Origin of the sequence: Rheinheimera pacifica (assembly GCF_024809855.1) — a bacterium.
Classification (GTDB): Bacteria; Pseudomonadota; Gammaproteobacteria; order Enterobacterales; family Alteromonadaceae; genus Alishewanella; species Alishewanella pacifica_A.
This window is the reverse complement of the sequence record NZ_JANUEM010000001.1, coordinates 115,343-230,685: the sequence shown is the minus strand read 5'-3', so window position 1 is coordinate 230,685 and position 115,343 is coordinate 115,343. Positions and strand designations below refer to the sequence as shown.

At 49.2% G+C, this 115,343-nt stretch carries 102 protein-coding genes, 1 tRNA gene and 1 CRISPR repeat array (2 of these 104 running past the window's edge); of the genes, 75 read left to right on the top strand and 28 right to left on the bottom strand.

All coding sequences use genetic code 11. The annotated features are described in order from the left end of the window. From M2404_RS01045 to M2404_RS01005, 9 genes are all read left to right on the top strand, one after another. On the top strand, positions 1-13 hold the final stretch of the coding sequence (locus M2404_RS01045) for an NADH:ubiquinone reductase (Na(+)-transporting) subunit D (protein ID WP_259237673.1). Its footprint begins 617 nt before the window's first position; 13 of the gene's 630 nt are visible here — the last part of the coding sequence; its start codon lies off the left edge, out of view; the stop codon is at positions 11-13. Between the two features lie 10 nt (positions 14-23). Continuing rightward, positions 24-632 carry an NADH:ubiquinone reductase (Na(+)-transporting) subunit E gene (gene nqrE / locus M2404_RS01040; RefSeq protein ID WP_259237672.1) on the top strand — a complete coding sequence of 203 codons (609 nt, stop codon included), beginning with the start codon at positions 24-26 and terminating at the stop codon, positions 630-632. An 18-nt stretch (positions 633-650) separates the two neighbouring features. Continuing rightward, entirely contained in the window at positions 651-1,883 is a 1,233-nt protein-coding gene (nqrF, locus tag M2404_RS01035; RefSeq protein ID WP_259237670.1) for an NADH:ubiquinone reductase (Na(+)-transporting) subunit F, read from the top strand. Positions 1,884-1,945: 62 nt separating this feature from the next. Continuing rightward, on the top strand, positions 1,946-2,971 hold the full coding sequence (locus M2404_RS01030; RefSeq protein ID WP_259237668.1) for an FAD:protein FMN transferase: 1,026 nt from the start codon (positions 1,946-1,948) through the stop codon (positions 2,969-2,971). Between the two features lie 10 nt (positions 2,972-2,981). After that, a complete protein-coding gene (gene nqrM / locus M2404_RS01025) occupies positions 2,982-3,194 on the top strand; it encodes a (Na+)-NQR maturation NqrM (RefSeq protein ID WP_259237667.1) in 213 nt (70 codons plus the stop codon). A gap of 70 nt (positions 3,195-3,264) precedes the next feature. Then, positions 3,265-4,554 carry an NCS2 family permease gene (locus M2404_RS01020; protein WP_259237666.1) on the top strand — a complete coding sequence of 430 codons (1,290 nt, stop codon included), beginning with the start codon at positions 3,265-3,267 and terminating at the stop codon, positions 4,552-4,554. A 6-nt stretch (positions 4,555-4,560) separates the two neighbouring features. Further along, positions 4,561-5,424, top strand: coding sequence for an MBL fold metallo-hydrolase (locus M2404_RS01015; protein WP_259237665.1), 864 nt, complete (start codon positions 4,561-4,563; stop codon positions 5,422-5,424). 88 nt (positions 5,425-5,512) lie between these two features. Then, positions 5,513-8,173: an ATP-binding protein gene (locus tag M2404_RS01010; RefSeq protein WP_259237663.1), complete on the top strand. Its 2,661-nt coding sequence runs from the start codon at positions 5,513-5,515 to the stop codon at positions 8,171-8,173. Between the two features lie 152 nt (positions 8,174-8,325). Beyond that, positions 8,326-9,168: an HDOD domain-containing protein gene (locus tag M2404_RS01005; RefSeq protein WP_259237662.1), complete on the top strand. Its 843-nt coding sequence runs from the start codon at positions 8,326-8,328 to the stop codon at positions 9,166-9,168. Between the two features lie 10 nt (positions 9,169-9,178). On the opposite strand, the gene M2404_RS01000 is transcribed toward M2404_RS01005, so the two are convergent. Beyond that, positions 9,179-10,078, bottom strand: coding sequence for a recombination-associated protein RdgC (locus M2404_RS01000; RefSeq protein ID WP_259237660.1), 900 nt, complete (start codon positions 10,076-10,078; stop codon positions 9,179-9,181). Between the two features lie 44 nt (positions 10,079-10,122). Further along, entirely contained in the window at positions 10,123-11,871 is a 1,749-nt protein-coding gene (locus M2404_RS00995; RefSeq protein ID WP_259237659.1) for a sensor histidine kinase, read from the bottom strand. A 211-nt stretch (positions 11,872-12,082) separates the two neighbouring features. Here M2404_RS00995 and M2404_RS00990 point away from each other — a divergent pair, with 211 nt between their 5' ends. From M2404_RS00990 to M2404_RS00940, 11 genes are all read left to right on the top strand, one after another. Continuing rightward, positions 12,083-12,448, top strand: coding sequence for a response regulator (locus tag M2404_RS00990; protein WP_259237657.1), 366 nt, complete (start codon positions 12,083-12,085; stop codon positions 12,446-12,448). Then, entirely contained in the window at positions 12,445-13,059 is a 615-nt protein-coding gene (locus M2404_RS00985; protein ID WP_259237656.1) for a chemotaxis protein, read from the top strand. Before M2404_RS00990 ends, M2404_RS00985 begins: the two co-directional genes overlap by 4 nt. Further along, positions 13,059-14,021, top strand: a complete 963-nt coding sequence (locus M2404_RS00980; protein ID WP_259238217.1) for a sensor domain-containing diguanylate cyclase — start codon at positions 13,059-13,061, stop codon at positions 14,019-14,021. The genes M2404_RS00985 and M2404_RS00980 overlap by 1 nt, the downstream gene beginning before the upstream one ends. Positions 14,022-14,284: 263 nt before the next feature. Further along, positions 14,285-16,744, top strand: coding sequence for a bifunctional aspartate kinase/homoserine dehydrogenase I (thrA, locus tag M2404_RS00975; RefSeq protein ID WP_259237654.1), 2,460 nt, complete (start codon positions 14,285-14,287; stop codon positions 16,742-16,744). Positions 16,745-16,749: 5 nt separating this feature from the next. Then, complete coding sequence (gene thrB / locus M2404_RS00970; RefSeq protein ID WP_259237651.1) at positions 16,750-17,700, top strand: homoserine kinase; 951 nt, start codon at positions 16,750-16,752, stop codon at positions 17,698-17,700. A gap of 12 nt (positions 17,701-17,712) precedes the next feature. Next, positions 17,713-18,993 carry a threonine synthase gene (gene thrC, locus M2404_RS00965; RefSeq protein WP_259237649.1) on the top strand — a complete coding sequence of 427 codons (1,281 nt, stop codon included), beginning with the start codon at positions 17,713-17,715 and terminating at the stop codon, positions 18,991-18,993. Continuing rightward, the gene (ung, locus tag M2404_RS00960; protein ID WP_259237647.1) at positions 18,993-19,649 is read left to right on the top strand and encodes a uracil-DNA glycosylase; all 657 of its coding nucleotides are present in this window, start codon (positions 18,993-18,995) and stop codon (positions 19,647-19,649) included. Before thrC ends, ung begins: the two co-directional genes overlap by 1 nt. 349 nt (positions 19,650-19,998) lie before the next feature. After that, positions 19,999-30,537 (top strand): BapA/Bap/LapF family large adhesin, encoded by a 10,539-nt coding sequence (locus tag M2404_RS00955; RefSeq protein WP_259237645.1) that lies wholly within the window; start codon positions 19,999-20,001, stop codon positions 30,535-30,537. 52 nt (positions 30,538-30,589) lie between these two features. Further along, positions 30,590-31,930: a TolC family outer membrane protein gene (locus M2404_RS00950; RefSeq protein WP_259237644.1), complete on the top strand. Its 1,341-nt coding sequence runs from the start codon at positions 30,590-30,592 to the stop codon at positions 31,928-31,930. Continuing rightward, positions 31,927-34,092 (top strand): type I secretion system permease/ATPase, encoded by a 2,166-nt coding sequence (locus M2404_RS00945; protein WP_259237643.1) that lies wholly within the window; start codon positions 31,927-31,929, stop codon positions 34,090-34,092. Before M2404_RS00950 ends, M2404_RS00945 begins: the two co-directional genes overlap by 4 nt. A gap of 15 nt (positions 34,093-34,107) precedes the next feature. Beyond that, entirely contained in the window at positions 34,108-35,319 is a 1,212-nt protein-coding gene (locus tag M2404_RS00940) for an HlyD family type I secretion periplasmic adaptor subunit (protein ID WP_259237641.1), read from the top strand. Between the two features lie 104 nt (positions 35,320-35,423). On the opposite strand, the gene M2404_RS00935 is transcribed toward M2404_RS00940, so the two are convergent. From M2404_RS00935 to tal, 3 genes are all read right to left on the bottom strand, one after another. Beyond that, positions 35,424-35,597, bottom strand: a complete 174-nt coding sequence (locus M2404_RS00935) for a DUF3545 family protein (RefSeq protein WP_082694730.1) — start codon at positions 35,595-35,597, stop codon at positions 35,424-35,426. A 121-nt stretch (positions 35,598-35,718) separates the two neighbouring features. After that, entirely contained in the window at positions 35,719-37,338 is a 1,620-nt protein-coding gene (gene pgi / locus M2404_RS00930) for a glucose-6-phosphate isomerase (protein ID WP_259237638.1), read from the bottom strand. A gap of 26 nt (positions 37,339-37,364) precedes the next feature. After that, positions 37,365-38,315, bottom strand: a complete 951-nt coding sequence (gene tal, locus M2404_RS00925) for a transaldolase (RefSeq protein WP_259237637.1) — start codon at positions 38,313-38,315, stop codon at positions 37,365-37,367. A gap of 207 nt (positions 38,316-38,522) precedes the next feature. Between tal and M2404_RS00920 the strand changes: the two genes are divergently transcribed. The 3 genes from M2404_RS00920 to M2404_RS00910 all read left to right on the top strand — a co-directional run bounded on the left by M2404_RS00920 (position 38,523) and on the right by M2404_RS00910 (position 42,333). Further along, positions 38,523-40,139 (top strand): tetratricopeptide repeat protein, encoded by a 1,617-nt coding sequence (locus M2404_RS00920; protein WP_259237636.1) that lies wholly within the window; start codon positions 38,523-38,525, stop codon positions 40,137-40,139. A gap of 42 nt (positions 40,140-40,181) precedes the next feature. Next, on the top strand, positions 40,182-40,958 hold the full coding sequence (gene yaaA, locus M2404_RS00915; RefSeq protein WP_259237635.1) for a peroxide stress protein YaaA: 777 nt from the start codon (positions 40,182-40,184) through the stop codon (positions 40,956-40,958). Positions 40,959-41,034: 76 nt separating this feature from the next. Next, the gene (locus tag M2404_RS00910; protein ID WP_259237633.1) at positions 41,035-42,333 is read left to right on the top strand and encodes an inosine/guanosine kinase; all 1,299 of its coding nucleotides are present in this window, start codon (positions 41,035-41,037) and stop codon (positions 42,331-42,333) included. A gap of 148 nt (positions 42,334-42,481) precedes the next feature. Here the strand turns inward: M2404_RS00910 and M2404_RS00905 are convergent, their stop codons facing one another. Beyond that, positions 42,482-43,534: a S66 peptidase family protein gene (locus M2404_RS00905; RefSeq protein ID WP_259237631.1), complete on the bottom strand. Its 1,053-nt coding sequence runs from the start codon at positions 43,532-43,534 to the stop codon at positions 42,482-42,484. A 146-nt stretch (positions 43,535-43,680) separates the two neighbouring features. Further along, complete coding sequence (gene srmB / locus M2404_RS00900) at positions 43,681-44,904, bottom strand: ATP-dependent RNA helicase SrmB (protein ID WP_259237630.1); 1,224 nt, start codon at positions 44,902-44,904, stop codon at positions 43,681-43,683. A 72-nt stretch (positions 44,905-44,976) separates the two neighbouring features. Here srmB and M2404_RS00895 point away from each other — a divergent pair, with 72 nt between their 5' ends. Next, positions 44,977-45,687: a tRNA1(Val) (adenine(37)-N6)-methyltransferase gene (locus M2404_RS00895; protein ID WP_259237628.1), complete on the top strand. Its 711-nt coding sequence runs from the start codon at positions 44,977-44,979 to the stop codon at positions 45,685-45,687. A 10-nt stretch (positions 45,688-45,697) separates the two neighbouring features. Here the strand turns inward: M2404_RS00895 and fldB are convergent, their stop codons facing one another. Then, positions 45,698-46,216: a flavodoxin FldB gene (gene fldB, locus M2404_RS00890; RefSeq protein WP_259237627.1), complete on the bottom strand. Its 519-nt coding sequence runs from the start codon at positions 46,214-46,216 to the stop codon at positions 45,698-45,700. A 132-nt stretch (positions 46,217-46,348) separates the two neighbouring features. Here fldB and xerD point away from each other — a divergent pair, with 132 nt between their 5' ends. The 11 genes from xerD (at position 46,349) to M2404_RS00840 (ending at position 56,433) form a co-directional block, all read left to right on the top strand. Beyond that, positions 46,349-47,266 (top strand): site-specific tyrosine recombinase XerD, encoded by a 918-nt coding sequence (gene xerD / locus M2404_RS00885; protein ID WP_259237625.1) that lies wholly within the window; start codon positions 46,349-46,351, stop codon positions 47,264-47,266. A 19-nt stretch (positions 47,267-47,285) separates the two neighbouring features. After that, the gene (dsbC, locus tag M2404_RS00880) at positions 47,286-47,999 is read left to right on the top strand and encodes a bifunctional protein-disulfide isomerase/oxidoreductase DsbC (protein ID WP_259237624.1); all 714 of its coding nucleotides are present in this window, start codon (positions 47,286-47,288) and stop codon (positions 47,997-47,999) included. A 10-nt stretch (positions 48,000-48,009) separates the two neighbouring features. Beyond that, on the top strand, positions 48,010-49,746 hold the full coding sequence (gene recJ / locus M2404_RS00875; RefSeq protein ID WP_259237623.1) for a single-stranded-DNA-specific exonuclease RecJ: 1,737 nt from the start codon (positions 48,010-48,012) through the stop codon (positions 49,744-49,746). A 121-nt stretch (positions 49,747-49,867) separates the two neighbouring features. Next, positions 49,868-50,966, top strand: a protein-coding gene (gene prfB / locus M2404_RS20315; protein ID WP_405047766.1) for a peptide chain release factor 2 whose coding sequence is annotated in 2 segments (ribosomal slippage) — positions 49,868-49,942 and positions 49,944-50,966 — 1,098 coding nt in all. Because the reading frame shifts where the segments join, the coding sequence is not laid out codon by codon here. A gap of 43 nt (positions 50,967-51,009) precedes the next feature. Then, a complete protein-coding gene (gene lysS, locus M2404_RS00870; RefSeq protein WP_259237621.1) occupies positions 51,010-52,530 on the top strand; it encodes a lysine--tRNA ligase in 1,521 nt (506 codons plus the stop codon). Between the two features lie 246 nt (positions 52,531-52,776). Further along, positions 52,777-53,097 carry a DUF883 domain-containing protein gene (locus M2404_RS00865; protein ID WP_259237620.1) on the top strand — a complete coding sequence of 107 codons (321 nt, stop codon included), beginning with the start codon at positions 52,777-52,779 and terminating at the stop codon, positions 53,095-53,097. A gap of 9 nt (positions 53,098-53,106) precedes the next feature. Further along, positions 53,107-53,610, top strand: a complete 504-nt coding sequence (locus M2404_RS00860; protein ID WP_259237618.1) for a hypothetical protein — start codon at positions 53,107-53,109, stop codon at positions 53,608-53,610. Further along, positions 53,600-53,851 (top strand): hypothetical protein, encoded by a 252-nt coding sequence (locus M2404_RS00855; RefSeq protein ID WP_259237617.1) that lies wholly within the window; start codon positions 53,600-53,602, stop codon positions 53,849-53,851. The genes M2404_RS00860 and M2404_RS00855 overlap by 11 nt, the downstream gene beginning before the upstream one ends. Before the next feature lie 25 nt (positions 53,852-53,876). Next, on the top strand, positions 53,877-54,953 hold the full coding sequence (locus M2404_RS00850; protein ID WP_259237616.1) for an AI-2E family transporter: 1,077 nt from the start codon (positions 53,877-53,879) through the stop codon (positions 54,951-54,953). A gap of 185 nt (positions 54,954-55,138) precedes the next feature. Continuing rightward, complete coding sequence (locus M2404_RS00845) at positions 55,139-55,486, top strand: PadR family transcriptional regulator (RefSeq protein ID WP_215396495.1); 348 nt, start codon at positions 55,139-55,141, stop codon at positions 55,484-55,486. Continuing rightward, positions 55,486-56,433: an HAAS signaling domain-containing protein gene (locus tag M2404_RS00840; protein ID WP_259237613.1), complete on the top strand. Its 948-nt coding sequence runs from the start codon at positions 55,486-55,488 to the stop codon at positions 56,431-56,433. Before M2404_RS00845 ends, M2404_RS00840 begins: the two co-directional genes overlap by 1 nt. Positions 56,434-56,481: 48 nt before the next feature. Here the strand turns inward: M2404_RS00840 and M2404_RS00835 are convergent, their stop codons facing one another. Both M2404_RS00835 and M2404_RS00830 read right to left on the bottom strand, forming a co-directional pair. Beyond that, positions 56,482-57,591 (bottom strand): RNA polymerase sigma factor, encoded by a 1,110-nt coding sequence (locus M2404_RS00835; RefSeq protein ID WP_259237611.1) that lies wholly within the window; start codon positions 57,589-57,591, stop codon positions 56,482-56,484. Between the two features lie 5 nt (positions 57,592-57,596). Next, positions 57,597-58,526 carry an alpha/beta fold hydrolase gene (locus M2404_RS00830; RefSeq protein WP_259237610.1) on the bottom strand — a complete coding sequence of 310 codons (930 nt, stop codon included), beginning with the start codon at positions 58,524-58,526 and terminating at the stop codon, positions 57,597-57,599. A gap of 209 nt (positions 58,527-58,735) precedes the next feature. Between M2404_RS00830 and M2404_RS00825 the strand changes: the two genes are divergently transcribed. After that, positions 58,736-58,948, top strand: a complete 213-nt coding sequence (locus tag M2404_RS00825; protein ID WP_259237608.1) for a hypothetical protein — start codon at positions 58,736-58,738, stop codon at positions 58,946-58,948. Continuing rightward, a complete protein-coding gene (locus tag M2404_RS00820; RefSeq protein WP_259237605.1) occupies positions 58,941-59,228 on the top strand; it encodes a type II toxin-antitoxin system RelE/ParE family toxin in 288 nt (95 codons plus the stop codon). The genes M2404_RS00825 and M2404_RS00820 overlap by 8 nt, the downstream gene beginning before the upstream one ends. Positions 59,229-59,231: 3 nt before the next feature. On the opposite strand, the gene M2404_RS00815 is transcribed toward M2404_RS00820, so the two are convergent. After that, positions 59,232-59,305 (bottom strand) — tRNA-Gly (locus tag M2404_RS00815). A gap of 134 nt (positions 59,306-59,439) precedes the next feature. Here M2404_RS00815 and M2404_RS00810 point away from each other — a divergent pair. From M2404_RS00810 to M2404_RS00760, 11 genes are all read left to right on the top strand, one after another. Beyond that, positions 59,440-60,267 (top strand): WYL domain-containing protein, encoded by an 828-nt coding sequence (locus tag M2404_RS00810; RefSeq protein ID WP_259237604.1) that lies wholly within the window; start codon positions 59,440-59,442, stop codon positions 60,265-60,267. Between the two features lie 103 nt (positions 60,268-60,370). Then, positions 60,371-62,839, top strand: coding sequence for a CRISPR-associated helicase Cas3' (gene cas3 / locus M2404_RS00805; protein WP_259237603.1), 2,469 nt, complete (start codon positions 60,371-60,373; stop codon positions 62,837-62,839). Between the two features lie 17 nt (positions 62,840-62,856). Next, a complete protein-coding gene (gene cas5c / locus M2404_RS00800; RefSeq protein ID WP_259237602.1) occupies positions 62,857-63,576 on the top strand; it encodes a type I-C CRISPR-associated protein Cas5c in 720 nt (239 codons plus the stop codon). Continuing rightward, on the top strand, positions 63,573-65,519 hold the full coding sequence (gene cas8c / locus M2404_RS00795; RefSeq protein ID WP_259237601.1) for a type I-C CRISPR-associated protein Cas8c/Csd1: 1,947 nt from the start codon (positions 63,573-63,575) through the stop codon (positions 65,517-65,519). The genes cas5c and cas8c overlap by 4 nt, the downstream gene beginning before the upstream one ends. Before the next feature lie 10 nt (positions 65,520-65,529). Further along, positions 65,530-66,360: a type I-C CRISPR-associated protein Cas7/Csd2 gene (cas7c, locus tag M2404_RS00790; protein ID WP_259237600.1), complete on the top strand. Its 831-nt coding sequence runs from the start codon at positions 65,530-65,532 to the stop codon at positions 66,358-66,360. Positions 66,361-66,445: 85 nt separating this feature from the next. Beyond that, a complete protein-coding gene (locus tag M2404_RS00785; RefSeq protein WP_065956131.1) occupies positions 66,446-66,646 on the top strand; it encodes an addiction module protein in 201 nt (66 codons plus the stop codon). After that, positions 66,643-66,936, top strand: a complete 294-nt coding sequence (locus M2404_RS00780; RefSeq protein WP_259237595.1) for a type II toxin-antitoxin system RelE/ParE family toxin — start codon at positions 66,643-66,645, stop codon at positions 66,934-66,936. Before M2404_RS00785 ends, M2404_RS00780 begins: the two co-directional genes overlap by 4 nt. A gap of 3 nt (positions 66,937-66,939) precedes the next feature. After that, positions 66,940-67,581, top strand: coding sequence for a CRISPR-associated protein Cas4 (gene cas4 / locus M2404_RS00775; protein WP_259237594.1), 642 nt, complete (start codon positions 66,940-66,942; stop codon positions 67,579-67,581). Beyond that, positions 67,562-68,578 carry a type I-C CRISPR-associated endonuclease Cas1c gene (cas1c, locus tag M2404_RS00770; protein WP_259237592.1) on the top strand — a complete coding sequence of 339 codons (1,017 nt, stop codon included), beginning with the start codon at positions 67,562-67,564 and terminating at the stop codon, positions 68,576-68,578. The genes cas4 and cas1c overlap by 20 nt, the downstream gene beginning before the upstream one ends. Before the next feature lie 13 nt (positions 68,579-68,591). Continuing rightward, positions 68,592-68,885 carry a CRISPR-associated endonuclease Cas2 gene (gene cas2, locus M2404_RS00765; protein ID WP_259237589.1) on the top strand — a complete coding sequence of 98 codons (294 nt, stop codon included), beginning with the start codon at positions 68,592-68,594 and terminating at the stop codon, positions 68,883-68,885. Positions 68,886-69,060: 175 nt separating this feature from the next. Further along, positions 69,061-71,804: a CRISPR direct-repeat array (repeat unit 32 nt; unit sequence GTCGCGCCTCACACAGGCGCGTGGATTGAAAC). Positions 71,805-72,021: 217 nt separating this feature from the next. Next, positions 72,022-72,279 carry a hypothetical protein gene (locus M2404_RS00760; protein WP_259237587.1) on the top strand — a complete coding sequence of 86 codons (258 nt, stop codon included), beginning with the start codon at positions 72,022-72,024 and terminating at the stop codon, positions 72,277-72,279. Here the strand turns inward: M2404_RS00760 and M2404_RS00755 are convergent. After that, the gene (locus M2404_RS00755; RefSeq protein ID WP_259237586.1) at positions 72,236-73,282 is read right to left on the bottom strand and encodes a DUF2914 domain-containing protein; all 1,047 of its coding nucleotides are present in this window, start codon (positions 73,280-73,282) and stop codon (positions 72,236-72,238) included. The genes M2404_RS00760 and M2404_RS00755 overlap by 44 nt on opposite strands. A 128-nt stretch (positions 73,283-73,410) precedes the next feature. After that, a complete protein-coding gene (locus M2404_RS00750; protein WP_259237584.1) occupies positions 73,411-75,321 on the bottom strand; it encodes a propionyl-CoA synthetase in 1,911 nt (636 codons plus the stop codon). Between the two features lie 175 nt (positions 75,322-75,496). Between M2404_RS00750 and arfB the strand changes: the two genes are divergently transcribed. Then, positions 75,497-75,916, top strand: coding sequence for an alternative ribosome rescue aminoacyl-tRNA hydrolase ArfB (arfB, locus tag M2404_RS00745; RefSeq protein ID WP_259237582.1), 420 nt, complete (start codon positions 75,497-75,499; stop codon positions 75,914-75,916). Positions 75,917-76,066: 150 nt separating this feature from the next. Here arfB and dbpA read toward each other — a convergent pair whose 3' ends face one another. From dbpA to ygfZ, 6 genes are all read right to left on the bottom strand, one after another. Beyond that, positions 76,067-77,449: an ATP-dependent RNA helicase DbpA gene (dbpA, locus tag M2404_RS00740; RefSeq protein ID WP_259237581.1), complete on the bottom strand. Its 1,383-nt coding sequence runs from the start codon at positions 77,447-77,449 to the stop codon at positions 76,067-76,069. A gap of 345 nt (positions 77,450-77,794) precedes the next feature. Beyond that, the gene (locus tag M2404_RS00735) at positions 77,795-79,114 is read right to left on the bottom strand and encodes an amidohydrolase (protein ID WP_259237578.1); all 1,320 of its coding nucleotides are present in this window, start codon (positions 79,112-79,114) and stop codon (positions 77,795-77,797) included. 95 nt (positions 79,115-79,209) lie between these two features. Beyond that, positions 79,210-79,539: a bactofilin family protein gene (locus tag M2404_RS00730; RefSeq protein WP_259237576.1), complete on the bottom strand. Its 330-nt coding sequence runs from the start codon at positions 79,537-79,539 to the stop codon at positions 79,210-79,212. Positions 79,540-79,547: 8 nt separating this feature from the next. After that, a complete protein-coding gene (locus tag M2404_RS00725) occupies positions 79,548-80,498 on the bottom strand; it encodes a M23 family metallopeptidase (RefSeq protein WP_259237573.1) in 951 nt (316 codons plus the stop codon). Positions 80,499-80,746: 248 nt separating this feature from the next. Next, complete coding sequence (locus M2404_RS00720) at positions 80,747-81,232, bottom strand: FKBP-type peptidyl-prolyl cis-trans isomerase (RefSeq protein ID WP_259237571.1); 486 nt, start codon at positions 81,230-81,232, stop codon at positions 80,747-80,749. A 10-nt stretch (positions 81,233-81,242) separates the two neighbouring features. Next, positions 81,243-82,211, bottom strand: coding sequence for a tRNA-modifying protein YgfZ (ygfZ, locus tag M2404_RS00715; protein WP_259237569.1), 969 nt, complete (start codon positions 82,209-82,211; stop codon positions 81,243-81,245). A 166-nt stretch (positions 82,212-82,377) separates the two neighbouring features. On the opposite strand from ygfZ, the gene M2404_RS00710 reads away from it, so the two are divergent. Together M2404_RS00710 and M2404_RS00705 are read left to right on the top strand one after the other, a co-directional pair. Next, a complete protein-coding gene (locus tag M2404_RS00710) occupies positions 82,378-82,629 on the top strand; it encodes an FAD assembly factor SdhE (protein WP_259237567.1) in 252 nt (83 codons plus the stop codon). A gap of 37 nt (positions 82,630-82,666) precedes the next feature. Beyond that, positions 82,667-83,050 (top strand): protein YgfX, encoded by a 384-nt coding sequence (locus M2404_RS00705; RefSeq protein ID WP_259237566.1) that lies wholly within the window; start codon positions 82,667-82,669, stop codon positions 83,048-83,050. 10 nt (positions 83,051-83,060) lie between these two features. On the opposite strand, the gene nadB is transcribed toward M2404_RS00705, so the two are convergent. After that, a complete protein-coding gene (nadB, locus tag M2404_RS00700; RefSeq protein ID WP_259237565.1) occupies positions 83,061-84,671 on the bottom strand; it encodes an L-aspartate oxidase in 1,611 nt (536 codons plus the stop codon). Positions 84,672-84,819: 148 nt separating this feature from the next. Between nadB and rpoE the strand changes: the two genes are divergently transcribed. From rpoE to acpS, 11 genes are all read left to right on the top strand, one after another. Then, the gene (gene rpoE / locus M2404_RS00695) at positions 84,820-85,395 is read left to right on the top strand and encodes an RNA polymerase sigma factor RpoE (RefSeq protein ID WP_259237564.1); all 576 of its coding nucleotides are present in this window, start codon (positions 84,820-84,822) and stop codon (positions 85,393-85,395) included. Positions 85,396-85,436: 41 nt separating this feature from the next. After that, the gene (locus M2404_RS00690; RefSeq protein WP_259237562.1) at positions 85,437-86,066 is read left to right on the top strand and encodes a sigma-E factor negative regulatory protein; all 630 of its coding nucleotides are present in this window, start codon (positions 85,437-85,439) and stop codon (positions 86,064-86,066) included. Beyond that, complete coding sequence (locus M2404_RS00685) at positions 86,063-86,992, top strand: MucB/RseB C-terminal domain-containing protein (RefSeq protein WP_259237561.1); 930 nt, start codon at positions 86,063-86,065, stop codon at positions 86,990-86,992. Before M2404_RS00690 ends, M2404_RS00685 begins: the two co-directional genes overlap by 4 nt. Beyond that, entirely contained in the window at positions 86,992-87,453 is a 462-nt protein-coding gene (locus M2404_RS00680; protein ID WP_259237560.1) for a SoxR reducing system RseC family protein, read from the top strand. Before M2404_RS00685 ends, M2404_RS00680 begins: the two co-directional genes overlap by 1 nt. Before the next feature lie 126 nt (positions 87,454-87,579). After that, complete coding sequence (lepA, locus tag M2404_RS00675; RefSeq protein ID WP_259237559.1) at positions 87,580-89,379, top strand: translation elongation factor 4; 1,800 nt, start codon at positions 87,580-87,582, stop codon at positions 89,377-89,379. Between the two features lie 13 nt (positions 89,380-89,392). After that, positions 89,393-90,316 (top strand): signal peptidase I, encoded by a 924-nt coding sequence (gene lepB, locus M2404_RS00670; protein ID WP_259237557.1) that lies wholly within the window; start codon positions 89,393-89,395, stop codon positions 90,314-90,316. A 28-nt stretch (positions 90,317-90,344) separates the two neighbouring features. Further along, positions 90,345-91,019: a ribonuclease III gene (gene rnc / locus M2404_RS00665; RefSeq protein WP_259237555.1), complete on the top strand. Its 675-nt coding sequence runs from the start codon at positions 90,345-90,347 to the stop codon at positions 91,017-91,019. Next, positions 91,009-91,917: a GTPase Era gene (gene era / locus M2404_RS00660; RefSeq protein ID WP_259237553.1), complete on the top strand. Its 909-nt coding sequence runs from the start codon at positions 91,009-91,011 to the stop codon at positions 91,915-91,917. Before rnc ends, era begins: the two co-directional genes overlap by 11 nt. A 6-nt stretch (positions 91,918-91,923) precedes the next feature. After that, a complete protein-coding gene (recO, locus tag M2404_RS00655) occupies positions 91,924-92,607 on the top strand; it encodes a DNA repair protein RecO (protein ID WP_259237551.1) in 684 nt (227 codons plus the stop codon). A 28-nt stretch (positions 92,608-92,635) separates the two neighbouring features. Next, the gene (gene pdxJ / locus M2404_RS00650; protein WP_259237550.1) at positions 92,636-93,370 is read left to right on the top strand and encodes a pyridoxine 5'-phosphate synthase; all 735 of its coding nucleotides are present in this window, start codon (positions 92,636-92,638) and stop codon (positions 93,368-93,370) included. Then, on the top strand, positions 93,371-93,766 hold the full coding sequence (acpS, locus tag M2404_RS00645) for a holo-ACP synthase (protein ID WP_259237549.1): 396 nt from the start codon (positions 93,371-93,373) through the stop codon (positions 93,764-93,766). A gap of 5 nt (positions 93,767-93,771) precedes the next feature. Here acpS and barA read toward each other — a convergent pair whose 3' ends face one another. Then, a complete protein-coding gene (barA, locus tag M2404_RS00640) occupies positions 93,772-96,483 on the bottom strand; it encodes a two-component sensor histidine kinase BarA (RefSeq protein WP_259237547.1) in 2,712 nt (903 codons plus the stop codon). An 81-nt stretch (positions 96,484-96,564) separates the two neighbouring features. On the opposite strand from barA, the gene rlmD reads away from it, so the two are divergent. Genes rlmD through mazG form a run of 3 tightly spaced genes read left to right on the top strand, consistent with a single transcriptional unit; the run spans position 96,565 to position 100,932 of the window. Beyond that, on the top strand, positions 96,565-97,887 hold the full coding sequence (gene rlmD, locus M2404_RS00635; RefSeq protein ID WP_259237546.1) for a 23S rRNA (uracil(1939)-C(5))-methyltransferase RlmD: 1,323 nt from the start codon (positions 96,565-96,567) through the stop codon (positions 97,885-97,887). Positions 97,888-97,907: 20 nt separating this feature from the next. Beyond that, positions 97,908-100,100, top strand: coding sequence for a GTP diphosphokinase (gene relA / locus M2404_RS00630; RefSeq protein WP_259237544.1), 2,193 nt, complete (start codon positions 97,908-97,910; stop codon positions 100,098-100,100). Positions 100,101-100,131: 31 nt separating this feature from the next. After that, a complete protein-coding gene (gene mazG, locus M2404_RS00625) occupies positions 100,132-100,932 on the top strand; it encodes a nucleoside triphosphate pyrophosphohydrolase (protein WP_259237541.1) in 801 nt (266 codons plus the stop codon). A 45-nt stretch (positions 100,933-100,977) separates the two neighbouring features. Here the strand turns inward: mazG and M2404_RS00620 are convergent, their stop codons facing one another. Next, positions 100,978-101,343: an HPF/RaiA family ribosome-associated protein gene (locus M2404_RS00620; RefSeq protein WP_259237539.1), complete on the bottom strand. Its 366-nt coding sequence runs from the start codon at positions 101,341-101,343 to the stop codon at positions 100,978-100,980. Positions 101,344-101,811: 468 nt separating this feature from the next. On the opposite strand from M2404_RS00620, the gene M2404_RS00615 reads away from it, so the two are divergent. Then, entirely contained in the window at positions 101,812-103,449 is a 1,638-nt protein-coding gene (locus tag M2404_RS00615) for a CTP synthase (protein WP_259237537.1), read from the top strand. Positions 103,450-103,509: 60 nt separating this feature from the next. Continuing rightward, positions 103,510-104,802, top strand: a complete 1,293-nt coding sequence (gene eno, locus M2404_RS00610) for a phosphopyruvate hydratase (protein ID WP_259237535.1) — start codon at positions 103,510-103,512, stop codon at positions 104,800-104,802. A gap of 113 nt (positions 104,803-104,915) precedes the next feature. Here the strand turns inward: eno and M2404_RS00605 are convergent, their stop codons facing one another. After that, the gene (locus M2404_RS00605; protein WP_259237533.1) at positions 104,916-105,143 is read right to left on the bottom strand and encodes a DUF2789 domain-containing protein; all 228 of its coding nucleotides are present in this window, start codon (positions 105,141-105,143) and stop codon (positions 104,916-104,918) included. A 179-nt stretch (positions 105,144-105,322) separates the two neighbouring features. On the opposite strand from M2404_RS00605, the gene M2404_RS00600 reads away from it, so the two are divergent. Then, positions 105,323-105,973, top strand: coding sequence for a GNAT family N-acetyltransferase (locus tag M2404_RS00600; RefSeq protein ID WP_259237532.1), 651 nt, complete (start codon positions 105,323-105,325; stop codon positions 105,971-105,973). An 18-nt stretch (positions 105,974-105,991) separates the two neighbouring features. Beyond that, a complete protein-coding gene (locus M2404_RS00595) occupies positions 105,992-106,315 on the top strand; it encodes an Mpo1-like protein (RefSeq protein ID WP_259237531.1) in 324 nt (107 codons plus the stop codon). Here the strand turns inward: M2404_RS00595 and M2404_RS00590 are convergent. After that, the gene (locus M2404_RS00590; protein WP_259237530.1) at positions 106,312-106,611 is read right to left on the bottom strand and encodes a DUF3301 domain-containing protein; all 300 of its coding nucleotides are present in this window, start codon (positions 106,609-106,611) and stop codon (positions 106,312-106,314) included. The two genes, M2404_RS00595 and M2404_RS00590, sit on opposite strands and share 4 nt — an antisense overlap. 109 nt (positions 106,612-106,720) lie before the next feature. Here M2404_RS00590 and M2404_RS00585 point away from each other — a divergent pair, with 109 nt between their 5' ends. Genes M2404_RS00585 through M2404_RS00575 form a run of 3 tightly spaced genes read left to right on the top strand, consistent with a single transcriptional unit; the run spans position 106,721 to position 108,281 of the window. Beyond that, complete coding sequence (locus tag M2404_RS00585; protein WP_259237529.1) at positions 106,721-107,041, top strand: YqcC family protein; 321 nt, start codon at positions 106,721-106,723, stop codon at positions 107,039-107,041. Beyond that, positions 107,038-107,844: a tRNA pseudouridine(65) synthase TruC gene (truC, locus tag M2404_RS00580; protein WP_259237528.1), complete on the top strand. Its 807-nt coding sequence runs from the start codon at positions 107,038-107,040 to the stop codon at positions 107,842-107,844. The genes M2404_RS00585 and truC overlap by 4 nt, the downstream gene beginning before the upstream one ends. Beyond that, positions 107,832-108,281, top strand: coding sequence for a flavodoxin (locus tag M2404_RS00575; protein ID WP_259237527.1), 450 nt, complete (start codon positions 107,832-107,834; stop codon positions 108,279-108,281). Before truC ends, M2404_RS00575 begins: the two co-directional genes overlap by 13 nt. Here the strand turns inward: M2404_RS00575 and cysZ are convergent. Continuing rightward, on the bottom strand, positions 108,278-109,039 hold the full coding sequence (gene cysZ, locus M2404_RS00570; protein WP_259237526.1) for a sulfate transporter CysZ: 762 nt from the start codon (positions 109,037-109,039) through the stop codon (positions 108,278-108,280). The two genes, M2404_RS00575 and cysZ, sit on opposite strands and share 4 nt — an antisense overlap. 235 nt (positions 109,040-109,274) lie before the next feature. On the opposite strand from cysZ, the gene M2404_RS00565 reads away from it, so the two are divergent. Beyond that, on the top strand, positions 109,275-109,469 hold the full coding sequence (locus M2404_RS00565) for a hypothetical protein (protein WP_259237525.1): 195 nt from the start codon (positions 109,275-109,277) through the stop codon (positions 109,467-109,469). A gap of 63 nt (positions 109,470-109,532) precedes the next feature. Here the strand turns inward: M2404_RS00565 and dapD are convergent, their stop codons facing one another. The 3 genes from dapD to map are packed head-to-tail and all read right to left on the bottom strand — an operon-like array spanning position 109,533 to position 113,807. Beyond that, entirely contained in the window at positions 109,533-110,357 is an 825-nt protein-coding gene (gene dapD, locus M2404_RS00560) for a 2,3,4,5-tetrahydropyridine-2,6-dicarboxylate N-succinyltransferase (RefSeq protein WP_259237524.1), read from the bottom strand. Between the two features lie 8 nt (positions 110,358-110,365). Beyond that, positions 110,366-112,990, bottom strand: a complete 2,625-nt coding sequence (gene glnD, locus M2404_RS00555; RefSeq protein WP_259237523.1) for a bifunctional uridylyltransferase/uridylyl-removing protein GlnD — start codon at positions 112,988-112,990, stop codon at positions 110,366-110,368. Between the two features lie 28 nt (positions 112,991-113,018). Next, positions 113,019-113,807, bottom strand: coding sequence for a type I methionyl aminopeptidase (gene map / locus M2404_RS00550; RefSeq protein WP_259237522.1), 789 nt, complete (start codon positions 113,805-113,807; stop codon positions 113,019-113,021). Between the two features lie 309 nt (positions 113,808-114,116). Between map and rpsB the strand changes: the two genes are divergently transcribed. Beyond that, positions 114,117-114,848 carry a 30S ribosomal protein S2 gene (gene rpsB / locus M2404_RS00545; RefSeq protein WP_068232391.1) on the top strand — a complete coding sequence of 244 codons (732 nt, stop codon included), beginning with the start codon at positions 114,117-114,119 and terminating at the stop codon, positions 114,846-114,848. 106 nt (positions 114,849-114,954) lie between these two features. Further along, a protein-coding gene (gene tsf / locus M2404_RS00540) for a translation elongation factor Ts (protein WP_259237521.1) crosses the window boundary here: on the top strand, positions 114,955-115,343 show its 5' portion. Its footprint extends 484 nt past the window's final position; only the first 389 of its 873 coding nucleotides appear in the window; its start codon is at positions 114,955-114,957; the stop codon falls past the right edge of the window.

Below are 115,343 nucleotides of genomic sequence, written 5' to 3'. Positions count from 1 at the left end.
CGAGAAGGCTTAAGGAGCTATAGATGGAACATTATATAAGCTTATTTGTCCGCGCAGTGTTTATTGAAAACCTGGCGCTGTCATTCTTCCTTGGCATGTGTACTTTTATTGCCATTTCGAAAAAAATCACCACTGCGTTCAGTCTGGGTATTGCGGTAACTGTGGTACTGGCTATCTCTGTACCGGTAAACAATCTGGTATTCCAGAACTTACTGGCGCCAGGTGCGTTGGCATGGGCAGGTTTTCCGGAAGCTGATTTAAGTTTCCTGGGCTTTTTAACCTACATCGGTGTTATCGCCGCGCTGGTACAAATCCTGGAAATGATCCTGGATAAGTTTTTCCCGGCACTGTACAACGCCTTAGGTATCTTCCTGCCGTTAATCACCGTTAACTGTGCTATTTTCGGTGCAGTAGCCTTTATGGTTGAGCGTGATTATAACTTTGGTGAAAGCGTAGTATTTGGCCTGGGTAGCGGTATTGGCTGGATGTTGGCGATTACACTGCTGGCAGGTATTCGTGAGAAGTTAAAGTACGCAGATATTCCACATGGTTTACGTGGTCTGGGTATTACTTTCTTAGTAGTGGGTTTGATGGGCTTTGGCTTTATGTCATTCTCTGGTGTATCACTGTAAGAGGTAAAGGAACACAAGATGGAAAATCTAGATATTATTCTTGGCGTTGCCATGTTTACCCTGGTGGTGCTGGCGTTGGTTGTCATTATTTTGGTAGCCAAATCCAAGCTGGTTTCGTCCGGTGATGTCACCATTAGCATTAACGGTGATCCAAGCAAAGCTATTAAAACTAAAGCCGGCGGTAAACTGCTTGGCGTACTGGCCGACAAAGGTATTTTCCTGTCATCAGCCTGTGGTGGTGGTGGTTCTTGCGGCCAGTGCCGTGTGCATGTGCACTCAGGTGGCGGAGAAATTCTACCTACTGAGCTTGGCCACATTACTAAAGGCGAAGCCCGTGAAGGTTGCCGTTTGTCTTGTCAGGTGAACGTAAAGTCTGACATGGAAATTGAAGTTGAAGAAGAAATCTTCGGCATCAAAAAATGGGACTGTACTGTTATTTCTAACGATAACAAGGCTACTTTTATTAAAGAGCTTAAGCTGCAGATCCCTGATGGCGAATCTGTGCCATTTCGTGCCGGTGGTTATATTCAGATTGAAGCGCCTGCCCACCACGTTAAATACAAGGATTTTGACATCCCTGAGCAATACCGTGGTGACTGGGAACGCTTCAAGTTCTTCAGCCTGGAGTCAAAAGTAGACGACGAAACTATTCGCGCTTACTCAATGGCGAACTATCCGGAAGAAGAAGGCATTATTATGCTGAACGTGCGTATTGCTACGCCGCCACCTAATAATTTGACATTACCGTGCGGTAAGATGTCGTCTTATATCTGGAGCCTAAAAGAAGGCGATAAAGTAACTATTTCTGGCCCATTTGGTGAGTTCTTTGCCAAAGAAACCGAAGCAGAAATGGTGTTTATCGGTGGTGGTGCCGGTATGGCGCCAATGCGCTCGCACATTTTTGACCAGCTACGCCGGTTACAATCGAAGCGTAAAATTACTTTCTGGTATGGTGCCCGTTCTAAGCGTGAAATGTTCTACGTAGAAGATTTCGATATGCTGGCGGCAGAAAATGACAACTTCGAGTGGCATGTAGCGTTATCAGATCCACAACCAGAAGATAACTGGACGGGTTACACAGGTTTTATTCATAATGTTATTTATGAAAACTACCTGAAAAACCATAAAGCACCGGAAGATTGTGAGTTCTATATGTGCGGCCCGCCGATGATGAATAAAGCAGTTATCAATATGCTTAAAGATCTTGGCGTAGAAGATGAAAATATTCTGTTAGACGACTTCGGTGGTTAACAGTTAAGTAAAACCGGCAGGGGCACCGTAACAGGTTGCCCCTTCTGCTATCAGGAACCTTTATGTCCCGTGTTTCTTTGCTGAAAAACTGGCTGGCTCTTATCGGGCTGGCCATTTTAGTTTCATGCAGCCCGTCAACCCCGCCGACTGAGCAATATCAGTTAAACGGTAACACGATGGGAACTTACTATGTGGTTAAGTTTTACTCAGATGTCGCAGTAAACAAAACGGCCTTGCAACAGCAGATTGATACTGAACTGGAACTGGTAAACGACTTAATGTCTACCTACCGGCCTGAATCGGAGCTGATGCGTTTTAACCGACATAGCGATGGTAGTATTTTTCCATTGTCGCCTCAAACCCACACGGTAGTGGCAGAAGCATTACGTATTGCGCAGCAGACGCAGGGTGTGCTGGATGTTACTGTTGGGCCCTTGGTAGAGCTGTGGGGGTTTGGTGCCAGAGGCCGTATAGAACATGCTCCGGATGATGCGGTAATAGCACAAACCAGAGCAGTAGTAGGTTTTGATAAATTAACGCTGACAGCTCAAGGTTTGCAAAAAACTGAAGCTGAACTTGCCGTTGATTTATCTCCGATAGCAAAAGGCTTTGGCGTAGATCAGGTGGCGGCGATACTGGAGCAAAACGGCATCAGCAATTATCTGGTAGAAATTGGTGGTGAAATGCGGCTAAAAGGTGTTAAGCCTGAGCAACAGCCGTGGAAAATTGCGATTGAAAAGCCCGTTAATAACGACCGTGCCGTGCAACGTATTCTGGCTCCCGGTGATATCGGCGTGGCAACCTCTGGCGACTACCGGAATTATTTTGAAGAGGATGGCGTACGCTATTCGCATTTACTTGACCCGCGTACCGGCAAGCCGATTAATAACCGTACTGTATCGGTAACGGTATTGCACCCGTCCTGTATGACAGCAGACGGCTATGCTACAGCGCTCAATGTCATGGATTCACAAGAGGCACTGGCTTTTGCCAACCAGCATGCTATTGCGGTTTTACTGGTGGTTAAAACAGACGATGGCTATACCGAGCTTAGCTCTGAAGCCTTCAAACCTTATTTAGCAAAATAGCGGAGTGATTATGACTATTTTTTTATTAACTTTCGGTTTGTTTCTGCTGGTTATGGTCGCGATGGCTATCGGTTATCTGGTTCAGCGCAAAACAATTGCAGGCAGCTGTGGTGGCTTGGGCGAACTGGGTATAGAGAAAGCCTGCGATTGTGATAAACCTTGTGAAAAGCGGCAAAAACGTCTGGATAAAGAAAAGTTTTGGCAGCAGAATAAAATTATCTGAGCAGATGAGTTAATCGGGTTAATACCAAAGCTGGCGTAATGCCAGCTTTTTACATTAGAGGAATAGCATCTTGCTGGACAGACTCTTTGCACTTAGTGGCCGCAGCACATCGGTTAAACGTGAGGCCGTAGCGGGCCTGACAACCTTTATGGCTATGTCATATGTGTTGTTTGTTAACCCGGCCATGCTGACACAAACCGGTATGGACCAGGGGGCAGTTTTTGTTGCTACCTGTCTTGCAGCAGCCTTAGGCTGCCTGTTAATGGGTTTGCTGGCTAACTTGCCGGTAGCATTGGCGCCGGGCATGGGGCTGAATGCTTTTTTCACTTACGTGATAGTGATAGAGCAGGGGCATAGCTGGCAAACCGCACTGGCGTGTGTATTTTTCTCCGGTTGTTTATTTTTGCTGCTAAGTATTTTCAAAATCCGCGAGTGGATTATCAACAGTATACCGTTACCGCTGAAGATGGGCATAGCTGCCGGTATTGGTATGTTTCTGGCGCTGATTGCGCTTAAAACCGCTAATATTATTGTGGCCAGCCCGGCTACACTGGTAACGCTGGGCAATTTACACAGCCCGCAAGTGTTATTAGCCGTCGCAGGTTTTTTTATTATTTTTGCTCTGGCACATCGTGGTTGGCACAGCGCAGTGTTAATCAGTATTTTGCTGGTAACTGCTGCAGCCTGGTGGCTTGGTGATACCCGGTTTACCGGTGTAGTCGCGCTACCGCCATCATTAGCCCCTACCTTTATGCAGCTCGATTTTGCTGCTGCACTTAGCTTAAGTATGTTACCGGTTATTTTAAGCCTGCTGTTTCTGGATTTATTTGATACCTCAGGCACTTTGGTGGCAGTAAGCCATAAAGCGGGTTTAATGCAAAAAAATGGCACAGTACCAGATCTTAGTAAAGCAATGATCGCTGATAGCAGCGCTACTATCGCAGGTGCACTGTTTGGCACTTCCACCACCACCAGCTATGTAGAGAGCACCAGCGGGGTAGCCGCAGGCGGCCGTACCGGGCTTATGGCAGTGGTGACTGGTTTGCTATTTCTGGCAGCGTTATGGTTTTCCCCCTTGGCCGCTATGGTGCCAGCTTATGCTACGGCCGGTGCCTTGCTATATGTAGCTACTTTAATGCTTGGCAGCCTGAAGCATGTAGAGTGGGACGATATGATCCAAGCCGTGCCGGTATGCGTTGTGTTGATTATGATGCCGCTGACGTTTTCTATTTCAGACGGCATTGGTATGGGGTTTATCAGTTATGCTGTGTTATGTTTAGTGACTGGTAAGCTACAACAAACCACACTCAGTGTCTGGGTACTGGCGCTGATATTTCTGGCCAAATTTATCTGGGGATAATAAGCAATGAAACTTAGCTTAGTTACTACTACTGCACTGGTATTGCTGCTCGCGGCTTTACCGTTGCAGGCAGACCGTTTTAAAGATGTGCAGATTGAGGAAACGAAACTGGCAGACAACCTGTATATGCTGTCTGGTGCCGGTGGCAATATGGCTACCTTAATCGCCGGTGAGAAGGTGTTGCTGGTTGATACGCAATATGCTGAACTAGCCGATAAAATTAAAACCAAGTTAATGCAGTTAAGCGCCAATAAATCCCTGACAACCCTTATAAACACCCATCTGCATGGTGATCATGTCGGCGGTAACAGTTTACTTGCTGCCAATATTGATATTATTGCCCATCGCAACGTCTTAAGCCGTTTAACACAGGATGCAAAATTTCCACGCAATGGCTTACCGAAAACTACCTTCAGTGATCAGCTTAGCCTGCATTTAAACGGCCAGACAGTCAGGCTGGACTATATGCCGCCAGGCCATACAGACGGTGATATCGTAGTTTGGTTTGAACAAGCCAATGCAGTACATTTTGGTGATTTGTTGTTTGAAGGCCGGTTTCCGTTTATTGATGTCAGCAACGGCGGTTCGGTTAAAGGTTATATTGATAATACCCGCGCCCTTATCGGCATGCTAAACGAGCAAACTAAAGTTATTCCCGGCCACGGCCAGTTAACTAACAAAGCCGGTGTGCAACGCTCTTTGGATATGATGGAAGCTACACTGGCAGTGGTGCAAGGGTATAAAGCCGCCGGTATGACCGAACAGCAGGCAGTAGACAAGGGGCTGGGCGAGCAATGGCAGGGCTGGCACTGGAACTTTATTACCGAAGAGCGATGGATTAAAACCCTGTATAACGCAGACGTAAACTAGCGCTTGTGGCGTTGTCGTATGCTGGTTATGCTGTAGCGATGAAAAATATGCAAAGCTGGTAAGGCTTTGCCTGTGAGCCAGGACAGGGATGAGGTTACGCGAAACGCTAGTTGCTTATATGTTGCCATTGCTGGTATTGCCGGTAATGGCTTTTGGCTATCTGGCGTACCAGTTCAGCAAGCAACATTTGCAGCAGGAAGCTTATTTTAAAGCAGAGCAGGCGTTATTCAGACAGCAAACTGAGCTAACGCAGTTTTTGTTGCTGCAACAAACCCGGCTTGCCATGCTGGCACAAAGCCCGCTGCTACAGCAGCATATCGTGCAACGTAGCAATACCACACTGACACCGTTAGAACAGCAGTTTACTCAATATGTAATGGCTGATCAGTATATTGTTGCTCTTAAACTGGTAAACCTGAACGGTGAGTATGAAACCCAGTTACCGGCCAGAGCTGAAGTGTCGGGCATCCCCAATCGGTTTCGTAATGAATACTTCTCGTCGTTGCAGGCTATGGTAGATGAGTCAGGCTATTTTTTAGCTCGTGACAATGACAGCAAAAACCTGCAGCTGTTTTTTGCGCACAAGCTGTATGCTGGCTCGGTTAGTGAATCCCGCCGGTTGTGGGGATATTTGGTAGTGGTGGTCAGGCCACAACTGTTGTCTGATATTGTCAATTATCAACATACGCCTAACAGCGTTACCTTATTTATCAGCAAAAGCGCTACTGTGACGTATGCCAGCGCACCAGCATTAATTGGCAGTGCTTTTGCGCCCACTAATTTTCGTGCGATCCAGCAAAGTATTGATGCTGACAAGTTCAAGCCGGTGATCTTGCTCGGCCAAACGCGGCTATTACTGGGTAAAAGTCTGCCGGGTTCTTTTCAGCTGTTATATGGGCTGGATGAGGGCGAGCTGTACCGTCAGCAAAAATTGATGTCGCTGGTACTGGTGCTGATGACATTACTGGTTTGCCTTATGTTGCCCTTGCTGGTGTACTGGCTACTGATCCGCAATGTATTTGAACCAATCAAACAACTGACAGCAGCGAAAACAGCAGTAGGGCGGGGTGACTTGTCTACTTTATTGGAAGTGACCAAACAGGATGAACTGGGCGACATGTTCGCTGCTTTTAATGTTATGGTGCGCCAGCTGCGGGTGTATCGTGAACGGGAACGTGCCTATAAACAACAGCTGGAAGACAAAGTACTGCGCCGTACCCAGGATTTAGCCCGCGCCAATGATGACTTAGCCGCAGCGAATCAGGAATTGATCCTGGCCCGTGAAACAGCCGAGCAGGCTAACCGGCTGAAAAGCGTGTTTCTGGCTAATATGAGCCATGAGATCCGTACTCCGCTGACTGCCATTATTGGCTTTTCAGAGCAGGCGCAAACCGAGCCTGACAACGACAAGCGGCAAAATTATTTGCAGCGGGTACTGAAAAGCGGTGATCACTTGCTTGGATTAATTAACGATATTCTGGACTTATCTAAAATAGAAGCAGAAAAACTGGAGCTGTTGAACGAACATTTTAATTGCTTAGCCTTGATAGATGATGTTTTCCAGTTAACCCGCAGCCAGGGGGAAGCGAAAGGACTGAGCTGCCTGCTAGACTTGCAATTTCCGTTACCGCTGACGCTGTATAACGACGTATTACGTTTTCGGCAGGTGTTGCTCAACCTGACCAGTAATGCTGTCAAGTTTACCCAAAAAGGCAAAATAGTTATCAGTGTGTCCTTCGACGCCATTGCGCAACAGTTGTCAATTAAAGTAAAAGATACGGGTATCGGTATGTCTGCAGAAGAGCAGGGCCGTATTTTCCAGCCTTTTGTACAGGCAGATGCCACGGTAACCCGCCATTTTGGTGGCACCGGGCTTGGTTTGTGTATTTCAAAGAAACTGATGCAGCAAATGCGGGGTGATATACAGGTTGAAAGTGTCAAAGGTATTGGTAGCTGTTTTGAGCTGCAATTTGATTGTTCAGGCCAGTTAACTGAGCTGGTACAGTCTTTTTCAAGAGAGGCTCAGGTAGCTGCACAAAATGCCCAGACTGTTGCGGTGCAACAACTGCATATACTGGTGGCAGAAGATAACCCTGATAATCAGCTATTGCTGCAGCTAATGCTGGAAAAAGCCAATACCAGCTGCGTACTGGTAGATAACGGCCATAAGGCAGTAGAACGTGCTTTGGCAGAAGATTTTGATCTGATTTTTATGGACATGCAAATGCCGTTAATGGGCGGCGAAGAAGCAACGCAGCTGATCCGTCATGCCGGTATTGATACACCGGTAATTGCTGTAACAGCAAATGTAATGACTGAAGATCTAGAGCGATACAAGCGGGCGGGTTGCCAGAGTTTGCTGGCAAAACCGGTTAACCATAAAGAACTTATGGCACTGCTGGCAAAGTATACTAACCAGACAGTACCCGCTTTAAATAGCCTGGAGCAACAATTGGCGCAGGACCCACAAATGCAAGCGTTAAAGCGTCAGTATGCTGCTCAGCTACCACAATTGTATCAGGAGTTGGCACAGTACTTTAGCTCTGAGCAGTGGCGGGAGCTGGCATTTGCCGCTCACAGCCTTAAAGGCAGCGCGGGCAGTATGGGGTATCCGCAACTTACCCGGCTGGCTGGTGAGCTTGAAGTGGCGGCCAACAGGCAACAACAAGACGAGTGTCTGCAGTTGCTGACACAGATACAAGTGAATATTCAGGCAGATAATGAAGATAGCACCATTTCTGATGCCTGATAATTTTACATATGCCCCACAATTGGCGCAGAATAACCACCTGCCAGCGTTTATAGAGTGCAAAGTGAAGCGCGGCGCCTATACTGAGCTGGTAGTACAACATATTGATCGGGCAGTTAATTCTGTCTTTTCACCCTAAGCCGGAGCCTTTTATGCCAGCACAGCAGCAGTTGCTTCAGATCCTTGAACGTAAAATACAGCAAGACCAGCTGATATTACCGACATTACCGGATGTTGCATTGACAGTGCGGCGCAGGGCTACTGAGCCAAATGTCAGCTTGCAGGAGATGGCAGATGTTATAGCGCAGGACCCGGCGCTGGCAGCCAGAATGATAAAAGTAGCGAACAGTGCTTTTATGGGCCGCTCGATCAAGGTTTCTACGCTGAATCAGGCTGTAACCCGAATCGGGCTTAGCCAGATCCGTAATATTGCCATTGCCATGGCATTGGAGCAGGTGTTTGTGTCTAAACATAAACAAGTGCAGCAACAACTGGATGCATTGTGGCAAAGTAGTGTGCAGGTGGCCAGCGTCGCAGTGGCGTGTTTGTCTTACTATAATAGCCGTGAGGCGCGTACCGGCTTAAATAAAGATGTACTGACATTAATGGCGTTGGTGCACAATATTGGCGCTTTGCCTATTGTTGCCGAAGCTGAGCGGCAGGAAGCCTTACTCGGTGATCCGCGTTTTTTACTGCATCTGGCAACCAGTTTGTCTGCTGATGTCAGCCTTCGGATCATGTATGCCTGGGCGTTCGCTGAACCGTTTCAACAGATGGCATCAAACTGGCAAAAATTGCAGCCAGACAAACCAGGCCCGGGGTATACCGATTTTATCCGTTTGGCAGTTATTGCCAGAGATGGCTACGCAGATAAAGAGCTGCAGCAACGTTTGTTGCGGTATTATATGACAATGCAGATGGTGCCCCAGCAAGACTTTATGCAACATCCTGATATACAAGCAGTATATCAGGATGTGCGTGCTGTTTTCAGTTAGGCTGAATCAGCTATTCAGCTGTGCTGAGCTGCTGGCTGATGCTTAGTAATGCTTTATTCAGCGCCGCAGCCATTAACATCAAATCGGCATCCAGCCTTGCTGTCAGATCTTCCCAGCCCAGTTCGTCGTTCTGGCTGGTTAGCAAGTCATGAAATTTAATCCGTTTTATTGCACCGTCATCGGTAATTTGCAGTGATAAGCCTTCGCTTTGTTCCAGGCTGATGCTGGTTACCAGTTTATCCTGTAGGTGGCTTTGCACTTCATCAGCAGTCAGCAGATGATTACTGAATTTAACTTTGGCGCCTTCTTCATCGGGTGCTTTTAGTTCAGCATCGCTGCCTTGCACAAACCCTTGCGGTAATGCCTGATTTTGCAGCCAAAGTTGTAAACTGGCATTCAGTTTATGGTTATCAAGCCATGGTAATGCAGGTAGCGAACCCAGTGCTTTACGTAACAATGCCAGTACATCCTCTGCTTTACCGGCACTGCTGGTATTGATTACCAGCCACTGGTTTTGTGGATCATAGTAGCCCTGGGTTAAAGAAGAGCGGCTAAAAGCTCTTGGCAATAAGCTCAGCTGCAGCTCTTCTTTCAGGCTTTGTTTTTCTTTGCGGCTTAACGGCCGGCCTTTTTCCTGCTCCATTGCCTCTAGTTTAGGCTGCATTTCTTCGTTTATTACCGCTGCCGGTAGTATTTTTTCCTGCCGTTTTACTGCAAAAAATACTAAGTGCTCACACTGATGGCAGTATTGTTTAATGCTATGGTGCAGCGGAAAACTAAACCCCGTTCTCACTGCTTCCTGCGCGGTAAGCGGAGTAAATTTAAATTCAGTAAGGGCTTGCTCCCACTCGGCAACATCAGTACTCAGCGGTGCACTGAGCTTATAAACACGAACATTCTTAAACCACATAATTCACTCTGAACAATAAATCCGGAGCGGCAGTATAACGTGGATCAGCCCGAGATTTTTAGGTTTTTTGGAAAGCAGATATGGTAGTGCAAACCTTTGCCCGGCTCACTGTTTACCTGAATACTGCCGCCTAATGTCTGCCGCACCAGGTTGTAAGTGATATGGGTGCCCAAACCACTGCCGCCCTGATCACGCTTGGTGGTAAAGAAAGGATGAAACAGCTTTTCCAGTTGCTCCGGGGTCAGGCCTTTACCATTGTCACTGTACTTAATGTCGACATTGTCATCTTCGTCCAGCACGGTAATGCGGATCAGGCCATTGTCCATATCTTCAAAACCATGGATCAAGGAGTTCATCAGTAAGTTGGTAAAAATTTGCGAAATTGCACCAGCCGGGCAATTCAGCATAATGTTGTCCGGGCAGTTTACTTCGATATGGTGATGGGTCTTTTTAAAGTTAGGTTGCAACGAGCGGATAACTTCGTGCAGGTATTCGGCCAGATTTATCGTTCGTATGGCTTCACTGGTTTGATCTACGGCAATTTGCTTAAAGCTGGCAATCAGCTCTGAGGCGCGGATCAGGTTAGATTGCAGTAACTCAGAGCCTTGCTTGGCTTCTTCAATAAAATGCTCTAGTGCTTTGGGCGACAAGGTTTTGTCATGATATGCCAGTTCCAGCGCATGAATTTTCTCAGCCAGAAAACTGGTTGCTGTAACACCTATGCCAACAGGGGTATTCACTTCATGGGTAATACCGGCAACCAGGCCGCCAAGCGCAGCCATTTTTTCTGACTGCACCAGCCTGTCTTGCGCCTGTTTTAAATTATCGACAATTTTTTCCAGCTCGGTTTGCTTACTGCGCAGTGCATCTTCAGTATGACGGCGACGTTCTATTTCTTCACGCAGGCTTTGTTGTTTTACTTCCAGTTCTTGTTTTTGTTGCTGCAAGTCCATCATAGCCTGGCTCAGGCCAGAGGTTTTACGTGCAACCTCCTGTTCTAACATCAGGTTTTGCTGGTCCAGCTTCTCATTTGACAGCATCAGCTGCTTTTGTGTGGTTTCCAGCTGATGCTTGTAGTCTTGCAGCCGGCCAATCAAACGGTTAAAAGCATCTGCCATAACACTTAATTCTGACGTATCGCCATGTTGTATCTCAACTTTGGCGCCATCGAGCTGGTCCAGCTCTAAATCTTCAATCTGTTGTGTCAGCTCGGTGAGCGGTACAGTAAGTTGTCTGCGAAAAGCCAGTAAAAACAATATAATAAGGAAAGTGGTTTTAAGTATGGCATTACCGATCAGAAAATAAATGCCCACTTTTATCCGGTCTATTACCACAGCGCGGCTGGAAAAAAGCGTAACATCACCGACCTGGGTTGCACGGCCGGAAAATTCAAAAATAAGCGGAAAGGTATAGCCAAAAATACCAGACTGTTGCTCGGTAAGGCGTATGCCCTCCCTGACTAACTGAGTGCTGAAGCGTTCTTTTATATCAATATAACGGCCCAGTTGAGTGATTATTGCACCGTTGTCATCCCGTACTATAATGCCTTCTATTGCTGGTATTGCCAGTAAACCATCGGCAATAATTAATGCCTGCTGGGTATTCAGCTCCCATATTGCACGCGTCAGGCTGCCAGAGAAGGTTTGTTGCAGGGTTTCAAGTTCGCCGTTGATATGATTCTTAGTATTAAAATACTCTGCAACAATTTGTCCCAGTGTTACTACAAATGTCAGGATAAAATAAACTGACAACACCTTAGTCAGGAGCTTACGGGATAAGCTTTTATGTTGCATGAATCAACCTTGAGTAACGAAACATTATTAGTATTATACCGCTACCATAACCAATAACCTGAACTTTGAAAATAGCATTACAGTGGGATACGGTTAGTTGTTGCAGCTTGTGTCAGCTATTTATAGCTCAGATATTGCATTATAGCGGCACCCTGTATATATTTTTTAACCTGTTTACGCCAATTCATTATAATAATACAGGCTGCTGTAAATGGCTTTAACCGCACTTATCTGTGACGATTCCCTGCTTGCCCGGAATCAACTGAAAAAATCCCTGCCATCAGGTTTTGATGCCAACATTCTTACCGCCGGTAACGGAGTAGAAGCTCTTACTATTCTAAGAACACGTGAAGTCGGGCTGGTTTTTCTTGATTTAACAATGCCGGAGCTTGATGGGGTTGGAGTACTGGAGGCCATTAAAGCTGAGGCGATGGACTGCCTGGTTATTGTGGTGTCTGCTGATATTCAGCCGGAAATGCAAAAACGCGTTATGGAGCTTGGCGCGCTGGCATTTGTACAAAAGCCAGCCTCCGCTGATAAGCTTGCAGATGTTATGCACAAGTACGGTTTGATATGACAGAACTGCATTTCACCGATGTGCAGCGTGATTGTCTGCAAGAGTTGGTTAATGTGGCTATGGGGCAGGCCAGTGATAAGCTGGCGCGTTACCTTGGCACTTTTGTGCATTTGCAGGTGCCGTCTATTGCTTTGGTAGAGGCCGCCCTGTTATCACAGCATTTTTCCAGCCGCTACCAGCAACAAAGCGCAACATTGGTGAGCCTGGGGTTTTTTGGTGATCAGGGGCTACGCGGTGAAACTATTATGCTGTATCAGCTGGCTAATGCCGGGGTTATTGCCCAGTTGCTGGGCTACAGCGATGATGCCGTTTCTGAAGCTGAAATGTTGACTGATATCAGCTCAGTGCTGACAACCACCTTTCTAAGCGGGCTGGCAGAGCAGCTGGAAAACAGTTTTTCTTATGCGGCGCCCCGGATTTTATCCAGCCGCGATCAGTATTTTGCTGACAAGCTGGCCTACACGGCTGAGCAATGGCAACTGGCATTGCAGGTCGATATCCGTTATCAGTTAACTGATTACAGTTTCAACTGCGACATGATTCTGCTGATCCCCGGTGAGGCGGTGTTGCGGCTGCGCCAGACGCTGGATAACATTCTGGCAGATTTTTGATGCAACTGGATTGGCTACTGCAACCTTTACTCACTCAGCTTAATACCGGTGTGCTGGTATTGGATGCGCAATACAGAGTAGTATTTTTTAACCAGTTTATTGCCCGGCGCGCAGAGCTGGATCTGGCTAGAGTACAGGGTAACTTACTGGAAGATGTGTTTGCAGATCTACCTATCGCCTGGCTCAAGCGTAAACTGGACAGCGTATTGCATTTGCAGGTACCGGCATTTAGCAGTTGGGAGCAGCGGCAGTACATTGTTAAACTTGCCCACTTGCGGCCCCTTAGCAGCGACAGCCAGTATATGGCGCAGAACTGCAGTATGTTACCCCTTACTGCTCCGGATGGCGTATCGCGCTACATTTGTTTGCTAATTGAAGATGCCACCGATGCTTATGTGTATCAGCAGCAATTGCAGCAAAGTGTCATGCAATTGGAACATGCTAACCGCACTGACGGTTTAACCGGGGTGTATAACCGCTGTTACTGGCAGCAGCAGTTGGGATATGAAATTCAGCGTGCCGGGCGTTATCAGCATCCGCTATCTTTGCTGTTGTTTGACCTGGATAAATTTAAAGATCTTAATGATCAGTATGGCCATCAGGGTGGTGATTTTGTACTGATCGAATTATCACGACTGATTGACTCTTTGCTCAGAGACACAGATTTATTCGGCCGTTATGGCGGCGAAGAATTTGGCATTATATTACCCGATACCGGCATGACAGGTGCGCTGCAAGTCGCTAACCGTATTTGCGACACCGTTGCCCGGCACAAAATGCTATATAACCAGCAGACACTCAAGGCCACCATCAGCATTGGTGTGGCGTCTTATTTTGACCACAGTGTTGATGAGCTGATCCAGCGTGCTGATACAGCGTTGTACTGTGCCAAACGCCAGGGGCGTAACAGGGCCGTTGCCTATCAACCAGAGCTGGAAGGTTACCTTAAAAAGGTAAAATAGCCGCAGGTAAAAATTAGCCGTTGACAGACGTCTACAAGTCTGTGCATAGTGACGATATGAAAATAAAAACCACGACATTCACCACCATTATTATTACCACCAACCCTTCGGGGTAGGAGGTCGGCGGTGTGTTGTCTGTAAAAAAGACCCGTGATCTCAAATGTCACGGGTCTTTTTTTTGGCTCTGTTATGCAGAGCCGCTACCGAATAACCAGGTATCGCGATAACTGACAATAACAGTAAATTAAGCGAAGGAGTTTAAAATGAGGGTGCTCAAGTTTGGCGGATCGTCACTGGCGTCAGTAAGCCGTTTTGCCGGGGTTGCACAGATAGCGCAACAGCAAACGGCAACAGACAGTATTTGTCTGGTGTTATCCGCGCCGCAGGGCGTAACCAATACGCTGGTTGAGCTAACCGATTTAGCTTATTTGGGGTCGGATTTCAGCCCGTTATTGCAGCAGTTGCAACAGCGCTATCAGGCGCTGGCCAGCGAAGCTCTTGTGCTATTTCCCACAGCCGAGTTAAGCGGTTTAAATGAGGTTATCAGCCAGCAACATAAGCAATTGCAGGCTCAGCTTACCGGTATTCAGCTACTCAGGCATTGCCCTGATCATATAAAAGCGCAAATTCTGGGGTTGGGTGAGCAATTCAGCGTTGCCCTGATGACTGCACTCTTAAGTGCTAAACAGCTGCAAGTGGTTGCACTGGATGGTGTGAAACTGGTGAAAAGCAGCGGTGATTATTTAAACGCTACGGCAGATATTGCTGCATCAGAGCTAACGTTACAGCATGCCATTGCCAGCCAGAGCGCGCAGGTATACGTAATTGCCGGTTTTGTTTCCAGTAATGCGCAAGGCGAAACCTGCTTGCTGGGGCGTAATGGCTCTGATTACTCAGGTGCTATTGTTGCCGCCAGTATCCGCGCATCTGCCTGCGAGATTTGGACCGACGTTGATGGTGTTTACAGCGCTGATCCACGCCAGGTCAAAAATGCCAAGTTAATTGATAGATTGTCTTACGACGAAGCGATGGAGTTATCATACTTTGGTGCCAAGGTATTACACCCGAAAACTATAGGCCCACTGGCGCGGTACAATATTACCTGTTTTATTAAAAACACCCTTAATCCATCAGCACCCGGTACCTGCATCGACAATAACGGCGAAGGTGATGCACTGGTCAAAGGTATTTCCAGCCTTGAGCATCTGGCGCTGGTTACGGTATCAGGCCCTGGCTTAAAAGGTGTGGTGGGAATGGCGAGCCGGGTATTTGCCTCAATGGCGCGGGCGCATATTTCTGTCAGTTTGATCACCCAGTCATCGTCAGAATTCAGCATTAGCTTTTGTGTACCGCAACTGCATTTAACGGCAGCCAAAAATGCCTTGCAGCAGGAATTTGAATTAGAACTGCAAACCGGTTTGCTGCGCCCGCTGAGTATTTTATCCGATATGGCTATTGTTAGCCTGGTTGGTGATGGTATGCGCCAGCACCGCGGCGTCGCAGCGAAGTTTTTTGCTTCGCTGGCGCAGGCGCGGGTTAATGTTGTTGCCATAGCACAGGACAGCAGTGAGCGTTCTATATCTGCGGTTATTGAGCAGGCTGCCTGCAAAAACGCCGTAAAAGTGTGTCATGAAAACTTTTTCAGCCATATCCCCAGTATTGACGTGTTTCTGGTTGGTTGTGGTGTGGTGGGCAGCGAGCTGCTGCAGCAAATTCAGCGTCAGCAGGCTTTTTTGCATAGCCGCCAGGTTAAGGTAACAGTGTATGGTATTGCCAATAGCAAGGCGGTGTTGTTGCACAGTGACGGCATTGATTTATCGCAGTGGCAGCCTCAGCTGGCAGAGGCTAAACAGGCGTTTTCTCTGGATACACTAAACCAGTTTGCCCGGCAACATCATCTGACAAATCCGGTATTGGTAGATTGCACCAGCTCAGAGCAGGTTGCGGCGCAATATGCAGATTTTATTGCTGCAGGCTTTCATGTGGTAACACCCAATAAAAAAGCCAATACGGCCTCTTATGCTTATTACCAGCAATTGCGACAGCTGGCACAGCAACATCGGCGCCGGTTTTTGTATGAAACCACCGTTGGTGCTGGTTTACCAGTTATTGATACTCTGCAGGGGTTGCTTAATGCCGGTGATGAATTACTGGTCTTTGAAGGCATCTTATCAGGCTCGTTATCTTATATTTTTGGCGAGCTTGAGGCCGGTGTCAGCCTCTCTGATGTTACTAAAAAAGCCCGGGCAATGGGCTTTACCGAGCCAGACCCGCGCGATGATTTATCCGGCATGGATGTTGCGCGCAAGCTGTTAATTCTGGCGCGTGAAGCCGGCATGGCGCTGGAGCTTAGCGATGTTGAGGTAGAATCGGTATTACCGGCAGATTTTGCTGCAGGTGCCAGCACAGATGATTTTATCGCTGCTTTACCGCAGCTTGATAGCGCCTTTGCCAAACGGATTGCAGCCGCCAAAGCTGAAGGTAAAGTACTGAGATACATCGGCGAAATTGCAGACGGCAAATGCCGGGTAGCGATTAAAGCGCTGGCGGCAGACCATCCGCTGGCCAAAGTGAAAGACGGTGAAAATGCGCTGGCTATTCATACCCGTTATTACCAGCCTATTCCGTTTGTATTGCGTGGTTATGGTGCCGGTGCGGCGGTAACATCAGCAGGGGTATTCAGCGATATTATGCGTACCCTTGGCTGGCAACAACAGGTGTAATAACGATGCAGCAGTTTTCTTATATAAAGCGTTATTACGCCCCGGCTTCTACCGGTAATTTCTCGGTGGGTTTTGACTTGTTAGGTGCCGCTTTTGAGCCGGTAAACGGTGAATTGTTTGGCGATGTACTGGATATTTGCGCTGAGCAGACAGAGCTGAGCTTAGACATTGTTGGCCGTTATGTACACCAGTTACCGGCAAGCAGTACAGATAATCTGGTACTCAGCTGCTTTTATGCCTTTGAGCAAAAGCTGGGACGTACCTTACCGCGTCTGGCGCTGCGGTTGCATAAAAACCTGCCGGTGGGCAGTGGCCTGGGTTCCAGTGCCTGTTCAATAGTTGTAGCGTGTTATGCTTTTAATGATTACTTTGGTAAACCGTTATCTGAAACCGAATTGTTGCAGCTTATGGCGCAGGCGGAGGGCGGTGTTAGTGGCAGTGTGCATTACGATAATGTCGCGCCATCTTACTTTGGTGGCCTGCAGCTGATGTTGCCGCAAAGCCCGCATATTTGCCGTACTTTACCCTGGTTTGAACACTGGCGGGTGGTGCTGAGTTACCCCGGCACAGTGCTATCAACCAAGGCTGCACGTGCAGTATTGCCGCAGCAGTTAAGTTTGCCCCAAAGTATTGCTTTTGCTGGTATGTTAAGCCGTTTTGTCAGTGCGCTTTATGCCGGGGATGAAATAGACGCCGGTGCAGCATTGCAGGATCTGGTAGCAGAACCTGCCCGCACACCGCTGATACCTGAACTGCCTTCGCTCAGAACAGCATTAATGGCTGAAGGGGTGTTGCATGTGGGTATATCAGGGGCTGGCCCTACCTTATTTGCATTATGCTGCAATGAAGCGCAGGCTCAGCTTGCCGCTGGCTATTTATCGCGGCATTATGAAAAGAATCAGGACGCGACCACACAAATTTGTCGCTTATCATTGGCTGGTGCACGGACGCTGTAGGAAAGAATAACGATGTTAACAAATATTAAAGTACCTGCCGAGCAGGTGAGTTTTTTACAGGCAGTACGCCAGGGCTTGGGGCAGCAGCAAGGTTTATTTTTCCCTACCAGTTGGCCTGAACTGAATATTGATAAACTGCTTGATATGCCATTAGTTGAGCGCAGTAGCGTTATTTTACAGGCGTTAATCGGTGACGAATTAAGCCGGGCAGAAGTCGCGCAGATGGTTAGCAATGCTTTTACCTTTCCTTCGCCACTGGTGCCGGTAACTGACGACGTAAGTTGCCTGGAACTGTTTCACGGCCCGACGCTGGCATTTAAAGATTTTGGCGGCCGTTTTATGGCGCAAGCGCTGGCAAAGGCACAGGGCGGAAAAAAAACCACTATTGTTACGGCAACATCGGGCGATACCGGCGCGGCTGTGGCGCATGCTTTTTACCGCCAGAGTGGTGTGCAGGTGGTGATTTTATTCCCCAAAGGCAAAATCAGCCCGCTACAGGAAAAGCTGTTTACCACGCTGGGTGAAAATATCACCACGCTGGCGGTAGAGGGCGATTTTGATCAATGTCAGGCACTGGTAAAACAGGTGTTTGATCACAAAGCGCTGGTAGAAAAACTCAGTATTAATTCAGCTAATTCAATTAATATCAGCCGTTTATTTGCCCAGGTTTGCTATTACTTTGAAGCAGTAGCACAAGTGCCTGCCGATAAGCGCAACCAGATAGTTATTGCAGTACCCAGTGGTAATTTTGGTAACCTAACCGCCGGTTTAATTGCCAAAACGCTGGGCTTACCTATTAAGCGTATGGTTGCAGCAACTAACGCTAATGACACCGTACCGCGTTATTGGCGCAGTGGTAACTGGCAGCCAAAAACAACTGTTGCCACACTGTCAAATGCCATGGATGTTGCGGCGCCAAATAACTGGCCAAGAGTAGAGGCTTTACTGGCGCAGGGCGTTATTAAACGCACTGATATTGAGGCGGTAATGGTAGATGAAGACGACACCGTATTTGGTGTGCGGCAATTATCGCAGCTTGGCTATTTAAGCGAGCCGCATGCAGCGGTGGCTTTTAAAGCATTAAAGCGCAGCCTGCAGCAAGGCGAATACGGTATTTTCCTCGGTACTGCTCATCCTGCTAAGTTTAAAGAGCAGGTTGAAAATATTCTGGGTACCCCAATAGCCTTGCCGGAAGTACTGGCGCGCTGCGCCTCAGAGCAGGGGCTTAGCAAAGACATTCCGGCAGATTTTACCGTGCTGCAGCAAGAGTTATTAAAGCTGGAGCAAGCCTGATGTCGTGGCAACAACTGTTAGGACAGGAGAAAACTCAACCTTATTTTATTGCTACACTGGAGCAGGTAAAACAGGCGCGCCAGGCCGGGCAGGTGATATACCCACCAGAAAGTGATGTATTTAATGCTTTTAAACTAACCGGGCTGGATAACCTTAAAGTGGTGATCCTGGGGCAGGATCCTTATCACGGCCCGAATCAGGCGCATGGCCTGGCGTTTTCTGTACGCCAGGGTGTGCGGGTGCCACCATCACTGCAAAATATGTATAAAGAGCTGGCGCTGGAATATGCCGACTTTCAGATCCCGCAACATGGCTGTCTGGAAAGTTGGGCCCGGCAAGGGGTATTGCTGCTTAATACCGTGCTTACCGTGGTGGCAACTCAGCCCAATTCACACCGCCACTTAGGTTGGGAGCAATTTACTGATAAGGTCATTGCCCAAATTAGCGCACAGTGCCAGGGCATTGTATTTCTGCTTTGGGGTTCACACGCGCAGAAAAAGGGCCGGCTGATCGATCGACAGCGCCACTTTGTACTGGAAGCTCCGCATCCTTCGCCATTATCGGCCCATCGTGGTTTTTTAGGTTGTGGCCATTTTAAGCGGGCCAACGAATTACTGGTTAATCAGGGCAAAGCCCCGGTTAACTGGCAGATTTAGCCACTGCAAATGTCAACGTATTAGGCCAGCACTTTGCTGGCTTAGTATTTTTATTACTCTTCCTTGTTTTTGCCCATCTCACTCTTGCTTGTTTCTGTTTAATACCCAGTTGACAGAATGAAAACCTGTCGTCTACCTTTATCCAACAAAATGTTTTGTTTTGTCTGGGGTGTTTTAATTGTTACTTTATGTGGTTGTTAGCCAGGTATTCTGGCTGCCTTTTAATAACATTAAGTAATAAAATATCGTTGTATAACGACCCTGCCTCAACACAATTCTTTATGTTGGTAAAACACCCGTTACTTAATGGTGTTTTTATAGCGTAACGCTTTTACAGCAGGTAAAAACTATGATTATCAGTACTGAAGAGTTGGCTATTATTGACAGGGCAAGCGGTGCCAGCCGTGAACTGCCGTTTGGTGATATTTCCCTAAGTGGTAATACTATTGTAAAAGTGCCTGCTTCACATACCAGTGTTCGTTCTGCACGGCAACTGGGCAATGATCTGGTATTGCAGTTTACGGACGGTAACACATTAAATATCCAAAACTTTTTTGCAGCAGATGATAACCAGGTGGTATTTGAAGATGGCAGTTCATTATGGTTAGGGCAATATGATGCCGGGCTAACTGCTCTGCAGTTTACCGAACTTACTTCTTTAGATGCGCTGTTATTAGTGCCTGCTGCTTCGGCAGGAGTGAGCTGGCTGGCCATTGGCCTGGGTGCTACCGGGGTAGCCGCTTTAGCTGCAGCGGCGGGCGGTAGTGGCGGAGATGATAACGTCGTTGGCACTCCTCCGGTTGTGTTACAGCCACTGTCAGATCTGGCAGTAAATGCGACAGGTACAACCCTTACTGGCCGCGGGCAGCCGGGGTTTACTATTAGGGTACGCAATGCCGCTGGTGAGGTTATTGCCACCGGTACAGTAGCTGCCGATGGTTCATTTTCTATTGCATTGTCTCCGGCACAAATTAGCGGTGCCTCATTAAACGTAACGCAAAGCAGCAGCACCGGGGCCGAATCTGCAAGCCTTACCGTGGGCACTCCGGACTTAACGGCACCGGAAGCTGTTGTGAATCTGCAGGTTGGCAGTAATGGTTCAGTATTAACCGGTGAGGGAGAACCAGGAGCCGTTGTAACGGTACGTAATGCTGCAGGAGATATTATTGGTACCGGTACGGTTGGGCAGAATGGCCAGTTTAGTATTACGTTAGCGCCGGCTCAAATTGATGGTACAGCCCTCAGTGTGACACTAACAGACGGCGCAGGAAATGTTTCACAGGCTGCAATGGTCGCCTCACCCGATCTGACGCCACCTGCAGCAGCATCCGATTTGCAGGTTAGCAGTAATGGCAGCGTTATCAGTGGCCGGGGTGATCCTGGTTCGGTAGTTACAGTTCGTAACCAGGCCGGTGATATTGTTGGCATTGGCATGGTTAACATTGACGGCAGTTTCAGTATTAACCTGTCCCCTGCGCAGGCAGATGGTGCAGCGTTGTCTGTAACCCTGACTGATGCGGCCGGTAATATGTCATCTGTTAGTGCCGTGAATACACCAGACTTAACGCCTCCGGCAGCCCCTTCCGCCCTTGTTGTAAGTAATGACGGCACTGTATTGACCGGGCGGGGTGAGGCCGGTGCTGCTGTAACGGTGCGTGATGCTGCCGGGGATATAGTGGGGTCGGGTACTGTGGCAGCTGATGGTAGTTTTAGTATAGTGTTGTCACCACCACAGGTAGAGGGATCGCAGCTAAATGTTGTGCTGACAGGCAGCAACGGCAATACCTCAGAAAGTGTTGTGGTACAAAGCCCTGATTTAGTAATGTTGCAAACACCAACCAATGTAACGGTGCAGGCCAACGGAACTATGGTGCAGGGGAGTGCCCAGCCTGCCGGTGCTGAAGTGATGGTATATAATGCAGATAATCAGATGGTTGGCTGGGGAATGGTTAACCCTGATGGTAGTTTTACCGTTATGCTTAACCCACCACAGAATGATGGCCGGGCTTTGCGTTTATCGCTAAGAATGGGGGATCAATATTCCGCACCGGTTTGGTCTGACACACCTGATACAACACCGCCTGCCGCCCCGGATAATTTACAACTTAGTGCTGATGGGACAACGCTCAGCGGTAGTGGTGCAGCGGGCAGCGCAGTGACAATTCGCAATAGTGCCGGTGTTATTGTGGGCACAGGCCAGGTTGCAGCAAATGGCCTCTTTACCGTTAACCTGACAACAGCTCAAACAGATGGTAGTTCGCTTCAGGTGACACTCACTGATACAGCCGGAAATCAATCAACCGCTACAGTGGTTGGCAGCCCGGATCTCACTGCACCGCCTATGCCAGTCAGCTTGCAGGTTATTAACAATGGCCAGAAACTGATTGGCAGTGGTGAGCCAGGCGCTGTCGTCAGAGTACTTAATGTAAATAATGAACTTCTGGGTATTGGCGTAGTGCTGCCTAATGGCAGCTTCAGCATTAATCTAACCCCGGCACAAACAGACGGAGCCACACTTCAGATAACCCTAACAGATGCTGCGGGTAATACCTCGGTAGCAGGCAGTATTAACAGCCCGGATTTAACGCCACCGGCAATGCCGCAACAGGTACAAATGAATGCTCAGGGCACGGCACTAAGTGGTACAGGCGAAGTGGGTGCGACAGTGAAGGTGTTAAATGCTGCGGGGTTGGTGGTCGGCAGTGGCACAGTACAGGCAGATGGCAGTTTTAGTATTACACTGAACCCACCACAGATAGATGGCGGGCAACTCAGTGTGGTATTGCGCGATGCCGCGGGTAATACCTCAACCGCAGCGACGGTGCAAAGTCCTGATTTGGTTGAGATAGCGACACCGGTGAATTTGAGTGTCAGCATGGATGGCACAGTGCTTACGGGCGAAGGTACATCCGGTATGCAGGTGCAGGTATGGAATGCCGCCGGTGAGCTGGTTGGCAGTGGCGTAGTACAGGGCGACGGTAGTTTTAGTATTACCCTGACGCCAGCACAACAGGATGGTGGTACCTTGCAGGCGGTGTTAAACGACGGTGCCGGTAAATACTCGGCGCCGGGTTTAGTGGGCACTTATGATAATACTGCACCGGACGCCCCGGTGAATTTACAGGTCAGTGCAGATGGCAGCAGCGTAAGTGGCAGTGGTGAAGCCGGAGCAACGGTCACGGTGCGCAACGCTGCAAACCAGATAGTGGGCAGCGGTATAGTGCAGGCCGATGGCAGTTTCAGTGTCACCCTGACGCCGGCACAAACAGATGGTTCAACATTAAGTGTAAGTTTAACCGATGCTGCCGGTAATACATCACAGCCAGCCAATGTTATTGCACAGGATCTTATCGCTCCGGATCTGCCGGTAAATCTGCAAATCTCGGCTAACGGCGCTGTCATCACGGGAGCGGGTGAGCCTGGGGCAATTGTAAAAATTTATAATAGCTTGAATCATCAGGTTGGCACCGGGGTGGTGCAGGCAGATGGTAATTTCAGTATTGCACTTAATCTGGTTCAGAATGATGGTAGCCCGCTTCGTATCACACTGACCGACAGCTCAGGTAACATATCCTCAGCGGCGGTTATTAACAGCCCGGATCTTATAGCACCAAATATTCCACTGAATCTGCAGGTAAATGCAGATGGCAGTATACTGACGGGGACCGGAGAACCAGGTGCTGAAGTCACGGTACGCAATGTTATAAATGAGATTATAGGCACTACAGTAGTGCAGCCTGATGGTTCTTTCAGTGTAGAAATGACACCTGTGCAGAACAGTGGTGGGCTGCTCAGTGTAATACTTACTGATAGTGCTGGGAACAGCTCTCTGGCTATTGCAGTTGCTGCACCAGATTTGGTAGCGCCGGATATGCCGGCTAATCTACAGATTAATGCAACGGGTAATATTATCAGTGGTGCAGGCGAAGCCGGTGCCGCAGTGGTGGTATATAACACTGCAAATCAAGTTGTGGGTACAGGAACGGTATTACCTAACGGCAGCTTCAGCATTAATCTAACCCCGGCACAAACAGACGGAGCCGCACTTCAGATAACCCTAACAGATGTTGCGGGTAATACCTCTGTAGCAGGCAGTATTAATAGCCCGGATTTAACGCCACCGGCAATGCCGCAACAGGTACAAATGAATGCTCAGGGCACGGCACTAAGTGGTACAGGCGAAGTGGGTGCGACGGTGAAGGTGTTAAATGCTGCGGGGTTGGTGGTCGGCAGTGGCACAGTACAGGCAGATGGCAGTTTTAGTATTACACTGAACCCACCACAGATAGATGGCGGGCAACTCAGTGTGGTATTGCGCGATGCCGCGGGTAATACCTCAACCGCAGCGACGGTGCAAAGTCCTGATTTGGTTGAGATAGCGACACCGGTGAATTTGAGTGTCAGCATGGATGGCACAGTGCTTACGGGCGAAGGTACATCCGGTATGCAGGTGCAGGTATGGAATGCCGCCGGTGAGCTGGTTGGCAGTGGCGTAGTACAGGGCGACGGTAGTTTTAGTATTACCCTGACGCCAGCACAACAGGATGGTGGTACCTTGCAGGCGGTGTTAAACGACGGTGCCGGTAAATACTCGGCGCCGGGTTTAGTGGGCACTTATGATAATACTGCACCGGACGCCCCGGTGAATTTACAGGTCAGTGCAGATGGCAGCAGCGTAAGTGGCAGTGGTGAAGCCGGAGCAACGGTCACGGTGCGCAACGCTGCAAACCAGATAGTGGGCAGCGGTATAGTGCAGGCCGATGGCAGTTTCAGTATCACCCTGACGCCGGCACAAACAGATGGTTCAACATTAAGTGTAAGTTTAACGGATGCCGCGGGTAATACATCGCTGGCAGCAAATGTTTACTCACCTGATTTACAGGCACCGGCAATGCCGGACAATCTGGGTGTCAGCGCGGATGGGCTGACCCTTAGCGGCACCGGTGAACCTGGCGCTGCTGTTACTGTACGTAATATGGCAAATCAGATCATTGGCACCGGCACAGTGCAGGCAGATGGCAGCTTCAGCATTGCACTTACCCCCGCACAAATAGATGGTTCATCTTTAAGTGTAACGTTAACTGATGCTGCCGGTAATACCTCTGTTGCCGGCCATGTCAACAGCCTTGATTTGGTTGCTCCGGCAATACCTCAGAATTTGCAGATCGCCGCCGATGGCACACAAATTACCGGAACCGGTGAGGCTGGCGCAACTGTTACTGTGCGTGATGATACCAATACCGTTATTGGTTCCGGTATTGTTGCGCAGGATGGCAGCTTCACCATTATCCTGACGCCCGCTCAGCAGGATGGTGGTTTATTAACTATCATACTGACTGACAGCGCCAATAATAGTTCTGACAACGGCTGGCTCAGTAGCCCTGATCTTATTGCACCTGAAATACCGCTAAATCTTAATATTAATGCTGCTGGCACATTAGTCAGTGGGCAAGGTGAGCTTGGTGCTTTAGTCAGGATATATAATGCAGCAGGTGATCTGGTTGGCTCAGGGTTGGTTGGCCCTGATGGCAGCTTTGCTGTGGTTTTGGTACCGGCTCAGGGAGACAGTGGTGTATTAAGTGTCACCTTAACTGATGCCGCCGAAAATGAATCGGCTGCCGGTTTACTTACAGCACCGGATCTTATTCCTCCATCAGCACCGGCAAATTTAGTCATAAATGCAGTTGGCAGCAGCCTGACTGGCAGCGGTGAAGTGAATGCCACAGTAACGGTGCGTAATGCAGCAAATCAGGTTGTCGGTACCGGCACAGTTCAGGGCGATGGATCGTTTAGCATTACGTTGGCTCCGCAGCAAAACGACGGCGGGCAATTGAGCATTACCTTAACAGACAGTGCCGGTAATGTATCAGCTGCCAGCCAACTGGCAAGCCCGGATCTGATAGCACCGGATATGCCACTTGCTTTGCAGGTAAGCAATGATGGCAGTAGTTTAACGGGGGTTGGTGAGGTTGGCTCGGTTGTTACTGTGCGTAATGCCGCTAACCAGATAGTGGGCACGAGTACAGTGCAGGCTGATGGCAGTTTTACTATTTCGCTCACTCCTGTGCAGGGGGACAGTGGTGTATTACATGTGACGCTAACCGATGCCGCCGGAAATACCTCAGTGGCTGGTAATGTGAGCGCACCGGATCTTATTGCTCCGGATATACCGGTGAATCTGCAGATCTCAGCTGATGGTGTTACGGTAACCGGAGAAGGTGAAGTTGGCGCAATTGTCAGGATTTACAACAGTAACAATTTACAAATAGGCAGCGGCCTGGTGCAGGCTGACGGCTCCTTCAGTATTACACTGAATCTGGTACAAAATGATGGCAGCTCACTGCGGGTTACGCAAACCGATGCGGCAGGTAATATTTCAGCAGCTGCTATTATTGCCAGCCCGGATCTTACCGCCCCCGATGCACCACTAAACCTGCAGTTAAATGCCGATGGCAGTATATTAACAGGTACCGGTGAGCCGGGTGCTAGTGTTACCGTACGTAACACGCTAAATGCAGTAGTGGGTACCGGTACTGTTTTGGCAGATGGCAGCTTTAGCATCAGCCTTGTTCCCGTGCAGAATAACGGCGGCAACCTCAACGTAGTTTTAACCGACAACGCAGGCAATACTTCAGGCAGCGGCACTGTTAATGCGCCTGATTTGGTGGCACCCGATATGCCAGCCAACCTGCAGATAAGTGTGAATGGCAGTATCCTCAGTGGTACCGGTGAAGCCGGTGCTGGTATAACTGTGCGAAATGCTGCGAACCAGATAGTGGGTTCAGGTACCGTGCAACCTGACGGCAGCTTTACGCTTTCATTATCACCGGCTCAGAGCGATGGTGGTGTGCTCAGCATAACGCTAACAGATGCTGCGGGTAATACTTCAGTGGCAGGCAACATCGCCAGCCCGGATTTGATTGCACCGGATCTCCCGCTTAATTTACAGGTAAATGCTGCTGGTACTTTGCTAAGCGGAACCGGAGAAGTCGGCGCTGGGGTAATTGTACGCAACGCAGCAAATCAGGTTGTGGGGACTGGCACCGTACTGGGAGACGGCAGTTTCAGCGTCACACTATCACCGGCGCAAACAGATGGCTTACCTTTAAATATTACCTTAACTGATATTGCCGGTAATACTTCAGTCGCCGCTACTATTAACAGCCCGGATCTACTGGCCCCTGACATACCATTTAATCTGCAGGTCAATGCAAGCGGCACCATGTTAAGTGGTCGTGGCGAAGCTGGTACAACTGTTACAGTGCGTAATGCTGTAAACGATATTATTGGCACCGGTACAGTGCTGGCTGATGGCAGCTTTAATATTGTGCTAACTGTTGTACAGGGCGATAGCGGTTTACTGAGTGTAACTCTTACTGATGCTGCCGGTAACACTTCATTAGCCGGTACAGTCAGTGCGCCGGATCTGATACCGCCAGCTATGCCTTTAGCATTGCAGGTTAATGCTGAAGGTACCGGTATCACAGGTACAGGTGAAATTGGTGCTGTAGTTACAGTGCGTAACGCTACTAATCATATCGTTGGCTCGGGGGTTGTTCAGGGAGATGGCAGCTTTAGTATTACACTTAACCCACCGCAGATTGATGGCGGAGAACTTAGCATAACGCTTACTGATGCTGCTGGTAATGTCTCTGCAGCAGGCTCTGCTACCGCGCCGGATCTTATTGAAATTGCTACGCCGGTTAATTTAGCTATGAATGGTGCCGGCACTGAACTTACCGGAGAAGGTGAAGCCGGCACCATTGTTACTGTCTGGAATGAAGACGGCCAGCAGGTAGGCAGTGGTGTGGTCCTACCCGATGGTACCTTCAGTGTTGCTTTGCTGCCTGCGCAGATTGATGGGCGTTCACTGGAAGTAGTACTGAGCGATGGTGCCGGTAAATATTCTGCTGCGGGGCTTATATACAGCCCGGATCTGACCGCGCCGGATGCAGCAACCGATTTACAGGTAAGTGCCGATGGCAGTGTGCTGACCGGTACCGGTGAGGTGGGGGCTGTGGTTGAGGTGCGCAATGTTGCGAATCAACTGGTAGGTACTGGCACCATACAACCTGATGGCAGTTTCAGTATTGCACTAACGCCATTACAACGGGATGGCTCGGTATTACAGATCACCCTGACAGACGCGGCGGGTAACACCTCTGTTGTGGCTAATGTCAGCACCCCTGATCTGATTGCGCCGCCGGCTCCGGCAAATTTACAGGTCAATGCTGACGGTTTAAGCCTGACCGGCACCGGTGAAGCAGGTGCCACTGTTACCGTGCGCAATGCAGCAAACCAGATAATCGGCACCGCCACTGTACAAGGCGATGGCAGCTTTACGGTAGTGTTAAGCCCGGCACAAAATGATGGCTCCTTGCTGCAGGTACGCCAGACAGATCCTGCTGGTAATATTTCCGCTGCCGGTTCTGTATTAAGCCCGGATCTTGTTGCCCCGTTGGTACCGGTTAATTTGCAGGTTGCTGCAGATGGTTTAAGCGTTAGCGGGAACGGCGAAGCGGGTGCCACTGTAACGGTGCGCAATGCGTTAAACCAGATAGTAGGCACCGGGCTGGTTCAGCCAGATGGCAGCTTTATTATCAGCTTGCTTGCCGTACAAGGCGACAGTGGTTTGCTAACGGTAACATTAACTGATGCCGCCGGTAATACTTCTGTGGCAGCCAATGTTAATGCCCCTGATTTAATTCCACCGGCGGTGGCGGACAATCTCAGTATTAATGCGCCGGGTACTCAGCTAACAGGAGAGGGAGAACCCGGAGCCACGGTGACAGTATATAATGCTGCCGCCGAAGTTGTAGGCAGCGGAATTGTTGCAGCAAATGGTACTTTTACCATAGTGCTTAACCCTGCACAGGATAATGGCGGTTTGCTATCGGTGGTGTTAGCAGACAGCAGCGGTAACCTGTCTGCTGCCGCTCAGATAGCTGCTCCTGTGGTGGTAGATATTGCTGCTTATGATAATGCCGCCACGGCTAAAGTGAATATTCTGCCTACCGAAACACATAGTGCTACTGGCAATGCGGCTTACACGCTATTGTTGGGGCTGCTGGGGGCAATTAATCTGCAGGTTCTGGCAACGCCTTCAATTGGTTTTACAGTAGCCGATGGCAGTGAGGGCCAGATCACCCTGACGCTAGGCACCGCTCTGGCAATTGAAGCGCTGGGAGATCATCGTATTGTCCTGCAAATGAAACAGGGTAATCAGTGGGTAGCAGTAAGTGGTGCCGGGCAGGCATCGTTCTTGTCAGTCAGTTTGCTGGCTGGCAATGCTAAAGGTGTTATTGTTGAAGGCCTGGCTACGGGTGAATACCGTGCTTTTGTTGCTATTAATGCCTTGGTTGGTTTAAGCGTGGCGACAACCCTGTCAGGTGCGCTGATGCAGGCGGATTACAGTAACCCGGTGGGTTATGATGATATTGCTGCATCCGGTAATGTACTGACTGATTTAAATGATGCATCGCAGCAAGATCTGATCACTGTCAATACTGTCGTCAGCCAGGTTAACCAAACCGTAGTTGCTGCTGCGGGTAATACCGTCATTCAGGGCCAATACGGCCAGCTTACAATTGATGCTGCGGGTAATTACAGCTACACCCCGGATGCCAATGTTACCGTTATCGGCAAAGCCGAGCAGTTCCAGTATCGTATTACCGACACCGCTACCGGCCGTCAGAGCACGGCAACCTTATATGTGCGCATAGATAGCGATCAGGTCGATCTGGTTTGGGGGGCGCCAGGTGACAATGCCGAACTGGTATTATCAGCGGGTAACAACAGTGCGGTTGCCGCAGTAGTATATAAAAATGTGATGGATGCACCTGTTACCAATCTGCTGGGTACTTTTAGCACTCCGGGAGCTATTTTGCTGAACCCTGGCAAGGGCAATGCTCAGTTGACTTTTCAGGTTGATGCTAATGATGTTTCCAATATCATTATTTATGCCGGTACGTCGCTGGCTCTGGCCGTATTGCCCTCTTACTCTGTAGTGCTGGAAAAATCCAATGGTGCCGGTGGCTGGGTGGCTGTACCCGGCGGCAGTGTCAGTGGTACAGCTTTACTGGGTTTGCCTCTGGTTGGTACCGGGGTGTCACTAAGTCTTAATGGCCTCACAGGTGGCACTTATCGTATTACCGTTAATACCACTAATACGATTGGCGGCTCTTTCCTGTCCAGCGTGCAATTGGTGCAAACACTCACCCACCTTGATAAGTACACTGTGGATACTAACCCAGGTGTCAGCGGTAATATTTTGGCAGACGATGTACTGGGCTCCAGTTTTACCAAATTATTTGTTAAAGGTAGCAGTGGCTTATATCAGGAGGTCAATTACGCCGGTATTAATATTACCGGTAGTTATGGCGTGCTGCATATTAATAAACACGGTAACTATGTATACACCCCAAATGGCAGCCAGCATCATACTGCCGGTGTTACTGAACTGTTCGAGTACCAATTACGCCACCCCAGTGGGCAAATCATTACTGCCCGGCTTGAGATCCGGCTGGATGTGGCCGGTGCAGGTGTATTGTCTGGTAGTGCTGTGTTGCAAAGTGATGGGGAAGAGGCTGTTGCTCTTCTGGCAGATGACCCGCAGCTGTATCAGCAGCCGGAGTTGTTTCACAAAGGCTGGTCACCGGATTTTGATCTGCTGAGGGGCAAAGTGCACCATACAGCAGAGGTTGTCACAGAGCTTGATTTACATCTGTCACAGCTGTTGGATACCGGCCAGGATATTCAGCTTCGCAGCACGGAAGTGTCGAAGGTGGCGCTAACGGCGGACAACTGGCAGGTGACAACCGATATGCACAATTTAAGGTTGTTGGCAGAGCAGGACTATTATCAGCAACACAACATATCGGTTGTATGAATTTGACAAAAATAAGGATATGGCTCTGATAAGCAAAAGGATCTCGCTGCCAATGTGGCGACAGCTATACGCAGCCACCGTAAAAAAAGCTGTGCCGGGTTGCTGTTGTCTGTTTAGCTTGTTTGGTTTACCGGCAACACAAGCTGCTGATATGCAGGTTGCATCTTTGGATATTGATATTGCCGTGCAGCGCACTGTGCAATGGCACCCGGCTATTGCCGAGGCTATAGGTTTGCTGATGCAGCAAAATGAGCAAATCACCGTAGCGCGTGCTGGCTACTACCCGCAGATCTCAGCAGGAGTGCGCAGTGGTTATGACAATGCTTATCCTGACAACCGCTACAGCCAGGCTCTGGTATTGTCGGTATCACAGATGCTGTATGACTTTGGCAAGGTATCGGGCGAAGTAAGGGTTGCCAGAGCCGGTGTAGCGCAGTACCAGGCCGGGTTATTGCTTACTATTGATCAGGTTATCCGTGAAGTTATGCAGGCCATAATTGAGATCCAGCGATATCAGCAACTGGTTAGTATTGCCGGGGAACAATTACAGGCCTTAGAGCAAGTGGCTGCCTTGGCCAGAGAGCGGCATAGTAAAGGAGCCAGTTCATTATCAGATGTTGTGCAAAGCGAATCCAGGATTGAAGGTGCCAGAGCAATGCATCTGCAATACCTGGCCCAACTTGAACGCTGGCGTGGTACCCTGGCCATGCTGATGGGCGACATGCAGCTACCGGCTATCTCTGGGCGTTTCCCGGATCAGCACGGAGCTTGCAATGTAGCCGCAGATATTCAAACTACCCCCGCTATGCTGGTGGCACAGGCCCAGCGTCAGCAGGCTCTGGCCCGGATAGACCAGGCTCAGGCTTTGTTACTGCCGACTATTTCACTTGATCCAACGGCAACTCACTATCTGGACAACAACCCGCTGGCGGGTAGTGGCCGTGATCGTACCCAGTATGCCGTGGCGCTTAATTTTAGTGTCCCAATTGATCAGGGCGGTGCGGTAAAAGCCAGGCAACGAGCAGCCAGCCAGGCATTGCGTAGTGCTGATGCCGGGTTACAACAGGCGGCGTTAACAGCAAAGCAGCAATTATTGGAGGGGCAAAACCAGCAAACCAGTTTACAGCAGAACCTGGATGTACTGGTTCGCCGCCAGCAATTAAGCATGCAAACCCGGGATCTGTACCGCCAACAGTACCTGGCACTTGGCACCAGGCCGCTACTTGATTTATTAAACGCTGAACAGGAAATTTATCAGGCACAGCTTGACCGGCAACATACGCTGTCAGATCTGCGGCAGCTTCAGGCTGGTTGCCTGTTCCATTCCGGCCAGCTTCGCCGGACTTTTGCTTTACAACACAGCCGGATCCAGGGGATAGAGCTACAACCATGACAACCGTACAGCAAATACACCAGAACCCGGAGCGTAGTGCAGGCAAACAAAAGCCTGGCATGGATGATTGGATAACCGCAGTATTCATGATCAGCCGGCACTATCAGTTGGAATGTTCAGAGCAACATATCCGCCAGGCAGCAAACTGGTTTACCGATGCTGAGCCGGACAATTTTATACGGCAGATAGCACGGCAAGCAGGGTTAGCAGTTCGGTTTGGTAAGTTAACAAAGCAGGATCTATCACCCTGGCGTTTGCCTCTGGTACTGCAGTTACAGGACGGGCAGTTGGTCGTTGCTCAGGCAATAAACGCTAATGGTGAGGTGAGTGTCAGCCCGGTAACCGAGCAGGGGCTTACACTTGCAGTAAACAGTAGCACTTTACTTGAAACAGCGCAGCAAAAGATAACGCTGCGTCCGCTCAGTGGTGGCCGCGATGTGCGGGTTGACGGCTATATAGCGCCGTGGCAAAAGGGCTGGCTGTGGCGGCTGATAATTCCTGAGCTAAAACCATACTGGCATGTCATGCTGGCTTCAATGATCGGCAATATCCTCGCGCTGGCAGGTATTTTATTTTCCATGCAGGTGTATGACAGAGTCATCCCGGCCCACTCGATGCCAACCTTGTATGTATTATTTGGGGGGGTGCTGCTGGCGCTGATATTCAGTTTTATGATGAACCTGCTGCGCAGCCATGTTACCGATCTGCTTGGTAAGCGGGCTGACATCCGGGTATCAGACCGGGTATTCGGTCATGCGCTGCGGTTGCGCAACAGCGTCAGGCCGAAATCAACCGGCACCTTTATCTCCCAGTTGCGTGAGCTGGAGCAAATCCGTGAGCTTATTACGTCCAGTACAATAGGCGCACTGGCAGATTTACCATTTTTTTTCCTGTTTATGCTGGTGTTTTATTCAATCGCCGGGCCGGTATCCTGGATACCGTTATTGGCAGTAGTGTTAATGCTGGGGCCCGCTTTGCTGATGCAAAAACAACTGGCTCGCTGTGCGCAGATGGCTATGCGGGAATCGTCATTACGCAATGGCTTACTGGTAGAGAGTATTCAGGGGCTGGAAGATATTAAAGCATTACAGGCTGAACCGCGTTTTCAGCAACAATGGAACCAGTTTAATGCAGCTACTGCAGAGGCAAGCGTAGCTATGCGTAAGCGGGTTCATCTGCTGACAGTCTGGAGCCAGACAGTGCAGCTTGGCGTGTTTGCTTTAGTCATTGTGATAGGAGCGCCGCTGGTAATGGCGGGTGATATGACAACAGGAGCACTGGTGGCTGCATCTATTTTGTCATCAAGAATGCTGGCGCCAATGGGGCAATTAACCGCTATTCTTACCCGCTGGCAGCAGGCCAAAGTTGCCATGCAAAGCCTTGACAGCATTATGCAATTGCCGGTGGATACTGCAAACGGCAGCCAGACAATACATCGGGCAGCGCTAAATGGGCATTATCAATTGCAGGAGGCCGCTTTTCGCTATCATCGTGATGATCCGGCACCGGTACTGCATATTAACCAGTTACACATTAAACCAGGAGAGCGCATTGCCATACTGGGGCGTAATGGTGCCGGTAAATCTACCTTACTGCAGGCTCTGGCAGGTAATGTAGAGCTAACATCCGGTTCACTTACTCTGGATGATATCAGCCTGCCACAGCTTGATCCTGCAGATGTACGTCGTGATATTTGTGTGTTAACTCAACAGGCCCGGCTTTTTCATGGTTCGGTGCGTGATAACCTAAGGTTAGCCGCCCCGCAAGCTTCAGATCAGGATATGCTGGCCGCTTTAGCTATGACCAGCGCAGCAGATTTTATCAGCCGGTTACCTTCGGGTTTAGATCAGCAATTAATGGAAGGGGGGCAGGGGTTGTCCGGCGGGCAACAGCAATCGCTGCTGCTGGCCAGATTAATATTACGCCAGCCTAACATTCTGTTACTGGATGAACCCAGTGCCGCACTGGATGACAATACTGAGCGTATTTTTATTGCCAGTCTCAAACGTTGGCTGGGGCAACGCACTTTGTTGATAGCTACCCATCGAATGGCAATGCTTGAGCTGGCAGACCGCGTGCTTGTGCTTGATGCTGGTCGCCTGATGCTTGATGCACCTAAAGCTCAGGCTATAGCTGCTTTGTCTGCAGGCCGGGCTGGATAAAACACAGGGGCAAAAATGGCAAACACCCGTCAGCAACAAACAGAGCAGCTTATTGCATCGGCTTTAGATGACAACAGCCAGTACAGTGAAGCTGTGCTTTGCCGTACCACACGTATTATCAGCCTTAGTGCACTGGTGCTACTGGTGTTGTTAGTTTGGGCTGTTTTTGCCCGGCTGGATGAGGTCTCTGCAGGCACCGGTAAGGTAGTGCCCAGCGCCCGTGAGCAAATTATTCAGTCGCTTGAAGGCGGCATTCTTACTGAGCTGACGGTGCGCGAGGGCGCTCAGGTGGAGGCAGGCCAGATACTGGCCCGGCTTGATGCTACCCGTACAGAATCTAACCTGGGTGAAAGTGCCGCCCGGTATCGTGCAGCGCTTGCCAGCGCTGCCCGCTTAGCGGCCGAAGTAAATGAAACCGAATTGATTTTTCCTGCCGAGCTACAGGATTTCCCTCTGCTGATTGCCGCAGAAACACGCTTATATCAAAGCCGGCGGCGCTGGCTTGAACAAACGCAGGCTGGTATTGAACAATCGCTTAAGCTGGTAGAGCAGGAACTGCTGCTTACCCGCTCGTTACAGGACAGTGGGGCTGCCAGTAATGTTGAAGTGCTGCGTCTGCAGCGTCAGCAAGCAGAATTACAACTGAAATTAACCGAACTGAATACGCAGTATCTGGTGCAGGCGCGTGAAGAGCTGGCAAAAGCCAGTGCAGAAGCTGATTTACAAACTTCAGTGTTGCGTGGTCGTTCAGATACCCTCAGCCGTTTAACACACCGTTCACCGGTAAGAGGTATAGTAAAAGATATTGCGGTTACGACTATCGGTGGGGTAATACCGCCCAATGGCCAACTGATGCAAATCGTGCCGGTAGATGACCATTTACTGATTGAAGCCCGTATTGCTCCGCGGGATATTGCTTTTATCCATCCGGGGCAGCAGGCAATGGTGAAAATTACTGCCTATGACTACGCTATTTACGGCGGTTTGGCGGGTGAGGTTGTGACTATCTCACCAGATACCCTGCAGGATGAAGTAAAGCCTGATGTTTTCTACTACCGGGTATATATCCGCACCGAAGCAGACTTTCTGCAAAACAAAGCGGGCCAGCACTTTGCCATAGTGCCGGGTATGATTGCTACCGTGGACATTAAAACCGGTAACAAAACCGTGATGGATTACCTGCTAAAACCCTTTAACAGGGCCAAAGAGGCACTGCGCGAGCGTTGATATGGCCGCGACAGGGCATCGCCCGGTTGTTAGTCTGGTTATTATTGTTCTGTGTTACTGAACACAAAAGCAAAAAACGCCCGCTGTTGCCAGCGGGCGTTTTTTTACAATTCGATATCAGCTAATTCAGGTTCAATAGTCCAGTCAATATCGCTCAGTTCCCTTTTCAGGCGCTGGCGCTCTTTGAGCTGTTCAATTTCACGCCATTTACGCTTTACTGCACGCGGTTTAGCTGCTGGGCGCTCCAACATATTCAGTAAGTCTTCGAAGCTTTCCATAGTTTGGCCTCTCTGATAGTTGTTCGATAGTTGTTGTTATTTTCAACAAATGATTTACCACATTTTGTATCAAAATAAAACAACTAAGTGACAACACTATGACAGGACCACTCTATTTAGCTTACTTAGATTGTAAAAATGCTTTAACTAATGCCTGGGTTGAACTGTCCAGTTTAGTGGCATCAGCTCCGCTTAATGCCTGATAAATCGGGCCAGACAGCTGTTTACCCAGTTCTACTCCCCACTGGTCAAACGAATTAAGGCGCCATAACACACCCTGGCAGAATACTTTATGCTCATACAACGCAATTAAAGCGCCAACATAGTAAGGCGATAATTCCGGCAACAGCAGAGTATTGCTGGGCTTATTACCTGGCGATACTTTATGCGGTGCTAACTCTGCAGCCTGTTGGGCGGTCATACCTGCCGCTAGGCATTCGTCTGTGGCTTCCTGCAGTGTTTTGCCCTGCATTAATGCCTGTGTCTGGGCAAAGCAATGCGCCGTTAAACGCTGGTGGTGATCGGTTAAGCTATGCGCCGGTTTCAGTGGCAAAATAAAATCGGCCGGCACAGCCAGCGCGCTTTGGTGCAATAGCTGATGATAAGCATGCTGGCCGTTAGTGCCGGCATCGCCCCAAATCACCGGTGCGGTAGCGTCAGTTAACGGCTGGCCATTAGTATCAACGCTCTTGCCATTAGATTCCATGTCCAGCTGTTGCACATAAGAGGGCAGTAAACGCAGATAATGGCTGTACGGCAGTAAAGCCTGCGCCTGGCAGCCAAAGCCATTAATGTACCAAATGCCCAGTAGTGCCAGCGTCAGTGGCATATTCTCAGCCTGCGGTGCATTGATAAAATGCTCGTCCATGGCTTCAGCGCCTTTAAGCAACTGCACAAAATGCTCGTTGCCAATCATCAGTGCTACCGGTAAGCCAATTGCTGACCACAACGAATAACGCCCGCCAACCCAATCCCACATCGGCAGAATATTTTGCTCAACAATACCAAACTCTGCGGCTGCAGCAATATTAGACGACGTAGCCCAGAAATGGCGGGCAATGGCTGCAGCGTCTGCACCGTTGTCTTCAAACCATTGGCGCACAGCCAGCGCGTTTTGTTTGGTTTCTTCAGTGCCGAATGATTTAGACGCAACAAACACCAGGGTGGTAGCCGGATCGAGGTGTTTCACCACATCGGATACCACAGCGCCGTCAATATTACCGGCAAAATGCAGTTTAACCGGGCTGCAGTGATAAGGCGTTAATGCCTCTACCGCCATTTGCGGGCCAAGTAACGAGCCGCCAATACCAACCCAGATCAAATCAGTTATGGCTTTGCCGCTGTAACCTTTATATTCGCCCCGGTGTAACTGGCTGACCAGCGCTGTCATTCTGGCGCGGCAATCGGCGATAGCGCTACCGATATCTTCGCCATCAAGCTCAAGCCCTGTCACATCCGTTTTACGCAGCATGGTGTGCCATACCGTGCGCTGTTCGGTGTTGTTAATTTTTTCACCCGCCAACATTGCCTGCAGTACTGGCTTAATATTACTTTGTGCGGCCAGTTGCTGCAGTGCCTGCCAGCTTTGGTCATCAATCAGGTTTTTCGAGTAATCAAGGGTAATACCGCAAGCTTCAGTGTTAAAACGGTTAGCCCGGCCAGGATCAGTTTTAAACGCCTGGCGTAACGAAATGTGTTTTGCTGCCAGCTGTTTAAGACCAGACAATGCGGAACCTGACATACTCTACTCCCGTGAAAAATGTGTGATTAAAGTGCCTGCTGGATCAACTGTTCCAGCTTACGTTGGTCAATAGCAAATTTGCGAATACCTTCAGCCAGCTTTTCTGTCGCCATAGCATCTTCATTTAATGCCCAGCGGAACTGGCTTTGGCTCAGTTGTTCCGGTGCCGGGCTGGTGGCACCGCTATCGGTTAAATGCACGGTCAGCTCGCCTTGCTGCTGGCTAAGTTCAGCCAGTAAGCCTGGGCTAATGGTTAAGCGGTCACAACCGGCCAGGGCTAATACTTCGCCTACGTTACGGAAGCTGGCGCCCATCACCACGGTTTTAAAACCATGTTGTTTGTAAAAGCGGTAAATTTCACGTACTGATATTACGCCCGGGTCGGTTTCAGCTGTGTAATCCTGCCCGGTGCTGGCTTTGTACCAATCCAGAATGCGGCCAACAAAAGGTGAAATTAAATACACACCGGCTTCAGCGCAGGCGCGGGCCTGAGCCATATGAAACAGCAGCGTCAGGTTACATTGAATGCCTTCCTGCTCTAACTGGCGTGCGGCCTGAATACCTTCCCAGGTAGAGGCAATTTTAATCAGAATGCGCTCAGTGCCTATGCCGTTTTCTTTGTAAAGCGCAACCAATTGGCGGGCTTTAGCTATAGTGGCATCAGTATCAAAAGACAAACGGGCATCAACTTCGGTAGATACCCGGCCTGGCACCAGCTTACTGATGGCTGTGCCGATATCGACGGCAAATTTGTCTGATGCCAGGCTAAGCCGGGCTTCAGCCGTGCTGGCTTTACTTTTAGCGTAGGCCACCGCACCGGCTAACACTGGCTTGGCAAATTCCAGCTGGCTGGCATTTAACAATAAGCTGGGATTAGTGGTAGCATCTACCGGACGGAACTGCTCAATGGCGGTCAAATCGCCGCTGTCTACTACAACAGTGGTCACTGCTTTTAGCTGGGTAAGTAAGTCGCTCATATTGTTTTATTACCGTATTTTTGATCACATTCTAGTGATGTAGCGTTTAATAAGCAATTAATGTAGGAATATTACAACAAAGTTCGGTGCGAACCGGATTTTAACTACATTAGCGTTGCGTGGCGTAAAGTAAGTTACTATATTGCCTGTTTTTGCCGGGCGTAAAAGGCCATATTTTGTTTCAGTGTAAATTAGCACAGGATCTCGATGATCTTCCAAACCAGCTTTTATAAAAGCAAAAAACTTCTGTTAATCGAAGACTGTGAGCCGGTGCGTGCCTCTATTAAGGGCATGTTACAGCAAATTGGTTTCGATGATATTACCGCTGTTGCTGACGCAATGCAGGCTATATCTCCGGCCAGACGGCACAGCTTCGACTTTATTCTGGCTGATTTTAATCTGGGTGACGGTAAAGACGCACTGCAGTTGTTTAACGAGTTGTCTGCACTTGGGGCGATTAAAACCGCTTGCTGTTTTGTTTTGATGAGTACCGAACCCCAACGTTTACCAATGTTTGGTGTATTGCAGGGTACCCCCGATCATTTTGTATTAAAGCCGTTCTCCTATGTCGAGCTGGAAAAACGGCTGGCTAAAGCCTGGCAAAACCGCACCGCACTACGTAAGGTTTATCAGGCCATTAAACAGGCCGATTTAGCCAACGCCTTGCTGGAGCTGGACGAAGCCCTGAAAGCCGGTTCAGCAAACCCGTTACAGGCCCTGCGCTTAAAAGGCGAACTGCTGCTGGCACAAGGCGAATATAACGCGGCAGCGCAGCTGTACAGCAAAATTCAGCAGCAACGCGATTTTAGCTGGGCCCGCCTGGGTGCCGCTGCCGCCATGGTAAAACTGCAGCAGTGGGATAGTGCTGAGCAGCTATTACTGCAACTGGCAGAGCAGGATGATATTCGCCCTGAAGCTATAGAGTTGCTGGCCCGGTGTTATTTGTTGCAGGCTGACTTAGCCAAAGCACAGGAACAACTAACTGAACTGCTAAAACTACAACCTACCAACATGGCGGCACATTACGCCCTGGCAGATGTATTACAGCTTAACGGCCAGCAGGAAGATAGCAGTAAATATTTACAAAAACTGGTTCAGCAGTTTCGTTTTTCCGCTTTTGACGCACCGGATTGTTATTTGCAATTAAGCCGCTTATTACTGGAGCAGGCACAATACGCCGAGTTAGCAGCTTTTACCGGCGCACTGAAAAAAAGCAGTGAAGCACTGGCGAATATGCCGCAAAAGCTGGCCACCGATATGATAGAGCCCGAAATAGCCGTACTGCGGGCACGCATCAGTTTATTGCAGGGCAATTTTGCCGATGCCAGACAGCAATTAAACCAGATTACCGTTGCCAGCAAACCTGAGCATGTTGCTGCTGAGCTGGACAAAGCCCGCCTGGCTTTTGCCCTGGGCGATACTAAACAGGCTGAAGCGCACCTTGCCGTGCTAAAAAGTGCTGATTTTGCTGCGGATGATCTGTCGGGTTGTTGCCAGCGTTTACTGGCAAAACAAGCCGTGCTGCGTGAAACAGAACTCAGAGCGCACCTGCGCGATTTAAACCAGGCCGGTATGGATGCTGTGCAAAAAGGTAATGTAAAAGCTGCACTGGTAAAACTACGCAAGGCATTTTTGCTGATGCCGTGTAATGCCGGGCTGGCGCTTAACCTGCTGCAGGTACTAGGCCAGTTACCGGCACACAAAGCCTTGTTGCCTTTGGCTAAGGCTGTACTGGGTGCGTTGGAAAACACCGCTTTAACCAATGCTAACCAGCAGCGTCTGGCTCAGCTGTTGCCGCAGTTGCCAGAGCTGTACCTTGATTAACACAGGTTTTATTTTAATACCTGAATAAAATCGGAATTATCTATGTTGTTGCTTGTATCTCCTGCAAAGGATCTTGATTTTCAGCCGCTGGCACAGCCACTGCAGGTTACCCAGCCGGATATGCTGGCACAAAGCCAGCAACTGGCCGAAATTTGTAAAAGCCTGACCCCGGCTGATTTATCTTCACTGATGCATATCAGCGATAAACTGGCGGGCTTAAATGCTGCCCGTTTTGCCCAGTGGCAATTGCCTTTTACAGAAGACAATGCCAAAGCAGCCTTATTTGCCTTTAACGGCGATGTATATCAAGGGCTGGATGCTGCCAGTTTAACGGCTGACGATATTGCTTTTGCCCAGCAGCATTTGCGTATTTTAAGTGGCTTATATGGTGTACTGCGGCCACTGGATTTAATGCAACCTTACCGGCTGGAAATGGGCACCAAACTAGCAAACCCGCATGGCAAAGATCTATACGCTTTCTGGCAAAACAGTATTACTGAGCAGTTAAACCAGCAGCTTAGCGTATTACAAACTGAGGTAGTGGTTAACCTGGCGTCGCAAGAATATTTTAAGGCGGTCAAACCTAAGCTGCTGCAGGGCCGGCTGATATCACCCGTGTTTAAAGATTTTAAAAACGGCCAGTATAAAATTATCAGCTTTTTTGCCAAAAAAGCCCGCGGCCTGATGGCGCGCTATATCATTGAAAAGCGTCTGACTACAGCAGAACAACTGAAAGGCTTTGATTTAGCGGGATATCAATATAGTGCTGAACAATCAAGCGCTGACGAACCGGTATTTTTGCGCCACAGCGCTGAATAAGCACTGCGCCGGCGCAGGCTTTTTTGTTACAATGCCGCTCTTTGCCGGTAACGGCGTGCCAGTGGTGTTGTAACAAATGAAATTTCCCGGCCTGCGTAAAATTAAACATTATTTCCCGGTATCCCAGCCCAAACCTCAGCTACCCAGCTTTGAAGTGCGGCCGGAACTGGATACCTATATCGTTGGCCTGGATCAAACTATTGTTGATGTAGTGGCCAGCGTTAGCGATGAATTTCTGCAAAAGTATAATATCCGCAAAGGTTTATCTAACCTGGTAGAGCACGGTAAAGCCAACCTTATTTACCAGGAACTGGTAGCACAGCAGGCCATATCAGATCATTTCGCCGGTGGCACTATCGGCAACACCATCCACAATTATTCTGTACTGGCTGATGATAAATCAGTGCTGCTGGGTGTTATGTCGGCCAATATTGCACTGGGCTCACCGGCGTATCACTATGTTTGCCACACCAGCTCGAAAGTAGATATGAACCATTTACAGGGTGTGGCAGGTGATATTGGCCGGGGAATTACTATGATAACACCGGACGGCGAGCGCACCTTTGTTATCGACCCCAGCGATATGGATGAGCTAAGCCCGGATTACATTCCTACTGATATCATTGCCGGGGCTGCGGCTTTTGTTGTTAGTGCTTACCCGCTACGTGCTACCGATCAGCCTATTCAGCAGGCGATGTTAAAAGCCCTGCAGGATGCCAAAGCGCATAATGTGCCGGTGGTAATGAGCCTGGGCACCCGGCATTTGGTAGAAGAAAACCGCGAGCAAATTCTGCTCACCATTAAAGAGTACGTTAACGTACTGGCAATGAACGAACTGGAAGCTGAAGCCTTAACCGGTTTTGCCGATCCGCTTAAAGCCGCCGAGGCAATATTGGATCACACCGATATGGTGCTGATCACTGCCGGGCCTGAGGGCTTATACCTGTGTGGCCACACCGACGACAATGTTAAACGTGAGAGCAGTAACCCGATTAAATCGGCCAGTCTGGCCGATTTTAACCAGTATGAGTTCAGCCGGCCAATGCTGCATGCTAACTGTGACAAACCACTGAAAGTGTATTCACATATCGATCCGTATCTGGGTGGGCCGGAGCGGATTAAAAACACTAATGGGGCTGGCGATGGGGCGCTGTCGGCAATATTGCATGATATGGCGGCAAATCATTTCCACAAGCAGGTGCAGCCATTGTCGGGCAAGCATGAGCAGCCGTATCTGGCGTATTCCTCATTCGCACAAATTTGTAAGTATGCTAACCGGGTAAGTTACGAAATTCTGGTGCAGAATGCACCGCGCTTATCTAAAGGCCTGCCAGAGCGTGAGGATAGCCTGGAAGAAGCTTACTGGGAGAGATGATAGGGCATTGAGCCTGGTGTGGCGCTGCTCCAGTGGGCAATCCCGCTGTGCTCGCCACAGCAACTCGCAAGCCATCCCTGGCTTGCTCAGACACTCTGTGGCTGCGCACCGGGACGCCCACCTGCGCAGCGCTATCACTCCGGGTTAGTTAACTCTGAAACACACTTTCCAGCAAACGGAAAGTACCTGCATCAGCATCCATTTCTACTTTGCCACCCACCGGCACAATAAACTGCTGGCGTATGTGGCCAATCATGGCGCCACGGTACGCTGGTATATTAAGTGGTTTAATGTGGTCTTCAAAAATCTGATCCATTGTCAGCCAGCCATAGCCCCCGCTGGGGCGACAGGCGGTACATTCACCAAAAATAAAACCGGCAATTTTATCCAGTGCGCCCATCAGTTTTAACGTGCTTAACATGCGATCTACGCGGTAGGGCGCTTCTTCTACATCTTCTAAAAACAAGATTTTGCCGGTGAAGTCGGGTAAATAAGGTGAGCCTGCCAGGGCGGTTAACACCGTAAGGTTACCGCCTACCAGCTCACCCTGCACCTTACCACCGGTAATGGTTACCGTGCGGTTTTGCCGGGCTACCAGCTCGTCTTTGGCATCCAGCACATTTTGGTACTGCATTAACTCGCGATCGAAAAATACCCGCTGAAACTGATCGGCATTAAAGCTGTTCCAGCTACCTGTTCCATTAGGGCCGTGGAAGCTGACTAAGCCGGTTTGGGCATGAATAGCATTATGCAGTGCGGTAATGTCGGAATAGCCCAGTAAAACCTTGGGGTTGTTACGAATAAGCTTGTAGTCAAGCAACGGCAGTAAACGGGCGGCACCCGAGCCACCGCGCAGGCAAATAATGGCTTTTACCTCTTTGTCGGCAAACATGGCATTAATATCGGCAGCACGCTCTGCGTCGGTACCGGCCAAATGGCCACGGCGGGCGGCAAGGTGTTTGCCGGTTTTTACCTTAAAACCAAGCGCCTGCATCACTTCCTGGGCAATCTGTAAATCCAGGGCTTCATCGGTGGCTTTAGAGGGGCTAACCAGGGCAACGGTATCGCCCTTGTTTAAAGCCAGTGGCAACAGGCGTTTGTTGTTAGCACCTGCAGGTGCGGCTATTACGCTGCTACAACCGGCCAGAGGTAACAGGGCGGCGGTAAGGGCACAGTTTTTTATAAATTGTCTTTTGTCCATTAAGCAACTCCACTGGCTATCAATTTACTGAGCTAATAATTTATTCAAACTACCAATAGCAGCTTAACTAAATAATTCCAAGATTGCACAGTTAAAATGCGATAGCCGCCGCTGTTTTTGCGAGCGGCGGTTGCCAGAGGTTTAGCTTACTTTTTCGTCTTTTTTTCCGCTTTTTTCGCTGCGGCTTTGGTGGGCTTTTTCTTTTTCACCGGTACTCTGGCTTCTTTGTTTTTCGGCCGTAGTGCTTCTATTACGCGGCGTTTTAGTTTTTGCTCAATGTAGCGCTCTACTTTAGCCAGAATAGCGATATCGTGCGCTTCAATCAGTGATATTGCGGTGCCTTTTTTACCGGCGCGGCCGGTGCGGCCAATGCGGTGCAGGTACACGTCGGCACTGCGCGGCATATCAAAGTTAATCACGTGGCTTACATCGTCAATATCCAGGCCGCGGGCGGCAATATCGGTTGCCAGTAAAATATTTACCCGGCCAGAGCTGAAACGCTCAACCGCCTGCATACGTTTATCCTGTGGCATTTCACCCTGTAACCAGCCGCAGCGTAAGCCTGCTGTTTCCAGCTGGCCGGTAAGGCTTGCCAGGCGCTCACGGGTTTTAATAAACACGATGGTTTTGGTGACATCCGGCTGCTTTAACAGATGAATAAGCAGAGCCAGTTTATGCTGGGCGTCGTCAGCTAAATGTACCCATTGCAGAATTTTGGCGTTTTCTTTACGTGATGGTATGGCTTCAACCCGCTCCGGCTCTTTTAACGCGCGTGCGGCAAACCGTTCTAAATTAGCGCCTTCCAGCGTGGCTGAAAATAAAAATGTCTGCCGGCGGCGGCGTGCTTCCAATACTATGCGGTTCATCTCGCCAATAAAGCCCATGTCCAGCATACGGTCGGCTTCATCTAAGATCAGCAGTTCTACTTCATCAGCCTGAAAGCTTTCTTCATCCAGGTACTCGGTTAACCGGCCGGGTGTGGCGATAAGAATATCGTTGTTTTTTTCCAGTGTATCTTTGTGGCTGCCGTAGTTAATACCACCGGTAATTACGCCCACATTAAGCTCGGTAAACTGGGTAAAGTGTTTAAATTCGTCGTATACCTGATATGCCAGTTCACGGGTTGGTGTCATCACCAACACGCGGGCAAAGCCCGGATCTTTGCGGCCAAAGTCGAGCAGATACTGGATGGCAGGCAACACAAACGCCAGAGTTTTACCGGTGCCGGTGGGGGCGCTGGCCAGTAAGTCTTTACCTTCCAGTGCCAATGGGATCGCCATTTCCTGGATCAGCGTGGGCGCCTCGAAGCCACGCATGCTAATGGCGCGGTTAATATCATCGTCCAGTTGAAAATCTGCGAATGTTGTCATTTTGTCCTCAGCATGGTTGCCTGCCCGGTGACACTGCGGCCGCTTCGCCGTAAACTGGCGGCGGAGGTGCTGATGTCAGCCGGATTTCAATGTAAAAAATTCTATGTTGCTCATGATCAATGCGCGATGAAAGTCGGCACTGACGGTTTATTGCTTGGCGCTTTTGCACCACTACCGCCACCGGGTGGCGATATTCTCGATATTGGTGCCGGCTCTGGCCTGATAAGCCTGATGTTAGCGCAGCGTACAGCGGGTGCCAATGCGATAGACGCGATAGAGCTGGATCCTGCTGCGGCAGAACAAGCGGCTGCGAATGTGGCAAGCAGTCCATGGCCAAACGCGATACGGCTGATAAAGGGCGACATTCTAACCTATAGCAGTGGCAAACGTTACCGCTTAATTGTATCTAACCCGCCGTTTTTTCAACAATCGCTGTTATCGCCTGATCAGCGGCGCACGCAGGCACGCCACACCGACAGCTTGCCCTTTGCTGCTCTGCTGCAAAAAGCCGCTGAGCTATTACACAGCGAAGGAGTTTTTGCACTGATATTACCGCCTGACAGCGCGCAAAGCCTGTTAACGCTGGCACAGGCGCAAGGCTGGTTTGTCGTGCAATATTGTGCAGTGCGCAGCAGCGACACTAAAGCTGTGCTGCGGCTATTGTTATGTTTAAGCCGGTATCCGGCAGATACTGAATACAGCAGCCTGAGTATTCATCAGGCCGATGGTAGCTACAACGCACAGTACAAGGCGTTATTACAAGATTTTTATCTGAAGTTTTAGTCAGGCGTATTTACAGCTGGCTGGCAATTTCCTGCAAAATCTGGCTTACCCAGTCGTTTAAGCGCTCGTCGGTTAAGTCGTACTGGTTTTCATCGTCCAGTGCCAGGCCATAAAACAGCTCGCCGTTTGCAGTAAGCGCTTTGGAGGCAATAAAGTCGTAACCTGCGGCAGGCCAGTAACCAATGCGCCTCGGGTTTTGCGGTGCTATGGCGTCGTGTAGCATACCCACGGCATCAATAAACCACTCTGCATAACCGAGTTGATCGCCCATACCATAAATGGCAACAATTTTGCCGTTTAAATCTACGCCGCTAATGTCATCCCAGTGTGCTTCCCAATCTTCTTGAATTTCACCGAAATCCCAGGTCGACAGGCCAAGTATCAGAATATCGTAGCCAGCCATTTGGCTTAGTGGCACTTGCTTGATATTGTGCAGCTCTACTGTGTCGGCGCCAATTAAAGCCTGAATTTTCTCCGCTACCATTTCGGTATAGCAGGTGGTTGAGCCGTAAAATAAACCGATTTTCATATCTGTGTTATTACACCATAGCGCCAGCAATCAAGACGCGCAGTGTAACAGAATCACGCTACCTTCAAAATCCCGGCTTTGCGGCTAAGCCGCCATGCGCTAACATAGCCTGAGTTTTCAGAGTAGGCAGCGATGGCAACAACAGCAGTACAACCTGATGCAACAGATCTGCAGCTGATCAGTCAGTTTCTTGACCAGCTGTGGCTGGATAAAGGCGTAAGTGAGCATACACTTAGCGCTTACGGCACCGATTTAAAAAAGTTTGCTGCCTTTGTTGCCGGGCAACAGCAACATTTACTCAGTACCGACAGCCTGTTGGTAAACCGTTATCTGGCGCAGCGTTACGACAAACAATACAGCCCGCGCAGCACCTCACGCGCACTTAGCAGTTTGCGCCGCTTTTACGCTTATGCACACCAAAGTGGCAAAATAGCCGACAACCCGCTCAGTCAGTTATTAAACCCCAAAGTAGGCCGTAGCTTGCCTAAAACATTATCTGAGCAAGATGTTGAAGCTTTACTGAGCGCGCCTGACGTGAATGACCCGATACAGTTTCGTGATAAAGCCATGCTAGAGCTTTTGTACGCCAGCGGTTTACGGGTGTCTGAATTAGTTGGCTTGTCGATGCAACAACTTAACCTGCAGCACGGTCTGGTAAGGGTAATGGGTAAAGGCCAGAAAGAACGGCTGGTGCCCATGGGCGAAGAAGCGGCACACTGGCTGACACGTTATTTACGCGAGGCGAGGGTACAGTTACTTGGCGGACAAATGCTGGATGTGGTGTTTCCAAGTAACCGTGCGCAGCAGATGACACGGCAAACCTTCTGGCACCGTATTAAGTTTTATGCCAAAGTAGCGCACATTCAGGCAGAGCTGTCGCCGCATACATTGCGCCACGCTTTTGCCACCCATTTACTGAACCATGGCGCCGATTTGCGTGTAGTACAAATGTTGCTGGGCCACAGCGACTTATCTACCACACAAATTTATACCCATGTCGCGCAGGCGCGGTTACAAAGCCTGCATCAGCAACATCATCCGCGCCCTTAAGCGCAAAACAGGAAACAGTATGAAAAAGTTTGTATCAGCGTTATGTAGCCTTGGATTTATCGCAGCAGCCAGTGCGCAAAGCACCGACATTGATGCGCAGCATAACCAGATTAAGCAGCAGTTTGCTGTGCTGAATTTATCAGTAAATGCCATTTCTGAGGCACCGCTGGATGGGGTGTTGCAGGTATTTACCAACCGGGGCCTGTTTTTTACCTCAAAAGATGGCCGGTACTTTATTGAAGGCAATATTTATGACCTAACCGACAAAGTGCTGGTTAACGACGAACAAATGCGGCCTTATATTCAGCAACAGGTTGCGGCAAATAAAAGAGGCACTATCGAATACAAAGCCAAAAACGAAAAATACGTTATTAACGTATTTACCGACCCTACCTGTGGTTATTGCCGCAAATTACACAACGAAATGAAAGACTATAACGACGCCGGTATTACCGTACGTTATATGGCATTTCCGCGTGGCGGCCTGGCATCTGAAACCTATCTGCAAATGCAGCACATCTGGTGTACAAAAGACAGCCGGGGCGCGATGGACGCTGCAAAAAATGGCAAAGATGTTAAGCCTGCAATGTGTAATAACCCGGTTAAAGCGCAATATGAAATGGGTCAGTCGTTTGGTATTAGCGGTACACCGGCCATTATTATGCCAAACGGGCGTTTAATCCCGGGCTATCAGCCTGCTCAGGCACTGTTAGCCCAACTGCAGGCGGAATAACAAACCGCCTATGTCTGTAGTAACCCGTATTATCCAGCGCCGGGAGTTACCCGGCGCGTTACCTGACTTGCCGCATAATACCCATCCTGTACTCAAAAGGCTTTATGCCTGTCGCGGGGTGAAAAACGCCGGTGAACTTGAGCGTGGCGCCGGGCGTTTATTGCCGTTTCAGCAGCTAAAAGGCATAGATGTCGCCACCGCGTTATTAATTAATGCTCTGCAACAGCAGCAACATATTGTCATTGTTGGTGATTTTGATGCCGATGGCGCTACCAGCACAGCAGTATTGCTAAGCGGATTAAAAGCGCTGGGGTTTAAATTGGTGGAGTATCTGGTGCCTAACCGTTTTGAGTACGGTTATGGTTTAAGCCCTGAAATGGCCGAGCTTGCCGTAGCGCAGGGCGCTGAGCTTATTATCACCGTTGATAACGGTATCTCGGCTATTGAAGGTATTGCACTGGCGAAAAAAGCCGGTGTTAAAGTACTGGTAACCGATCATCACCTGGCTGGCAACGAATTACCCAATGCCGATGCTATTGTAAACCCGAATCAGCCAGGCTGCAGTTTCCCTAGCAAAGCATTGGCGGGGGTTGGGGTGGCATTTTATCTGCTGTTGGCATTACGTGCTGCACTGCGCGAACAACACTATTTTACGCAGCGGCAACTGGCCGAGCCTAACGTAGCAGAGTTACTGGATTTAGTGGCGCTGGGCACAGTGGCCGATGTGGTGCCGCTGGACAGTAACAACCGCATTTTGGTGCATCAGGGCTTAATGCGTATTCGCAGCGGCAAATGCCGCCCCGGTATTCAGGCGTTAATTGATGTTGCCAACCGTAATGCGGTTAAACTGACCGCCAGCGACTTTGGTTTTGCCTTAGCACCACGTTTAAACGCCGCCGGCCGGCTGGACGATATGTCGCTGGGCATAAGCTGCCTGCTGGCAAATGATTTGGGCTTAGCCCGCCAGTATGCTGCCGAGCTTGACAGCTTAAACGTAGAACGCCGGGCGATAGAGCAAAGTATGCAGACAGAAGCGCAGGCGTTTTTAAGCCAGTTGTCATTTGATGGCACCGAACTGCCTGAGGCTTTGTGCTTATACCGGCACGACTGGCACCAGGGCGTGATTGGTATTTTAGCCGGGCGTATTAAAGAGCAGTTTCACCGGCCAACGATCGTGTTTGCCCAGGGTGATGAGGGCGAGCTTAAAGGCTCGGCACGCTCGATACAGGGTTTGCATATCCGTGATTTGCTGGAAGAAATTTCCAGCCAGTACCCGGGCTTAATTAAAAAATTCGGTGGCCATGCTATGGCGGCAGGGTTAACTATCAGCGCAGACCGCTTAGATACCTTTAAACTGGCGCTTAGCCTAACGGCAAAAAAACACTTAACGGCGGAGCAGCTTACCGCAGTGCTTTACAGCGATGGTGAATTGCCGGCAGAGTGTTTTGATATTGGTTTTGCCCGGTTGCTGCAAAATGCCGGCCCCTGGGGCCAGGCGTTTCCTGAGCCGGTATTTGATGGTGAATTTAACCTGATTAGCCAAAAAATGCTGGCTGACAGGCATTTAAAAATGATGCTGCAAACCGCTGATGGCAAGCTTGTTGATGCCATCTGGTTTAATGCCGACAACAAAGCCTGGCCGGATGTTAACGTGCAAAAAGTACAGCTGGCATATCAGCTGGATATTAACGAATACCGCGATAAACAAAACCTGCAGCTGTTAGTGCGGCATATGCTGGCGCTGTAAAGATAGTGGCAGGCATTAAGCCTGCCAATATTTATGCCACAGATGGCTGCACGGCCTGCGATAAATTTGCTACAATCCCCGCCTGTTTTTTCTCCCTATATTCAAGGTTACGGCTAACAGCATGTTTGAAGTTAATCCGGTGTACAACAGCATTAAAGATCTTACTGAACGCACTAACGTGCTTCGGGGGTATCTTTGACTACGATGGCAAAAAAGAACGCTTAGAAGAAGTATCACGCGAGCTGGAAGATTCGGCAATCTGGAATACGCCGGACAAAGCCCAGGCGCTGGGTAAAGAGCGGTCTGCACTGGAGCAGGTAGTTGGCACCATTGACAGGCTGGATCGTGGCCTGGAAGACGTAGAAGGCTTAGTTGAGCTGGCAGTAGAGGCAGAAGACGAAGACACCTTCGAAGAAGCCAAAACCGAACTGGCCGAATTAGACAAACAGCTGAGCCTGCTGGAATTTCGCCGGATGTTCTCCGGCAAACATGACCAAAACGACTGCTACCTGGACATTCAATCCGGCTCGGGCGGCACCGAAGCGCAAGACTGGGCCAGCATGTTAATGCGTATGTATCTGCGTTGGGGCGAAGATAAAGGCTTTAAACCGGAACTTTACGAAGTAACCGACGGCGATGTAGCCGGTATTAAAGGCTGCACCATTAAATTTAGCGGCGAATACGCCTACGGCTGGTTGCGTACTGAAACCGGCGTGCACCGCTTAGTACGTAAAAGCCCGTTCGATTCTGGTAACCGCCGCCATACCTCGTTTGCTTCGGTGTTTGTTTCGCCCGAAATTGACGACGATATCGAAATTGATATCAACCCGGCCGATTTACGCATTGATACCTACCGCGCCTCGGGTGCCGGTGGTCAGCACGTAAACCGTACCGATTCAGCCGTGCGTATTACCCACTTGCCCACCAATATTGTGGTGCAGTGTCAGAACGACCGCTCGCAACATAAAAACCGCGACAACGCCTACAAGCAACTGCGTGCCAAGTTATACGAGTTCGAGCTGCAAAAGCAAAATGCCGAGAAGCAAGCGCTGGAAGATACCAAGTCGGATATAGGCTGGGGCAGCCAAATTCGCTCTTACGTGTTGGATGACTCGCGCATTAAAGATTTACGTACCGGTATCGAAACCCGTAACACCCAGTCGGTGTTAGACGGCGATCTGGACAAATTTATTGAAGCCAGCTTAAAAGCCGGGCTGTAATTGTTACTTAACTAAAACTTCGACCTCAATCAGGAAACACACTATGTCTGACCAACAGCAACCACAAGAAGAAATTCAGGACGTAAATAAACTGATTGCTGAGCGAAAACACAAGCTGGCGCAATTACGCGAAGACGGCTTTATGTTTCCGAACGACTTTCGCCGTGCGCATATCTCTGACGAAGTGCTGGCAAAGTACAACGATTTAAGCAAAGAAGAGTTAGAAGCGCAGAAAATTGAAGTAAGCCTGGGCGGCCGGATGATGACGCGCCGCATTATGGGTAAAGCCAGCTTTACTACACTGCAGGATATGGGCGGCAAGTTCCAGGTGTACGTTGCACGCGACAGCCTGCCAGAAGGCCTGTACAACGAGCAGTTTAAAAAGTGGGACTTAGGCGATATCTTAGGCGTTAAAGGCCACTTATTTAAAACCCAGACCGGCGAGCTGACGGTATGGGCGACTGAAATCCGCTTATTAACCAAAGCGCTGCGCCCGCTGCCGGATAAATTCCACGGCTTAACCGATAACGAAGCGCGTTACCGCCAGCGTTATTTAGACCTTATCTCAAACGAGCAATCCCGTCACACCTTTTTAGTGCGCAGCAAAACTGTGGCTTACATCCGTAAATTCTTCAGCGAAGAAGGCTTTTTAGAAGTAGAAACGCCTATGCTGCAGGCGATCCCTGGCGGTGCCTCAGCGCGGCCGTTTGAAACGCACCATAATGCGCTGGATATGCAGATGTTTTTACGTATCGCGCCTGAGCTGTATTTAAAGCGTTTAGTGGTTGGTGGCTTTGAAAAAGTGTTCGAGCTTAACCGTAACTTCCGTAATGAGGGCGTATCAACCCGCCACAACCCGGAATTTACCATGCTGGAATTCTACTGGGCTTACGCCGATTACAACGACCTGATGGACTTAACCGAAAAGTTATTCCGTGGTTTGGCGCAGCATGTGCTGGGCAGCACTGAAGTGCCGTATCAGGGCGAAGTATTCGACTTTGGCAAGCCGTTTGCGCGTATGTCGGTAACGGAATCCATTTTGCATTACAACCCGGAGATCAGCAAAGAGCAGTTAGCCACGCGTGAGTCGGTAGCGGCACTGTGTAAAACATTGCACATTGAAGTAAAAGACAACTACGGCCATGGCCGCCTGTTAATGGAAGTGTTTGACGAGCTGGTAGAAACCAAGCTGCGTCACCCAACCTTTATTACTGAGTACCCGGCAGAAGTGTCACCACTGGCGCGCCGTAACGACCACAACCCGGACATTACCGACCGCTTTGAATTTTTTATCGGCGGCCGCGAGCTGGGTAACGGCTTTAGCGAGCTTAACGACGCTGAAGATCAGGCCGAGCGCTTCCGCGAGCAGGTAGCACAAAAAGACGCCGGTGATGATGAAGCCATGTTCTACGATGATGACTTTGTAACGGCATTAGAGCACGGCTTGCCACCAACAGCAGGCCAGGGCATTGGTATCGACCGTCTGGTAATGTTACTGGCCGACGCCGCCTCAATCCGCGACGTTATCCTGTTCCCGCATATGCGTTTGCACCACGACAAGTAACTCTTGCAACTGATGAAAAGCCAGGCTGAAGCCTGGCTTTTTGCATTCTGACACCCGGTAAAGATTACTGATAGTGGGTAACTTCTACAGTTTATACAGTTGTTTTACCGCGCTGAAAAAACAATAAAAGTTTAATAAGCGTCTGTTTTAATTATTTTATTCTATACTGGTATGGCCATTGCATTTACCTTATTGGCATATTGCAGCATTTTGCTGCTTTTCTCGTGTTAACCAAGGAGACATATTATGGCTACTTCACAAAGCGCTACAGCTCAGGCTACTGGTACTAACAGTGGTTTAAATTCACCGGTAACAACCAAAGCCAGTGAAGCCGCGCATCACGCAGTTGATGCCATGGCAGTAAAAGCCGCAGCGGCAGAAGATACATTGCGTAAAACCGCAGCCAGCTCGCAGGAAACTCTGGCGCATAAGCAGGAAGAAATTAAACAGCAACTACAAAGTACTTACAGCAAAACACATCAGTTGGCGGCGCAAAACCCATTAGCAACAGCTGGTATTGCTTTTGTTGCCGGTATGCTGGTTACAGCTTTGCTGCGTCGCTCTTAAGGTTGCCGCATGCAAAGCCGCGAAGCTTCCGGGGCGCCTTCAGTGGCGCCAGGCCACGCTGCTGAGCAACAGCAGGCCATATCAGAGCCGGCTAAACCGCAAAAGCCACTGGCCGAACAAACATTAGACCAACTGGCAGAAATGGCAGCCCTGAGTTTGTCGGTGAAGCAGCGTTATATTGGCCAGGTAAAGCTGGCCGGTAAAACGGCTAAAGCAGAATGGCAGCTAACTGCGCGCAGTCTCACTGTTGCTGCAGCACTGGTGGTGTGCTTTGGTGCTGGCATGATTTTACTCTGGGGTAGCATTTTGCTGTTACTGGGGTATATGTTGTTGCAGCTTACCAGTTCAGTGTTTATTACCGCAGCAGCGTTACTGTTGTTGCAGTTTGCGCTGTTGTTCTGGTGTTGGCGCAGTTTGGGCCATGTGTTGTTGCAGGTAGGCTTTGCACATACCTGGCAACAAATACGCCGTCTATTTTTTGCAGCTGAAGAGGAAGGCAATAATGCTGATTGATCAGTTACTGGTAGAGCAGCGGCAGAAAGTAGCCGCTCTGGCAGAGCAAGGGCGGCAGCAACAAAAGCTGTTGTTGGCTGAAAACTGGTTGCTTGGCCAGCGGGCTAAATCTTTTATTGGTTCGGCGCCTGGCTTAATGCTTAGCTTTAGCGTTGGTTGTTTATTTCAGCTACGGCATAACAGTGCGGTAAAACTACTGCGCAGTGTTGTTGGCTTTCGCTGGATAACAAAGTGGCTTTAGCAGCACTGTATGTTAGTAGCACTGTATGGCTGAACCGCCGTTAAGCCCCACCCGGTTGCGGCATTACGCCTCTACCAATGCAATGAAGCTGTTAGCTGCATTGGCGCTCGCCTATACCTTTTACTTTTGCCGCAGCCTTATATTGCCTTTGCTACTGGCTGGCCTGGTGGCATTATTTGCCAGCCCGGTTGTACGTACCTTAAGCAATAAATGTAAAGTACCCAAGCCTCTGTCAGCAGCTCTGGTAATGATGTTACTGGTAATGCTGCTGGGATACAGCATCAGTTTATTATACGAACCGGCAGCGCAATGGCTGCAACGCTTGCCACTGCTTGGTACCAAGCTTGCCGAACACGTTGAAGGCATCACCGATTCTTTAGATATGCTAAAAGAGAATGTGTTGCCGGGCGGCTCGTCTAAAGAGTCTTTAAAAAATGCGATGGGTTCAGGTTTGCTGCCGGTATTGTCAATAATGGCAGAGACAACAGCAATGATGCTGTTCCAGCTGGCTGCCATTTTGATGCTAACTTATTTCTTTCTGGTTTTTGGTGATACGCTGCTACGCAATATGGTGCGGGCGCGGCCTTCGCTTAACGCCAAGAAAAACCTGCTGTCGATGTTTCATACCATCCGTGATGATATCTCGCGCTATGTGCTGGTAGTCAGCGCCATTAACATTCTGTTGGGGTTAACCACGGCATTAGTATTTTATCTGTTAGATGTGCCCGATCCTCTGCTGTGGGGCGCATTGGCCACTATTCTTAATTATGCGCCTTATCTTGGTCCCTTCTTGTTAACCATATTGCTCACCGGTGTTGGTTTTATTGAATACCAGCAACTAAGCCAGGTGCTGCTGTTGCCGGGCGTATTTTTGCTGCTAAATATCATTGAATCACAGCTTATTACGCCGTTAGTGCTGGGTAAGCGTTTTAATATGAACCCGCTACTGGTAGTGATCTGGATGTTTATCTGGGGCTGGATCTGGGGCGCAGTAGGGGTATTAATCGCCATTCCGCTACTGGTATGCCTGAAAATTATTGCCGGCCATCTGAACATAGCGCCAAACTGGTTAATACTGCTGGACGATAAAACAGCCAGCTGACACCTCGGCCATATGCCACTTTAACTTAGCCCTCCTGTTACTAACCTCTCTAACTGGCTGAAAATATTTAGCTTATTTTTTGTTCAATTTTATTTATGCCAACTACTTGCGTTTATACTGTGTACCGCCTAGTATTTTACTGTGCGCCACACAGTATGTGTTGCACAGTATAGGAAGCAAAAGTTATGACAACTGCACAACTGGATAAAATGCGGCTGGAACTGCGCCGTGGCGTGCTGGTGCTGGCGGTACTGGCATCATTAAAGCAGCCGCATTATGGCTATTCGTTGCGTAAGCAACTGCAGGATGGCGGCATTGATATTGACGAAGGCACCTTATACCCGCTAATTCGCCGTCTGGCCGAGCAAGGCCTGCTGGACAGCGAATGGCAGCAAGGGGAGGGGCGTGAGCGGCGCTACTATCAATTGTCAGAGCTGGGCACACAATTGCTTAGCCAGCTAACGGACGAGTGGCAGCAACTTAATAATTCTCTGAGCAATTTGCTGGGCACAGCATCACAGGAGACGAAATAATGGAACTGGTTAAACGTTATATCGCTGCGGTGCAGCGCGAATTACCCGAGGCAAAGCGCGACGAAATTGGCCGCGAGTTAAACGCCAATATTATGGATCAACTGGATATGTTGTCTGAGCAGCGAGGCGAGCTGGCTGACACTGATATTGCCGCAGTATTAAAGCAAATGGGCCACCCGCGCACAGTAGCGCAGCAGTTTGTACCGCCGCAGCCGCTGATTAGCTTGCACTATATGCCAGTATATCAGTACACCTTGCTTATGGTACTTGGCATTTTATTTGTGCTGCAGGTAGTTGGCAGTACCAGTGCCTGGCTGGCAGGTGATTTTGGCTTGTTGTTGTACATTAAAAGTGTCGCCAGCGGTTTTATTAAAGATGGTTGCTTTGCTTTTACTGCCATTACTATTACTTTTGCGCTGATGTCAGCGGATACCGCTAAGGCCATTACTTCGCAAAACGATAACTGGCAGCCGCAGCACTTACCGGCTGCGGGGCACAGCTGGCAGCATATTTCACTACAGGATATTTTTACTGATCTGGCAACCTATGCTTTTTTGCTGGTAGTGATCTGGTATCCGTTATGGCAGTCCCCCGAAGAGCTGGCACAAAGAAGTATTACGTTGGCTGAACCAGTGCGGCAATTTTTACTATGGTGCAGCCCACTGTTACTGGCTGGTATTGCGCTTAATATCACGCAACTGAAACTACGGTTATGGAGTCGTCGTATGCAGTGCTTTAATGTTCTGTTAAACAGTGCACTGGTTATTATATTGCTTTATCTGGCAGCCAATGGACCGCTTTTACAGATTAATGCCCAGAACTGGCCCGGCGTCTTTGCTTTGGAGCAATTACAAGGTGCCATGATCTGGGGCTTGGTTATTACAGCCTGTTTCCCGGCTTATGAAGTACTACGCGATAGTCGCCGGTTATGGCTATCCCGCCATTAACAAGGCAGTAATACCTTGTCAGTAATACTGTGGCCGCCAACTTTTGTACTACAGGCGGCCACTATTTAGCAGTCCGATAATTAAACCGGCAAAACCAGCGCCACAGCCCGCCAGCATGCCAAAAGCGCACCATAGCTGGTTTTTCCGATACGCCGCATGGCCTTTTTGCTTTAGTTGCGGTGCCAGCAGTTGCCACACTTTAACGTTAAACCATAGCAAGCCTGCTATAAAAACGGCAAAAGCTGTTATTGGCCCCCAAGCGCCGCGGGTTAGCTCATAACCCGCTGTTAGCAACAGGCCGCAACACAGCACCCAGGCAATGGTTTGGTTACGCAGCTTAATTAACAGCTGTTTTTGCTCAGTACTGCTGGCACGTTTTATTGGCTGGTGCATACCGGCAATAACCCCCACTACACCCGCTATAGCACCCAGCATAGCGCCACCTAGCAACATAGCTATTTTGCCAAAGCCGCTGCTGTGGCTGGCAGCTGTTGTTACAGTAGCGGCGGCTAGCGGCGGGCTTGCCAGAGTGAGTGTGCTGCAAATAGCTGCGGTTAACCCCAGGCCGGGGGCGGTGGTAAGAATAAGCCTGCCATATTTGGCCAGCAGTTGCTCTTTTAGCCGTTCACGCACCCGTTGCAGTTTTTTACGTACATTACTTTCGCTTAACCCCAACAGCTCTGCCACCTGCTGGCTATTTTGCTCTTCACGGTAAAATAGCAGTACAATCTCGCGGCTATCTTCAGGTAACTGGCTGATAAAATCTGCCATTATGCGGTTCTGTTGCGCTTTGGTTAAATCATCGCTCAGTTCAGTATCGCTGGCAAATTCTGCCAGCACGCTATCGGCTTCATCGCCCCTTAACTGGCTGGTTAACTTATTGTCACGCAGGTAGTTAAAGGCGCGGTAGCGGGTGATCTGGCGTACCCACGGCAAAAAGCTGGCCGGGTTTTGCAGCGCAGTTAACTGCTGCCAGATATGAATAAACACCTGCTGGGTAATATCTTCGCTGGCATCTAAATCTTTAACAATGGCCAGCGCTATACTGCTAACACTACGCTGGCACTGCGCTATCAGGCGCTCAAAGGCACTGATATCCCCTAACTGTGCTGCAGTAAGATCAGGAATAAGCTGTTGTTCTGTAGTTGAAATGCTCATGCTGTTTAGTCCTTTAAAGCCTCTGTAATACGCCGGGTTAGCCAGTCTGGCTGATCCAGCATAACAAAATGCCGCGCTTCACGGTTAAACTCAAGTGTGGCATTGGCAATAGTAGCAATTTGCTGTTGATACAAAGCATTGGCAGCTGTGAGTTCTGCTTCACTACGCATAGAGCCACCGGCACCAATCAACAGGACTTTGCTTTTAATGTGATGCACTTGCGGGCGCAGATCTGTGGTTAGCAGTTCATACACGGCCTGGCCTACACTGCGGGCATCTGATGCTGCAGCCATAGCAATAACCTGCTGTTGATGTAACTCTGACGTCGCCTGAATTTGTACACTCTGAGTTGCCATATTAGCAAGCTGTGCTGAGTTCATTCCCTGATACAAGGTTCTGAAATACTCTGCCTGTGGTGTTACTTGCGCTACTGTTGTACTGCTATCGCGGCTGAATACCGGAGCCAGATACGGCAGCCCGTCTACCGCGATGATAGTACCGATGCTGTCGGGAGCACTGCTGGCCAGATAAAACGCCATAAAAGCACCTAAACTATGGCCAACAATAGCGGGCTTTGTCAGTTGCTGTTGGGCAATATACTGCAGTAATTCGTGTTTTACGGTGGGCAGTAAGTCACCATCAATGGCAGTTGTACCGGCAAAACCAGCAATGCTGATTAAATGCAACTGATACTGTCCGGCCAGAGCTTCAGCGGTTGGCTGCCACACTTCACGGTGAGACATCAACCCCGGTATCATCAGTACCGGTTTACCGCTGCCAATCACCTCAACATTAAAGCTTTCAGCAGCTTTGCTGCTAAAGTTGGCTGCCAGCATACCGCCGACAATAGTTAATGAAATAGCAAAGTGAGTCCAGAAACCGGTTTTTTGTTTCTTGTTGTTATTTGGCGTGCTGGTTTTCATATTGTTGTGCATAAAAATTCCTTAGTAAGTGTTGAGTAACATTACTAAGTACCGCCAGCACAATTTGCTGTGACAAAAAATGTGAAAAATATTTTTTGCGGGGAAACTGGAGCGGGTGGCGGGAATCGAACCCGTGTCTAAAGCTTGGGAAGTAGCGGGCATCAGTTGAGCTATATTGTTATAGGCAGTATGCTGGCGGTAAACCAAAGCGGAGTATTCAAATGTTAAATATTCAGATAGATAACCCTGTTCTGGAAGCAGATCTAAAGCAAGCATTTGGCGACAACCCACAATCGGTTGCCCGCGCTTTTGCTGAGTTCGTGCAGGCAAAGCGCATTGGTGATGATATTAAAGAATCTGTTACCCAGTTAGAGCAGGGGCAGGCAATCAAATCTACCGAAGTGTTTAGCAGCATTCGCGCTAAATATGAGTAAACCTGAGCTGGTTTTTTCGCCCAGAGCCAGCGAGCGCCTTGCGCAAATAGCAGCACACCTGTCTGATCAGGGATTATCAAATGCTTTTATCATTAAGTATTTAAATCAATTTGAATTGTGGTTAGAGAAAGTGCTTCTTGAGTTTCCCGATTCAGGGATACCAATGGCGGAATATGGCTCTGAAATAAGAAAAATTTGCTACAAAAAATACAGCTTTGTTTACCGCGTAACAGCCACACAGATTGAGATTTTGACTGTTTATCGGGAAAACCTGCCGTAAAACTGGAGCGGGTGGCGGGAATCGAACCCGTGTCTAAAGCTTGGGAAGCTTTCGTTCTACCATTGAACTACACCCGCAGCACATCATAGTGTAAAGCAGTCGCTAAATTACTGTAATGCTGGTGTGCCCGTCAACTGCCGGAAAATACTTTTCTATTTGTACCTGTTACGTTAAGGTGTGTTAAGCCTGCGACAAACTTCAGGGAGATGAAGTGCTTAACAAAAGATTGTGGTTTATCGAGCTGATAGCCTGGTGGGAAGGGCGCATAGCCAGCAGCCATCTTATTAAACAGTTTGGCATCAGCCGCACCCAGGCGCAAAACGATATTGCCTGTTACCAGAGCCTGCAACCCAACAACCTGCAGTACCACGCCAGCCATAAAGGTTTTTTGCCGCAACAGAGTTTTGTACAGGCTTATATTTCCGGCGATGTAGTGGAATACCTAAACTGGGTAAGCCATAAGGACGCCATTACCGACATTAGCACCGTTTTACCCTACACCACGCTGGCGTTACCCAAACGCCTGGTAAGTGCAGAAATTATCCGCGTGTTGGTTAGCGCCATCCGTCAGCAGCGCCGGGTAGAGGTAGACTACGTTTCGGTAAGTAACCCCGATCGCCAGGGCCGTATTATCGTGCCACATCATTTTGTCAGCACCGGCCTGCGCTGGCACCTGCGCGCTTTTTGCGAAAAATCAAACCAGTATCGCGACTTTGTATTAAGCCGCTTTCGCGGCGTGCCGGATCTACTGAATAAAACCAGCATCAGTGCCACGCAAGATAAAGGCTGGAATACACAACTGTGCTTAGAATTTCAGCCCGACCACCGCCTCAAGCCAGCCCAGCAAGACGTACTGGCCCACGACTATCAAATGCGACACGGTAAACTGCACATTCACACCCGTGCGTGTTTAGCCCAGTACGTACTGCAGGAAATGCAGGTAAATATCCGCGACATTAACATCAGCCCCGAAGCCCAGCAGCTAGTGCTTACTAATATCGACGCGGTAACTCCCTGGTTATTTGAAGAGAAATCATAAGTTTATCAAATACCCGTACAGTGAGTTTACAGGTGTTTTTGTACAGTGTTGTGCATTTAGGGGATGGGGGTAGAGTGGTGATGTTGACTGTAGGGAGCCTAGCATGGAATACATAGCTCACCCGGCTAAAACCGGTTTTGTTCATCAAAGTGTTAAGACGCATCTTACGGAAGTTGGTGTGTTAGCTGCCAGCTATGCCGGAAAAATCGGCCACGATCAGGCTGGTGCTTTAATTGGACTTTTGCACGATTTCGGTAAGTACAGCAAAGCATTCCAGGATTATATGCAGCTTATTATCCGTGAATTGGGCGCTAATTATGATCCCGATCTGGATGACGTTGATTCAAAAAGTCTGAAAGGTAAGATTGATCATTCATCCGCCGGTGCGCAGTGGGTTTTTCAAAATTTACTTCCGATTGCGCTTAAAGCATTTCCTGACAGAAATTCTACAGATCAAAAGCTGGCTACTGCCGTAGTGCAAATTTTGGCGTTGTGCATTGCCTCTCACCACAGTGGCTTGATTGATAATTTGCCTTCAGAAAATGGTGCGGGTTTCCTTGCCAGAATAAAAAAGCCAGATGAGCAAACTCATTTAAAGGAGTGTGTCCAGGTTGTTGACGCTGAAGTTATTAGCTCGGTCGAAGCTATAGCGACAGCTGAATTTATTAAAGATATGGTCAATAAATTTAAGCCAATAGTATCAACAGATTTATCTAATGGCAGTGATATCGTCGCAGCGTTCAATCTTGGTTTTTACACCAGGTTTTTGTTTAGCAGCCTTATTGACGCGGACAGGGTAAACAGTGCTGATTTTGAAAATCCGAATTACAGCCAGCACCGCCATTTAAAACCAGATTGGACATTGGCTTGCCAACGTATTGAAACCTTTGTTACTACCCTTAAAACCAGAAATACCGTTGATGAGATACGCAAGCAAATCTCAGATAATTGCTTAAAACGCGCTATTGATGCGCAGGGTATCTACAGCCTTACAGTTCCTACTGGTGGCGGCAAAACCTATTCCAGCTTGCGTTTTGCTTTACACCACGCCAAAAAACATCAACTGGACCGGATTTTTTATATTATTCCCTACACCTCAATTATTGAACAAAACGCTGAGGCGATAAGAAATGTATTGCAGCGTGAGGATGACTCAAGACCATGGGTGTTAGAGCATCACTCAAATTTGGAGCCGGAGCAGCAAACCTGGCATAGCAAGTTGGTGAGTGAAAACTGGGACGCGCCTATCGTGCTCACCACTATGGTGCAGTTTTTGGAAACCTTGCTAAGCGGTGGTACCCGTGGTGTCAGGCGGTTACATCAACTGGCCAACAGTGTGATCGTATTTGATGAGATCCAAACCCTGCCAGTTAACTGCATTCATTTGTTTAATAACTCGCTTAATTTTCTGGCGGCGCATTGTAAAACAACGGCGGTGCTTTGCACCGCAACACAACCGTTGTTACATCAGGTCCAAAATGAACATAAAGGTAGGCTTCACCTGCCTGCAGACAATGAACTTATGCCTGATATAGACGAGTTGTTTCAGCAGCTAAAACGGGTAGAGATCCTGGACAAAACAACAGTCGCGGGCTGGTCTTTAGAGGAAATCACCGCTTTGGCGCTTGAGCAACTGCAGTTAAAACAAAGCTGCCTGATTATCGTAAATACCAAAAATTGGGCACAGGCGCTGTTTAAATCTGCACAACAAACACAGCAAGTTGATACAGAAGCCTTAATCCATCTTAGTACTGCGCAGTGTCCGGTACATCGTAAGCTATTACTTGCTAAGGTGCGGCAGCGTTTAAAGGCCGGTTTGCCGGTACTGTGTTTTAGTACCCAATTAATTGAGGCCGGGGTCGATGTGGATTTCGCGTCTGTTATCCGTTTTCAAGCTGGGCTGGATTCTTTAGCACAGGCCGCTGGCCGCTGTAATCGAAATGGCAGGCAACAGACTGCACAGGTTTATGTCGTTAACCCAGACAAAGAAACCATTGATTTACTGCCAGACATAAAAGTAGGGCGTGATACCACAAAGCGTATATTTAACGAGTTTAAAGGGCAGGATTTCCTAAAGCCTGAAGTAATGCAGCAGTATTTTCAGTACTACTTTTTTGATCGCAGTAAAGAAATGAGTTATCCACTTAAAGCAACAGCTACAAATGGCGCTAATGATTTGCTTAACCTGCTAAGCGTTAATGCACGAAACCCTTATGGCAATACACCGCTCACCTTGCATCAGGCTTTTATGACAGCAGGTAAAGCCTTTAAAGCGATAGACGCTCCCACACAATCACTAATAGTTCCGTATGGTGAAGGTAAAGCGCTGATAACAGATCTTTGTGCTGTAAACAAAAAATTTGATGCGGCTAATTATTACCAATTGCTGCGCAGGTCACAGAAATACAGCGTTAATCTCTTTCCAAATGTCTGGGAAAAACTTCAGCAGCAGAAAGCTATTTACGAGATAGCTGATGGGGAGGGGGTCTACTACCTTGATGAGCGGTTTCACAGTGAAGATTTTGGTGTCTGTACAGAACCTTGTGCAGAGCAGCATAACTTTGTTTTCTAATTGAAAAGGACATAACAATGGCGACAAAACCAATGAAAAATAGCATTAGTTTTCGTCTGCGAGGGCGCTATGCATTATTTACCGATCCGATTACTAAAATAGGCGGTGAAAAATGCTCTTACCATCTGCCAACTTATGAGGCATTAAAGGGCGTTCTAAAATCGATTTACTGGAAGCCAACGCTAATCTGGTATGTCGACAGAGTAAGAGTGCTTAAACCACTTCGCACCCAAACAAAAGGCACTAAGCCGTTGAACTGGGGCGGGGGCAATAGCCTGGCTATTTACACTTTTTTACATGATGTTGAATATCAGGTTGAAGCGCATTTCGAGTGGAATGAACACCGGCCAGAGCTTGAGCAAGACAGAATTGACGGCAAGCACTTTAGTATTGCGACACGGGTGCTGGAAAAAGGTGGGCGGCAGGATATCTTTTTGGGTACCCGTGATTGCCAGGCCTACGTTGAGTCATGTGAATTTGGAGAAGGCGCCGGTGCTTACGACAATATTGACGAGTTGGGCTTTGGTTTAATGTTTCACGGCTTTGACTATCCTGATGAAACCGGCGTTAATGAATTACATAGCCGGTTTTGGCACGCCACGATGAAGCACGGCATTGTTACCTTTCCCCGCCCGGAAGATTGCCAGATCAGGCGCTTTGTGCGCGAGATGCAACCCAAGGAATTTGTGCTTGATGTAAATCAACAGGCTGTAGATGAGCTGGAGGCAGCATTATGAGCTGGTTAGCACGGCTATATGAAACCTATGAGCAGGCGCAGCAGCTTTCGGCAGATTCACCACAGGAACAGCAGTTAATGCCGGTTAGCCACACTGTACAGAACGCACATATTAATATTGTTGTTGATGGCGATGGCAACTTTCTCAGAGCCGAGGTTCTGGAGAAAACGCAAATCATGCTACCTGCTACTGAACAGTCTGCTGGACGAAGTAGTGGTTTGGCACCCCACTCATTAGCAGACAAAATTCAGTATGTCGCCGGTGATTATGCCGCGTTTGGCGGAAAAAAAGCAGGCGGTTATGAGCTGTATGAAACGCTCCTACGGTCCTGGTGCGAGTCAGAGTTTGCTGTATCTGCAGTCAAAGTTATTCATTCATATGTTGTCAAAAAAACGGTTGTAACGGATCTGCTGCAGCATGGCGTACTGCACGCCGAAAATGGTATTTTGCTTACAAAGTGGCAATCTTCAGCAGAGGCACCTTTGTTATTCAAAGTTTTGCCAAAGGAAGCTGGTTCATTGGATCAAGGCTCTGCATTGGTGTGCTGGACGGTGGAAATGCCTGGCATTGCACAATCAAAAACCTGGCTTGATCCGGCCATTCAGCAAAGCTGGATTAATTTTGACAGCTTAAATGGTGGTGAGCCGGGATTATGTCTGGTAAAGGGCGAGCAAACTGTTTTAGCATCAAATCACCCGGCCAAAATAAGACACAGCGGCGATAAAGCCAAATTAATTTCTGCCAATGATAGCAGTGGTTTTACCTTCAGAGGCAAATTCACTGACAGCGGCCAGGCTGCGGCAGTTAGTTTTGATGTGACCCAAAAAGCACATAATGCATTGCGCTGGTTACTCGCACGGCAAAGCTTTCGCAATGGCGATCAAACTTATGTCAGTTGGGCGGTATCGGGCAAAACAATACCCAATCCATTCTTAGATCCCTGGGATCTATTAAATACTGAAGCCCTACCCGAAAAAGATCACTCGCTGGATCTAGGGCAAAGCTATGCGCTAGACCTGAAAAGCCACCTAAAAGGCACAGGTAAGGGAGAGCTGGAGCGTAACGAGAGCATTTGCATTTTAGGGCTGGATTCCGCCACACCCGGCCGGATGGGAATTATCTACTATCGTGAAACGATAGCAGAAGAGTTTTTAAGCTCGCTGGAAAAGTGGTACCGGGATTTTGCCTGGCCACAGCGGCATAAGCTAACGTCGAATGTTGAAGGTAAAAGCAAGTCTGTTGAGAAAACCATATGGTCTGCCAGTGCCCCTGCACCTTATAAAATTTGGGATGCAGTTTACGGCGACGTTTTAAAAAGCACAGATTCACTGAAGAAAAATCTTACTGAGCGTCTGCTACCTTGCATTGTTGAAGGTCAGCCCCTGCCGATAGACATTGTTACCTATGCCATTAAAAGGGCAACTAATCGACTAGCTTACAAAAACGATGAAACATGGCGCTGGGAGCAGAACCTTGGTATTGCCTGCGCGCTCTATAAAGGCTTTTGTAAACGCACACCTCATATTAAATACCAAAAGGACTATGCCATGGCATTAGATGAAACCAGTACTTCGCGGGACTATTTATATGGCCGCTTATTAGCAGTTGCTGAAAATATTGAATCCTACGCGCTTTACAAAGCGGGTGAAAAGCGTAACACCACGGCCGACCGTTTAATGCAACGCTTTGCCGACAGGCCGTTTTCAACCTGGCGCAACTTAGAGTTGGCACTAAAGCCCTATATGCACCGCTTGCAGAATGTTAGCCCCGGCTTTTTAAAGTTACGAAAAGACTTGCTGGATAGCATTCAGTCGGCTTTTGATACTGCTGAATTTAAATCAGACAAAGCGCTAAGCGGTGAGTTTTTATTGGGCTTTCACTGCCAGCGTTTAGAACTAAACAGTAAAAAAGATGCGGCAGACACCGCAGATGCAGCAGAATAAGGAAAACAACATGAGCTTACAAAATAAAATCGATTTCGCCATTATTTTTTCAGTAAAAAACGCTAATCCAAATGGAGACCCGCTAAATGGTAACCGCCCACGCACAGACTATGACGGTTTTGGTGAAATTACCGATGTATGTTTAAAACGTAAAACGCGGGACCGCTTACAAGATGCTGGCCAGGCTATTTTTGTGCAATCGGACGAAAAGAAAATTGATGGCTACCCAAGCCTGCGTGCCAGAGCTGAAGGCGTATTAGGTAAAGATGCCCTGAATGCCAAGAAAACAAAACCTGAAGATGCAGCAAAATTGGCGTGTCAAACCTGGTTTGACGTTCGTGCTTTTGGGCAGTTATTTGCCTTTAAGAGCGAAGAAAAAGACGGTGTATCTATTCCTATCCGGGGCCCGGTTAGCATTCAATCTGCCTTTAGCATTGAGCCGGTAAGTATTACCAGTACGCAAATCACTAAAAGTGTGAGTGGTGATGGTGATGGCAGTAAAAAAGGCTCAGACACTATGGGGATGAAACACCGGGTTGATAATGCGGTTTATGTCGCTTTCGGTGCTATGTCTCCGCAACTGGCGGAAAAAACCGGTTTTAGTGATGCTGACGCACAGACGCTGAAATCGATCTTGCCAAGATTATTTGAAGGCGATGCTTCCTCTGCACGACCAGAAGGTTCTATGACTGTAGAAAAAGTGATCTGGTGGCGGCATAACAGCAAGGCAGGTCAATATTCGTCGGCGAAAGTACACAGATCGTTAGACGTAAACGCTGACGGCAGCTATCAATTAGCAACGTTGGATAACCTAAAAGCCGAAGAAATAGACGGCTTCTAACCTTGTCAAATAACAGAGCCTGCAGCAATCAGGCTCTGAAAACGCTATAGTAAAAGCACATAAACGAAAGTTTGGAGAATGTGGTATGAACCTTCAGGAACTCAGTGCCAGCGAAAAAATTTTACTGGCAGAACAGTTATGGGATAGCGTGCGTGCCGAGGCTGATGCCAGCGAATTGACCACCGCACAACGCAAAGTATTGGCGCAGCGCTTAGCGGAATTTGAATTGGAGCCGGAGCAAGGCGAAAGTTGGGACAGTGTTAAAGCGCAAATAAGCCAACAATGACCATCCGCTTGGTCATTCGCAAGGCTGCAAAGCAGGATTTACAGCAAGCGTTTGATTATTATCAGTCTTGCCTGCCGAATCTTGGGCATGAATTTTTGCTCAGTGTCGATGCACAAATGCATGCTATTCAGCGTATGCCAAAGCGTTATCGCCAGGTATACGGCGTAATTCGCCGCGCCGTTGTGCAGCGTTTTCCCTATTACATTTATTTTATTGAAACCGAACAGCTTATCAGTGTGTTAGCGGTGCTGCATGCCAGGCTTGCGCCTCAGAGCTGGCAAAGCAGGTAAAACATGATTGATGCCCGGCTGGTTCCCCTCGCAGCTTTACAACACTTTGCTTTTTGCCCCCGCCAGTGTGCATTAATACATAATGAGCAAGTGTGGGCAGATAATTTTCTGACTGCTCAAGGCAACCTACTGCATGAGCGGGTAGACAGTGGTGAGCCTGAAACCCGTAAAGGTGTGCGGTTTGAACGCGGTGTGCAGGTGGCGGCTCCTAAGCTGGGTATTACTGGTAAGCTGGATTTAGTAGAACGTGATTTATCCAACGGTAAGTTATGCCCGGTGGAATATAAACGCGGTAAACCCAAACCCGGTGATTGGGATGAAATACAACTTTGTGCTCAGACGTTGTGTTTAGAGGAGATGACCGGACAGACAGTGCCGGAAGGTGCACTGTGGTATCACCAAACCCGCCACCGTCAAGTTATTACATTTGGCGCAGAGCTGCGCCAACGTACTTTGCAGGTAATAGCCGAGGTAGCAGCCATGCTGGCATCGGGCCAAACGCCCAAAGCGGTATATGGCAAACATTGCCATGCCTGTAGCTTGTATGACTTATGTAACCCCAAATTGCTGCAACAAGACAACAGCAGCAAGTATGTAAAAAAACTCTTTGCCATGGATAATACTGATGAAAAAACTGCAGAATAGTTTGTATATCAATACCCAGGGCGCCTATCTGCATAAAGAGCGAGAAACGCTGGTTATTGATATTAATAAACAAAAAGTAGCGCAGTTACCTATTCACGGCATTGGCGCCATTTTTTGCTTTGGTAATGTTATGGTGTCGCCGCAGGTTATGGGGTTTTGTGGTGAAAACGCCGTGAATCTGGCCTTTTTTACTGAGTATGGCCGCTTTTTGGCGCGAATTCAGGGCAAGCAATCCGGCAATGTATTACTACGCCGCAGCCAATACCGCAAAGCGGATGAAGATCCACATAATATTGCCCGCAACATCGTCGCGGCAAAAATACAGATGCAAAAGCAGGTATTACAGCGCCAACAACGTAACCATGGGGCTTTGCTTGAATTGACGGCCCAAATAACGGCACTAAACCATATTCTGGATACGTTAAAGCTGGCAACTAACCTGGACAAAATTCGTGGCTACGAAGGCGAAGCCGCCGCACGCTATTTCTCGGTGTTTAATTTATTGCTTACCGGTGGCGCAAAAGACTTCAACTTTAGTGGTCGGGTACGGCGGCCGCCAACCGATCCTATTAATGCCTTGCTGTCGTTTATTTATTCAGTGTTAGGCAATGATATTAGTGCTGCTTTGCAAGGCGTAGGGCTTGATCCGCAGGTAGGCTTTTTGCATCAGGAGCGGCCAGGCAGAGATAGCCTGGCGCTGGATTTGCTGGAAGAGTTCCGTGCTTTTATTGCCGATCGTTTAGTACTTACTTTACTAAACCGGCAGCAACTTAAAACAACAGATTTTGTGACAGAAGCCGGTGGCGCAGTAAAGCTAAAAGACGATGCCCGTAAACTGGTGTTGCAAGAATATCAAAGCCGCAAACAACAAACCATTAAGCATGCTTTTTTAGGGGAGGATGTTGAAATTGGTTTGTTGCCTTATATTCAGGCAATGTTGTTGGCCCGGCACCTGCGTGGTGATTTAGCCGAGTATCCACCCTTTTTTAGCAAGTAGCAGGTAAACCCTTATGATGGTATTGATTACCTACGACGTTTCATTTAGCTCAGAAGATGGCAAAACCCGCTTAAGGCGTATTGCCAAAATTTGTCAGGATTACGGTACCCGCGTGCAGTACTCGGTATTTGAGTGTGATATCGATCCGGCGCAGTGGGTTAGGTTAAAAGCCGAGCTATTGGCTACGTATGATGAAAAAGTGGACAGCCTGCGATTTTATATTCTGGGTAAAAGCTGGCGTAGCAAAGTGGAGCATCATGGTGCAAAAGCAGCGCTGGATTTATTTGCCGATACACTAATTATCTAATCGCTAACCTGTAGTGCTCTTTAAAAAGCCGGATCTTTAGCGGCGGGCTTAATAACTGAATTTAAAAGTTATTTTAAAGCCCGTTGTTTTTATTTGTTCATTACCTAAATAATTTTTGTAGGTTAGCGCTAAGACCGTTTTAGCGTTAGACTACACCCGCCTTTGCAAAAAGGCAGTCGCGCCTCACACAGGCGCGTGGATTGAAACAGATAGGTTACTGTAGCAGTTGGGATAACTTGATGGTCGCGCCTCACACAGGCGCGTGGATTGAAACTGATGGTCAGTCGTGTTGATCTGCGTGAACGAGGTCGCGCCTCACACAGGCGCGTGGATTGAAACATACCGTTCTGAACGCACCACAGCGTATAGCGGTTGTCGCGCCTCACACAGGCGCGTGGATTGAAACACGCGCTAAGGTCAGTTTCTCGCCGACTTCTAGCGTCGCGCCTCACACAGGCGCGTGGATTGAAACCTGACATCGTAGGGACGACTGCGAAAGGGTTACAGGTCGCGCCTCACACAGGCGCGTGGATTGAAACTAACGCGGCGCGATACCGCTGCAAGGTTTCTTCAGTCGCGCCTCACACAGGCGCGTGGATTGAAACTCAGGGGTATGACCACACCACGGACAGCATGATGTCGCGCCTCACACAGGCGCGTGGATTGAAACGATTGCTGTTGCGGTAGGGGTGTCGTCGCAGCTCGTCGCGCCTCACACAGGCGCGTGGATTGAAACTTTTAAATTCTGCATCCGTGACGTACCCGCAAGTGTCGCGCCTCACACAGGCGCGTGGATTGAAACCACCGCGCAAGTGGACGCCGACGCCGTTATTGGGTCGCGCCTCACACAGGCGCGTGGATTGAAACCAGCGTAAACAACTTGCGCAAAAGCCACCCCAGCGTCGCGCCTCACACAGGCGCGTGGATTGAAACCAATCCGAACCTACCTTATCACTCCTGATATTACGTCGCGCCTCACACAGGCGCGTGGATTGAAACTGGGCTTACAATGGCGACGATTAAATATTATTTAGGTCGCGCCTCACACAGGCGCGTGGATTGAAACATCTTCACAGGCGGCGCCATCACCACCATCGAATGTCGCGCCTCACACAGGCGCGTGGATTGAAACCCGAAGATATCACGCTAGAAGGCTGGAAAGACTTGTCGCGCCTCACACAGGCGCGTGGATTGAAACAGTATTGAATTTAAATGGCTTACCGATGCTACCATGTCGCGCCTCACACAGGCGCGTGGATTGAAACGTGTCGCTCCGTATTTGCTTGATGAGTTAAATAAGTCGCGCCTCACACAGGCGCGTGGATTGAAACTGATGGTCAGTCGTGTTGATCTGCGTGAACGAGGTCGCGCCTCACACAGGCGCGTGGATTGAAACCTGTCCTGACCGGTAACACTTCTGGCGTCTGCAAGTCGCGCCTCACACAGGCGCGTGGATTGAAACGACATAAGCACCGTTAAGCCGCTGACACAACTCAGTCGCGCCTCACACAGGCGCGTGGATTGAAACATACCCCCTGGCGCGTGTCCGAATTCCGCCATTGGTCGCGCCTCACACAGGCGCGTGGATTGAAACTTTTACTGCGCTAAGGCTTCACCCGATGATCGTGTCGCGCCTCACACAGGCGCGTGGATTGAAACTACAATACACGCGGGTATGTTATTATCCGTATAAGGTCGCGCCTCACACAGGCGCGTGGATTGAAACAATCTGCTGGTCGGTGATAAAATTAACCAGTGACGTCGCGCCTCACACAGGCGCGTGGATTGAAACGCGGGGAGCTTATCCGCGCTTTCATCGAAGAAGGGTCGCGCCTCACACAGGCGCGTGGATTGAAACAAGCGCTATAGTCACAAACGGGTTAATTTATAGCGTCGCGCCTCACACAGGCGCGTGGATTGAAACGGCATAACAGGGCAAGGGGTAAACATAAAATAAGTCGCGCCTCACACAGGCGCGTGGATTGAAACATAAACTGTAGGTTTTCTTAACCAACGTTTGACCGTCGCGCCTCACACAGGCGCGTGGATTGAAACAGGATGCTGGACGGTCGCTAAGCAGCTATCAGAGGGTCGCGCCTCACACAGGCGCGTGGATTGAAACTGAAATGGTCTGATGATGCGTCTGACCCTGTAGCTGTCGCGCCTCACACAGGCGCGTGGATTGAAACGCAAGCCTGGCGCTAATCCGGAACCGATAACACAGTCGCGCCTCACACAGGCGCGTGGATTGAAACCTGTGAATTCGGTATTGGGGCTGTCTACGGTAACTGTCGCGCCTCACACAGGCGCGTGGATTGAAACAACTTCTTCAACCTGCACTATCTTTAAATGCAATGGTCGCGCCTCACGCAGGCGCGTGGATTGAAACAACTTTGAGTGTTTGTGCCGCCTTGATAATCTGCGTCGCGCCTCATACAGGCGCGTGGATTGAAACACGACTGCCTGATCACCTGGGCGGCAGACGTACTGTCGCGCCTCACACAGGCGCGTGGATTGAAACTGGGATGAAGAACAGGAATTGCTGCAGGCGTATTGTCGCGCCTCACACAGGCGCGTGGATTGAAACGAGCGCCACATTTACTACCGGCAACTGCAGCAAGTGTCGCGCCTCACACAGGCGCGTGGATTGAAACAAAGTTTTGGTACGTTTTTAGGCTTTTTGGGTGGTCGCGCCTCACGCAGGCGCGTGGATTGAAACATCGTCAATGCCTGCTACTGCAGCAATGCCATGCAGTCGCGCCTCACGCAGGCGCGTGGATTGAAACAGGCCAGGTAGTGAAGGTTGGAAATTATGCCATTGTCGCGCCTCACACAGGCGCGTGGATTGAAACCGCTGCACCGGGCAAAACGTAGGCCAGGTAGGCACGTCGCGCCTCACGCAGGCGCGTGGATTGAAACGCATTGGCCAATCTGCAGTAACCCAAATTTTAAACCCGTCGAATTCGATGGGTTTAAAGCACAAGCCGGGTTAACTAATTTTATGGCTTAAAAGAATGGTGACTTGGGGGGCTCAATTTACTTTAGCAAAGGTAAATAACCAACATCTGTTTGCATACCGCGTGGTTATACGTAATGCTATCGGCTGAATACTTATTGTATTAAGCGGGGCACAACGATGCGGTTGTTTGTATATTGCTTATTATTGCTACCCATTGGCATGGCACAGGCCACGCCGCAATTTACCCAGGCGGAATGCCAGATGTTAAATGAGCAGCGGCTTGAGATCCGCAGGCAGTTGCGCCAGCCTTATAACCCTGATCATGGCCAGCAGTTGCAGGCGCGGCTGAAAGAGCTTGAGCAGTTACTAAAGCAACATTGCCGCAAGCCGGTTAAAAACCCGCCTGTGGTTGTGGTGCCGGTGCAGCAGCCGTAACGGTAAAGCGGGCCAGGCCGATAAGCTGTTCTGATTCTGTTACTACTTCTACCCGCCATTTACCTTCGGCGTTAGCCGGAAAATTAAGCTTGTGGCTCCAGGCTCGATAACCGCTGGTGCTGCCGCCGGTAATATTTAGTTTAATACGATCTACCTCTTTGCCGTTGTGCAGCCATACATGAAATATTTGCTCGTTAAGGCCACGGGGCACGGTTACTGCGGTAAAGCTGTATAAACCTTGCTGCTGTAAATCGTGGTTGCTGATCTGGCTGATGCTGTCGCCGGGCTTGCGTTGCTCATAATCCATGTCGTGCGACAGGGTTATAGCGTTAAGGCGCAGTGCTGCCGGAGGCACCAAGCTGCGCAGCTGCCATAAACCGGCGCTAAGTATGGTAAGTAAACAAAGTAAAAACGGTACCCGCCACCAGCGGCCAGCCGGCATTATTGCCCCCAGGCTGGGTAAGCTTAGCAACACAGCAATACCCAGGGCGGCGGCCATACTCTGGCTGGTGGTAAGCTGCATTAATACAGGCAGCACAATTAACAGCACCACAAACAGCGCAAAAGCATGGAACACCACAAACACCGTACGGTGTGGAGCCAGCTTTTTGTAGTACAGCGGGTCTACTACTGATACCAGCGCGCAAAAAATAATCAGTATGGTAAAAGCCGCCTGGCCGTGGTGCCAGCTGGTAACGGCAAGAAAAAACGGCAGGGCGAAAAACAGGCTTTCCTGGTGCACGGTTTGCAGGGCAAACCGTACCAGAACAGGTGATAATGCTATGCCAAAACGTTGTTCTATGCGCTCGCGCAGCCAGTTATCCAGCAACAGCCACAACCAGCTAAGCAATAAAAGTACGGCTATCAGCTGGGCCAGCGATTGTTTGCGTTCAACCAGAATATAACTGGCGATACCGCCGGCAAAGGCCAGCACTGCCATTAAACCCGGCCAGCGCTGCATAAAGGCAATGGTTTTGTGCATTACGTTTACTGGCGAAATCATCCGGGCAACCGCTCCTTACTGCCCGCCGGGGCGGCGCAAATACAACTTATTTATACCGGTGTAGCATAAGCTGTTTAGCGGCATGATTGCCAGCGCAGATGAAATATAGCTGCGCTGGCTTTGGCCGGTCAGGCCCGGCTAACCAGGCCCTTGGTTGCCATAAGCTGGGCAATTTCAGCAATGCTGGCCGGATCGTCTATGGTAGACGGTATGCTGTATTCGCTGCCATCTGCTATTTGCCGCAGTAATTTGCGTAGAATTTTGCCGCTGCGGGTTTTCGGCAGGCGTTTTACTACTATGGCTTTTTTAAAGCAGGCCAGGGCGCCTATTTCCTGCCGTACCATGGCAACCAACTCTGCCTCGAGTATGGTTTCATCAATATCAATACCGTTTTTCAGCAATACCAGCGCCAGCGGTTGCTGGCCTTTAATCGCCTCGTGAATACCAATAACGCAGCACTCGGCAATGGCCGGGTGGTTAGCCACAATTTGCTCCATTTCGCCGGTAGATAACCGGTGCCCGGCAACGTTTATAACGTCATCGGTGCGGCCCATAATAAACAGATAGCCGTCTTCGTCGATATAACCGCCATCGCCGCTGGCGTAGTAACCGGGAAAACTGTCCAGATAACCGGCAACAAAGCGCTCGTCGTTACCCCAGATAGTGGTTAAACAGCCCGGTGGCAGCGGCAGAGCCAGGGCAATAAAGCCCTGTTCATTCGCGCGCAGGGCGTTGCCGCTGTCGTCCAGTATTTGTACATTAAAGCCCGGCACCGGCACGGTAGCAGAGCCGGGTTTGGCATGCATTAACTCCAGCCCGGCCGGGTTGGCGGCAATGGGCCAGCCGGTTTCAGTTTGCCACCAATGGTCAATCACCGGTTTTTGCAGTTTTTCAGCTACCCATTGGTACGTGGCCGGGTCCAGCCTTTCACCGGCAACAAACACGGCACGCAGGGCCGATAAATCGTAGCGCTGCAGTGCGGCTTCAGGGTCTTCTTTGCGAATAGCCCGAAACGCAGTAGGCGCGGCAAATAAAACATTAACCTTGTACTCGGCGCATACCCGCCAGAAAGCGCCGGCATCGGGGGTAAACACTGGTTTGCCTTCATACAATACGCTGGTGCAACCGGCGATAAGCGGCGCATAAACAATATAAGAATGGCCCACTACCCAGCCAACGTCAGACGCGGCCCAGAACACATCGCCCGGTTTGGCGTTATACACCGCCTGCATACTGTAATTAAGTGCCACCGCATGGCCGCCGTTGTCGCGCACTACACCTTTGGGTTTGCCGGTGGTGCCAGAGGTGTATAACACATATAACGGATCGGTGGCTTTTACCGGTACGCAGGGGGCGCTTTCTGCTGCGGCCATAGCCTGGCGCCAGTCCAGATCGCGGCCGTCTTGCAGGCTTGCCAGCAGTTGTGGCCGCTGATAAATAATACAGTGTTGTGGTTTGTGCACGGCTTTGCAGATGGCGTCATCCAGCAGGGGTTTGTAGGCGATAAGTTTACTTATCTCAATACCGCAGGATGCGCTTACCACCACTTTGGGTGTGGCATCGTCTATGCGCATGGCCAGTTCATGGGCTGAAAAACCACCAAACACCACCGAATGTATGGCACCTAAACGTGCTACTGCCAGCATGGCAATAGCAGCTTGTGGGATCATTGGCATATAAATTACAACGCGATCGCCTTTGCTTACCCCCAAAGCTTTTAATACCCCGGCACACTGGGCCACTTCATCGCGCAGTTCGCGGTAGCTGAATTGCTGCTTGCTGTTAGTTACCGGCGAGTCGTAAATCAGTGCGGTTTGTTCGCCACGGCCTTGCTCAATGTGGGTATCCAGCGCCAGATAAGCGGTATTAAGCACGCCATCGCTAAACCACTGATAATGATGCGTGTCTTGTTGCTGCAAAATAGTGCGCGGTGTTTTATACCAGTTTAGTTTAGCGGCCTGCTGCTGCCAGAACGCGTCAGGGGCGTTAATGGCACGTTGATATTCATTGTGATAGGGGCTGTTGCTGGTGTTGGCCATGATGGATGTCCTTGCGCCGGTAGCATTAACGACAATAGCCTTACTGTAGCTAAAATTTGCTGTTAACGAACTTAGACTTAAGGTGCATAGACTTTAGGCGTAGGCCGTTAAACTTGTGTCGCGGCGGTGCTTGTGGTCTGATCGGAGTATTAACGCAGCAACCTATAGCGATAGTATGGTAATTCAGATTTCAGGCAGTGTGATCCTTAACGACAATGAGCTGGAGTGGCAGTTTATCCGCTCCAGCGGTGCCGGTGGCCAGCATGTGAATAAGGTGTCTACGGCGGCGCAGCTTATTTTTGATATTAATGCCAGTAGTTTGCCGCAGTTTTATAAAGATAAGCTGTTGGCAAAGTCAGATCACCGCATTACGCAAAGTGGCAAAATTATTATTAAATGCCAGCAAAGCCGTAGCCAGGAGATGAACCGCGAACAGGCTCTGGCGCAGTTTATTGAGCTGGTGCAGTCAGCCGCCAGGGTAGCAAAAAAGCGTATTGCTACCAAAGCTACCTATGGCAGCCAGCAGCGGCGGCTGGAGAGCAAAAAACAGCGCGGTGCCACTAAGGCATTACGTCAGGGGAAACCTACTGTGTAGGTTGTCTGGATCTTCGTAGCGAGAGTCGGCTTGCCCTAAGCGAACCGTTGAAGGCATGGATGCCTGAATCGAGCCTACAGGGAAGTATTCACGGCGTGTTTGCGTGGGCAAGACGACTCGACCCACGCCGCAGTATGTCAGATTAAGCGATCACAATGCCCGTGCGCGGATGCTTTTACCTTTAATTTTGCCCTGTTGGATTAACTGCAGTGCCAGCTTTAAGGCTGTGCGTTTTACCGCAACAAAGCTCCAGATATCGTGCAGCTGAATTTTACCTAAGTCATCATTAGTCAGTTGCTTGCTGGCGGTAAGAGCACCGACTATGTCACCGGCACGGATTTTATGCTTTTTACCACCATCCAGTTGCAGCGTGGCCATTAATGGTTTGGCTGGTTTTAACGCGGCAATATCGACAACCGGCAGTTCAGCGGCATCAATTTTAATGCCTAAGCCATCTTCCAGTGGGATCAGTTTACCGGCATCACTGGCAGTAAATAAGCTTAACGCAATGCCACTTTGGCCAGCCCGGCCAGTGCGGCCAATACGGTGGATATGGGTGTCGGCATTGTGTGCCAACTGGTAGTTAAATACCGCATCTACACTGCTGATATCCAGGCCACGGGCGGCCACGTCGGTAGCCACTAAAATACAGGCGCTGCCATTGGCAAACTGCACCAGAGTTTGGTCACGATCTTTTTGCTCCATATCGCCATGCAGTGCCAGTACGCTAAAGCCATAACCTTGCAGGGCATCGGCAACGTCTTGTGTTTCACGCTTGGTATTACAAAACACCATACTGCTTTGGCCCTGATATTGCAGTAATAAGGTACGCAATGCACTTAAGCGGGCATTGTTGTCTGCCACCTGAAAAAACTGCTGTTGTATGCTGCTGGTGTTGTGCTGCTCTGCTACCGTTACCTGCAGCGGATTGGTTAGCAGGCGCTCACTTAGCTTGGCAATAGCGTTAGGGTAGGTGGCGCTGAATAACAGTGTCTGGCGTTTAGCCGGGGCTTTAGCGATAACGTTATCTAAATCGGTTTGAAAGCCCATTTCCAGCATGCGGTCGGCTTCGTCCAGTACCAGCGTAGTTAAATCGTTCAGGTTTAGTCGGCCTTTGTCTAAATGATCAACCACCCGGCCCGGCGTACCGACAATAATGTGGGCGCCATGCTCCAGTGAACCAATTTGCGGGCCAACAGGTACACCACCACACAGGGTAAGAATTTTAATATTGTGAATACTACGCGCAAGTTTACGTAGCTCTGCTGCCACCTGATCTGCCAGCTCGCGCGTGGGGCAAAGTACCAGTGTTTGTACACGGAAGTACTTAACATCTAATTTAGCCAGCAGGCCTAAACCAAAGGCGGCCGTTTTGCCTGAACCAGTTTTGGCCTGGCCGATAATATCCTGCCCGGCCAGAATTGCCGGCAGTGCCTGTGCCTGAATGGCTGTCATGGTGTTATAGCCTAAATCGTTAAGATTACTGACTAAGGCTTCGGGTAAATTCAGGCTGGAAAAACAGGTGTTGCTCATGCTGGTGCTCCGCAAAATAAAAAACTGCGGGCCTTGGCCTGCAAAAGGGGCGGCATTGTAGCAGAATGGCGTGGCTTTGCATTAGTTTGCTGGTGAAAATTTCAGCAAGGCGGCCACTGTTGCTGCTCTGTTTTATATTGGATGTCAGTCATAAGTGTTGGCGGAACCGATTCACCATTAGCCAACCGTTGAAGCCCTGGACGGGGCTGACAAATTCGCCAGGAGCGAATTTGAACAGCTACGCTGGCCCGAAGGGGAAACTTCATGGATGAAGTTTATAATCGAGCCCCTAGGGATGAGTTTACGGCGTGTTAGCGTTGCTGAAGCGGTTACGCTTTGCACAGGTTAGGTTTTTGGCATTAAATCCAGCAGGGCGATCACAGTGGCTTCCACGCCCTTGGTTACCGCAGGTTGTGGGCTGATTTTAAACAACGGGCTGTGGTGGCTGGGTACTGCCGGGCCACCGGCTTTCTCGGCAGCAAAAGCTTCAGCCGGTGTGCCACCTACGGCAAAGTAAGTGCTGGGGATATACGGCTTAGTGGTAAAAAACGGGAAGTCTTCCGCGCCCATACCTAAGCGTTTGTAGTTTTCATCAAAAACCGGTTCGCCCATTTTAGCCGCCCAGGCTTTTTTCAGCCGTTGTGTTAGCGGAATATCGTTCACGGTAGGTGGGGTGGGCTCGTCGGTAATACGTACTTCAGGCAACTTATCTTCCGGCAAACCGGCAGCCCGGCCCAGGTTTTCGGCTACCCGTTTAATGGCAGCGATTAAATATTCCCGCGTTTCCCAGGTGTCGTTACGCACGGTTAGCTGTAAATGGGCTTTATCGGAGATAATATTGTGCTTGGTGCCGCTGTGAAACGCACCTACGGTGATCAGCGCCGGCTCTTTCGGGGCGATTTCACGGCTGACGATGGTTTGCAGTGCCAGCACAATTTGCGCGCCCAGCACTATAGGGTCTTTACCGCGGTGTGGGCTGGCACCATGGGCACCCACGCCGTGCACAATAATATCCACACTGTCTACGCCAGAGTATGGCGAGCCTTCTACTGCGACAATCTTGCCGGTTTCAATTTCAGATGAAACATGAAACGCCAGCGCGTAATCGGGTTGGCCAAAGCGGCCCCAGATATTGTCCTGCATCATGCCTTTGGCGCCGCCAACCCGTTCTTCAGCCGGTTGGCCTACCAGCATCAGGGTGCCGGACCATTGGTCTTTCATCGCGGCCATACGCCTTGCGGTACCTACCAGGCTGGTAATATGTACGTCGTGGCCACAGGCATGCATAACGTATACTTCGTTGCCATCCCAGTCGGTTTGTTTTGCTTTAGAAGCATAAGCCAGGCCGGATTTTTCTTCTACCGGCAGGCCATCCATATCGGCACGCATCATTACCAGCGGGCCGGGGCCGTTTTTCAGCATGGCGACCACACCGGTTTTACCCACGCCTTCGGTGACGTCAAAACCGGCATCCCGCAGCTCTTTTGCCAGGCGCTTAGCGGTTTGGGTTTCCATATGTGACAGCTCAGGATGTTGGTGAAAGTGAGTAAACAGCGCACCCAGATGTTGCTGGTAATCTTGCTGAATTTGTTCAGGTAAAGAATTTGCTGCTACAGCACTGAGGCTGCTAAGGCAAAGTAAACTGGCCAGAAGCGTTTTTTTCATTGTTATACCGCCGTTAAGTTTAAAGACGTTATCAACTTAACGGCGCAACGAAAAAAACACCAGCCTTTGCGACCAACGGCGAAGGCTGAGCGGTATTAACCGGTTTCGGTTTTACTCTCCAGCGATGGCGTACTGCGCTCGGTGGATTCAGCTTTAGGCAGACTAATGACCTGATCGGTAGAGGTGGGCATGGTTTTACCAATAAAGCTGCCGCCGCGCTCTATGCTTAAATCGTCGCAGTGGATCACGCCGTGCGCTTTGCCCTGCGGCAGTATTTCAACGCTATTGGCAAAACAATCGCCTTCAAACAAACCGTTAATAATCACTTTATCGGCAGTAAGCTCGCCTTTTATGCGGCCGGTGCCACTGATCACTAAGGTTTTTTCGCTGACAATTTTGCCTTCGATATAACCGTCTACCTGCATATCGCAGCTTAGTCGGAGACTGCCGTTAATTGTGCATCCTTGTGCAATGACAGTTGTAACTGCGTGCTTGCCTTGGTTTCCAGCATGCTGACTAAAGAATCCCATTTAATGCTCCTTTCCTTCTCAAACACCAGATCGAAATTAGTGGCATCCCAGTCCATAAAGCTTTGTGGATTAAGTGCCCGATCAAGGAAATGTACTTCGTAATGTAAATGCGGTGCAGTAGATAAACCGGTATTACCAGAGGTGGCAATAAGCTCGCCTTTATGCACAAAATGACCACTTTTTACTTTAAAAGAGTCCAGGTGCGCATAAAGGGTTGAAAAACCAAACGCATGGCGGATTTTTAACAAGTTACCGTAGCCTTGTTTATTTGGCCGTACAACTTCAACTACGCCATCAGCCGGTGCGTATATAGGTGTGCCGCGGCTGGCGGATAAGTCTACCCCTTTGTGGTGTTGCTGCTTGCCAATAATAGGGTGTTCGCGCACACCAAAACGTGATGAGCGGCGGCGGAACTCCAGCGGCGAGCCATTCGGTACCAGTTGCAGCATAGACAGACGGGCTGCTGAGTTTATGCTGGCGGTATCAAGCCGGTTTTCTAAATTTTGTGGATATTGTTGTTCCAGCCCCAGCGCCAGTTCAATTTCGCCAACGCGGTTTACTACCTGCAGCATTTCATCCTGCTTGGTACTTAATTCCAGCTCTAATTGCTGTTTGCTGTTGTTCAGTATTTCAATTTCGGCCCGCAGGCTGGCGGCTTGTTCGGTAAGTGCTGTGCGCTGGTGTTGGCTTTTATCAACGGTGCGCAGCAGGTAGTCAATCACTGCGGCAGTAATAATCAGGCCAAACAGCATGGCCCACATTGTAATAACGGCGTTGCGTTTAAACAGTTTGCTGACATTAAAATGGCGGGTCCCATTGATAGTTGAGACAGAAATGATAATACGATCTTTCATTCAGGCCGGTCGCTCTCAATGGAAAAAATTCTGACAGTGGGTAAAAATATGTGGCTTTGCGCCCAGTGTCAAGAATTTACTGCGGCTGCTAATAAGCTGTTACTAACCGGCAAAATGCTCTGCACCAAAGTAGGGCTTGATCTGAATTAGGTTTTTTACTGTCGGGCAGGCTACAGACGAAAGAAAAAAATATCAGCCATGGGCTGAAGTCACCGGCCTTATCAGGCCGGTTTTTTGCTGTAGCGTATTTAGTGACCGGCGTGGCCATCTATGCCATGTACATGGCCGTGGCTGAGTTCTTCTTCGGTGGCATCACGTACCAGTAGTACTTCAACGTCGAAGCTTAAATCAATACCGGATAACGGGTGGTTACCGTCTACTACCACTTCATCTTCTGTTACTTCAAGCACAATAACCGATTGCTCGCGGCCATCCGGGCCCGCAGCACGAAAACGCATGCCTACGGCAACGTCCATACCGTCAAACATGGTTTTTGGCACGGCTTGCGTGAGTGCATCATGGCGTTCGCCATAAGCCTCAGCTGCGGCGATATCAGCTTTAAACTTGTCACCTGTGGTTTTGCCTGCTAATGCCTGCTCTAAACCCGGAATAAGTGAACCGTGGCCAAATAAGAAGACTAAAGGCTCGCCGCCGACGGAAGAATCCAGTTCGTTACCTTGTGGATCGGTAACGGTATAGTGCATGGCGACAACTTTGTCCTGAGATATGGTCATGAAAACCTCTTTAATTTAACGAATAAGGTAACGGCACTATACGAAGTGCCGGGGCACTGTCGCTGCTAAGCCGTAACGTGTCTGCCGGTGTTATGTCGTTAGGTAATACCGCAATTAACCATAATTGGTTATGAATGTTTGCAGCATTGACAACCTGGCCACTCCGGCGCCAGTTCTCACCTAATTGAATTTCTATATCTGTGCCTGCCTTTGGCACTTCGTCTGTGTCGGCGGTTAAAATGTATGCGGCTCTTTTATTACCGCCACGGTATTTCAGCCGGGCTACTGTTTCCTGGCCGATGTAACAGCCTTTGGTAAAACTAATGGCATCCAGAGCCTGTAAGTTAAGCATTTGCGGCACAAACTCGCCAATTAAACCCTGCTCAAGATAACTAAAACCATGCTGAATATGCTGTGCCAGCCAGACATTCGGAGCGGCAAAGGGTAAAGTTTGCTGCATGAGCTGCTGTGCTTCTGCTACCGGCATCAGCAGCATAAAATGATCGGCGGCTAATGCCAGCAATAAATCATTGTTGTGCCGGGCCAGTCCACCGCGCTCAGGCACAGCAAAGCCCAGCTGCGCAACCAGCGCTGTGACGTTTTCGCCTCCCAGGCCAAATACGGCAAAGTGTTGTTGGCCTGTTTCAAAACTGACTTTAGAAAACACGCCAAATTTTTTCCACTGTGTGGCAGAGGCGTTAAGCTCGTCTCTAAAGGCAATGCTAATGAGTTGCTCAGCCTGGCTGACCAGATAAAACTGCGACCACATTTTACCTTTGGCGTCACAGTGGGCGCCGTGCAGAAAATTATTGTCGTTTAGCTGATCTAAATCGCAGGTAGTTTGCCCCTGCAAATATTTACGGTTGTCCGGCCCGCTTATCAGCAGGCTTTCAAATGCCGGTAGCGGTGAAATAAAAGCGCCCTGAACCTGAGTGGATAATGCGGCGTATTGTTCAGCTGTTAACCAGGATGTGTGCATAGTGTGCCGTAGCAAAGCTCAGTATTAAAACGAATATTGCTATCATTGGGGGAAAGCCGGAAAAGCTCAACCCCGTTTGCTAATTTTTGTTAGAATCAGCAGCTATCCTGTCGGGCTTGATATATCAAACGCTTTTGCACAGGAAAACCATTTACAAAGGAAAGATATGGCAGAGTTAATGATTAAACCTAGGTTACGCTGGGCGTGCCGTCGTGGCATGCTGGAGCTGGATGTACTGCTGGCCCCCTTTGTTGAAGAGGGTTATGACGGGCTGACGCTGCAGCAAAAGCAGGATTTTGAGCGTTTACTTGCGTGTGATGATCCAGATCTGTTTGCCTGGTTTATGGGCCACGCCAAATCGCCTGATGCGGCTATTCAGGCATTGATCCAGGTTATTCTGGATCGTGTCCGCGTATAACTTCAGCTTGTCGCCCAGCCGTTGGTGTCAACGTGGCATGTTACTGCTGGCAGCTTGGCCGGTGCCGGTATTAGCGGTTACGCCGTTGGGCGCAGCCGGTGTTGTGCTGGTTGCTGTGCTACTGCCGCTATTTTATTGGCACTGGTACGGTGTTTTGCAACAGCTGCGGTACAGTAGTGCCACGCTAACCATAACCGATAGCAGCCAACTGCACTGGTTTAACAGTAACTTACCACCCGGCCGGTTATTACCCGGCGGTTTGGTTAGCCAGCATATGCTGCGCCTGCAGTGGCAGGCGGATACCAATCAGCGCTGTTACCGCAAGTGGATTTTTGCCGACCAATGCTCTGAAATGCAGTTTCGGGCGCTGGCCAGAGCCATCAGCCAGCAAAATTGGCAGTCTGGCTCTGAGCTGAACTAAGCCGCAGCTTTTAAACCTGGGCTTTGGGTGCAAGTACCGTTGGTTTGCTGTCGGGCCGAGTGTCCGGGTAATCCAGGTTGTAATGCAGGCCGCGGCTTTCTTTACGTTGCAGTGCGCAGCGGATAATCAGTTCTGCCACCTGCACCAGATTACGCAGCTCCAGCAAATTATGGCTGACACGAAAATGGCTGTAATATTCCTGAATTTCGCGTTGTAATAATTCTACCCGGTGCAATGCCCGCTCCAGCCGTTTGTTGGTACGTACTATGCCAACGTAATCCCACATAAATAAGCGCAGCTCATGCCAGTTGTGGGTAATGACTACTTCTTCGTCTGAATCGCTTACCCGGCTGTCATCCCACGGCGGTAATACCGGCAGCTCGCTGCTGCTATCTAATTCTGCCAGTATATGGCTGGCTGCAGCCTGAGCAAACACTACACATTCGAGCAGCGAATTACTCGCCATACGGTTAGCACCATGTAAGCCGGTATAGGCTACTTCGCCAATGGCATACAGGTTGCTGATATCGGTTTGGCCATTTAAGTTGGTCATTACGCCGCCACAGGTGTAATGCGCTGCCGGTACTACCGGAATAGGCTGGCGGGTAATATCAATACCTACGCTTAAGCATTTGGCGTAAATGGTGGGGAAGTGTTCAATAACAAAGTCTTTTGGTTTATGGCTGATATCCAGATAAACACAGTTGGCGCCGAGGCGTTTCATTTCGTAATCAATCGCGCGGGCGACGATATCGCGTGGGGCCAGTTCAGCACGTTCGTCAAAATCTGGCATAAAGCGGCTGCCATCGGGCCGTTTTAAATAGGCGCCTTCACCACGCATGGCTTCGGTAATTAAAAAATTAGGCGCATCCGGGTGATATAAACTGGTGGGGTGAAACTGGTTAAATTCCATGTTCGCTACCCGACAGCCAGCACGCCAGGCCATAGCAATGCCATCTCCGCTGGCAACATCGGGGTTACTGGTGTACAGGTATACTTTACTGGCGCCGCCGGTAGCCAGGGCAATAAAGCGGGCGCGCACCAGTTCAACTTTGGCGGCGGCTTTATTCCAGACATAGGCGCCATAGCAGCGCTTGGCATCGCGGCCAATTTTACGGCCGTTAATTAAATCGATGGCGTTGTAGTTTTCCAGCAACTGAATATTCGGATGAGCTTTAACCTGATCTACCAGCGTGATTTGCACCGCCTGACCGGTGGCGTCGGCTGCATGCAAAATACGCCGGTGGCTGTGGCCGCCTTCTCGGGTAAGGTGGTACTTCAGGCTGCCGTCTTCGTCTTTGTACTGATCAAAGGGTACGCCTTGCGCAATCAGCCATTCCATCGCGGCTTTGGCATTACCGGCAGTAAACTGCACTGCGGCTTCGTCACACAGGCCGGCTCCGGCTATCAGGGTGTCATCAACATGCGATGCAATGCTGTCGTTTTCATCGAAAACAGCAGCTATACCGCCCTGGGCATAGAGGGTAGAGCCCTCACGCAGTGGGCCTTTACTCAGTACCAGTACGCGGGCTTTATCTACCAGTTGCAGCGCCAGTGATAACCCGGCAGCACCGCTGCCAATAATTAATACATCACAGAGATATTCTTTTGCTTGCGTCATGCGATACACTTGCCATCAGTCAATGTCGGGCTATTGTAGCTTTTTTGCCAAACTTAGCAGAACTATTTCTGTGCACCGAAGTCATAGCAACACGCTAGACCAGCGCCAGTTAATAGAACGATTAGTATTACAGGGGATTAGCTCGGATATGAGCGAGCAAGAATTGGACTGGCAGATTGTCCAGCGTGTACAACAAGGCGATAAAGCGGCGTTTAATGTATTGGTGCGAAAATATCAGCACCGGATCGCGAACTTAATTTCCCGTTATGTCTCTAACCACGGAGACGTAGCAGATGTGGCGCAGGAAGCCTTTATTAAAGCCTACAGGGCTATCCCTGGGTTTCGTGGCGAAAGTGCGTTTTATACTTGGCTTTATCGTATTGCGGTAAACAGTGCCAAGAATTATCTGGTTGCTAATGGCCGTAAGCCACCGGCAACAGACGTTGATGCAGAAGATGCTGAATACTTTGAAGGCAGCGATGCATTAAAGGAACAAGATTCACCGGAAAAGTTGTTATTGTCCGATGAAATTCGTAATGTGGTGTTTAACACCATAGAGAAACTACCCGACGAACTTCGCACAGCTATTACGCTGCGTGAACTTGAAGGGCTAAGCTATGAAGAAATTGCGGAAGTTATGGGTTGCCCTATAGGCACCGTAAGAAGCCGTATTTTCCGGGCGCGTGAGGCAATTGATATGCAGCTTAAGCCGTTAATAAGCTAGCAGTCAGGGCAAAAACCAGTAATTTTAAGACAGGAAACATTATGTCGTCAGAAAATCAGGATTGGCTCTCTGCTGCCAGCGATAATCAGCCACTGAGTAAAGCACAACTGGACAGTTTGCTTAATGATGCTCAGGCCCAACAGCAGCTTGAACGCTATCACATGATCGGTGCCGTGCTTCGCCGTGAACCGCAAAGCCCGTTAACCGTTGATTTTGCAGATAACTTTTCTGACCTGCTGGCCGATGAGCCGGTGTATCAGCTGCAATCTGACCGTAGCCTGTTAAAACGGTTACGTAATACGGTGTCAGTGGCTGCTAATGGCCGCTGGTTGCAGCCGGTAGCTCAAGGGGCTGTCGCTGCCGGTGTCGCATTAATGGCTGTGTTTGGTGTGCAGCAGTATCAGCAATCACCACAGCAGGACGCTTTTGCGCCGTTGCCGGTGCTGCAAACCCAGCCAATAGCAGGTTTTGCTACGCCGGTAAGCTTAAGCCAGACCACTGTTAACGACCGTTTTGCTGAGCAGGAGCAACAGGCAATGCTGGAGCAACAAAAACGCCTGCAAGCGTTGTTAAATGCGCATCGCCAACAAGTTCGTGTGATGGAGCAGTCTCAGCAGGCTAATCACAATAGCAACAACGCTGATGGAAAAGATCAAAACGAGCAACAATGATGCGATTTGCTGGCTTTTGCAGTGCCATAGTATTGGTTGTAGTATCCGGGCTGGTTCATGCTGAGCAGTCGGCGTGGGCCTTGTTCGACAAAGTACAAAATGCGGTAAAACAGTACAATTTTGACACCTCCTTTGTGGTGTTAAAAGGCAGTAAAGTCGATACTTACCGCTGGCTACATGGTCGCAGCGCAGGGCAGGAAATTGAACACCTTATTCCGCTGGACACCAATGGCGTAGATATTTTGCGCCGCAATAACCAAATTTATTATTTGCTGACCGACCGGCCCGCTTTTGTTACTCAGGGCAGCAGTATTCCTGAATTACCTGCATTACTGTTTGAAGCAAAAGATAATATCAGCCGTTTATATAACGCTGTAGCAGGCAGCAGTTTGGTGATGTCTGGCCGCAGTGCGCAATTGCTGCGCCTGACAGCTAAAGATGCCGGCCGTTACAGTTACTGGTTATGGCTGGACGATGAAACCGGTTTTCCGCTACGTATCGACACCTTATCCGATCAGCAAACTGCGCTGGAGCGCTGGCTGGTTACTCATATGCAAATCAGCCCCGAACTGCCGGAGAACTTAAGTGCGCTTATGGCAGCAGAATTACCACAACCGGCAGATAGCGCCACTAAGGCCGCGCCGCAAGCCCGGCATAAACTAACCTGGTTGCCGCAAGGCTACCAGCCAATAGTTGATCCGGCAGGTATTCCGCAGCTTGAAAACAGTTTGTTGAGCTATTGGCTGTTAAGTGACGGCTTGCACCAGGTATCGGTTTTTGTACAAAACTCGCAACAATTGCCTACCCAGGCATATCGCGATGGCGCCACGACTATTTATGTACAAACCAGTAATCAGCTTGAAGTTACGGTTATCGGGCCGGTGAGTATTGAAACTGCCCGTCAACTGGCAGCAGCAGTGCACTGATGGTAGAAGAAATTGCTACTGTGGCAGCGTGTGAGGGCGATGGGGTTTGGTTAACCACCACGCCTGTTGCCAGTTGTAATGCCTGTAATGTAAGCGATGACTGCGGTACCGGCATAATTGCTAAAACCCTGACACCCCGGCAACAACGTTTTTTTGTTGCTACCGCTTTACCATTATTACCCGGAGAGCAGGTTAAAATTGGCCTGAACGAACAAAGCCTGATCATGGCGGCATTGATGGTGTATTTACTACCTTTAGTGTTGCTGATATTGCTGGCATTGCTCGGTAATGCTGCAGGTTTGGCCGAAGGCTGGGTTATGTTGCTGGCGCTGGCCGGTACTGCAAGCGGTTTTATGCTGGCCCGCCGCTACGGCCAGTTGCAGGAAAAACATAGCCGTATTGTTATTCTGGCTGTGCTGCCATCACTTGGTGTACAACAACACGCTGTTAATAACACATAGCAAGCTGCCGCCGGATAGAGTACAATTCGCGCTAATTTTCGGAATAACCCGCGTTAGCGCAGGAGGTTGCAACTTGCCCATATCGAGTTTGCTGCTTAGCGTTACGCCCTCAGTTTTGCGGACAACATGCCTAAACTAAATCACATCAGAAACTTTTCTATTATTGCCCATATCGACCATGGTAAATCTACGCTGTCTGATCGTTTAATTCAGTATTGTGGCGGTTTATCTGATCGTGAAATGCAGCAACAGGTACTGGACTCAATGGACCTAGAGCGTGAGCGCGGTATTACCATTAAAGCGCAGAGCGTTACGCTGTATTACAAAGCAGACGATGGTGAAACTTATCAGCTGAACTTTATCGATACGCCAGGTCACGTCGATTTTACCTATGAGGTAAGCCGGTCACTGGCTGCGTGTGAAGGTGCGCTGCTGGTAGTAGATGCCGGCCAGGGCGTAGAGGCGCAAACAGTAGCTAACTGCTATACCGCGCTGGATATGAATTTAGAAGTGTTGCCGGTACTGAATAAAATTGATTTGCCGCAGGCTGAACCAGACCGGGTATCAGAAGAAATCGAAGATATTATCGGTATTGAAGCTTTAGGTGCTGTGCAGTGCTCAGCTAAAACCGGTTTGGGCATTAAAGATGTGCTGGAAACCATTGTTAAAAAAATCCCGCCACCGGAAGGTGAACCCGAGCAGCCAACACAGGCGCTGATTATTGACTCCTGGTTTGACTCTTACCAGGGTGTTGTGTCGCTGGTACGGGTGAAGCACGGCAGCATCAAAGCCAAAGATAAAATTAAAGTTATGTCTACCGGCCAAAGCTATGAAGTAGACAAAGTGGGGGTATTCAGCCCCAAAGCCACTAACACCGGCGAATTAAAAACCGGTGAAGTAGGCTTTGTTATTGCCGGTATTAAAGAGATTAAAGGTGCACCGGTAGGTGATACTTTAACGCTGGCGAAAAACAGTGCCGAAACAGCACTGCCAGGTTTTAAGCGTATTAAACCTCAGGTTTATGCCGGGGTATTCCCGGTATCCAGTGACGATTACGAAGATTTCCGCGATGCGCTGGCCAAGCTTAGCTTGAACGATTCGTCGCTGTTTTATGAGCCGGAAAACTCCGGTGCACTGGGCTTTGGTTTCCGTATTGGTTTCCTGGGTATGCTGCACATGGAAATTATTCAGGAACGTTTAGAGCGTGAGTACGATCTGGACCTGATCACCACGGCACCAACAGTAGTGTACGAAGTGCTGAAGAAAAACGGTGAAACCGTGATGGTAGACAACCCCAGCGCTTTGCCTGCCGTAAATGATATTGATGAAATTCGCGAGCCGATTGTTGAAGCACATATCCTGGTGCCGCAGGAATACCTGGGTAATGTTATTACCCTGTGTATTGAAAAACGCGGTGTGCAGATGAATATGAGCTATCACGGCCGTCAGGTGGCCGTGGTATATGAGCTGCCGATGGCCGAAGTGGTAATGGACTTCTTTGACCGTTTAAAATCGACCAGCCGTGGTTATGCCTCTCTGGATTACAGTTTTAAACGCTTCCAGGTCTCGAATATGCAGCGGGTAGATATTTTGATTAACGGCGAGCGGGTAGATGCGCTGGCTATTATCAGCCATATTGATTTTGCTCAGGGCCGTGGCCGGCAACTGGCTGACAAATTAAAAGAGCTGATCCCACGCCAAATGTTTGATATCGCTATTCAGGCTGCTATAGGCAACCACGTTATTGCCCGTACTACTGTTAAGCAGATGCGTAAAAACGTACTGGCGAAATGTTATGGCGGTGACATCAGCCGGAAGAAAAAACTGCTGCAAAAGCAAAAAGAAGGTAAAAAACGCATGAAGCAGGTAGGTAATGTGGAAGTTCCACAGGAAGCCTTCCTCGCCATTCTGAAAGTGGGTAAATAAATAAGGGATTTACATGGCAGGCTATTTTGCAATCTTTCTGGTGTTATTAACACTGGCCAGCGGTTTAATCTGGTTGCTGGATGCTTTAGTGCTGGCGCCAAAACGCCAGCAAAAACTGGTTAGCGCTCAAACCGCTGCTGGCGGTGAATTACCGCTTGAGGCCGGTGAAGAGCTGCTCAAAGAGCCGCAACTGGTAGAAACAGCAAAATCTATTTTTCCTGTTATTGCCCTGATCACTATTTTCCGCTCTTTTATTTATGAGCCGTTTCAGATCCCGTCAGGCTCAATGATGCCAACGCTGCTGGTAGGTGACTTTATTCTGGTGGAGAAATTCTCCTACGATGTGAAAGATCCGGTGTGGCGCAAAACCTTATACAGCAATAACAAGCCGCAGCGTGGCGATGTGGCCGTGTTTAAATACCCGGAGCAACCCACCATCGACTATATTAAACGGGTTATCGGTGTGCCGGGAGACAGGGTTATTTATCGCAATAAACAACTGTTTATTGAAAAAGCCTGCACCGTCGCTGAGCAAACAGATTGTGGCAAGCTGGAAATGGTGGAGCTGAGCCTGAAAAACGAAGGCGAGTTTTACCAGGATCAAAGCCCGCAGCGCCGCTACTCTGAACAACTTGGTAAAGTGACGCATGACATTTTGCAAACACCGGCAAGACGCGAGCACACTGAGTTTTTCTTTAAACAGCGCGGCACCGCAATTGATGAGTTTGTTGTGCCGGAAGGCCACTATTTTGTGCTTGGCGATAACCGTGATAACAGCCGTGATGGCCGGTTCTGGGGCTTTGTGCCAGAGGACAATATGGTTGGTAAAGCGGTATTTATCTGGATGAGTTTTGAATTTAATGAAGACCCCAACAGCTGGTTACCGGGTTGGGTACCAACGGGAGTGCGTTTTGGCCGGCTTGGTCCTATTCACTAAGCGGTACAGCCAGCACTAAGAGACAAGCATGCAAAAATCGTTAACACCACTGATGGCCCGTTTGGGCTATCAGTTTCACCAACCGGCGCTGCTGGAGCAAGCGCTTACCCACCGTAGTTGCAAAGGCCAGCATAATGAGCGGCTTGAGTTTCTTGGCGACGCCATACTAAGCTTAGTAATTGCAGAAACTTTATACGATAATTTCCCTAAAGCGCGTGAAGGCGATTTAACCCGTATGCGCGCAGCGCTGGTAAAGGGCGTTACGCTAGCTGAAATTGCTCAGGAACTGCGGCTGTCAGACCATTTAAGGCTTGGGCCGGGCGAGCTTAAAAGCGGTGGTTTTCGCCGTGAATCTATTTTAGCTGACGCGGTTGAAGCCATTTTGGGCGCTATTTACCTTGATAGCGGTATGGCTGCCTGCAAAGAGCGTATTCTGCTTTGGTTTGGCTCGCGGCTTAATACTATTACACCGGGTGAGCAGAAAGACTCTAAAACGCTGTTGCAGGAGCACCTGCAAGGGCTACGCTTAGCGCTACCGCAATACGATGTGGTAGCAACCGCTGGCGAAGCGCATCAGCAAACCTTTACCGTGCGCTGTACTATCGCCGGTATGGCACCTTTTACCGCTACCGGCAGTTCACGCCGTAAGGCAGAGCAAGACGCCGCTCATATGGCGCTGGAAAAAATCAAGCATGACAGATAACACTCAAACGCCAACCTATGCTGCTTTGGTGGCGATTGTGGGGCGGCCTAATGTGGGTAAGTCGACCTTACTAAATAAGCTGGTAGGGCAAAAAGTCAGTATTACGTCAAAAAAGCCACAAACTACCCGGCATCGTATCGTTGGTATTGATACCCGTGATAATTACCAGACGGTGTATGTAGACACCCCTGGCCTGCACAGTGAAGAGAAACGTGCTATTAACCGGCTAATGAACAAAGCTGCTGCCAGTTCAATTTTAGATGTAGAGTTTGTGCTGTTTGTTGTTGAAGGCACCCGCTGGAACGATGATGACCAGATGGTACTGAACCGGCTGATTGCCGCGAAAAAGCCGGTGATCCTGGTTGTCAATAAAGTGGATTTGTTCCGTGATAAAGACACCTTGCTGCCACATTTGCAATGGCTGGGTGCGCAGCTTAATTTTGTTGATGTGGTGCCATTGTCTGCAGAAACCGGCGACAACGTAGAGGCGCTGCGCTCTGTGGTACAGCAGCATTTACCACCATGTGAATTCTTCTTCCCGGATGATTACGTTACTGATCGCTCCATGCGCTTTATGGCAGCAGAGATTGTGCGCGAAAAACTGATGCGCTTTTTAGGCGATGAATTACCGTACTCTGTTACCGTAGAAATTGAGCGCTTTAAGTGGGAAGAAAAGCACTACCATATAGCGGCACTGGTGCTGGTAGAGCGCGATAGCCAAAAACGCATGGTTATCGGCAATAAAGGTGAGCGGATAAAAACCATTGCCACCGAGGCCCGTATTGATATGGCTGCAATGCTTGACCAGCCGGTATTTTTGCAGGTATGGGTTAAAGTAAAATCTGGCTGGGCTGACGATGAGCGGGCCTTGCGTAGCCTGGGTTACGGCGAAGATTAAAGCATTATGCACGCTGAGCTTTGGCCTGCTTTTATTTTACACAGCCGCCCGCTTGGTGAAGACAAGCTGATTTTACAATTATTGCTGCCAGAGCAGGGCCGTGTTTCTGCAGTGGTACGCAAACGCCAGGGCAAGCAACGCCTGGCGCTACAGCCGTTTCAGCCGTTTATGTTGCAGCTTAGTGGTCGTACAGAGCTAAAAACGGTAAAAAGCATTGACGAAGCCGCAGCGGCTTTTTTATTTAGCGGTAAGGTGCTGTACAGCGGCATTTATCTTAATGAACTGATATGCCGTTTATGGCCGGATAACCTGGCGGCTGAACAACTGTTTAATCTTTATCAGCACAGCCTGCAACAGCTGATGCTGGTGCAGCAGGGCAGCGGCGAGCTTGAACCCTGTTTGCGTGAGTTTGAGTTTGCGCTGCTAACGGAGCTTGGCCAGCCAATTGACTGGCAGCAAGATGCTGATGGTAACCCATTGAATACAGCCTGGTGTTATCAGTGGCAACATGAGCAGGGCTTTGTTGCCGCCGCTAATGGTTTTGCAGGCATGCACTTGTTAAATATTGGCAATGGCCAGTGGCAAAGTGCTGACACCCGCCGCTGTGCCAAACAGTTAAGCCGGCAAATTCTGGCCCCTTTGCTTGGCAGTAAACCGCTGGCCAGCAGGGCGCTGTTTGAAGGCGGTTGATTTTTCTTTTTATCGTCCGGAGTCTGGTATGTTTAATCCTGTTTTTCTTGGTGTCAATATTGACCACGTAGCTACGTTGCGTCAGGCCCGTGGTACTTACTACCCGGAGCCGGTACATGCAGCCTTAATGGCAGAGCAGGCCGGTGCTGACGGCATTACCGTGCACTTGCGCGAAGACCGGCGGCATATTGTTGATCGCGACGTGTTTGTATTGCGCCAGACTATTGCCACCCGGCTGAATTTTGAAATGGCAGTGACCGATGAAATGTTAGCTATTGCCAGCGAACTTAAACCACACTTTGCCTGCTTTGTACCGGAAAAGCGCCAGGAGCTGACGACTGAAGGCGGGCTTGAAGTAGCGGGCCAGTTAAGCCGTATTACCGATGCGGTAAGCCGGATGCACGAGCAGGACATTCTGGTGTCATTGTTTATTGATGCGGATCACCGCCAGATTGAAGCCGCAGCCAAAGCCGGTGCGCCTTATATTGAAATTCATACCGGCAAATATGCCGAAACTAAAGATGCTGCAGTGCAGGCAGCAGAGCTTGCGCGCATTCGTGAAGCGGCTGAGTTTGCCTCGTCTTTGGGTTTAATTGTCAACGCCGGCCATGGTTTGCACTACCATAACGTACAGCCTATTGCTGCTATACCTCAAATGCATGAACTGAACATTGGCCATGCCATTGTGGCCCGTGCGATTTTCAGTGGCTTGGATGCTGCGGTACGCGAAATGAAACGTTTAATGGTTGAGGCGCGCAGCTAAATGGCAATTGTTGGCCTTGGCACTGATATTGTTGAAATTGCCCGTATTGAGCAAAGCCTGGCCCGCAGCCCGGCGCTGGTAAAGCGGATACTGACATCAGACGAGCAGGCTATTTATGCCGGTTTGGCAGAAAACCACCCGGCCAATGCCGCCCGCTATTTTGCCAAACGCTTTGCTGCTAAAGAAGCGGCAGCCAAAGCATTGGGAACGGGGATTGGCCGCGGGGTGTCGTTTCAGCATATCAGCATAAGCAATAATGCCGATGGGGCACCGAGGCTGGCGTTAACGGATTATGCCAGCGAACTGGCTGCAGGTATGGGAGTCAGCCATATCTGGCTGTCGATCACTGATGAGCAGGCTTATGCTGCCGCAACAGTTATTCTGGAGCGGCAATAGCGGCTTTACCAGTCAGGCCATTGCTGGCTTTCCTGCCACAGCGCCTGCAGTATGTCATCCAGTTCAAGCAACTCGGGTTCCAGTTCTGCCAGGCTTTTTCCCTGCTTTAGCTGGGTTTCCAGCAGCTCTGCCAGATTTTTTAGCCGTGGTACACCGGTATAGCAGCAGGCACCATGTAATTTATGCACTTGCTGTAATACCTGGTTTTCATCATGTATTGCCAATGCCTGTTGCAGCGCATGGCGGGTAGGCGTAATGCTGGCAATCAGCATTTGCAGCATTTCTTTCATTAAGTCGTGCTTGCCTGCGGCCCGCTCTATGGCTGTGGGCCAGTGTATCAGTTTGCTGCCGGGTAATGCCGGGATGCTTTGCTGCAAACGGCTGGCGGGGCAAAACTCCTGCAAGCTGCAATGCAGCATGGTTTCGTCCAGCGGTTTACTTAAAAACTCGTCAAAACCCAGTGTTAGCAAACGATCCCGTTCACCGTCAATGGCCTGTGCCGTTACGGCAATCACCGGAGTATGTTCATTCAGTGAGCTTTGCCTGATGCGCTGGCAGGCGGTTACACCGTCCATTACCGGCATATTAATATCCATAAAGATAATGTCATAGGCATGCTGGGTGGCTTTGTGCCACGCTTCGGCACCATCGCGCGCAGAATCAATATGATCAACATGCTCAGCCAGCAGAGTGTTAATTAACTTCAGGTTGGCGTCGTTATCGTCAACGGTCAGCACTTTAAGGCTAACCTTTTTCTGTTTTGCCTGCGGCAATATCGTACTGTATTGCTGCAAATACGGCTGTGCCAGTGTCAAAGCTAGTTTGCGGATATGTGGTGGTTTAGACAAACAGGCATTGGCTCCTGAGCTAAGCAGTGTTTCGCGCAAGTGTGGTGACAGAGTGTTAACCAGCAAGTAAGTATTATCGCACTGCAGTTTCACCTGGTGGATCAGATCCAGCACCTGATTTACCTGGTTAATAGCAATAGTACGGCCTATCAGGCCGATATCATAATGTTGCTGATGCGCCAGAGCTTGCTGCAGTTGGCCTTTGGTGGCACAGGCTGTCACCTGCAGCCCCCAGTGGTGCAGCAAACTTAATGTGGCTTCACGGGAGTGCTGTTGGGGTTCGAAGTACAGCAGGTGTTTGTTGTCCAGCACATCAAGTGGCAGGCTGTCGGCAACCGACAAATGATGGCGCTGGCATTTAATGGTAAACCAGAAGGTTGAGCCTTCGGCCTGTTTACTTTCAAAGCCAAGGTTGCCGCCCATAGCCTGCACTAAGCGCTGTGAGATCATCAGGCCCAGACCGGAGCCGCTTTGATGGCTGCGTGGGTCTTTGCTGGTAAAGCCCTGAAATAGTAATTGCTGTTGCTCGGTGCCGATACCGCGGCCGGTGTCCTGTACAGAGCAATGCAAAATAAGCTGATCTTCGTTAAGTAAGGTGCCCGACACACGAATAACAACACTGCCGTGATCAGTAAATTTAATGGCGTTACCGGCGATGTTCATCAGTACCTGTACAAAACGCCCCGGATCCGCAATTAAATCGTCCGGGCAGTCTGGTTCAATCATCAGTACCAGTTCCAGATGTTTATCGAACGCATTGGCGGCGAGCAATTCAGTCGCATCGTTCAGTACATCACGCAGTGAGAAGGGCTCCGGGTTAACAGACAAGCGGCCTTCTTCCAGTTTGGAGAAGTCCAGCACATCATTCACCAGATGCAGCAAACTATTGGCTGACTTTTGGATAGTGGTCAGGTAATCGTGCTGGCTGCTGGATAATTGGGTTTTAAGTAACTGGCGGGTAAAACCAATGACGCCATTTAACGGCGTGCGCAGTTCATGGCTCATTTTTGCTAAAAATTCAGATTTTTGCCGGTTTTCTTCCTGCGCTTTACGTTTGGCAAAATCAAGTTGAATATTCTGTACTTCCAATTGTTCCATACTTTGCTGCAAATCGCTGGTAACCTGTTCAATTTGCTGCTGCATATCCTGTTCCTGGCTGGCCAGAAAATGACCTAGCTGGTTTAGCCCCTGTTGCAGCTGGGCTAGCTCCTGTACCATGGTCATGTTGCGTGCTGTGGTGTTGCCGCTAAGCAGTTGTTGTAAATGTGCCTGTAACTGATGAACGGGTCTGTGAATGCAGCGCAGTAAATACCATACTGGTACAGTTGCCAGTAGCAGACAGGCCAGCAGTAACAGTAAAGCATTGAAGCGCACGGCCTGCTGTTGTAACTGCAACTGAGATTGCTGTAGCTGTACCAGCAGATAAGCAGTATCGCGCGGTTGTCCAGGCAGGGTTCCTGTGGCTAACGGTTGGTATAACAATAAACTGTTGCCATCAGATATCACCATGTCCGTGTTACTTAGCAATGTTGGCGCTGACAGCAACTGGTGCTTATTAAAATGCTGCGGGTTGGTGCTGAATATCAATTGGTTGTCGCCGTTAATCAGGCTTATATTGCTGATTAGCGGGGAGTTTAGCCGGTGGCTGTTATCCAGTAATTGCTGCAAAGCTGCGGTGTTGCCACGGCTGAGCAAGTCGTGGCTGCTGATAGCCAGTGGCAGGGCAATATGTCTGGCGCGGTCTGCTAAAGAAAATGCTAACTCATGATAGCGAACATAGCTAAAATAGCCGACGCAGAATACACTTACCAGTACAGCTGGCAGCAAACTGCAAAGCAGTAACCAGGAACGCAAACCCATTTTCGTCATCTATGCAGGCTGTTTAGTAAAGATTCTTGCTGCGATAATGACATAAGACGTCGCGCTTGCCTATAACCCGATAGAGAACCCATGCTTAACGTATATAAAGCCAGACCTAAAGCCAGTTTACTGGGCAAAACCTTTACCTTTCACATAGATGACAGCGATTATGAGGTGCATGGCATAAGCAAGCATGAGCAAAAAATAGCTTTTGTCAGTGCTGCGCTACCGGGTGAAAAAGTACAGGCTAAGGTGTTGGAAGACAAAGCCGGTTTTCTTAAAGCCAGTACGGTAAAAGTGTTGCAGGCGTCAACACTCCGTATTACACCGCCTTGCCAGTTTGCAGCGCAATGTGGCGGCTGTCAGTTGCAGCATATCAGTGCTGCCAGCCAGCGTGAGTTAAAGCAGCAGGGCGTTGATAAGCTGATTTGCCATCAAACTGGTTTAAAATCTTTGCCGTGGCAGCCTATGTTAACGGCCTCTGACAGCGGTTATCGCCGCCGTGCCCGCATCGGCATCTGGTATGACAAAAAGCTGCGCCGCTTTAGCATAGGTTTTCGCCAGAATGCCGATAAGCAAATTGTAGCCATAGACAATTGCATGGTGTTATCACCGCTGCTGGTACCGGTATTTAAGGTGCTGAATAAAGTGCTAAGCCAACTGAAAGACCCAACTGCGGTAACTCATGCTGAAGTGCTTGAAGCTGATGGCAAGGCTTTTGTGGTACTGCGGCATATCAAAGCGCTTACTGATATTGAACAGCAACTGTTTGTTGCTGCCTGGCCGGAGGCTATCTGGCTGGGAGAAGCGGAGCCGGGTATATTCAGCTATTGGCAGCAGCCTGTAATACCGCAATATCAGTTGACTGAGCAGCAGCTTAGCCTGCAGTTTGCACCGGATGATTTTATTCAGGTTAATGCTGTATTAAACCAGCAGATGGTGACACAGGCTGTTAACTGGTTGAATATCTCGGCCAATGACACTGTGCTGGATTTGTATTCCGGCATTGGTAATTTTACTCTGGCGCTGGCACAACGAGCCAAAACAGTGCATGCCATAGAAGGTGTTGCCAAAATGGTGCAACAACTGGCAACCAATGCTAAGTTAAACGGTCTTAGCAACGTAGAAGCGTATCAGGCCGATTTACACCTGGCCTGGCCAAAAGCGCAGTGGAACAAGCCGGTATATACCAAAGTACTGCTGGATCCGGCCCGAGCCGGTGCGCAGGGGGCCACAGAGCAGATAGCAAAGCTAAAACCGGCACAGATATTGTACGTGTCGTGCAATGCCGCCACCTTCGCCCGTGATGCCAGAGTATTGCTGCAAAGCGGTTACAAGCTGGATAAAATAGGCGGTGTTGATATGTTTGCGCATACCAGCCATCTTGAATTAATGGCGTTGTTCAGCCGGTAGTAAAAAAGAGGGAACAGCACATGGTTAGGGTTCGCCAGTCGCACAGCACTGATTACAACAGTGGTGAAACGCTGGAATGGTTATGCTCACTGGGGCTGACTGAAAAGAAAATCAGCAGTTTGATGGCCGCGGCTGAGTGGTTGAAACAGCATCAGTTGGTAGAACCCATACTGGCTGTTCGCACCGGCTGGGAGATGGTCGAAATTCTGGCAGAGCTGCGAATGGATAGTGACTCTTTACTGGCTGCTTTGCTGTTTCCGCTGCTGGAAGCTGAGTTGGTTAGTCTGGAGCAACTGGAGTCTGCTTTTCCGTCTCATGTATTAACCATGCTGCGTGCGGTGCAGCAGATGGAGGCTATCCGGAGTATTCCTACCGGCCCTAATCAGAGTGTTAACCCGCAGCAGGCCGATAATCTGCGCCGTATGCTGCTGGCGATGGTAGAAGATGTGCGTGCGGTGGTGATTAAACTGGCCGCGCAAATTTGTTACCTGCGTGAGGTTAAAAACGCCGACGAAGAAACCCGGGTACTGGCGGCCAAAGAAACCAACGCTATTTTTGCCCCGCTGGCCAACCGTTTAGGCATTGGCCAAATTAAGTGGGAGCTGGAAGATTTTGCGTTTCGGTATTTGCACCCGCAATTGTACAAGCAAATAGCCAGTTTGCTGGAAGAAAAGCGCCTTGACCGCGAACAGTATATGCAAGACTTCGTTGCTGCCGTGCGGCAAAAAATGGCCGATGCCAATCTGGCCGTAGAAGTGTATGGCCGGCCCAAGCATATTTTCAGTATCTGGAAAAAAATGCAGAAAAAACAGCTGGCCTTTGATCAGTTATACGATATCCGTGCAGTGCGCATTGTGACCGACAAAGTACAGGATTGCTATGGTGCGCTGGGCATAGTGCATACTAGCTGGCGGCATTTACCAAAAGAGTTTGATGATTATATCGCCACACCAAAACAAAACGGGTATCAGTCAATTCATACCGTTGTACTGGGGCCGCAGGGCCGGGCAGTAGAAATTCAGATCCGCACCCGGCAGATGCATGAAGACTCAGAGCTGGGCGTAGCGGCACACTGGCGCTATAAAGAAGGCGCTGTAGCCGGTAAAGATGGTGCCAATGATGAGAAAATTGGCTGGCTGCGTAAATTACTGCAATGGCAGGAGGATGTGGTAGACAGCAGCGATTTAGCTGAAGAGCTGCGCAACCAGGTTATTGAAGATCGCGTTTATGTTTTTACGCCTAAGGGCGATATTGTCGATTTACCGATGGGTTCAACACCGCTGGATTTTGCTTATTATGTGCACTCTAATGTTGGCCATCGGTGCATTGGGGCCAAGGTGTCCGGCCGGATCGTACCTTTTACCTATCAGATGAAAACCGGCGATCAGGTAGAAATACTTACCGGCCGTGAACCTAATCCCAGCCGCGACTGGTTAAATCCGCATTTGGGTTATTTAAAATCCAGCCGTGCCCGTTCAAAAGTGCAGTACTGGTTTCGCCTGCAGGACAGAGATAAAAACCTGGCTGCCGGCAGAGAACTGCTGGATACCGAACTGACACGGCTGAATCTGGTAATGGAGTACCCGGCCAAAGTACTGAGCCGGTTTAACGTTAATAGTATGGACGAGCTATTGGTAGGTATTGGCGGCGGCGAAATTAAAGTGACCCAGGTAGTGCACTTTATTCAAAGCCAGTATGTTAAAGAAGAGCCGGAAATAGATCCGCGTTTAATTACCAAACCGCTGCCTGCAACTAAAGCGAAAAGCGATGTAGTTGTGCAGGGCGTGGGTAACCTGCTGACGCATATGGCCGGTTGCTGCCACCCGCTACCGGGCGATGCTATTATCGGCTATATAACGCAGGGCCGTGGTATTGCTATTCACCGTGATGACTGCGACCAGTTTAAAACCCTGCAGGACAGCCACCCCGAGCGGGTAGTAGATGCCACCTGGGGCGATAAATACGCCTCTGGCTATGAGGTGGATATCCGTATCGTAGCGCATGATCGCAATGGTTTACTGCGGGACATCACCAGTATTTTGGCTAACGAAAAAGCCAACGTGACCAAGATGAGCAGCAGTTCGGATATTAAAGCGCAAACCGCAGTAATTAATATGACGATGGAGCTGTATAATCTGGACTCACTTAATAAGTTATTAAGTAAAATCAGCCAGATAGATGATGTAGTAGAAGCCAAGCGTTTTCATCATTAATCTTTCGCGTAGTAAATATAAAGAGAGCAGAGTGTCAGATAATATAACCCGCCTGCTGGGCATTATGAGCCGCTTGCGCGACCCGCAACGTGGCTGCCCGTGGGATTTAAAACAAAGCTACGCCACTATAGTGCCTTACACGCTGGAAGAAGCCTATGAAGTAGCTGATGCGATTGCCCGGGAGAGCTTTGACGAGCTAAAAGATGAGCTGGGTGATTTACTGTTTCAGGTGGTGTTTTATGCCCAAATCGCCAAAGAAGAAGGCCGCTTTGAGTTTGACGATTGTGTCACGGCTATTTGCGACAAACTGGAACGGCGCCATCCGCATGTCTTTTCTGAGCACGCAACGGGTGATATAGCAATAGAAGATGCCACCACTGCAGAAAAAGTGTTGCAGAACTGGGAGGCACTAAAAAGTAACGAGCGTAAAGAAAGTGGCCTGCACAGTGTGCTGGACAATATTCCACAGGCGATGCCGGCATTAAGCCGGGCTTACAAACTGCAAAAACGCTGCGCTAATGTCGGCTTTGACTGGCCCAATGTTGAGGGCTGTTGGGATAAAGTAAAAGAAGAAATTCTTGAAGTAGAGCAAACGCAGGCTGGTAGTGAAGAACTGGCCGAAGAGCTGGGTGATTTAATGTTTGCTCTGGTTAACGTAGTACGCAAACATAAGCTTGACCCTGAAGCAGTACTGCGTGCCGCTAACCGTAAATTTGAAACGCGTTTTCGCAAAGTAGAACAGGCATTAGCTGCAGCAGGTAAAACAGCGCAGCAATCTAACCTGGCTGAAATGGAAGCGCTGTGGCAAGTGGTAAAGAAACAAGCGCAGTAAAAAGGGCGCCGCTTATAAGGTATAGCGCCCTGTTATAATGAACAGTTAATTGACTTCGTCTGGCTCCACATATACGGCGTTAGGCGCCCGTACATGTTTATCGCGTAATTTACCTACCAGCGAACTAAGCTTACGTTGCAGCTTATCTGCAGCGCCGGTAATTGCCTGGCCAACAGTAGCAGCATGTTCTGTAACGGCTACAGGATCCAGTCCTTCCGGGCGCGCTTCAAGTAAACACCGCTTATCATGGCCTTCATGTTTGGTGCTGCCGTTTTCGTCACTTAAATGCACTTCAATCCGGGTTACGTGGTCAGTAAAGCGGTTGAGCTTGCTGTTCAATGCATCGCGAACAAACTCAGCAAGGCGCTCATCGGCCTTAATATGACGGTCTGTATTAATTTGAATTTGCATAGGCTACTCCTGTTGTTGACTCTTTAGCGGGGTACACAATTTACAGACCCCGCCGGCGTCGAATGGTTTCCATCTGCTACTACTTATCTGGAGACTGTGAGCGGCACACTCAAGGGGAGGAGGCTAAAAATTTCTGTTGCAAGGCAATTGTTGGTTGAATGCAAATACAGTGAGAATCGGCTTGCTCTAAATCAACCGTTGCAGGCCAGGATGGCCGAATCGAGCCCCCAGGGACGGGTTTACGGCGTGTTGGTGTGAGCAAACCGGTTCGTATCGGAGAAAGATAACTGACTAAATCACGTTAGCCAGCAGCTTTACGTTGAGTGCCGTTGCGCGCTTTGCTATACTTTCCTCCCGTCCTGATACCAATTCTTGAACAACCGTTGTACCCCAGTGTTTAGGCACCGGGCGCTTGGTGTTTTTTTGTTTTGGTATTCATCTATTGATTAACATTGTCTCAGGGGTCTCATGACTACAAGATATATCTTTGTGACGGGTGGCGTGGTTTCCTCCTTAGGTAAAGGCATTGCTGCAGCATCACTGGCTGCTATTCTGGAAGCTCGTGGCCTTAAAGTCACCATCCTCAAACTTGACCCCTACATTAACGTTGACCCGGGTACCATGAGCCCTATTCAGCATGGCGAAGTGTTTGTTACCGAAGACGGTGCTGAAACCGATCTTGATCTTGGCCATTATGAGCGGTTTATCCGCACAAAAATGACCAAGCGTAATAACTTCACCCAGGGCCGTATTTACGCCGACGTATTGCGCCGTGAGCGCCGTGGCGATTATCTGGGCGCCACTATTCAGGTTATTCCGCACATTACCAACGAAATTAAAAGCCGTGTAATTGCCGGCGCTGAAGGTTACGATATTGCTATCGTTGAAATTGGCGGTACTGTTGGTGATATTGAATCGCTGCCGTTTTTAGAAGCTATCCGCCAGTTAGGCACCGAAGTGGGCCGCGAGCGTACCCTGTATATGCACCTGACGCTGGTGCCGTATTTAGGCACTGCCGGTGAAATTAAAACCAAACCGACCCAGCACTCGGTAAAAGAGCTGCGTTCTATCGGTATTCAGCCGGATATTCTGGTGTGTCGCTCTGACCGTGCTATTCCTGCTAACGAGCGTGCCAAAATTGCGTTGTTCACCAATGTGGAAGAAAAAGCAGTTATTTCATTAAAAGACGTCTCAAGTATTTATCAAATTCCGGCGCTGTTAAAATCACAAGGCCTGGACGATTTAGTTTGCCGCCGTTTTTATATTGAAGCGCCAGAGGCTGATTTAGTTGAGTGGGAGCAGGTGCTGTACCAGGAATCGAACCCTACCGGTGAAATTACCATTGGTATGGTAGGTAAGTACGTTGAACTGCCGGATGCGTATAAATCGGTTAACGAGGCGCTGGGCCATGCCGGGCTGAAAAACCGTGTTAGCGTGCATATTAAATATATCGACTCGCAGGACGTTGAAAGTAAAGGCGTTGGCATTTTAGCCAGCTTGGATGGTATTTTAGTACCGGGTGGTTTTGGCGAGCGTGGTGTTGAAGGTAAAATTTTAGCCGCGCAATATGCCCGCGAACATAAAGTGCCGTATCTGGGTATCTGTTTAGGTATGCAGGTAGCACTGATTGAATTTGCCCGTAACGTAGTGGGCATGAGCCATGCGCACTCTACTGAATTTAATAAAGACACACCTTACCCGGTAGTGGGTTTAATTACCGAATGGCGCGATGCCGACGGCTCGGTGGAAACCCGTTCAGACAAGTCTGACTTGGGTGGCACCATGCGTCTTGGCAGCCAGAACTGTAACCTTATAGACAATACTAAAGCCCGCGAAATTTACGGTAAAGCGGTTATTCAGGAGCGGCATCGTCACCGCTATGAAGTGAATAACAACTTACGGCCGCAATTAGAAGAGGCAGGATTAGTGGTATCAGGTTTGTCTGCCGACAATCAACTGGTAGAGATGATAGAAATACCATCACACCCGTTTTTTGTTGCCGGGCAATTCCACCCGGAATTTAACTCGACACCACGGGATGGTCACCCGTTGTTTCAGGCCTTTGTCGCAGCCGCGTACAAAGTGCAGAAGCAGCAACGCGTATAACTTGTGCTAAGCCGTGTCAGTTAACACGGCTTTTTCGTTTTAGAACAGGGGACTCAAAGCATGTCTGAAATTGTAAAAATTATCGCCCGCGAAATTATGGATTCACGCGGTAACCCAACAGTAGAAGCCGATGTGTACTTAGCCAGTGGCGCTATGGGCCGTGGTTGCGCGCCATCTGGTGCCTCTACCGGTTCACGCGAAGCGTTAGAACTGCGCGACGGCGACAAAAGCCGTTACTTAGGTAAGGGTGTGACTAAAGCAGTTGCCAATATTGATGGCGCAATTCAGGCGGCGTTAAAAGGTAAAAACGCGTATAACCAGGCAGAAATCGACCAGATCATGATCGATTTAGACGGCACTGAAACCAAGAGTAAGCTGGGTGCTAATGCTATTCTGGCCGTGTCATTAGCGGTAGCCCGTGCAGCCGCTGCCGATAAAAAAATCCCGTTATACCAGCATATTGCTGATTTAAACGGCACCTCTGGCGTATACAGCATGCCAGTACCGATGATGAATATTATCAACGGTGGCGAGCACGCTGATAACAACGTCGATATTCAGGAATTTATGGTGCAGCCGGTAGGCGCTAAAACCTTTGCTGAAGCACTGCGTATGGGCGCCGAGATTTTCCACAGCCTGAAAAAAGAACTGCAAAAGCGTGGCTTAAATACTGCAGTGGGCGATGAAGGCGGTTTTGCACCGGATTTAAAATCAAATGAAGAAGCCTTATCTGTGATCGTAGAAGCGGTAAAAGCTGCCGGTTACGAGATGGATAAAGACATCACACTGGCGCTGGATTGTGCGGCTTCAGAGTTTTATAAAGACGGTAAGTATGTACTAAGTGGCGAAAACAAGAGCTTTGATTCATACGGCTTTAACGACTACCTGGCAGGTTTAAGCCAGCGTTATCCTATCGTGTCCATCGAAGATGGTCTGGATGAAAGCGACTGGGATGGCTGGAAAGACTTAACCAATAAAATCGGCAGCAAAGTGCAGTTGGTAGGTGATGATTTATTTGTTACCAACACCAAAATTTTAACCCGCGGCATCGAACAGGGCATTGGTAACTCTATCCTAATCAAGTTTAACCAGATTGGTTCGTTAACCGAAACTCTGGCTGCGATTAAAATGGCCAAAGACGCTGGCTTTACTGCCGTTATTTCGCACCGCAGTGGCGAAACCGAAGATGCCTTTATTGCCGATTTAGCCGTAGGTACTGCCGCTGGTCAAATAAAAACCGGCTCACTTTGCCGCTCTGACCGCGTATCTAAATACAACCAGTTACTGCGTATTGAGCAGGAGCTGGGTGGCAAAGCGCCGTACAAAGGCCGCAGCGAAATTAAAGGCCAGTAATTACCACTAGGTAACTACTTACTGCCGCCCTGTTGTCAGGCAAAAAAATAAAGCCACCGCGAGGTGGCTTTGTTGTATCTGGCCGACAATTATATAGCGGTTATCGCCTGGTATTAATGTAATAAGGTGTTTAGCTCGTCAATAACTTCACACCATTCTGCATCTTGTTTAAGTGACTCACGTAAAAAACTGGCCTGGGCCTGATTCCAAAACGGCGCATCTTGTATTGTTGTATTGGCGGGCAGTTTATGCTGGCTGACAAACCGGCGTATAGCTTGCTCATCATTATCTAAACCTAACTGCGCGAACAAAGTGTGCAGATCATGTTGTGATGTGTCCATAACTTAGCCTCGTCGATATAGTAATTAATACAGCATAGTCCTTTGCGCACTATTTCGTTAAAAAGTAGTTTTGCTGCATAGCGGGTTATGCTGTAAAACCGCTGCTTGGCAATATAAAGCCTTGCTGCTATTGTGGATAAAAGATGGATAAAAAAACAACAATAACAGACGGGGTATGTATGTTGGCTGAATTGAATACGGTAGAGCTGGACCGGCTAAAAGCAATTTTGCTCAGTGCTGATGAATTAAAACTGGCAGCATCATTGCTGTATCAGTCTTATTATGATGATCCGCTGTTTATGGAAATTTTCCGTGCCGACAAAACAGATTATGAACAACGGCTGCGTGCGGCTATTCGTGAAGAGTTAAATACCTTCTGGCAGGCAAAGCAGCCCATGATAGGTTTGTTTTCTGCTGAGCAGTTGTTGGGTGTGGCTTGTGTTATTACGCCGGATTCAGGTATTGGCGCCAGCCGGTTGTGGCACTGGCGGCTTAAAATGTTACTGACAGCAGGCTATGTTTCTACTAAACAGTTGCTGGAGAAAGAGCAAAAAATTCATGCTGCCATACCGGCAGAGCGCTACCATATGCTGGCGTTTATTGCCGTTGCTCCCAGGCAGCAGCACCTCGGGTTGGGGCATTACCTTATTCATGCGGTAGATTCTATAGTGGATCAAGATCAGCACTCTGCCGGCATTGGTGTCTTTGTTACGCTGGAAAAATATCAGGCATTTTTTGCCGGTGACAAATATCAGCCGGTGACCGAGCTGGCGTTTAATACCGTAAGTGGTACCCTGATGTTCCGGCCACGGCAACAGCTGGCCGGGTAGTTTAGCAGGGGAACGCCGATGAATAAATTCAGCAGTTTCGCAGAGTTTTACCCATATTATTTAAGCGAACACCAAAACCCGGTGTGCCGTGCGCTGCACTATATCGGCAGCACTTTAGTCATTGCTGTGCTGCTGTATGCGCTGGTTACGCAGCAATGGAGCTGGCTATGGTTGTTACCGGTGATTGGTTACGGCTTTGCCTGGCTGGGGCATTTTTTGTTTGAACATAATAAGCCTGCCACCTTCCAATATCCGTTTTACAGCCTGGCGGCTGATTGGGTAATGTTTAAAGATTTTTTAACCGGCCAGCTAAAACATAAGCTGGCGGTTAAGTCTGTTTAGTTGATACGGTAGGCTGGCAGGTTAAACGCTGCCAGCCGCATGCCGCTAAGTAACAACTCTGCCTGATAACGGCTTTCGCCGTCACCGCTGAAATCTACCTGATACGAAGTAATAAAACGTAAATGGCCGTTTATTTTACGAAAACTATGGCCACTGCGGCCACAGTCAAGCATTTGCAATTGCTGTTGCTGGCATAGCTGGCGCGCCACTACTATGGCGCGTTCATCTTGTTTGCGTTGCAGCCAGAAGGCATAACAAATACTGCTGATTATCAACAGTAGTAATACTGGACCCATAAATAACTCCCAAAACTATTGGCAGATAATGCTGATTCATCACGCTTTTTACAAGGGCTGGCTGCAGCTTTAGCTTATGTTAAACTGTGCCGCTTATTACGAGGTAGTTATGTCAGACGTGGTTAAAACCCTGCTTATTGAACTGGAAAACGAGCTTAAACAGCAACAGCTTTGGAGTACAGTAGCGCCGCAACCCGCAGCGATGGCCAGCACAGTGCCGTTTTGCTATGACACTATGGCGCTTGAACAGTGGCTGCAATTTATTTTTTTACCACGGATGCAGGCATTGCTGGATGCAAAATCAGCTTTGCCCAATAAAATCAGTGTGCTGCCGGTTGCAACAGAGGCGTTTAAAGCTCATGGCGTACGTGTGATGCCATTACTTGGTATTATTGCGCGTATAGATAGCACTTTGTCAGGCACAAAATGAGCGCAGCCGAACCTTTTGAGCTAAATGCACCACTGCGTATTTTATATCAGGACGAGCACATAGTCGCGATAGATAAACCCAGTGGCATGCTGGTGCACCGCTCGTTTCTTGATAAACACGAAACTGTATTTGTTATGCAAACTCTGCGCGACCAGATTGGCCAGCATGTGTTTCCGGTACACCGGTTAGACCGGCCAACATCCGGCGTGTTAGTGTTTGCCTTATCCGGCGAGGTTGCACGCTTGTTAGGGGCGCAGCAGGAAAAACAACTGTGGCATAAACATTATCTGGCCGTAGTGCGCGGTTTTGTGCCACAGGGCGGTGAGCTGGATTACCCGCTAAAAGAAGAGCTGGATAAAATAGCTGACAAATTCAGCCGCGATGATAAAGCACCGCAGCAGGCTATTACCCGTTATCAGCCGTTACAGCGGGTTGAACTACCAATACCGGTAAGTAAATATCCGGCAGCGCGCTACTCGCTAGTGGCACTGCAACCTTTAACCGGGCGTAAACACCAGCTGCGCCGTCATCTGGCGCATTTACGCCATCCGATAGTGGGTGACACCAGCCACGGTGACGGTAAGCATAATGCGCTGTTTAAACAGCACTTCAGTTGCCGCCGCTTATTGCTCATTGCCAAGCAGTTACAGTTACAGCATCCGGTTACAGCGGAAACTTTGCAGTTCAGTGCTGGTCTTAACGGGCTTGAAGCATTGTTTGGCCAATTTGGCTGGCCGGTAGATGACGCTTATTATCAGCAACAATTTGCTGAGCTTTTTATGGAGAAAAAATGGCAAAAATAGCCCTGATTGTCGGCACCGTCTATGGCGCTGCCCAGTATGTTGCTGAAGAAGCCCTGCCGTTGTTAAACGGCCTGGGGCATGAGGTAGCGCTTTATGATGAAGCTAAGCTGGATGATGTGCTGAGCTTTAATGCCGATATCTGGCTGGTAGTAAGCTCCACCACCGGCCAGGGTGATATACCTGACAATGTGTTTCCGTTTTTCCTTGATGTACAAAACCGTTTCCCGCTGTTAACCGGCAAAAAGTTTGCGGTTATAGCGCTGGGAGACAGTAGCTACGACACCTTTTGTGCTGCCGGGGAGAAGTTCCGTGAGCTGTTGCTGGAAATTCAAGGCACAGAACTGGCGCCGATGCTGCGTATCGACGCCGGAGAAACTTTGGAGCCGGAGAGCATTGCCTTGCCGTGGCTTAAGCAGCAGTTTGCCAATCTGAACTAACAATATTTATCCAGCTTGTTGTAAGCCTTTGCGCCCGGTGCTTTTAGTGCCGGGTCGTTTTGTGCAGCCAGTTTATCTACCCACATAGCCGTGGCACCGCATACTGCAACGGGCATCACAAACAGATTAAACAACGGGATCATGCAGGCGATATTGACAGTGATGCCAAAGGCAAAGCTGTTGCCGGGCTGAGCGCGTAACTGTGCACGCATAGTGCGAAAATCGATTTTATGATTGTCGTATGGGTAGTCGCAATACTGTATCGCCAGCAGCCAGCTGGTAAATAAAAACCACAAAATTGGGCCAATAAACGGTAAAAACAAGAACAGCACAAACAATACAATGGCTCGCGGCAGGGCGTAAATAAACTTTTGCCATTCGCGTGCCAGCATACGCGGTATATCTTTAATAAAACCGGCCAGGCCGGTATCAGGTAGTGTTCTGCCGGATAAATGTGCCTCTACTTTCTCACTTAGCAGGCCATTAAAAGGCGCAGCAATAAAGTTAGCCACCATGGTAAAGCTGTATGCCAGGCCTATTACCAGTGACATTACACCAAGCGGGATTAATAAATATTCCAGCCAATGCAGCCAGTCGGGTAAGTACTGTTGCACTGCAGCCACCATAGCGCTGACTTGCTGTAACAAAATGTAGAATGCGAAAGAAAACAGCAACAGATTAATCAGCAGTGGGATCAGGACAAAACGCTTCAAGCCTTTGGTATAGATCAAAGTTAAGCCACGAAAAAAGTAGTACATTAAAACCTCCGCTAAAATACCTTAACAGCTATGCTGGCAGTATAAGGTGTCTGGCCTTAATTCTGCTGTACTGGCTCAGGTTTTTTGGTAACAGAATATAACGCTGTAACACAGTTCTGGCGTGCCGGCAGGGTTTTTATGCTAGAATGCGCGCAGTTTTTTTGCCGCGGCGCGGTTTAACTGGTTTTAACAGCAACTTTTAACAGCAACTTTTAACAGCAACTAAGGGTGATATATGGCGATGTTAGGTTCTGCATTGGTATTTGGGGTAACCACACTGTGCTTACTGGCAGGGTTAACCTGTCTTATTTCGGCCTTGTTGGTACCAGCGGCAGAGGGCGCAGAGAAGCAATTTGAAAAGCGCCTCGAATATGGCATCTTTGCTGCGGTGGGCCTGGTTAGTTTTGCGGTAATGCTGTATATCGGCTAAAGCAGTTGCATTGCAATAAAAAACGGCAGGAACAACCTGCCGTTTTGCTTTTGTAACCCTAAGTTATTCGACGCTGCGCAGCAGGGCGTTAATACCCACTTTAGCACGGGTTTGCGCATCGACTTTTTTCACAATGATAGCGGCATATAAGCTGTGGCTGCCATCTTTTGAGGGAATTGAGCCTGGCACGACAACGGCGCCAGCAGGTACCCGGCCATAGCTGATTTCGCCGGTTTCTCTGTCATAAATACGCGTGCTCTGGCTAATGTATACGCCCATTGACAGTACAGCACCTTCTTCAACGATAACGCCTTCTACCACTTCAGAGCGGGCGCCGATAAAGCAGTTATCTTCAATAATGGTTGGGTTAGCCTGCAACGGTTCTAATACGCCACCAATGCCTACGCCGCCGGATAAATGCACATTTTTACCAATTTGTGCACAGCTACCTACCGTGGCCCAGGTGTCTACCATAGTGCCTTCGCCGACATAGGCGCCGATGTTTACATAAGAGGGCATAAGTACCACATTTTTTGCCACATAACTACCACGACGTACCGCAGCTGGTGGCACTACGCGTACACCGTCAGTACGGAACTGTGCGTCAGTGTAGCTGGCATACTTCATTGGTACTTTATCAAAAAAGCGGTTTTCGGCGCCGTCCATTACCTGGTTGTCGTTAATGCGAAACGACAGTAATACAGCCTTTTTCAGCCACTGATGCACTACCCATTCACCGGCTATTTTTTCTGCCACCCGGGCACTACCGTTATCCAGCATAGTAATTACCGCTTCTACGGCTTGTTTTACTTCTGCCGATACCGTGCTGGGGGTAATATCGGCACGTTGCTTAAATGCTTGTTCGATAATGTTTTTTAACTCTGACATTGTCTTTGTTAGCCTTCTGTTTGCTGTGATAGTTGCTCGATCAGTGCCCGCTTCAATGCACTTTGCTGCTCACTGCTAAGAGCCTGATCGTCGCTATTTGAGATCATAAAAAAATCTTCTGCCCGCTCGCCAATGGTGGTGATTTTTGCTGCATGAATATTAACATCGCAGCGCTGAAATACTTCGCCGATATTCGCCAGCAAACCCGGCGTGTCCAGTGCGGCTAATTCAATCATGGTGCGTTTACTGGTATTGCCGGGTAAAAATACCACTTTGGGCGGTACATTAAACTGGCGCATCTGGCGCGATAATTTGGTTTTTTGCCGCGACAAGTCAGGTTTGTCCAGAATATACAGCTCTAACGCACGTTTAATACTTTGCTGGCGCGAGGGCGAATTAACCGGCTCGCCGTTTTGCTCCAGCACTACAAAGGTATCCATGGCATAGCCGTCTTTATTGGTCATGATCTGGGCATCAAAAATATTGACTTTTTTGCTGTCCAGCGCCGCCACTAAACGGGCAAATAATTTGGGCTGGTCTTTAGTGTAAATAAATACCTGGGTGCCGCCGCGGATCGGCGCTTTGCTGATCAGCACCAGCGGTTCATCCGGGTTTTTATGCCGCAGAATATGCTCGCAGTGCCAGGCAATTTGCCGCGCGCTGTAGCGGGCAAAATAGTCGGCTTTAATGCGGCTCCACAGCTGTAGAATTTCACTTTCACTAAAGGTTTGCTTCAGTAATAGTGGCATGGCTTCGCTTTGGTTTTCACGGATTAAATCGCGCAGGTCCATCGGCTTTTCCAGGCCGCGGCGAAAGGCTTTTTGTGTGGCTAAAAACAACTCACGTAGTAAGGAGCCTTTCCAGTCGTTCCACAAATTATCGTTAGTGGCGCGGATATCGGCCAGCGTTAAACAGTACAGATAATTCAACCGGGTTTCGTCGCGTACTTTTTCGGCAAATTCGGCCACTACTGCCGGGTCGTGAATATCACGGCGCTGTGCGGTAACCGACATCAGTAAGTGGTGCTCTACCAGCCAGGCAATCAGCTTGCTGTCAAACTCACTGAGCTTATGCAGCTTGGCAAATTCGCGTACGTCCATGGCACCAAGCTCAGAGTGATCGCCGCCACGGCCTTTGGCAATATCGTGGAAAATACCGGCTAAATACAGCAGCTCCGGTTTTTCCATTTTTCTGACGATATCACTGCACAGCGGAAACTCGCTTTCATGTTCGGTTAGTGTGTACTTATAAAGATTTTTCAGCAGGCGGTGCGTATGCTCATCTACAGTGTAGGCATGAAATAAATCAAACTGCATCTGGCCGACAATATTGCGCCACTGTGGTAAATAAGCTGCCAGTACGCCATAGCGGTGCATTAAGGTAATGGCTTTGTCCATACCGCGCGGGTGGCGGATAATCGCTAAAAACAGTTGGCGGCAGGCTTCATAGTCTTGTAAATCACCCATTAAACGCCGCCGTACCTGGCGCACCAGGCGCATGGTAGAAGAATGCACACCGGTAATATTGGAGTTATTGGCTATATGCCAGAACAGCCGCAGCAGGTTGTCGCGCCTGGCAAACACGGCGTTGTCGCGGGCGACAATTAAATGGCCCTGCAGCTCAAAGTAGTCATCCAATACCAGAGTTTTAACTTTTTCTTTATGGTTTAAAATGCTGCCATCAAAGTGCTGCAGCAGCATTTCGTTTAGCTCGCTTACGCGCTGTACTGTGCGGAAAAACCGCTTCATCATCCGTTCAACCGAGGCTTTGCCATCAGCGCCAAATCCCAGCCGTTCTGCCACTGCAGGTTGGTAATCAAACAAAATACGGTTTTCGTTGCGCCCGGCTTCCATATGCAGTGCAAAACGCATTTGCCACAAATAAGCTTCACACTCCATCAGCTCCTGATACTCATCTTCGGTCAGGTACTGATAGGCTACCAGTTCACGCATGGTGCGGGTTTGAAAATGCCGTTTGGCTACCCAGCCGATGGTTTGAATATCACGCAGGCCGCCAGGGTTAGCTTTTAAGTTCGGCTCCAGGTTGTAAGCGGTGCCATGATACTGGGCATGGCGCTGTTGTTGCTCATGTCGTTTGGCCTGAAAAAACGCCTGACTGGTCCAGAAACTGTCTTTGCTGACTTCAAACTGCAGTTGTTCAAACAATGGCTTATTGCCGGTTAACAGGCGCATTTCCAGCAGGTTAGTGGCGATGGTGATATCGTCTTTACCCAGTTTTATTGACTCTTTTACCGTACGTACACTATGGCCAACCTCAAGGCGTAAGTCCCATAATGTGGTAATAAACTGGGCGATAGCCTCTTGTTGTGTGGTGGATAAACGGCCATCAGCCAGGATCAGTAAGTCGATATCAGAGCTGGGGTGCAGTTCGCCGCGGCCGTAGCCACCTACTGCAATCAGGCTTAAGTCTTTACTTTTATGCAGTTCATATTTGTGCCACAACTGCACCAGCACTTCGTCAATAAAATGCGCCCGGGCTTTTACCAGTGTATTCACCGGGTGCTGTGAGAAGCTGCGGCCAAGCCAGTCATGAAAGTCGGCGAAATGTTTTTTGTAGCTCTCCAGACTGTAACTGTCGGGCAGCGCTTTGCTAAAGGTTACGGTCTGGGACATGTCGCTTACTCCTTTATAGCGGGCGGGCTTATTCGGCAGTCAGAATGCGCTCTATCGTATCGTCACTGCGCAGCGTTAAAATTTCACAGCCGGTATCAGTAACCAAAATAGTATGTTCAAACTGGGCAGACAAACTACGATCTTTGGTGACTACTGTCCAACCGTCGGCTAATAATTTGCTGTGGCGGGCGCCGGCGTTAATCATCGGCTCAATGGTTAAACACATACCGCTTTTTAATACTTCGCCGGTACCCGGCTTGCCGTAATGCAGTACCTGCGGGTCTTCATGAAATACCGCACCTATGCCGTGGCCGCAGTATTCGCGCACCACTGAATAACTGTGTTTTTCAGCGTGTTGCTGAATAACATGGCCGATATCGCCTAAACGCACACCGTTTTTTACTTTTTTCAGCCCCAGGTACATACATTCTTGCGTAACCCGGATAAGCCGCTCGGCCATAATGCTGGGCTTGCCGACGACAAACATTTTTGACGTATCGCCGTGGTAGCCATCTTTAATGACAGTAATGTCAATATTAATGATGTCGCCCTCTTTGAGCTTCTTGTCGGCCGGGATGCCGTGGCAAATTACCTGATTAACCGAGGTACAGATAGATTTGGGAAAACCGTGATAGTTCAGCGGTGCCGGTATTGCCTGTTGCTCGTTAATGATATAGTTGTGGCAGATAGTGTTCAGCTCATCGGTGGTAACACCGGCTTTTACGTAAGGCTCAATCATTTCCAGCACGTCGGCTGCGAGGCGGCCTGCGACACGCATTTTTTCAATTTCGGCCGGGGTTTTGATGGTTGCTGTCATGCCTGTTCTCTCTTTGGTACCAATGGACATTGCGGCCCGTTGTACTGCTGCAAAAATACACATTTGATTGTGTTTGTAAGGTGCCTATGGTATAAAGCGCGCCGCAAATTAGCAAATCGCTTTGTCTTTTATTGCAGAACCTTTTGTTCTTAGATAGAGATAAATGCGGGCTGATAGGCGGAATTTAACCAAAACACACATGTATCGACACATATTCCGGGGTGCTTTGCTTTGCGCTGAACAACAGCCAGACCAGAGTCGGCATATGGGATACATGGAGGCTTAACCCCTTTTACAGGAAAATAAATCATGGCAAAAGTTTCTATGCGCGACATGCTCCAGGCGGGCGTGCACTTCGGTCACCAAACCCGTTACTGGAATCCAAAAATGAAGCCATTCATTTTCGGTGCGCGTAACAAAGTACATATCATCAACCTGGAACAAACTGTTCCTATGATGAACGATGCACTGGCATTCATTCAGCAAGTAGCAGCGAAAAAGGGCAAAATCCTGTTCGTTGGTACTAAGCGTGCGGCTTCTGAAGCAATCAAAGAAGCGGCAAGCAAAGTTGATCAGTTCTATGTAAACCACCGCTGGTTAGGTGGCATGCTGACTAACTGGAAAACTGTTCGTCAGTCAATCAAGCGTTTAAAAGATCTGGAAGCGCAAAGCCAGGACGGTACTTTCGACAAGCTGACTAAGAAAGAAGCTTTAGACCGTACCCGTGAAATGGAAAAGCTGGAAAAGAGCTTAGGCGGTATTAAAGACATGGGCGGCTTGCCAGACGTGCTGTTCGTGATCGACGCTGACCATGAACACATTGCGATCAAAGAAGCTAACAACCTGGGTATTCCGGTTGTATCTATCGTTGATACCAACTCTGATCCAAAAGGCGTTGACTTTGTAGTACCAGGTAACGATGACGCGATCCGCGCTATCCAGTTATATCTGGCTGCTGTAGGTCAGGCTATCCTGGAAGGTCGTGACAAAAACATCGAAGTACAGGCTGAAGCCGAAGCCTTCGTTGTTGAAGCAGAGTAATTTCTCTGTCATTAGCGCAGGTTAAACTTGCGCTAGCACAGTGCAAAATTGCGACAGGGGCCACGGCCCCTGTTTGTCCAACCCGAATTATTACGAGGAAGCTCCCATGGCTGTAACTGCCGCTTTAGTAAAAGAACTTCGCGAGCGCACTGGCGCTGGCATGATGGATTGTAAAAAAGCATTGGAAGAAACTGCAGGCGATATCGAAGCAGCAATTGATGCGATGCGTAAAAGTGGTCTGGCCAAAGCTGCCAAGAAAGCAGGCCGTATTGCCGCTGAAGGTACTATTTTAACCCGCGTAGCTAACGGTTACGGTTTAGCTATCGAGTTTAACTGTGAAACTGACTTCGTAGCGCGTGATGCCAGCTTCCTGGCGTTTGCTAACGCTGTTGCTGATTTAGCCCACGCTAACAAGCTGTTCACTGCTGAAGCTATTTTAGCTGCTGATTTAAACGGTACTTCAGTTGAAGACACCCGTGCAACTCTGGTTGCTAA

Excerpts from the sequence above, each read along its gene's own strand:
- nqrE (WP_259237672.1), top strand. The coding sequence starts at position 24 with ATGGAACATTATATAAGCTTATTTGTCCGCGCAGTGTTTATTGAAAAC.
- nqrF (WP_259237670.1), top strand. The coding sequence starts at position 651 with ATGGAAAATCTAGATATTATTCTTGGCGTTGCCATGTTTACCCTGGTG.
- M2404_RS01030 (WP_259237668.1), top strand. The coding sequence starts at position 1,946 with ATGTCCCGTGTTTCTTTGCTGAAAAACTGGCTGGCTCTTATCGGGCTG.
- nqrM (WP_259237667.1), top strand. The coding sequence starts at position 2,982 with ATGACTATTTTTTTATTAACTTTCGGTTTGTTTCTGCTGGTTATGGTC.
- M2404_RS01015 (WP_259237665.1), top strand. The coding sequence starts at position 4,561 with ATGAAACTTAGCTTAGTTACTACTACTGCACTGGTATTGCTGCTCGCG.
- M2404_RS01010 (WP_259237663.1), top strand. The coding sequence starts at position 5,513 with ATGAGGTTACGCGAAACGCTAGTTGCTTATATGTTGCCATTGCTGGTA.
- M2404_RS01005 (WP_259237662.1), top strand. The coding sequence starts at position 8,326 with ATGCCAGCACAGCAGCAGTTGCTTCAGATCCTTGAACGTAAAATACAG.
- M2404_RS01000 (WP_259237660.1), bottom strand. The coding sequence starts at position 10,078 with ATGTGGTTTAAGAATGTTCGTGTTTATAAGCTCAGTGCACCGCTGAGT.
- M2404_RS00995 (WP_259237659.1), bottom strand. The coding sequence starts at position 11,871 with ATGCAACATAAAAGCTTATCCCGTAAGCTCCTGACTAAGGTGTTGTCA.
- M2404_RS00990 (WP_259237657.1), top strand. The coding sequence starts at position 12,083 with ATGGCTTTAACCGCACTTATCTGTGACGATTCCCTGCTTGCCCGGAAT.
- M2404_RS00985 (WP_259237656.1), top strand. The coding sequence starts at position 12,445 with ATGACAGAACTGCATTTCACCGATGTGCAGCGTGATTGTCTGCAAGAG.
- M2404_RS00980 (WP_259238217.1), top strand. The coding sequence starts at position 13,059 with ATGCAACTGGATTGGCTACTGCAACCTTTACTCACTCAGCTTAATACC.
- thrA (WP_259237654.1), top strand. The coding sequence starts at position 14,285 with ATGAGGGTGCTCAAGTTTGGCGGATCGTCACTGGCGTCAGTAAGCCGT.
- thrB (WP_259237651.1), top strand. The coding sequence starts at position 16,750 with ATGCAGCAGTTTTCTTATATAAAGCGTTATTACGCCCCGGCTTCTACC.
- thrC (WP_259237649.1), top strand. The coding sequence starts at position 17,713 with ATGTTAACAAATATTAAAGTACCTGCCGAGCAGGTGAGTTTTTTACAG.
- ung (WP_259237647.1), top strand. The coding sequence starts at position 18,993 with ATGTCGTGGCAACAACTGTTAGGACAGGAGAAAACTCAACCTTATTTT.
- M2404_RS00955 (WP_259237645.1), top strand. The coding sequence starts at position 19,999 with ATGATTATCAGTACTGAAGAGTTGGCTATTATTGACAGGGCAAGCGGT.
- M2404_RS00950 (WP_259237644.1), top strand. The coding sequence starts at position 30,590 with ATGTGGCGACAGCTATACGCAGCCACCGTAAAAAAAGCTGTGCCGGGT.
- M2404_RS00945 (WP_259237643.1), top strand. The coding sequence starts at position 31,927 with ATGACAACCGTACAGCAAATACACCAGAACCCGGAGCGTAGTGCAGGC.
- M2404_RS00940 (WP_259237641.1), top strand. The coding sequence starts at position 34,108 with ATGGCAAACACCCGTCAGCAACAAACAGAGCAGCTTATTGCATCGGCT.
- M2404_RS00935 (WP_082694730.1), bottom strand. The coding sequence starts at position 35,597 with ATGGAAAGCTTCGAAGACTTACTGAATATGTTGGAGCGCCCAGCAGCT.
- pgi (WP_259237638.1), bottom strand. The coding sequence starts at position 37,338 with ATGTCAGGTTCCGCATTGTCTGGTCTTAAACAGCTGGCAGCAAAACAC.
- tal (WP_259237637.1), bottom strand. The coding sequence starts at position 38,315 with ATGAGCGACTTACTTACCCAGCTAAAAGCAGTGACCACTGTTGTAGTA.
- M2404_RS00920 (WP_259237636.1), top strand. The coding sequence starts at position 38,523 with ATGATCTTCCAAACCAGCTTTTATAAAAGCAAAAAACTTCTGTTAATC.
- yaaA (WP_259237635.1), top strand. The coding sequence starts at position 40,182 with ATGTTGTTGCTTGTATCTCCTGCAAAGGATCTTGATTTTCAGCCGCTG.
- M2404_RS00910 (WP_259237633.1), top strand. The coding sequence starts at position 41,035 with ATGAAATTTCCCGGCCTGCGTAAAATTAAACATTATTTCCCGGTATCC.
- M2404_RS00905 (WP_259237631.1), bottom strand. The coding sequence starts at position 43,534 with ATGGACAAAAGACAATTTATAAAAAACTGTGCCCTTACCGCCGCCCTG.
- srmB (WP_259237630.1), bottom strand. The coding sequence starts at position 44,904 with ATGACAACATTCGCAGATTTTCAACTGGACGATGATATTAACCGCGCC.
- M2404_RS00895 (WP_259237628.1), top strand. The coding sequence starts at position 44,977 with ATGTCAGCCGGATTTCAATGTAAAAAATTCTATGTTGCTCATGATCAA.
- fldB (WP_259237627.1), bottom strand. The coding sequence starts at position 46,216 with ATGAAAATCGGTTTATTTTACGGCTCAACCACCTGCTATACCGAAATG.
- xerD (WP_259237625.1), top strand. The coding sequence starts at position 46,349 with ATGGCAACAACAGCAGTACAACCTGATGCAACAGATCTGCAGCTGATC.
- dsbC (WP_259237624.1), top strand. The coding sequence starts at position 47,286 with ATGAAAAAGTTTGTATCAGCGTTATGTAGCCTTGGATTTATCGCAGCA.
- recJ (WP_259237623.1), top strand. The coding sequence starts at position 48,010 with ATGTCTGTAGTAACCCGTATTATCCAGCGCCGGGAGTTACCCGGCGCG.
- lysS (WP_259237621.1), top strand. The coding sequence starts at position 51,010 with ATGTCTGACCAACAGCAACCACAAGAAGAAATTCAGGACGTAAATAAA.
- M2404_RS00865 (WP_259237620.1), top strand. The coding sequence starts at position 52,777 with ATGGCTACTTCACAAAGCGCTACAGCTCAGGCTACTGGTACTAACAGT.
- M2404_RS00860 (WP_259237618.1), top strand. The coding sequence starts at position 53,107 with ATGCAAAGCCGCGAAGCTTCCGGGGCGCCTTCAGTGGCGCCAGGCCAC.
- M2404_RS00855 (WP_259237617.1), top strand. The coding sequence starts at position 53,600 with ATGCTGATTGATCAGTTACTGGTAGAGCAGCGGCAGAAAGTAGCCGCT.
- M2404_RS00850 (WP_259237616.1), top strand. The coding sequence starts at position 53,877 with ATGGCTGAACCGCCGTTAAGCCCCACCCGGTTGCGGCATTACGCCTCT.
- M2404_RS00845 (WP_215396495.1), top strand. The coding sequence starts at position 55,139 with ATGACAACTGCACAACTGGATAAAATGCGGCTGGAACTGCGCCGTGGC.
- M2404_RS00840 (WP_259237613.1), top strand. The coding sequence starts at position 55,486 with ATGGAACTGGTTAAACGTTATATCGCTGCGGTGCAGCGCGAATTACCC.
- M2404_RS00835 (WP_259237611.1), bottom strand. The coding sequence starts at position 57,591 with ATGAGCATTTCAACTACAGAACAACAGCTTATTCCTGATCTTACTGCA.
- M2404_RS00830 (WP_259237610.1), bottom strand. The coding sequence starts at position 58,526 with ATGCACAACAATATGAAAACCAGCACGCCAAATAACAACAAGAAACAA.
- M2404_RS00825 (WP_259237608.1), top strand. The coding sequence starts at position 58,736 with ATGTTAAATATTCAGATAGATAACCCTGTTCTGGAAGCAGATCTAAAG.
- M2404_RS00820 (WP_259237605.1), top strand. The coding sequence starts at position 58,941 with ATGAGTAAACCTGAGCTGGTTTTTTCGCCCAGAGCCAGCGAGCGCCTT.
- cas3 (WP_259237603.1), top strand. The coding sequence starts at position 60,371 with ATGGAATACATAGCTCACCCGGCTAAAACCGGTTTTGTTCATCAAAGT.
- cas5c (WP_259237602.1), top strand. The coding sequence starts at position 62,857 with ATGGCGACAAAACCAATGAAAAATAGCATTAGTTTTCGTCTGCGAGGG.
- cas8c (WP_259237601.1), top strand. The coding sequence starts at position 63,573 with ATGAGCTGGTTAGCACGGCTATATGAAACCTATGAGCAGGCGCAGCAG.
- cas7c (WP_259237600.1), top strand. The coding sequence starts at position 65,530 with ATGAGCTTACAAAATAAAATCGATTTCGCCATTATTTTTTCAGTAAAA.
- M2404_RS00785 (WP_065956131.1), top strand. The coding sequence starts at position 66,446 with ATGAACCTTCAGGAACTCAGTGCCAGCGAAAAAATTTTACTGGCAGAA.
- M2404_RS00780 (WP_259237595.1), top strand. The coding sequence starts at position 66,643 with ATGACCATCCGCTTGGTCATTCGCAAGGCTGCAAAGCAGGATTTACAG.
- cas4 (WP_259237594.1), top strand. The coding sequence starts at position 66,940 with ATGATTGATGCCCGGCTGGTTCCCCTCGCAGCTTTACAACACTTTGCT.
- cas1c (WP_259237592.1), top strand. The coding sequence starts at position 67,562 with ATGAAAAAACTGCAGAATAGTTTGTATATCAATACCCAGGGCGCCTAT.
- cas2 (WP_259237589.1), top strand. The coding sequence starts at position 68,592 with ATGATGGTATTGATTACCTACGACGTTTCATTTAGCTCAGAAGATGGC.
- M2404_RS00760 (WP_259237587.1), top strand. The coding sequence starts at position 72,022 with ATGCGGTTGTTTGTATATTGCTTATTATTGCTACCCATTGGCATGGCA.
- M2404_RS00755 (WP_259237586.1), bottom strand. The coding sequence starts at position 73,282 with ATGATTTCGCCAGTAAACGTAATGCACAAAACCATTGCCTTTATGCAG.
- M2404_RS00750 (WP_259237584.1), bottom strand. The coding sequence starts at position 75,321 with ATGGCCAACACCAGCAACAGCCCCTATCACAATGAATATCAACGTGCC.
- arfB (WP_259237582.1), top strand. The coding sequence starts at position 75,497 with ATGGTAATTCAGATTTCAGGCAGTGTGATCCTTAACGACAATGAGCTG.
- dbpA (WP_259237581.1), bottom strand. The coding sequence starts at position 77,449 with ATGAGCAACACCTGTTTTTCCAGCCTGAATTTACCCGAAGCCTTAGTC.
- M2404_RS00735 (WP_259237578.1), bottom strand. The coding sequence starts at position 79,114 with ATGAAAAAAACGCTTCTGGCCAGTTTACTTTGCCTTAGCAGCCTCAGT.
- M2404_RS00730 (WP_259237576.1), bottom strand. The coding sequence starts at position 79,539 with ATGCAGGTAGACGGTTATATCGAAGGCAAAATTGTCAGCGAAAAAACC.
- M2404_RS00725 (WP_259237573.1), bottom strand. The coding sequence starts at position 80,498 with ATGAAAGATCGTATTATCATTTCTGTCTCAACTATCAATGGGACCCGC.
- M2404_RS00720 (WP_259237571.1), bottom strand. The coding sequence starts at position 81,232 with ATGACCATATCTCAGGACAAAGTTGTCGCCATGCACTATACCGTTACC.
- ygfZ (WP_259237569.1), bottom strand. The coding sequence starts at position 82,211 with ATGCACACATCCTGGTTAACAGCTGAACAATACGCCGCATTATCCACT.
- M2404_RS00710 (WP_259237567.1), top strand. The coding sequence starts at position 82,378 with ATGGCAGAGTTAATGATTAAACCTAGGTTACGCTGGGCGTGCCGTCGT.
- M2404_RS00705 (WP_259237566.1), top strand. The coding sequence starts at position 82,667 with ATGTTACTGCTGGCAGCTTGGCCGGTGCCGGTATTAGCGGTTACGCCG.
- nadB (WP_259237565.1), bottom strand. The coding sequence starts at position 84,671 with ATGACGCAAGCAAAAGAATATCTCTGTGATGTATTAATTATTGGCAGC.
- rpoE (WP_259237564.1), top strand. The coding sequence starts at position 84,820 with ATGAGCGAGCAAGAATTGGACTGGCAGATTGTCCAGCGTGTACAACAA.
- M2404_RS00690 (WP_259237562.1), top strand. The coding sequence starts at position 85,437 with ATGTCGTCAGAAAATCAGGATTGGCTCTCTGCTGCCAGCGATAATCAG.
- M2404_RS00685 (WP_259237561.1), top strand. The coding sequence starts at position 86,063 with ATGATGCGATTTGCTGGCTTTTGCAGTGCCATAGTATTGGTTGTAGTA.
- M2404_RS00680 (WP_259237560.1), top strand. The coding sequence starts at position 86,992 with ATGGTAGAAGAAATTGCTACTGTGGCAGCGTGTGAGGGCGATGGGGTT.
- lepA (WP_259237559.1), top strand. The coding sequence starts at position 87,580 with ATGCCTAAACTAAATCACATCAGAAACTTTTCTATTATTGCCCATATC.
- lepB (WP_259237557.1), top strand. The coding sequence starts at position 89,393 with ATGGCAGGCTATTTTGCAATCTTTCTGGTGTTATTAACACTGGCCAGC.
- rnc (WP_259237555.1), top strand. The coding sequence starts at position 90,345 with ATGCAAAAATCGTTAACACCACTGATGGCCCGTTTGGGCTATCAGTTT.
- era (WP_259237553.1), top strand. The coding sequence starts at position 91,009 with ATGACAGATAACACTCAAACGCCAACCTATGCTGCTTTGGTGGCGATT.
- recO (WP_259237551.1), top strand. The coding sequence starts at position 91,924 with ATGCACGCTGAGCTTTGGCCTGCTTTTATTTTACACAGCCGCCCGCTT.
- pdxJ (WP_259237550.1), top strand. The coding sequence starts at position 92,636 with ATGTTTAATCCTGTTTTTCTTGGTGTCAATATTGACCACGTAGCTACG.
- acpS (WP_259237549.1), top strand. The coding sequence starts at position 93,371 with ATGGCAATTGTTGGCCTTGGCACTGATATTGTTGAAATTGCCCGTATT.
- barA (WP_259237547.1), bottom strand. The coding sequence starts at position 96,483 with ATGACGAAAATGGGTTTGCGTTCCTGGTTACTGCTTTGCAGTTTGCTG.
- rlmD (WP_259237546.1), top strand. The coding sequence starts at position 96,565 with ATGCTTAACGTATATAAAGCCAGACCTAAAGCCAGTTTACTGGGCAAA.
- relA (WP_259237544.1), top strand. The coding sequence starts at position 97,908 with ATGGTTAGGGTTCGCCAGTCGCACAGCACTGATTACAACAGTGGTGAA.
- M2404_RS00620 (WP_259237539.1), bottom strand. The coding sequence starts at position 101,343 with ATGCAAATTCAAATTAATACAGACCGTCATATTAAGGCCGATGAGCGC.
- M2404_RS00615 (WP_259237537.1), top strand. The coding sequence starts at position 101,812 with ATGACTACAAGATATATCTTTGTGACGGGTGGCGTGGTTTCCTCCTTA.
- eno (WP_259237535.1), top strand. The coding sequence starts at position 103,510 with ATGTCTGAAATTGTAAAAATTATCGCCCGCGAAATTATGGATTCACGC.
- M2404_RS00605 (WP_259237533.1), bottom strand. The coding sequence starts at position 105,143 with ATGGACACATCACAACATGATCTGCACACTTTGTTCGCGCAGTTAGGT.
- M2404_RS00600 (WP_259237532.1), top strand. The coding sequence starts at position 105,323 with ATGTTGGCTGAATTGAATACGGTAGAGCTGGACCGGCTAAAAGCAATT.
- M2404_RS00595 (WP_259237531.1), top strand. The coding sequence starts at position 105,992 with ATGAATAAATTCAGCAGTTTCGCAGAGTTTTACCCATATTATTTAAGC.
- M2404_RS00590 (WP_259237530.1), bottom strand. The coding sequence starts at position 106,611 with ATGGGTCCAGTATTACTACTGTTGATAATCAGCAGTATTTGTTATGCC.
- M2404_RS00585 (WP_259237529.1), top strand. The coding sequence starts at position 106,721 with ATGTCAGACGTGGTTAAAACCCTGCTTATTGAACTGGAAAACGAGCTT.
- truC (WP_259237528.1), top strand. The coding sequence starts at position 107,038 with ATGAGCGCAGCCGAACCTTTTGAGCTAAATGCACCACTGCGTATTTTA.
- M2404_RS00575 (WP_259237527.1), top strand. The coding sequence starts at position 107,832 with ATGGCAAAAATAGCCCTGATTGTCGGCACCGTCTATGGCGCTGCCCAG.
- cysZ (WP_259237526.1), bottom strand. The coding sequence starts at position 109,039 with ATGTACTACTTTTTTCGTGGCTTAACTTTGATCTATACCAAAGGCTTG.
- M2404_RS00565 (WP_259237525.1), top strand. The coding sequence starts at position 109,275 with ATGGCGATGTTAGGTTCTGCATTGGTATTTGGGGTAACCACACTGTGC.
- dapD (WP_259237524.1), bottom strand. The coding sequence starts at position 110,357 with ATGTCAGAGTTAAAAAACATTATCGAACAAGCATTTAAGCAACGTGCC.
- glnD (WP_259237523.1), bottom strand. The coding sequence starts at position 112,990 with ATGTCCCAGACCGTAACCTTTAGCAAAGCGCTGCCCGACAGTTACAGT.
- map (WP_259237522.1), bottom strand. The coding sequence starts at position 113,807 with ATGACAGCAACCATCAAAACCCCGGCCGAAATTGAAAAAATGCGTGTC.
- rpsB (WP_068232391.1), top strand. The coding sequence starts at position 114,117 with ATGGCAAAAGTTTCTATGCGCGACATGCTCCAGGCGGGCGTGCACTTC.